Source organism: Streptomyces sp. NPDC059875, from assembly GCF_042731085.1.
GTDB lineage: Bacteria > Actinomycetota > Actinomycetes > Streptomycetales > Streptomycetaceae > Streptomyces.
Map to the genome: position 1 here is coordinate 55,520 of NZ_JBHWJZ010000013.1, position 112,211 is coordinate 167,730.

At 72.0% G+C, this 112,211-nt stretch carries 102 protein-coding genes, 1 tRNA gene and 1 pseudogene (2 of these 104 running past the window's edge); 44 read left to right on the forward strand and 60 right to left on the reverse strand.

Annotation, left to right across the window (positions count from 1 at the left end; genetic code table 11):
- On the forward strand, nt 1-904 hold the end of the coding sequence (locus ACFV9D_RS17870; protein ID WP_385146508.1) for a M64 family metallopeptidase. Its footprint begins 992 nt before the window's first position; 904 of the gene's 1,896 nt are visible here — the last part of the coding sequence; its start codon lies off the left edge, out of view; its stop codon occupies nt 902-904.
- 73 nt (nt 905-977) lie between these two features.
- On the opposite strand, the gene ACFV9D_RS17875 is transcribed toward ACFV9D_RS17870, so the two are convergent.
- The 3 genes from ACFV9D_RS17875 to ACFV9D_RS17885 form a co-directional block, all read right to left on the reverse strand.
- Nucleotides 978-1,784: an SAM-dependent methyltransferase gene (locus ACFV9D_RS17875; protein ID WP_385146510.1), complete on the reverse strand. Its 807-nt coding sequence runs from the start codon at nt 1,782-1,784 to the stop codon at nt 978-980.
- 77 nt (nt 1,785-1,861) lie between these two features.
- Entirely contained in the window at nt 1,862-2,098 is a 237-nt protein-coding gene (locus ACFV9D_RS17880) for a DUF397 domain-containing protein (RefSeq protein WP_137992288.1), read from the reverse strand.
- On the reverse strand, nt 2,099-2,962 hold the full coding sequence (locus ACFV9D_RS17885; RefSeq protein ID WP_385146512.1) for a helix-turn-helix domain-containing protein: 864 nt from the start codon (nt 2,960-2,962) through the stop codon (nt 2,099-2,101).
- A gap of 258 nt (nt 2,963-3,220) precedes the next feature.
- Here ACFV9D_RS17885 and ACFV9D_RS17890 point away from each other — a divergent pair, with 258 nt between their 5' ends.
- The 6 genes from ACFV9D_RS17890 to ACFV9D_RS17915 all read left to right on the forward strand — a co-directional run bounded on the left by ACFV9D_RS17890 (nt 3,221) and on the right by ACFV9D_RS17915 (nt 7,405).
- On the forward strand, nt 3,221-3,682 hold the full coding sequence (locus tag ACFV9D_RS17890; RefSeq protein ID WP_385146514.1) for an ATP-binding protein: 462 nt from the start codon (nt 3,221-3,223) through the stop codon (nt 3,680-3,682).
- A 5-nt stretch (nt 3,683-3,687) separates the two neighbouring features.
- Nucleotides 3,688-4,134 carry a hypothetical protein gene (locus ACFV9D_RS17895; protein ID WP_385146516.1) on the forward strand — a complete coding sequence of 149 codons (447 nt, stop codon included), beginning with the start codon at nt 3,688-3,690 and terminating at the stop codon, nt 4,132-4,134.
- A complete protein-coding gene (locus ACFV9D_RS17900; RefSeq protein ID WP_385146518.1) occupies nt 4,103-4,819 on the forward strand; it encodes a class I SAM-dependent methyltransferase in 717 nt (238 codons plus the stop codon). Before ACFV9D_RS17895 ends, ACFV9D_RS17900 begins: the two co-directional genes overlap by 32 nt.
- A 137-nt stretch (nt 4,820-4,956) precedes the next feature.
- Nucleotides 4,957-5,673, forward strand: coding sequence for a TSUP family transporter (locus ACFV9D_RS17905; protein ID WP_385146520.1), 717 nt, complete (start codon nt 4,957-4,959; stop codon nt 5,671-5,673).
- A gap of 208 nt (nt 5,674-5,881) precedes the next feature.
- Nucleotides 5,882-6,124, forward strand: a complete 243-nt coding sequence (locus tag ACFV9D_RS17910; protein WP_385146522.1) for a hypothetical protein — start codon at nt 5,882-5,884, stop codon at nt 6,122-6,124.
- Nucleotides 6,125-6,184: 60 nt separating this feature from the next.
- Nucleotides 6,185-7,405 carry a hypothetical protein gene (locus ACFV9D_RS17915; RefSeq protein WP_385146524.1) on the forward strand — a complete coding sequence of 407 codons (1,221 nt, stop codon included), beginning with the start codon at nt 6,185-6,187 and terminating at the stop codon, nt 7,403-7,405.
- Between the two features lie 133 nt (nt 7,406-7,538).
- Here ACFV9D_RS17915 and ACFV9D_RS17920 read toward each other — a convergent pair whose 3' ends face one another.
- Nucleotides 7,539-8,771: an MFS transporter gene (locus ACFV9D_RS17920; protein WP_385146526.1), complete on the reverse strand. Its 1,233-nt coding sequence runs from the start codon at nt 8,769-8,771 to the stop codon at nt 7,539-7,541.
- Nucleotides 8,772-8,886: 115 nt separating this feature from the next.
- Nucleotides 8,887-8,971, reverse strand: a tRNA-Leu gene (locus ACFV9D_RS17925).
- 255 nt (nt 8,972-9,226) lie between these two features.
- Between ACFV9D_RS17925 and ACFV9D_RS17930 the strand changes: the two genes are divergently transcribed.
- Nucleotides 9,227-10,495: a DUF2254 domain-containing protein gene (locus ACFV9D_RS17930; RefSeq protein ID WP_385146746.1), complete on the forward strand. Its 1,269-nt coding sequence runs from the start codon at nt 9,227-9,229 to the stop codon at nt 10,493-10,495.
- A 10-nt stretch (nt 10,496-10,505) separates the two neighbouring features.
- Here ACFV9D_RS17930 and ACFV9D_RS17935 read toward each other — a convergent pair whose 3' ends face one another.
- The 3 genes from ACFV9D_RS17935 to sucC form a co-directional block, all read right to left on the reverse strand.
- A complete protein-coding gene (locus ACFV9D_RS17935; RefSeq protein ID WP_385146528.1) occupies nt 10,506-12,107 on the reverse strand; it encodes an aldehyde dehydrogenase family protein in 1,602 nt (533 codons plus the stop codon).
- 116 nt (nt 12,108-12,223) lie between these two features.
- On the reverse strand, nt 12,224-13,126 hold the full coding sequence (sucD, locus tag ACFV9D_RS17940; RefSeq protein WP_385146530.1) for a succinate--CoA ligase subunit alpha: 903 nt from the start codon (nt 13,124-13,126) through the stop codon (nt 12,224-12,226).
- Nucleotides 13,127-13,141: 15 nt separating this feature from the next.
- Nucleotides 13,142-14,308, reverse strand: coding sequence for an ADP-forming succinate--CoA ligase subunit beta (sucC, locus tag ACFV9D_RS17945; protein ID WP_385146532.1), 1,167 nt, complete (start codon nt 14,306-14,308; stop codon nt 13,142-13,144).
- Between the two features lie 145 nt (nt 14,309-14,453).
- On the opposite strand from sucC, the gene ACFV9D_RS17950 reads away from it, so the two are divergent.
- From ACFV9D_RS17950 to ACFV9D_RS17965, 4 genes are all read left to right on the forward strand, one after another.
- A complete protein-coding gene (locus ACFV9D_RS17950; protein WP_385146534.1) occupies nt 14,454-16,148 on the forward strand; it encodes a thiamine pyrophosphate-binding protein in 1,695 nt (564 codons plus the stop codon).
- Between the two features lie 12 nt (nt 16,149-16,160).
- Nucleotides 16,161-17,390 carry a formyl-CoA transferase gene (gene frc, locus ACFV9D_RS17955; protein WP_385146536.1) on the forward strand — a complete coding sequence of 410 codons (1,230 nt, stop codon included), beginning with the start codon at nt 16,161-16,163 and terminating at the stop codon, nt 17,388-17,390.
- 2 nt (nt 17,391-17,392) lie between these two features.
- The gene (locus ACFV9D_RS17960) at nt 17,393-19,585 is read left to right on the forward strand and encodes an acetate--CoA ligase family protein (protein WP_385146538.1); all 2,193 of its coding nucleotides are present in this window, start codon (nt 17,393-17,395) and stop codon (nt 19,583-19,585) included.
- A gap of 112 nt (nt 19,586-19,697) precedes the next feature.
- Nucleotides 19,698-21,083 (forward strand): OFA family MFS transporter, encoded by a 1,386-nt coding sequence (locus tag ACFV9D_RS17965; RefSeq protein ID WP_385146540.1) that lies wholly within the window; start codon nt 19,698-19,700, stop codon nt 21,081-21,083.
- Nucleotides 21,084-21,101: 18 nt separating this feature from the next.
- Here ACFV9D_RS17965 and ACFV9D_RS17970 read toward each other — a convergent pair whose 3' ends face one another.
- The 19 genes from ACFV9D_RS17970 to ACFV9D_RS18060 form a co-directional block, all read right to left on the reverse strand.
- Nucleotides 21,102-22,169 (reverse strand): sugar phosphate isomerase/epimerase family protein, encoded by a 1,068-nt coding sequence (locus ACFV9D_RS17970; protein ID WP_385146542.1) that lies wholly within the window; start codon nt 22,167-22,169, stop codon nt 21,102-21,104.
- A 49-nt stretch (nt 22,170-22,218) separates the two neighbouring features.
- Nucleotides 22,219-23,616, reverse strand: a complete 1,398-nt coding sequence (locus ACFV9D_RS17975) for an alkaline phosphatase family protein (protein WP_385146544.1) — start codon at nt 23,614-23,616, stop codon at nt 22,219-22,221.
- Complete coding sequence (eboE, locus tag ACFV9D_RS17980; RefSeq protein ID WP_385146546.1) at nt 23,613-24,782, reverse strand: metabolite traffic protein EboE; 1,170 nt, start codon at nt 24,780-24,782, stop codon at nt 23,613-23,615. Before eboE ends, ACFV9D_RS17975 begins: the two co-directional genes overlap by 4 nt.
- Nucleotides 24,783-24,795: 13 nt before the next feature.
- Nucleotides 24,796-25,644, reverse strand: coding sequence for a TatD family hydrolase (locus ACFV9D_RS17985; RefSeq protein WP_385146548.1), 849 nt, complete (start codon nt 25,642-25,644; stop codon nt 24,796-24,798).
- Nucleotides 25,644-26,198 (reverse strand): EboA domain-containing protein, encoded by a 555-nt coding sequence (locus tag ACFV9D_RS17990; protein ID WP_385146550.1) that lies wholly within the window; start codon nt 26,196-26,198, stop codon nt 25,644-25,646. The genes ACFV9D_RS17985 and ACFV9D_RS17990 overlap by 1 nt, the downstream gene beginning before the upstream one ends.
- Nucleotides 26,192-27,082, reverse strand: coding sequence for a sugar phosphate isomerase/epimerase family protein (locus tag ACFV9D_RS17995; protein ID WP_385146552.1), 891 nt, complete (start codon nt 27,080-27,082; stop codon nt 26,192-26,194). The genes ACFV9D_RS17990 and ACFV9D_RS17995 overlap by 7 nt, the downstream gene beginning before the upstream one ends.
- Nucleotides 27,079-28,191 carry an SCO3242 family prenyltransferase gene (locus ACFV9D_RS18000; protein ID WP_385146554.1) on the reverse strand — a complete coding sequence of 371 codons (1,113 nt, stop codon included), beginning with the start codon at nt 28,189-28,191 and terminating at the stop codon, nt 27,079-27,081. The genes ACFV9D_RS17995 and ACFV9D_RS18000 overlap by 4 nt, the downstream gene beginning before the upstream one ends.
- A complete protein-coding gene (locus tag ACFV9D_RS18005) occupies nt 28,188-29,300 on the reverse strand; it encodes an inositol-3-phosphate synthase (RefSeq protein WP_385146556.1) in 1,113 nt (370 codons plus the stop codon). Before ACFV9D_RS18005 ends, ACFV9D_RS18000 begins: the two co-directional genes overlap by 4 nt.
- An 82-nt stretch (nt 29,301-29,382) precedes the next feature.
- A complete protein-coding gene (locus tag ACFV9D_RS18010; RefSeq protein WP_385146558.1) occupies nt 29,383-33,081 on the reverse strand; it encodes a ThuA domain-containing protein in 3,699 nt (1,232 codons plus the stop codon).
- Nucleotides 33,082-33,347: 266 nt separating this feature from the next.
- Complete coding sequence (locus tag ACFV9D_RS18015) at nt 33,348-34,352, reverse strand: sugar phosphate isomerase/epimerase family protein (protein WP_385146560.1); 1,005 nt, start codon at nt 34,350-34,352, stop codon at nt 33,348-33,350.
- A gap of 12 nt (nt 34,353-34,364) precedes the next feature.
- Nucleotides 34,365-35,609 carry a Gfo/Idh/MocA family protein gene (locus ACFV9D_RS18020; RefSeq protein WP_385146562.1) on the reverse strand — a complete coding sequence of 415 codons (1,245 nt, stop codon included), beginning with the start codon at nt 35,607-35,609 and terminating at the stop codon, nt 34,365-34,367.
- A 47-nt stretch (nt 35,610-35,656) separates the two neighbouring features.
- Nucleotides 35,657-36,703, reverse strand: a complete 1,047-nt coding sequence (locus ACFV9D_RS18025) for a substrate-binding domain-containing protein (protein ID WP_385146564.1) — start codon at nt 36,701-36,703, stop codon at nt 35,657-35,659.
- Between the two features lie 56 nt (nt 36,704-36,759).
- Nucleotides 36,760-37,767 (reverse strand): ABC transporter permease, encoded by a 1,008-nt coding sequence (locus tag ACFV9D_RS18030; RefSeq protein WP_385146566.1) that lies wholly within the window; start codon nt 37,765-37,767, stop codon nt 36,760-36,762.
- Nucleotides 37,764-39,290 carry a sugar ABC transporter ATP-binding protein gene (locus ACFV9D_RS18035; protein WP_385146568.1) on the reverse strand — a complete coding sequence of 509 codons (1,527 nt, stop codon included), beginning with the start codon at nt 39,288-39,290 and terminating at the stop codon, nt 37,764-37,766. The genes ACFV9D_RS18030 and ACFV9D_RS18035 overlap by 4 nt, the downstream gene beginning before the upstream one ends.
- A gap of 167 nt (nt 39,291-39,457) precedes the next feature.
- On the reverse strand, nt 39,458-40,639 hold the full coding sequence (locus ACFV9D_RS18040) for an ROK family protein (RefSeq protein ID WP_385146570.1): 1,182 nt from the start codon (nt 40,637-40,639) through the stop codon (nt 39,458-39,460).
- Nucleotides 40,640-40,783: 144 nt separating this feature from the next.
- Entirely contained in the window at nt 40,784-41,428 is a 645-nt protein-coding gene (locus ACFV9D_RS18045) for a class F sortase (protein WP_385146748.1), read from the reverse strand.
- A 70-nt stretch (nt 41,429-41,498) separates the two neighbouring features.
- Nucleotides 41,499-42,104 (reverse strand): hypothetical protein, encoded by a 606-nt coding sequence (locus ACFV9D_RS18050; RefSeq protein WP_385146572.1) that lies wholly within the window; start codon nt 42,102-42,104, stop codon nt 41,499-41,501.
- A gap of 235 nt (nt 42,105-42,339) precedes the next feature.
- Entirely contained in the window at nt 42,340-43,017 is a 678-nt protein-coding gene (locus tag ACFV9D_RS18055) for a GntR family transcriptional regulator (protein ID WP_385146574.1), read from the reverse strand.
- A gap of 146 nt (nt 43,018-43,163) precedes the next feature.
- Nucleotides 43,164-44,111 carry a beta-ketoacyl-ACP synthase III gene (locus ACFV9D_RS18060; RefSeq protein WP_385146576.1) on the reverse strand — a complete coding sequence of 316 codons (948 nt, stop codon included), beginning with the start codon at nt 44,109-44,111 and terminating at the stop codon, nt 43,164-43,166.
- Nucleotides 44,112-44,385: 274 nt separating this feature from the next.
- Here ACFV9D_RS18060 and ACFV9D_RS18065 point away from each other — a divergent pair, with 274 nt between their 5' ends.
- From ACFV9D_RS18065 to ACFV9D_RS18095, 7 genes and pseudogenes are all read left to right on the forward strand, one after another.
- The gene (locus ACFV9D_RS18065) at nt 44,386-45,363 is read left to right on the forward strand and encodes a 2-dehydropantoate 2-reductase (protein WP_385146578.1); all 978 of its coding nucleotides are present in this window, start codon (nt 44,386-44,388) and stop codon (nt 45,361-45,363) included.
- Nucleotides 45,360-47,282 (forward strand): molybdopterin oxidoreductase family protein, encoded by a 1,923-nt coding sequence (locus ACFV9D_RS18070; RefSeq protein WP_385146580.1) that lies wholly within the window; start codon nt 45,360-45,362, stop codon nt 47,280-47,282. The genes ACFV9D_RS18065 and ACFV9D_RS18070 overlap by 4 nt, the downstream gene beginning before the upstream one ends.
- Nucleotides 47,282-48,370 carry an NAD(P)H-dependent oxidoreductase subunit E gene (locus ACFV9D_RS18075; protein ID WP_385146582.1) on the forward strand — a complete coding sequence of 363 codons (1,089 nt, stop codon included), beginning with the start codon at nt 47,282-47,284 and terminating at the stop codon, nt 48,368-48,370. The genes ACFV9D_RS18070 and ACFV9D_RS18075 overlap by 1 nt, the downstream gene beginning before the upstream one ends.
- Nucleotides 48,256-49,449: pseudogene (locus ACFV9D_RS18080) on the forward strand (NADH-quinone oxidoreductase subunit F); the annotation flags it as partial. The gene ACFV9D_RS18075 and the pseudogene ACFV9D_RS18080, both read left to right, overlap by 115 nt.
- Complete coding sequence (locus ACFV9D_RS18085) at nt 49,446-50,318, forward strand: 2Fe-2S iron-sulfur cluster-binding protein (RefSeq protein ID WP_385146584.1); 873 nt, start codon at nt 49,446-49,448, stop codon at nt 50,316-50,318. The pseudogene ACFV9D_RS18080 and the gene ACFV9D_RS18085, both read left to right, overlap by 4 nt.
- 4 nt (nt 50,319-50,322) lie before the next feature.
- On the forward strand, nt 50,323-51,171 hold the full coding sequence (gene fdhD / locus ACFV9D_RS18090; protein WP_385146586.1) for a formate dehydrogenase accessory sulfurtransferase FdhD: 849 nt from the start codon (nt 50,323-50,325) through the stop codon (nt 51,169-51,171).
- Nucleotides 51,172-51,277: 106 nt separating this feature from the next.
- A complete protein-coding gene (locus tag ACFV9D_RS18095) occupies nt 51,278-51,439 on the forward strand; it encodes a hypothetical protein (RefSeq protein WP_385146588.1) in 162 nt (53 codons plus the stop codon).
- Here ACFV9D_RS18095 and ACFV9D_RS18100 read toward each other — a convergent pair.
- The 3 genes from ACFV9D_RS18100 to ACFV9D_RS18110 form a co-directional block, all read right to left on the reverse strand.
- A complete protein-coding gene (locus ACFV9D_RS18100) occupies nt 51,436-51,840 on the reverse strand; it encodes a (2Fe-2S) ferredoxin domain-containing protein (RefSeq protein ID WP_385146590.1) in 405 nt (134 codons plus the stop codon). The genes ACFV9D_RS18095 and ACFV9D_RS18100 overlap by 4 nt on opposite strands.
- Nucleotides 51,837-52,358: an isochorismatase family protein gene (locus ACFV9D_RS18105; protein ID WP_385146592.1), complete on the reverse strand. Its 522-nt coding sequence runs from the start codon at nt 52,356-52,358 to the stop codon at nt 51,837-51,839. Before ACFV9D_RS18105 ends, ACFV9D_RS18100 begins: the two co-directional genes overlap by 4 nt.
- Nucleotides 52,359-52,443: 85 nt before the next feature.
- Nucleotides 52,444-53,517 (reverse strand): bile acid:sodium symporter family protein, encoded by a 1,074-nt coding sequence (locus ACFV9D_RS18110; RefSeq protein WP_385146594.1) that lies wholly within the window; start codon nt 53,515-53,517, stop codon nt 52,444-52,446.
- A gap of 100 nt (nt 53,518-53,617) precedes the next feature.
- Between ACFV9D_RS18110 and ACFV9D_RS18115 the strand changes: the two genes are divergently transcribed.
- The 6 genes from ACFV9D_RS18115 (at nt 53,618) to ACFV9D_RS18140 (ending at nt 62,360) form a co-directional block, all read left to right on the forward strand.
- The gene (locus ACFV9D_RS18115; protein WP_385146596.1) at nt 53,618-54,517 is read left to right on the forward strand and encodes a LysR substrate-binding domain-containing protein; all 900 of its coding nucleotides are present in this window, start codon (nt 53,618-53,620) and stop codon (nt 54,515-54,517) included.
- A gap of 265 nt (nt 54,518-54,782) precedes the next feature.
- Complete coding sequence (locus ACFV9D_RS18120) at nt 54,783-56,612, forward strand: AMP-dependent synthetase/ligase (protein WP_385146598.1); 1,830 nt, start codon at nt 54,783-54,785, stop codon at nt 56,610-56,612.
- A 111-nt stretch (nt 56,613-56,723) separates the two neighbouring features.
- Entirely contained in the window at nt 56,724-57,992 is a 1,269-nt protein-coding gene (locus ACFV9D_RS18125; RefSeq protein ID WP_385146600.1) for an ABC transporter substrate-binding protein, read from the forward strand.
- Nucleotides 57,993-58,004: 12 nt separating this feature from the next.
- Nucleotides 58,005-60,710, forward strand: a complete 2,706-nt coding sequence (locus ACFV9D_RS18130; RefSeq protein WP_385146602.1) for an ATP-binding cassette domain-containing protein — start codon at nt 58,005-58,007, stop codon at nt 60,708-60,710.
- The gene (locus ACFV9D_RS18135; RefSeq protein ID WP_385146604.1) at nt 60,707-61,474 is read left to right on the forward strand and encodes an ABC transporter ATP-binding protein; all 768 of its coding nucleotides are present in this window, start codon (nt 60,707-60,709) and stop codon (nt 61,472-61,474) included. Before ACFV9D_RS18130 ends, ACFV9D_RS18135 begins: the two co-directional genes overlap by 4 nt.
- A gap of 91 nt (nt 61,475-61,565) precedes the next feature.
- Nucleotides 61,566-62,360: an aldo/keto reductase gene (locus tag ACFV9D_RS18140; RefSeq protein WP_385146750.1), complete on the forward strand. Its 795-nt coding sequence runs from the start codon at nt 61,566-61,568 to the stop codon at nt 62,358-62,360.
- Between the two features lie 58 nt (nt 62,361-62,418).
- Here ACFV9D_RS18140 and ACFV9D_RS18145 read toward each other — a convergent pair whose 3' ends face one another.
- Complete coding sequence (locus tag ACFV9D_RS18145) at nt 62,419-63,375, reverse strand: NADP-dependent oxidoreductase (protein ID WP_385146606.1); 957 nt, start codon at nt 63,373-63,375, stop codon at nt 62,419-62,421.
- Between the two features lie 102 nt (nt 63,376-63,477).
- Between ACFV9D_RS18145 and ACFV9D_RS18150 the strand changes: the two genes are divergently transcribed.
- Nucleotides 63,478-64,545 carry a GlxA family transcriptional regulator gene (locus ACFV9D_RS18150; protein ID WP_385146608.1) on the forward strand — a complete coding sequence of 356 codons (1,068 nt, stop codon included), beginning with the start codon at nt 63,478-63,480 and terminating at the stop codon, nt 64,543-64,545.
- 29 nt (nt 64,546-64,574) lie between these two features.
- Here ACFV9D_RS18150 and ACFV9D_RS18155 read toward each other — a convergent pair whose 3' ends face one another.
- A complete protein-coding gene (locus ACFV9D_RS18155) occupies nt 64,575-65,441 on the reverse strand; it encodes a class I SAM-dependent methyltransferase (RefSeq protein ID WP_385146610.1) in 867 nt (288 codons plus the stop codon).
- Nucleotides 65,442-65,503: 62 nt separating this feature from the next.
- Nucleotides 65,504-66,436: a cupin domain-containing protein gene (locus ACFV9D_RS18160; RefSeq protein WP_385146612.1), complete on the reverse strand. Its 933-nt coding sequence runs from the start codon at nt 66,434-66,436 to the stop codon at nt 65,504-65,506.
- An 82-nt stretch (nt 66,437-66,518) separates the two neighbouring features.
- On the opposite strand from ACFV9D_RS18160, the gene ACFV9D_RS18165 reads away from it, so the two are divergent.
- Nucleotides 66,519-67,364 carry an NmrA family NAD(P)-binding protein gene (locus tag ACFV9D_RS18165; RefSeq protein WP_385146614.1) on the forward strand — a complete coding sequence of 282 codons (846 nt, stop codon included), beginning with the start codon at nt 66,519-66,521 and terminating at the stop codon, nt 67,362-67,364.
- On the opposite strand, the gene ACFV9D_RS18170 is transcribed toward ACFV9D_RS18165, so the two are convergent.
- Nucleotides 67,321-68,316 carry a helix-turn-helix transcriptional regulator gene (locus ACFV9D_RS18170; protein WP_385146616.1) on the reverse strand — a complete coding sequence of 332 codons (996 nt, stop codon included), beginning with the start codon at nt 68,314-68,316 and terminating at the stop codon, nt 67,321-67,323. The two genes, ACFV9D_RS18165 and ACFV9D_RS18170, sit on opposite strands and share 44 nt — an antisense overlap.
- Nucleotides 68,317-68,355: 39 nt before the next feature.
- Here ACFV9D_RS18170 and ACFV9D_RS18175 point away from each other — a divergent pair, with 39 nt between their 5' ends.
- Nucleotides 68,356-68,835, forward strand: coding sequence for a hypothetical protein (locus ACFV9D_RS18175; protein ID WP_385146618.1), 480 nt, complete (start codon nt 68,356-68,358; stop codon nt 68,833-68,835).
- Nucleotides 68,832-69,299, forward strand: coding sequence for a hypothetical protein (locus ACFV9D_RS18180; protein WP_385146620.1), 468 nt, complete (start codon nt 68,832-68,834; stop codon nt 69,297-69,299). The genes ACFV9D_RS18175 and ACFV9D_RS18180 overlap by 4 nt, the downstream gene beginning before the upstream one ends.
- Here ACFV9D_RS18180 and ACFV9D_RS18185 read toward each other — a convergent pair.
- Together ACFV9D_RS18185 and ACFV9D_RS18190 are read right to left on the reverse strand one after the other, a co-directional pair.
- Nucleotides 69,286-70,032: a class I SAM-dependent methyltransferase gene (locus tag ACFV9D_RS18185; protein ID WP_385146752.1), complete on the reverse strand. Its 747-nt coding sequence runs from the start codon at nt 70,030-70,032 to the stop codon at nt 69,286-69,288. The two genes, ACFV9D_RS18180 and ACFV9D_RS18185, sit on opposite strands and share 14 nt — an antisense overlap.
- A 36-nt stretch (nt 70,033-70,068) precedes the next feature.
- Complete coding sequence (locus ACFV9D_RS18190) at nt 70,069-70,374, reverse strand: 4a-hydroxytetrahydrobiopterin dehydratase (protein ID WP_385146622.1); 306 nt, start codon at nt 70,372-70,374, stop codon at nt 70,069-70,071.
- A gap of 91 nt (nt 70,375-70,465) precedes the next feature.
- Here ACFV9D_RS18190 and ACFV9D_RS18195 point away from each other — a divergent pair, with 91 nt between their 5' ends.
- The gene (locus ACFV9D_RS18195) at nt 70,466-71,275 is read left to right on the forward strand and encodes a helix-turn-helix domain-containing protein (RefSeq protein WP_385146624.1); all 810 of its coding nucleotides are present in this window, start codon (nt 70,466-70,468) and stop codon (nt 71,273-71,275) included.
- On the opposite strand, the gene ACFV9D_RS18200 is transcribed toward ACFV9D_RS18195, so the two are convergent.
- Together ACFV9D_RS18200 and ACFV9D_RS18205 are read right to left on the reverse strand one after the other, a co-directional pair.
- Nucleotides 71,265-71,681 (reverse strand): hypothetical protein, encoded by a 417-nt coding sequence (locus ACFV9D_RS18200; protein WP_385146626.1) that lies wholly within the window; start codon nt 71,679-71,681, stop codon nt 71,265-71,267. The genes ACFV9D_RS18195 and ACFV9D_RS18200 overlap by 11 nt on opposite strands.
- A gap of 420 nt (nt 71,682-72,101) precedes the next feature.
- The gene (locus tag ACFV9D_RS18205) at nt 72,102-72,620 is read right to left on the reverse strand and encodes a hypothetical protein (protein ID WP_385146628.1); all 519 of its coding nucleotides are present in this window, start codon (nt 72,618-72,620) and stop codon (nt 72,102-72,104) included.
- A 530-nt stretch (nt 72,621-73,150) separates the two neighbouring features.
- Here ACFV9D_RS18205 and ACFV9D_RS18210 point away from each other — a divergent pair.
- Nucleotides 73,151-73,690, forward strand: coding sequence for a hypothetical protein (locus ACFV9D_RS18210; RefSeq protein ID WP_385146630.1), 540 nt, complete (start codon nt 73,151-73,153; stop codon nt 73,688-73,690).
- A gap of 85 nt (nt 73,691-73,775) precedes the next feature.
- Here the strand turns inward: ACFV9D_RS18210 and ACFV9D_RS18215 are convergent, their stop codons facing one another.
- A complete protein-coding gene (locus tag ACFV9D_RS18215) occupies nt 73,776-73,994 on the reverse strand; it encodes a hypothetical protein (RefSeq protein ID WP_385146632.1) in 219 nt (72 codons plus the stop codon).
- Nucleotides 73,995-74,050: 56 nt separating this feature from the next.
- Nucleotides 74,051-74,365 carry a hypothetical protein gene (locus ACFV9D_RS18220; protein WP_385146633.1) on the reverse strand — a complete coding sequence of 105 codons (315 nt, stop codon included), beginning with the start codon at nt 74,363-74,365 and terminating at the stop codon, nt 74,051-74,053.
- A gap of 155 nt (nt 74,366-74,520) precedes the next feature.
- Between ACFV9D_RS18220 and ACFV9D_RS18225 the strand changes: the two genes are divergently transcribed.
- The 3 genes from ACFV9D_RS18225 to ACFV9D_RS18235 all read left to right on the forward strand — a co-directional run bounded on the left by ACFV9D_RS18225 (nt 74,521) and on the right by ACFV9D_RS18235 (nt 77,802).
- Nucleotides 74,521-75,021: an ATP-binding cassette domain-containing protein gene (locus ACFV9D_RS18225; RefSeq protein WP_385146634.1), complete on the forward strand. Its 501-nt coding sequence runs from the start codon at nt 74,521-74,523 to the stop codon at nt 75,019-75,021.
- A 64-nt stretch (nt 75,022-75,085) separates the two neighbouring features.
- Complete coding sequence (locus ACFV9D_RS18230) at nt 75,086-75,772, forward strand: hypothetical protein (RefSeq protein ID WP_385146636.1); 687 nt, start codon at nt 75,086-75,088, stop codon at nt 75,770-75,772.
- An 833-nt stretch (nt 75,773-76,605) separates the two neighbouring features.
- Nucleotides 76,606-77,802 (forward strand): low temperature requirement protein A, encoded by a 1,197-nt coding sequence (locus tag ACFV9D_RS18235; RefSeq protein ID WP_385146638.1) that lies wholly within the window; start codon nt 76,606-76,608, stop codon nt 77,800-77,802.
- A 315-nt stretch (nt 77,803-78,117) separates the two neighbouring features.
- On the opposite strand, the gene ACFV9D_RS18240 is transcribed toward ACFV9D_RS18235, so the two are convergent.
- The 5 genes from ACFV9D_RS18240 to ACFV9D_RS18260 form a co-directional block, all read right to left on the reverse strand.
- Nucleotides 78,118-78,270, reverse strand: coding sequence for a hypothetical protein (locus tag ACFV9D_RS18240; RefSeq protein WP_385146640.1), 153 nt, complete (start codon nt 78,268-78,270; stop codon nt 78,118-78,120).
- 51 nt (nt 78,271-78,321) lie between these two features.
- On the reverse strand, nt 78,322-78,885 hold the full coding sequence (locus tag ACFV9D_RS18245; RefSeq protein ID WP_385146642.1) for a hypothetical protein: 564 nt from the start codon (nt 78,883-78,885) through the stop codon (nt 78,322-78,324).
- Between the two features lie 81 nt (nt 78,886-78,966).
- On the reverse strand, nt 78,967-80,388 hold the full coding sequence (locus ACFV9D_RS18250; protein WP_385146644.1) for an amino acid permease: 1,422 nt from the start codon (nt 80,386-80,388) through the stop codon (nt 78,967-78,969).
- Between the two features lie 66 nt (nt 80,389-80,454).
- Nucleotides 80,455-82,611, reverse strand: a complete 2,157-nt coding sequence (locus ACFV9D_RS18255) for a phage holin family protein (protein ID WP_385146645.1) — start codon at nt 82,609-82,611, stop codon at nt 80,455-80,457.
- Between the two features lie 92 nt (nt 82,612-82,703).
- Complete coding sequence (locus ACFV9D_RS18260) at nt 82,704-83,108, reverse strand: recombinase family protein (protein ID WP_385146647.1); 405 nt, start codon at nt 83,106-83,108, stop codon at nt 82,704-82,706.
- A gap of 380 nt (nt 83,109-83,488) precedes the next feature.
- Between ACFV9D_RS18260 and ACFV9D_RS18265 the strand changes: the two genes are divergently transcribed.
- On the forward strand, nt 83,489-84,262 hold the full coding sequence (locus ACFV9D_RS18265; RefSeq protein WP_385146755.1) for an MBL fold metallo-hydrolase: 774 nt from the start codon (nt 83,489-83,491) through the stop codon (nt 84,260-84,262).
- Nucleotides 84,259-84,912 (forward strand): DedA family protein, encoded by a 654-nt coding sequence (locus tag ACFV9D_RS18270; protein ID WP_385146649.1) that lies wholly within the window; start codon nt 84,259-84,261, stop codon nt 84,910-84,912. The genes ACFV9D_RS18265 and ACFV9D_RS18270 overlap by 4 nt, the downstream gene beginning before the upstream one ends.
- Here the strand turns inward: ACFV9D_RS18270 and ACFV9D_RS18275 are convergent.
- The 3 genes from ACFV9D_RS18275 to ACFV9D_RS18285 all read right to left on the reverse strand — a co-directional run bounded on the left by ACFV9D_RS18275 (nt 84,892) and on the right by ACFV9D_RS18285 (nt 89,392).
- Complete coding sequence (locus tag ACFV9D_RS18275; RefSeq protein ID WP_385146651.1) at nt 84,892-85,926, reverse strand: MBL fold metallo-hydrolase; 1,035 nt, start codon at nt 85,924-85,926, stop codon at nt 84,892-84,894. The genes ACFV9D_RS18270 and ACFV9D_RS18275 overlap by 21 nt on opposite strands.
- A gap of 84 nt (nt 85,927-86,010) precedes the next feature.
- The gene (locus ACFV9D_RS18280; protein WP_385146653.1) at nt 86,011-87,243 is read right to left on the reverse strand and encodes an aminotransferase class I/II-fold pyridoxal phosphate-dependent enzyme; all 1,233 of its coding nucleotides are present in this window, start codon (nt 87,241-87,243) and stop codon (nt 86,011-86,013) included.
- A gap of 298 nt (nt 87,244-87,541) precedes the next feature.
- Nucleotides 87,542-89,392, reverse strand: coding sequence for a transketolase (locus ACFV9D_RS18285; protein WP_385146655.1), 1,851 nt, complete (start codon nt 89,390-89,392; stop codon nt 87,542-87,544).
- Nucleotides 89,393-89,637: 245 nt separating this feature from the next.
- Here ACFV9D_RS18285 and ACFV9D_RS18290 point away from each other — a divergent pair, with 245 nt between their 5' ends.
- The 3 genes from ACFV9D_RS18290 (at nt 89,638) to ACFV9D_RS18300 (ending at nt 91,465) form a co-directional block, all read left to right on the forward strand.
- Complete coding sequence (locus tag ACFV9D_RS18290; protein ID WP_385146657.1) at nt 89,638-90,156, forward strand: GNAT family N-acetyltransferase; 519 nt, start codon at nt 89,638-89,640, stop codon at nt 90,154-90,156.
- A gap of 100 nt (nt 90,157-90,256) precedes the next feature.
- On the forward strand, nt 90,257-91,093 hold the full coding sequence (locus ACFV9D_RS18295) for a methyltransferase domain-containing protein (RefSeq protein ID WP_385146660.1): 837 nt from the start codon (nt 90,257-90,259) through the stop codon (nt 91,091-91,093).
- A gap of 21 nt (nt 91,094-91,114) precedes the next feature.
- Complete coding sequence (locus ACFV9D_RS18300; protein ID WP_385146662.1) at nt 91,115-91,465, forward strand: VOC family protein; 351 nt, start codon at nt 91,115-91,117, stop codon at nt 91,463-91,465.
- Between the two features lie 56 nt (nt 91,466-91,521).
- Here the strand turns inward: ACFV9D_RS18300 and ACFV9D_RS18305 are convergent, their stop codons facing one another.
- Entirely contained in the window at nt 91,522-93,486 is a 1,965-nt protein-coding gene (locus tag ACFV9D_RS18305; protein WP_385146664.1) for a DUF5107 domain-containing protein, read from the reverse strand.
- A 213-nt stretch (nt 93,487-93,699) separates the two neighbouring features.
- Between ACFV9D_RS18305 and ACFV9D_RS18310 the strand changes: the two genes are divergently transcribed.
- Nucleotides 93,700-94,032, forward strand: a complete 333-nt coding sequence (locus tag ACFV9D_RS18310) for a DUF6204 family protein (protein ID WP_385146666.1) — start codon at nt 93,700-93,702, stop codon at nt 94,030-94,032.
- Here the strand turns inward: ACFV9D_RS18310 and ACFV9D_RS18315 are convergent.
- The 3 genes from ACFV9D_RS18315 to ACFV9D_RS18325 form a co-directional block, all read right to left on the reverse strand.
- Nucleotides 94,016-94,558 (reverse strand): GNAT family N-acetyltransferase, encoded by a 543-nt coding sequence (locus tag ACFV9D_RS18315; protein ID WP_385146668.1) that lies wholly within the window; start codon nt 94,556-94,558, stop codon nt 94,016-94,018. The two genes, ACFV9D_RS18310 and ACFV9D_RS18315, sit on opposite strands and share 17 nt — an antisense overlap.
- Before the next feature lie 103 nt (nt 94,559-94,661).
- Nucleotides 94,662-95,003 (reverse strand): hypothetical protein, encoded by a 342-nt coding sequence (locus ACFV9D_RS18320; protein WP_385146670.1) that lies wholly within the window; start codon nt 95,001-95,003, stop codon nt 94,662-94,664.
- Nucleotides 95,004-95,242: 239 nt separating this feature from the next.
- On the reverse strand, nt 95,243-96,670 hold the full coding sequence (locus tag ACFV9D_RS18325) for an MFS transporter (protein ID WP_385146672.1): 1,428 nt from the start codon (nt 96,668-96,670) through the stop codon (nt 95,243-95,245).
- Nucleotides 96,671-96,828: 158 nt separating this feature from the next.
- On the opposite strand from ACFV9D_RS18325, the gene ACFV9D_RS18330 reads away from it, so the two are divergent.
- Nucleotides 96,829-97,578 carry a GntR family transcriptional regulator gene (locus ACFV9D_RS18330; protein WP_385146674.1) on the forward strand — a complete coding sequence of 250 codons (750 nt, stop codon included), beginning with the start codon at nt 96,829-96,831 and terminating at the stop codon, nt 97,576-97,578.
- Nucleotides 97,579-97,656: 78 nt separating this feature from the next.
- A complete protein-coding gene (locus ACFV9D_RS18335; protein WP_385146676.1) occupies nt 97,657-98,766 on the forward strand; it encodes an adenosine deaminase in 1,110 nt (369 codons plus the stop codon).
- 57 nt (nt 98,767-98,823) lie between these two features.
- On the opposite strand, the gene ACFV9D_RS18340 is transcribed toward ACFV9D_RS18335, so the two are convergent.
- The 6 genes from ACFV9D_RS18340 to ACFV9D_RS18365 form a co-directional block, all read right to left on the reverse strand.
- Entirely contained in the window at nt 98,824-99,567 is a 744-nt protein-coding gene (locus ACFV9D_RS18340; RefSeq protein ID WP_385146678.1) for a GNAT family N-acetyltransferase, read from the reverse strand.
- A gap of 156 nt (nt 99,568-99,723) precedes the next feature.
- A complete protein-coding gene (locus tag ACFV9D_RS18345; RefSeq protein WP_385146758.1) occupies nt 99,724-101,493 on the reverse strand; it encodes a CocE/NonD family hydrolase in 1,770 nt (589 codons plus the stop codon).
- A 150-nt stretch (nt 101,494-101,643) separates the two neighbouring features.
- Nucleotides 101,644-102,594: an LD-carboxypeptidase gene (locus tag ACFV9D_RS18350; RefSeq protein ID WP_385146680.1), complete on the reverse strand. Its 951-nt coding sequence runs from the start codon at nt 102,592-102,594 to the stop codon at nt 101,644-101,646.
- Nucleotides 102,591-104,606: a S9 family peptidase gene (locus ACFV9D_RS18355; RefSeq protein ID WP_385146682.1), complete on the reverse strand. Its 2,016-nt coding sequence runs from the start codon at nt 104,604-104,606 to the stop codon at nt 102,591-102,593. Before ACFV9D_RS18355 ends, ACFV9D_RS18350 begins: the two co-directional genes overlap by 4 nt.
- 31 nt (nt 104,607-104,637) lie before the next feature.
- Nucleotides 104,638-105,987 (reverse strand): M20/M25/M40 family metallo-hydrolase, encoded by a 1,350-nt coding sequence (locus ACFV9D_RS18360; RefSeq protein WP_385146684.1) that lies wholly within the window; start codon nt 105,985-105,987, stop codon nt 104,638-104,640.
- On the reverse strand, nt 105,980-106,813 hold the full coding sequence (locus ACFV9D_RS18365; protein WP_385146686.1) for a M55 family metallopeptidase: 834 nt from the start codon (nt 106,811-106,813) through the stop codon (nt 105,980-105,982). Before ACFV9D_RS18365 ends, ACFV9D_RS18360 begins: the two co-directional genes overlap by 8 nt.
- A 250-nt stretch (nt 106,814-107,063) precedes the next feature.
- On the opposite strand from ACFV9D_RS18365, the gene ACFV9D_RS18370 reads away from it, so the two are divergent.
- Complete coding sequence (locus ACFV9D_RS18370) at nt 107,064-108,143, forward strand: hypothetical protein (protein ID WP_385146688.1); 1,080 nt, start codon at nt 107,064-107,066, stop codon at nt 108,141-108,143.
- A 19-nt stretch (nt 108,144-108,162) separates the two neighbouring features.
- Here ACFV9D_RS18370 and ACFV9D_RS18375 read toward each other — a convergent pair whose 3' ends face one another.
- Nucleotides 108,163-110,568, reverse strand: a complete 2,406-nt coding sequence (locus ACFV9D_RS18375; RefSeq protein ID WP_385146690.1) for an MFS transporter — start codon at nt 110,566-110,568, stop codon at nt 108,163-108,165.
- Between the two features lie 237 nt (nt 110,569-110,805).
- Complete coding sequence (locus tag ACFV9D_RS18380; RefSeq protein ID WP_385146692.1) at nt 110,806-111,249, reverse strand: SRPBCC family protein; 444 nt, start codon at nt 111,247-111,249, stop codon at nt 110,806-110,808.
- 159 nt (nt 111,250-111,408) lie between these two features.
- Between ACFV9D_RS18380 and ACFV9D_RS18385 the strand changes: the two genes are divergently transcribed.
- Nucleotides 111,409-112,211: the 5' portion of an Rv2578c family radical SAM protein gene (locus ACFV9D_RS18385; RefSeq protein ID WP_385146694.1), read on the forward strand. The gene runs 229 nt beyond the window's last position; the window shows 803 of its 1,032 coding nt (coding positions 1-803); it begins with the start codon at nt 111,409-111,411; its stop codon lies off the right edge, out of view.

Sequence of the window (112,211 nt, forward strand, 5' to 3'; positions counted from 1 at the left end):
GGACACCCTGCACCCGCTGGGCGGTGAACTCGACGTGGTGTGGCGGCTGGACGGCCGGCGGATCGAGACCGGCACCGCTCGGACGATCGACCTGCGGCCCCTGTCCCTCTCCCCCGGGAACCACACCCTGACGGCGACGGTGAGCGACCCGACCCCGTTCGTCCGCGATCCCGCGGTCCGTGGCTCGGCGGCCCTGACCCGTACGGTGAGCTGGACGGTGAACCGCGCGCTGACCACACCCGAGGACGGTGTCGAGGCGGCCTTCACCGGCCACACCCCGACGACATCGCCCGTCGGCGCCCGCTCGGTGGTCCACGCCGACACCACCCACCCGACGCGCGGCACGCTCGCCGTCCGGTGGCGGCTGGACGGCCGGACGGTCGACAACCCGGGCAACGACCGTGATCTGGATCTGCGTTCGCTGCGTCTCACCCCCGGCACGCATACGCTGACGGCTCGGATCCCGGGTTCGGACGCCGAGTTGAGGTGGACCGTGGACGCCCGCCCGGCGACGGGATCGTACGAGCTGTCGGAGCCGCTGCGTACGGTGAGCCGGCCCGGCCTCCCCGTCGAGTACGTCTACGACGGGGAGTTCACGATGAGGCTGACCGCGCGCGACGATCAGCCGGGCTCCGTCGTCAGCCAGTTCCGGGTGGACGGCGACGGCTGGTACACGTACTACGGCTGGCCGACCGACGCCGACGCGCCGTTCCGCTTCTCGCCGGGCGGCACGGTCATCGACGACCTCGTGTACGGAAAGCTGGGCAAGAGCCGGGCGGTCCCGTGGGACGACGCGACACCGGACTACGGCACGCACACGGTCGAGTACCGATCGATCGACTCGGCCGGGAATGTGAGCGCGCCGAAGTCGTTCCTGGTGACGCTGGTGGAGCCGCGCAGCTGACGTGGCGCCGACGTAGGGAGGCCCGCAGCCCCTCGGCTGCGGGCCTCCCTCGTACCAGGATCAGTCAGCACCGTCAGGGCTTGCGGGCGACGCCGGCCCAGCCCGGGATGGGGTCGTCGCCCTGGACCGGGACGACCTCGCCCAGCTCCGGGTGCCACTCGGCGGTGAGCGAGACGCCGGGCTCGACGAACTCGAGACCGTCGAAGAACGCGGCCAGCTCGTCGCGCGAGCGCGGCCGCAGCGTCAGCCCGCGGGCCTTGTACATGCCCACGGCCTTGGCCGCGCCCTCCGGGTCGAAGTCGCCCGTGACGTGCGAGAGGACGAGGTAGCTGCCCGGCGCGAGCTTGTCGACGAGCTTGGCGACCAGGTCGTAGGCCCCGTCCTCGTCCCCGACGAAGTGCAGCAGGGCGAGCATCGACAGGGCGATGGGCTGGCCGAAATCAAGTACCTTCCCTGCTCTTTCGAGGATGATCTCGGGGTCGCGGGCGTCCGCCTGGATGTACTCGGTGGCCCCTTCGGGCGTCGAGCGCAGCAGCGCGGCCGCGTGCGCGAGCACGATCGGGTCGTTGTCGCAGTAGACGATCCGGGAGTCGGGCGCGGCCTGCTGGGCGATCTGGTGCAGGTTGGGCTCGGTGGGGATGCCGGTACCGATGTCCAGGTACTGACGCACGCCGTTGGCGCTGAGCCAGCGGATGGCACGGTGCATGAACGCCCGGTTGACCCGGGCCATGTCCCGGCCGCGGGCGTCGACGGTGAGGAGCTGCTTGGCCATCTCCTCGTCGACCGGGTAGTTGTCCTTGCCGCCCAGGAACCAGTCGTACATCCGCGCGGGGTGCGGCTTGCTGGTGTCGATCCGTACGGCTGCGGGGTCCTGGGTCATCGGGGCTCCTGGTCCGGGAGTGGAACTACTGGCACTGCAGCAAGAGTTACGCGATGGTAGGGGTGTGACGGAAGGGGTCAGGTGAGCAGAAAGTCGGCCTGACCGGATTTCGCTCCCTGGATGAACGCGGCGATCTCCCCGTGGGTGTAGATGAGCGCGGGTCCTTCAGGGTCTGCGGACTGTCGCACGGCGACTCTGCCGTCGGCCAGCTTCATGGCCTCCACGCAGTTGCCCCCGTTCCCGCCGCTCCACGGCTTGTGCCATCCCTCGGCACCGAGGTCCGCGGCGGGCATGCCGTTGTATATGCGATCCATTCACAGCTCCTTGCGGAGATCCCGGAGGATCTCCTTCGTGCGTTGTGCAGTCGCGGCCTGGGCCGCCATGCGGTCCATGACCTCGAGATGGGAGGCCACCTCGGGGCGCGCGTCGAGATAGACGGCGCCGGTCAGGTACTCGCTGTAGACCATGTCCGGGAGTTCGGGCACGGCGAAGCGGAAGAGGACGAACGGTCCGTAGGTGCCGGGGTGGTGGCCGGACGCGAACTCCGCGATCTGCAGGGTGACGTTCGGCAGCTCGGACGCTTCGAGCAGCCGGTCGAGCTGGTCGCGCATCACTTCGGGCCCGTCGCCGACCGGTCGGCGGAGGACCGTCTCGTCCATGATCACCCAGAACTTCGGGGCGTTGTCCCTGGTCAGCAGGGACTGCCGCTCCATCCGCAGGGCTACATGACGTTCGATGTCCTCGGCACTGCTCCCACCGACGGCCCCGCTGCGCAGGATGGCGCGGGCGTATCCCTCGGTCTGCAGCAGACCGGGGACGAACTGCGGTTCGTAGGCCCGGATGAGGCCGGCCGCCCCCTCCAGGCTGACGTACATGGAGAACCAGCCGGGCAGCACGTCATGGAACCGCTGCCACCAGCCGGGGAGGTTGGCCTCCTCGGCGAGGGCGATGAACCCCTCCGCCTCGGAGTCGGTGATGCCGTACGCCTTCAGCAGGAGCTGGACGTACGGGATCTTCAGCGCGACTTCCGCCGTCTCCATGCGCCGGATGGTGGCCGGAGCGACCCGGAGGACCTTGGCGGCCTCCTCCCGCTTCAGACCGGCCCGCTCCCGCAGATCCTGCAGGCGCTTGCCGAGGACGACCTGTCCCACCGTGGGGGCGGACCGCGGCTCGCTCACTCTCAGACCCCTCCCCGACGCGCTGTTTCGGTTGAGTGTGCCATGAAGAGGGCCAGAGAGAACACAGCACTCTGCAATTTTCAGAGTGCCACTTGCCAAGTGTCCGCGTCGGGAGCAAAGTATTCCGGTGAACCAGTACGCGCTGCTGCCGCGCGCCGCCACGGGGGGCGACGTACGGCACTGCTTACCCACTGTTGTGAGGAACCGGTCGTGGCTTCTGGTAACGCGCTCCCCTCAGGTCTTATGGGCCCCCGCGTCATGACCCAGCGCCCACGCACCGACGTTCCCCGCCCGGGTGTCTCCCACCCAGCCCACCCCGAAGTGCGCCGTTTCGCCTTCGAGCTCCCGGCCCGCACCTCTTCCGTGTCGCGCGCCCGCAGACTGGCGGAGGAGCGACTCATCCTCTGGGGCTGCGACCCGGAGATCCGCGACACGGTCACACTGATCGTCTCCGAGCTGGTCACCAACGCGATAGTGCACACCGCGAGCGGCCATGTCGTCTGCGAACTGCGCGAAGGGGAAGAGCAGTTGCGGATAGCGGTACGGGACGAGGGCGGCGCGGGCGACCCCCGGATCCGCGACTGCGGCGAGGAGGAGCGAGGCCGCGGACTGATGCTCGTGGACGGACTGTGCAGCGCGTGGGGAGCGGACCGTACGGGTCACGGAACGGCCCGGGTCGTCTGGGCGGAACTCGCCCACGGCATGGGGCACACGTGCTGAGGTCGATGGCGACCCTCCTGTCGCCGAGGTCGCGCAGGGCCACGGAGACCGGTTCGACCCGCCTGGTCGTCCCGCCGGGCTTCCGCACCACCCTGGGCTGCGACGCGGTCGGCGTCCCGGCGCGCTACGGCTTCCGGATCCTCTCCCGGCTCCCCGCCAAGGGCTGCGTCTACGCGGACACGGACTGGTGGTGGTGGCTGGTCCCGACCGGCTCCGACCTGGAACTGACCTGGCCGCTGCCGGCCTGCTACGCCCCCGGCGCGGAGATCCCGGACCGCCGCCCCCGCCTGATCCACCGCCCCGACGGCACGTCGCCGTACACTCCGCCGATCCCCCTGTACCTGCTGAGCTGCCAGCTGACGGGCACCGCTCCGTCCTGGACCCTCTTCCCCACGCAGAGTGACGGCGTAATGTCGGAGCATGTTCACCCCTCAGGGCCCGACCGTCCGTGAGCTGGCCGTCCAGGCCCTCTCCTCGGTGGAGCACGGCTACGACCTGCTGGCGAAGAAGTTCGACGAGACCCCCTTCCGCACCCCGGACACGATCCTGGCCGCGGTGACGGACACCCTGCGCCCCCTGGGTCCCTTCGACACGGGCCTCGACGTCTGCTGCGGCACCGGCGCGGGTCTCTCCGTCCTGGGCTCGCTGTGCACGGGCCGGGTCACGGGCGTCGACTTCAGCACGGGCATGCTGGCCGAGGCCCGCCGCGCCCACCCCACGGCCACCCTGATCCGCGCGGACGCCCTGGCCCTCCCCTTCGCCCCCTCCTTCGACCTGGCGGTCAGCTTCGGCGCCTTCGGCCACTTCCTCCCGGCGGAGCAGTCCCGCCTCTTCCACCAGCTCCATGCATCCCTCCGCCCGGGCGGCCACCTCGCCTTCCCCCTCCCGGCCCCGCCGCGGGTCGGCTCGCTGCCGTACTGGACCCTGCTGGGCTTCGACGGGGCGATGCGCGTGCGGAACGCGGTGTGGCGACCGCGCTTCGTCATGTACTACCGCACCTTCGGGCTGGCGGACGTACGAGAACGGCTGACGGGGGCGGGCTTCGAGGTCTCGACCCTGCCGATCGAAGCGCTCGGACGACGGAAGGACGGGAGCCCGCGGTGCAGGCTGGTGGTGGCGCGCAAGCGGTTCGTGTGACCGTTCCGCCCCGAACCGCCGACGAGAACGGATCGAACGACCTGCGGAGCCGGCTGGCGGATCCCGGTGCGGCGCTTCATGGTGGAAGAGGCGGTCATCGCTGCTGACTTCGCGGTTCAACCGACCGAGGAGCACTGATGGAGCCGTATCTGCTTCCAGTCCTGTTCTTGGCCGTGGCTGCCGCATTCACACTCTCCGCCTCTGCGGGGTTCGGCGGCAGCCTGATTCTCGTTCCCACGCTGGCTCTTGTGCTCGGCACCAAGTCCGGGGTGGCGCTGGCGGCGCTCCTTCTCGCCGCCAACAACCTGGTCAAGGTCTTCGCCTACCGAAAAACGCTCCCCTACCGGAAGGCCGCCGTCGTCATCGTCCTGGTCGCCGCGGGAGCGTTCCTGGGGGCCAAGCTGCTCGTCTCCGCGCCCGAACGGGCCGTGACCATCGCGGTCATCGTCAGCTTCGCCGCCGCGTTTCTGATCGAATCGCTCGATCTCACCCGCTGGCGGCGGGCGAGTTCGCCGGTGTTGGCGTTCTGCGCGGGAGCGACGTCCGGATTCAGCGGCACGTCCGGCCCCCTCAAGGGTCTTGCGGTCCGCGGACTCGCCCTGGACCGCCTCCACCTCGTCGGCGCGCTCTCTCTTGCCTCACTCGTCGGGGATGCCACGAAAACCGCTGTCTGGACGGATGCCGCGCTGCTGGCAGGAAATGACTATCTCGTCGCCCTGGCATGTCTGCCGCTGATGTTCTTCGCTACGTTTCTGGGCAGGCGTTTCAACAACAGAATCGGCGAGCGCGGATACACCGGCCTTTTCTGGACCGTGATGCTGGGGTACACCGGGCGTCTGCTGACCGGACTTTGAGGTCGAGCCGGTACCGAGTCGACCGGACCTTCAATTGCTCGGCCGGCAATTGAATGAGGAATATATGAAGCAGGAATGAGTTCCATGTCCTGCATGATTCCGCGCATTTGACAGACCGCACCACCGGACGCCTAATGAATATGACAGTTGGCCGGGGGAGCAGTCTGCCGGAATTCCAGTGGTGAGCCCGAGATTGAAGGGACGACACATGTCGAACGAGACCCGCGGCAACCGCCCGGAGTACACGGCGGAGGACGCCGCCCTGGCCGATGCCGGAGCGGCACAGTCGCTCCCCGGCCCGGGAGAACCGAGGCCGTTGGAGGAGTCGGCGGACAAGAAGCCGACGGACAAGCAGCTCGACGCACGCGAGAAGAAGTTCACCGGCCGCCCTCGCAAGCCGATGGGCCCCACTCCGGACAACGTGCCCGAAACCGTCCCCGACGAGCCGTGACCGAGGCCCCCGCGTGAGCGCGGGGCGCACCACCGCAACTCGCCAAGGAGCGCATCAGTCATGGCGAATGTCAGTCTCATCCACAACATCGGCCTCGACGACACGGCTACCGGGACCCGGACCAGCACGATCAACGAGACCACCGCCGCGACGTCCAACAGCAATATCTTCGTCACCGGCAACTGGTTCGCCGCCAGTAGCGTCAACAACGGCAAGAGCTGGACCGAGGTCGATCCGTTCACGGCGCTGCCGCCGGCCGCCAACGGTTTCTGCTGCGACCAGATCGTCGTCTACGAGCCCAGCCGGGACATCTGGATCTGGATCCTCCAGTACGACGCGCTCCCGGGCGGCAACAACGTCTTCAGAATCGCCGTCGCTCCCGGAGCGAACCCGAGCGCGTGGCACTGGTGGGACATCAGCCCCGTGGACCTCAACATCTCTTGGACGGACGTGTGGTTCGACTATCCCGACGCGGCGGTCAGCACGAACCACCTGTACCTCACGTTCAACGTGTTCAACGCGGCCGACTTCTGGCAGCGCGCGGTCGCCTTCAAGCTGCCTCTCGACACGCTGAGCGCGGGAGCCGGCCTGACCTACCAGTGGTGGGACACGACCAGGAACGGTTCCTTGCGGCTCACCCAAGGGGCTACGGACAGCATGTTCTTCGCCAGCCACAACGCGGGGACCACCCTACGGATCCACGGCTGGCCGGACGGCTCCAACACGGTGGGCTCGTTCGACGTCCAGGTGAGCCCGTGGAGTCCGGGGCCGTACAGCGCCCCGGGGCCCGACGGGGAGGAGTGGCTCGGCCGGCTCGACTCGCGGATCACGGGCAGTTGGGTGAGCGGTACCCGTGCGGGGTTCCTGTGGACCGCGGCGCCCAGGTCCGGCCGACCGATGCCCTACGTCAAGGGCGCGGTCGTCGATGTCACCACCCAGACGCTGGTGGAGCAGCCCGACATCTGGAACGCGGACTCTGCCTTCGCCTATCCGGCGGCCTGCCCGAACGCCGCAGGGGTGGTCGGCGTGTCACTGTTCATCGGTGGCGGGCCGAGAAATCCCTCGCACGTGGTCGGCTTCCGCGACGGCGGTGACTGGCGGCTGACCATCACTCGTGCCGGCACCAACGGACCGGCGGAGGCCGATGCGTGGGGCGACTATCTCACCTGCCATCGGCACAACCCGAATTCCGCGGAATGGGTGGCCTCGGGCTACACCCTGCAGAACGGCACCGGCCGAAAGAACGTGGAGCCGCAGTACGTGCACTTCGGCATCGGCTGACCGAAGCCTCCCGCCCGGCCCCCGACCCCCGACCCCCGACCCCCGTCCCTCGCGACGCGATTCCGCCGAGACCCCCGGACCGACCGTCTGGGGGTCCCTGCCGTCGTACAGCGGTCGACTCTTCGTACAGCGCTCAGCTCCGCAGTGCGCGGGCGGCCGCGCCGAACCCGGCCAGCGCGAGGAGCATCCAGGCGGTCAGATAGGCGAAGGCGGCGGCAGCCGAGAACGCGGTCCACAGCACGCCGGCGAGGGTGGAGGCGGCGAGATTGCCGAACGACTGGACGGTGGCGAGGACGCCGAAGGCAGAGCCGCGCAGGTTCTCGGGGGCGAGCGCCGCGACCGCGGAGTGCTGGGCGGTCTCGACCGCGCCGATCCCCAACCCGGCCAGCACGAAGGGGACCGCCAGGAACGCGACGGCGGAGGTGTCGACGGTGAACAGACCATAGGAAAGGGCGAAGCCCGTGACCCCGCCGGCGAGGACGACGACCGGGCCGCGGCGGCCGAGTCGGTCGGAGAGCCGGCCGGCGGGGACGGCGGCGAGCGCGGCGGCGATGTTGTACGCGGTGTAGAGGCCGAGTGCGATCGTGGTCGCGGTATTCGTGTCGTGCTCCGGTTCGAGCAGGTCGGACACGCGCAGGATCAGCAGCGTCGCGGCGACGTTGCCGACCTCGAAGGCCGCCACCGCGGCCATCAGCCTGCCCAGGTCGCCCTGGAGGACGGGCTTGATCCTGATCTTGAGGGGCACCTTGACCCGGCTGGTGGGACGGGGGGTCCGGCGGATCGCGTAGACGATCGCGGCCGCCGCCAGCAGGCCGGGGACGACGGACAGGCCGATGGCCCAGGTGACTCCGAGCCAGGCGACCAGGCCGAGTGCCAGGAGGGGGCCGAAGATCGCCCCCAGATTGTCCATCATCCGCTCGAAGCCGTAGGCGCGTCCGTACGCCCCGGCGGGGACGATGTCGGCGAGGAGGGCATTGCGGGAGGGGACGCGCAGGCCCCGGGCGGTCCAGGCCGCGGCCCGCAGGAGGCCGACCTGCCAGACCGCGGTCGCCCCGGCGGTCGCGGCCCCGAGAACCGCGGTGGCCGTGTAGCCGCCGACCGCGACCTTGCGACGCCGCGACGGATCGTCCGCCAGGACGCCGCCGGCGAACCTGGCCGCACCGCCCAGCGCGTCGGAGACCCCTTCGATCGCGCCCAGGGCAGCCGCCGGCGCGCCGAGGGAGGTCAGCAGGGACGGCAGCAGGGCGGTGGGGATCTCGTGGCCGACATCGGCGAAGAAGCTGGCGGAGCCGATCCCTCTGACGCCAGGGGTGAGCCATCGATCCCCGTCGGGGGCGCCGCCGCCGGGCGGCAGGATCTCGTTCATGCCCGGCAGTCTGCCGGTCCCGCCGGTGGGACACGCAGGAACGCCCGGCCCATCACGCACGAACGAGGACCGCGACCTTGAGTCGCAGCCCTCGCTGTCATGCATCTCTATGAAGTGTCCGAGGGGGGACTTGAACCCCCACGCCCGATAAAGGGCACTAGCACCTCAAGCTAGCGCGTCTGCCATTCCGCCACCCGGACAAGGTGTCTGCCGCTTCGGGGTGTTCCCCGCGGCGACATGGATAACTCTACCAGGGGTTCGAGGTGCCTTTCACCCACGTTTCCCGTGGTCAGTGGGGTGCGGTGGCCTGGATGTCCTTGATCCAGTCCCTGCCGGCCGGCAGGGCGTACAGAGTGTCGTCGGGTGGATACGGGGAGTGGAGACCGTCGCCGCCTAGCCTGCGCTGGGTGAGCTCTCTCTCCGAGTACCGCAGGTCGACGTACCGCAGGCCCCGGATGCTGTCTCCGCTGCGGGAGCATCTGCGGGACACCTTCTGGTTCGCTCCGGTCGTGTCGATGGTGGCCGTGTTCGCGCTGTGGAGCGGTGCCACGACGCTGGACGAGGCGATCGTGGGATGGCTCCAGGACGAGGGTGCGTACGAGGAGATCTCCGACCTGATCGGGATCTCCGACGACGCCAAGACGATCGTGACCACGATCTCCTCCGCGATGATGACCTTCATCGGTGTCGTGTTCTCCATCTCGCTGGTCGCGGTGCAGATGGCGAGCGGGCAGTTCAGTCCGCGGGTGGTGCGGATCTTCATCAGGAGCCGGATCACCAAGGCGACCTTCTCCGTCTTCCTGTCGACCTTCCTGCTGTCGCTGCTCGTGCTGACCTCGTACGAGAGCGAGACCGATCCCCGGTTCGTGACGAACGTGCCGCTGGTGCAGTCGTTGCTGACGCTGCTCATGGTGGGGTTGAGCCTGCTGCTCTTCGTGGCGTACGTGAACACGACGCTGCGGCTGATGCGCGTGGGGCATGTGGTGGAGCGGATCACGACCGAGTCGTTGTCCGTGCTGGCGAGGCTGCCGCAGTACGGGGACGAGGTCGGCGAGCTCGGGGAGCCCACGGCGTTCCTGGTGCACCGGGGGCGCGCGGGGGTGCTGCGGGACGTGAACGTGGCCTGGCTGGTGCGGGTCGCGCAACGGCACGGGGTGGTGCTGCGGCTGCTGCCCCGCATCGGGGACTTCGTGGTGCCGGGAACCCGCACCCTCGCCGTACACGGTGGGCAGGTGCCGCGCCGGATGGCCTCGGCGGTCTCCGTCGGCGTCGAACGGACCTTCCACCAGGATCTCGCCTTCGGGCTCCGGCAGCTCTCCGACATCGCTCTGCGGGCCCTCTCCCCCGCCGTCAACGATCCGACGACGGCCGTTCAGTCCCTGGACCGGATCGTCCAGATCCTGGCGGTGCTCGCGCAGCGGCCGCTGGGGTCCGTCCACCATCGGGACCGCACGGGTGCGGTCCGGCTGGTGCAGGACGGGCCCGGGTGGACCGATCTGGTGGATCTGGGGTTCACCGAGGTCCGGGGCTGCGCGGCGGACAGTCCGCAGGTGTCCCGGCGGATGCTTGCGGGGCTGGACGACCTGCTCTCGCTGGCCCCGGAGGAACGCAGGGAACCGCTCCTCAGGCACCGCGCGCTGCTGATGCAACGGGTGGAGCGCGCGGTGCCGGAAGCGGCCGACCGGGCCTTCGCCCTGGAGCCGGACCGTCAGGGGATCGGGTGAGCGGCCGCTGTCAGGGCATCAGGTGGTAGTCGGGGAAGTTGCCGGGGAGCCGCTCCGCCTCGGGACCCTCGGTGACGGCCTTGACCAGCAGGTCTCCGCCGACGAAGGCTCCGCGCCAGGAGGCGCCGAAGCCGCCGAAGAGCTCTTCGCGGTCGCCTCGGGAGCGGGGCTTTCCGTGGCCGGTCTTGAAGGCGCGGATCTGCGGGGCGAGTCGGTCGTACGTCTCCGGGTCGTCGGTGGAGAGCGTGGCGACGAGCGCTCCGTTGGAGGCGTTCATCGCGGCGAGGAGTTCCGCTTCGGTGTCGACCAGGACGATCGTGTCGACCGGGCCGAAGGGTTCGGCGTGGTGGAGGGGTGAGGACGGGGGCGGGTTCAGGAGCGTGACCGGCGGGAGGTACGCGGAGGTGTCCTGACCCGGCAGGAAGCGGCCGTCCTCGAGGGAGCCCTGGTGGAGCGGGATCGCGCCGCGGTCGACGGCCTCGGCGACCTGGTCGCCGAGCTCCTTGGCCTTGGCGGCGTTGATGAGCGGGCCGAAGTCGAGGTCGGGGAGATCGTCCTCCGGGTGCTCGACGGCGAGCGGGTGGCCGAAGCGGATGCCGCGGACGGGTGGCAGGTAGGCCGCGAGGAAGTCGGCGAACAGGGTGCGCTGGACGACGAAGCGGGGGTAGGCGGTGCAGCGCTGCTTTCCGTGGTCGAAGAGTTTGGGGATGACGGAGGTGAGGGCGGGCCAGTCGGAGTGGTTCCAGATGCCCCAGGTGTTGAGGCCCTCCTGCTCCAGGATGTGGCGCTTCCCCAGGTCGGCGACCGCGGTGGCGATCCGGGCGCCGGTGTCGCGGCCGCCGACGAAGGAGACGCAACCGATCTCGGGGGCGCGCACGAGGGCCTCGGAGAGTTCGCCCCCGCTGCCGCTGACGAGGGTGATCGGGATGCCCTCGCGGGCGGCGAGCGCGGAGGCGAGGGTGAGGCAGGCGAGGCCTCCGTCGGTCGGGGTCTTGGCGATGACGGCGTTGCCGGCCAGCGCCTGGACGAGCATGGCGTGGACGAGGACGGACATCGGGTAGTTCCAGCTGGCGATGTTGGAGACGGGGCCGGGCAGCGGGGAGCGGCCGGCCAGCATGGGGTCGATGCCGTCGACGTACCAGCGCACCCCGTCGATCGCGCGGTCGACGTCGGCCTGGGCGAGCCGCCACGGCTTGCCGATCTCCCAGACGAGGAGGAGGGCGAGCAGCTCGCGGTGTGCGGTGAGCGCGTCGAGGGTGGCGGCGACGCGGGCCCTGCGCTCGGGCAGCGGGATGTGCCGCCAGGCGCGGTGCTGGTCGAGCGAGGCGCGTACGGCCTGATGGGCGATGGTGGCGTCGAGGCGCGGCGGGCCGGCGATGGGGCTGCCGTCCACGGGGCTGATGGCGGGGAGCGGGCGGCCGTCCGCCTGCCAGGTGCCGGCCCAGAGGTTGCGGACGCTGTCGTCGCGGAACGCCTCGGGGGCGGTGGTCAGACAGCGCTGCCAGGCGTCGGACCAGGCGGTGCCGGGCTTGAGGGTGAGGGTGGGGGGTGTCGTGGGATCCGGGGTGGAGGGTGTTGTGGAGTCCGGGGTGGGCGCTGGCGTGGGTGCCATGAAGGGTTCTCCGCTCTCGGTGCACAGTCGGGGCGGGAGGGCGATGGCTGGGGGCGCGGGGGGTGGGCGGTGCGATAGCTGGGGGGCGTGATGGCGGGCGGTGCGCGGGGGCCGCGTCAATTCTGGAGGGGGCCCTCGGTGGCCGCCAGCCGGGCGAGGACGAGTCCGGCGGTTTCGGTGGGCGTGGAGCCGACCCGTACCCCTGCCGCTTCCAGCGCCTTCCGCTTCCCCTCGGCCGTACCGGACGATCCGGAGACGATGGCGCCCGCATGGCCCATCGTCCTGCCTTCGGGGGCGGTGAAGCCGGCGATGTAGGCGATGACGGGTTTGGTGATGTGCGCGGCGATGTGCGCGGCCGCGCGCTCCTCGGCGTCGCCCCCGATCTCGCCGATCATCACGATCAGATCGGTGTCGGGGTCGGCCTCGAACGCGGTGAGGCAGTCGATGTGGGTCGTGCCGACGACCGGGTCGCCGCCGATGCCCACGGCCGACGAGAAGCCGTACTCCCGCAGCTCGTACATGAGTTGGTAGGTGAGCGTGCCGGACTTGGAGACGAGTCCGATCCGGCCGGGCTTGGCGGCGATGTCGGCGGGGATGATGCCCGCGTTGGACTGGCCGGGGCTGATGAGGCCGGGGCAGTTGGGGCCGATGATCCTGGTGCCGTGGGCGCGGGCGTGCGCCTGGAACGCCACGGTGTCGTGGACGGGGATGCCTTCGGTGATGACGACGGCGAGGCCGATCCCCGCGTCGACGGCTTCGATGACGGCCGCCTTCGCGAACGGCGGCGGGACGAAGACGACCGTGACGTCCGCGCCGGTGGCGTCCATCCCTTCGTGGACGGAGCCGAAGACGGGGATCGCGCGTCCGTCGAGATCGACGGTGCTGCCGGCCTTGCGCGGATTGACTCCGCCGACGATGTCCGTGCCGGCGGCGAGCATGCGGCGGGTGTGCTTCATGCCCTCGGCTCCCGTCATGCCCTGGACGAGGACCTTGCTCTCCTTGGTCAGAAAGACGGCCATGGTGTTCACATCCCTTCAGCGGGTGGTTGAGCGGGCGCTTCGGCGGGTGGCGAGCTGGGCTGCGCGGGCGGCGGCGCCGTCCATGGTGGTGACCTGTTCGACCAGGGGGTGGGCGCGGGCGTCGAGGACGGCCCGGCCGCGTGCCGCGTTGTTGCCGTCGAGGCGTACGACGAGCGGCTTGGTGAGGTGGACGGATTCGAGGGCCTGGACGATGCCTTCGGCGACGGCGTCGCAGGCGGTGATCCCGCCGAAGACGTTGACGAGTACGGCGCTGACGTCGGGGTCGGAGAGGATCACGTCGAGGCCGTCGGCCATGACCTGGGCGGAGGCGCCGCCGCCGATGTCGAGGAAGTTGGCGGGGCGGGCGCCTTGGCCGGCGACGACGTCGAGGGTGGACATGACGAGTCCGGCGCCGTTGCCGATGATGCCGACCTCACCGTCGAGCTTGACGTAGTTGAGGCCCCTGGCCCTGGCCTCGACTTCGAGCGTGTGGCCCTCGGCCGGAGCTGCGGGCGCGTCGGTCGCTTCGCCCCAACGGGCCTGGCGAAAAGCGGCGTTGTCGTCGACGGTGACCTTGCCGTCGAGGGCGAGGATCGCGCCCCCGACGGTACGGACGAGAGGATTGACCTCGACGAGGAGGGCGTCCTCGCGGACGAGGACCTGCCAGAGGCGGCGCAGCACGTCCGCTGCGTCCGGGGGGAGGCCGGCCGTGGCGGCGATCTCGGCGGCCTTGGCCTCGGTGACGCCTTCGGCGGGGTCGACGGGGATCCGGGCGACGGCTTCGGGGCGGGTGGCGGCGACCTCCTCGATGTCCATGCCGCCTTCGGCCGAGGCGATGGCGAGGAAGGTCCCGGCCGCGCGATCGAGGACGTAGCTCACGTAGAACTCGTCCTGGAAGTCGACGGGTTGGGCCAGCATCACCCGGTGCACGGTGTGGCCCTTGATGTCCATGCCCAGAATCTGACGGGCCGTGATCTCGGCGGCCGCGGGGTCGGCGGCGAGCTTGACGCCGCCCGCCTTGCCCCGGCCCCCGGTCTTCACCTGCGCCTTGACCACGACGCGCCCGCCGAGGCGTTCGGCGGCGTGGCGGGCTTCGCGGGGGTGGTCGACCACGGCCGCGTCGGGGACCGCGATGCCGTAGGTCTTGAAGAGTTCTCGTGCCTGGTGCTCGTACAGGTCCATCTCGGCTCCCTGTCTCGAAAGTGCCGCACACCCCCTGGACACCATCCGGGCGATGCGGGATAACAAGCTTCATACAGTATTCGTCGACTGTATGCAATCGACCGCGACAGCACCTCAACCCCCTACGAAGGGACAGGACTTCGCCATGCCCGACGACAGCCAGCAGCCTCAGCAAGAACGCATCTCCGGTGGACATCTGGTCGCCAAGGCCCTCAAGGCGGAAGGCGTCGACCGCATCTACACGCTCTGCGGCGGCCACATCATCGACATCTACGACGGCTGTGTCGACGAGGGCATCGAAGTCGTCGACGTACGCCATGAACAGGTGGCCGCGCACGCCGCCGACGGCTACGCCCGGATCACCGGCAAGCCCGGCTGCGCGGTGGTCACCGCGGGGCCCGGGACCACCGACGCGGTCACCGGCGTCGCCAACGCCTTCCGCGCCGAATCGCCCATGCTCCTGATCGGTGGTCAGGGAGCCCACACCCAGCACAAGATGGGCTCGCTGCAGGACCTGCCGCACGTCGACATGATGACGCCCATCACCAAGTTCGCCGCGACCGTGCCGGACACGGCGCGGGCGGCGGACATGGTCTCCATGGCGTTCCGTGAGTGCTACCACGGCGCGCCGGGGCCCTCCTTCCTGGAGATCCCGCGCGACGTCCTGGACGCCAGCGTCCCGGTGGAGAAGGCGCGGGTGCCCGAGGCCGGGCAGTACCGGGCGTCCACCCGCAGCGCCGGCGACCCCGCGGCGGTCGAGCGGCTCGCCGATCTGCTGGTGCACGCCGAGAAGCCGGCGATCCTGCTGGGAAGCCAGGTCTGGACGACGCGGGCCACGGACGCGGCCGTCGAGCTCGTACGGACGCTCAACATCCCCGCGTACATGAACGGGGCGGGGCGGGGCACGCTGCCGCCCGGCGATCCGCACCACTTCCAGCTCTCCCGGCGTTACGCCTTCTCCAACGCGGATGTCATCGTCATCGTCGGCACCCCCTTCGACTTCCGGATGGGCTACGGCAAGCGGCTCTCCCCGGACGCCACCGTCGTCCAGATCGACCTGGACTACCGGACCGTCGGCAAGAACCGGGACATCGACCTCGGGATCGTCGGCGACGCGGGGCTGATCCTGAAGTCGGCGACGGAGGCGGCGAGCGGCCGGCTCAACGGCGGCGCCATCAAGCGCAAGGCGTGGCTCGAGGAGCTGCGCACCGCCGAGCAGACCGCGCTGGACAAGCGGTTGCCGCAGCTGCGCTCGGACTCCTCGCCGATCCACCCGTACCGTCTGGTCAGCGAGATCCACGACTTCCTGACCGAGGACTCCATCTACATCGGAGACGGCGGGGACATCGTCACCTTCTCCGGTCAGGTCGTGCAGCCCAAGTCACCCGGGCACTGGATGGACCCGGGGCCGCTCGGCACGCTCGGTGTCGGCATCCCCTTCGTCCTCGCCGCCAAGCAGGCGCGGCCGGACAAGGAGGTGGTGGCGCTCTTCGGTGACGGCGCGTTCTCCCTCACCGGCTGGGACTTCGAGACCCTCGTCCGCTACGACCTCCCCTTCGTCGGCATCGTCGGCAACAACTCCTCGATGAACCAGATCCGTTACGGCCAGGCCCAGAAGTACGGCCTGGAACGCGAGCGGGTCGGCAACACCCTCGGTGACGTCCATTACGACAAGTTCGCGCAGATGCTGGGCGGTTACGGCGAGGAGGTGCGGGACCCCGCCGACATCGGCCCGGCGCTGCGCCGCGCCCGCGAGTCCGGGCTGCCCTCCCTGATCAACGTCTGGGTCGACCCCGACGCGTACGCACCCGGAACCATGAACCAGACCATGTACAAGTGAGGGGTCTTCATCATGACCAAGGCTCTCGAAGGCATCCGCGTCCTCGACATGACGCATGTGCAGTCCGGTCCGTCCGCCACCCAGCTGCTCGCCTGGCTCGGCGCGGACGTGGTGAAGCTGGAGGCTCCGTCCGGTGACATCACCCGCAAGCAGCTGCGGGACATCCCGGACGTCGACTCGCTCTACTTCACGATGCTCAACTGCAACAAACGGAGCATCACCCTCAACACCAAGACCGAACGCGGCAAGGAGCTCCTCACCGAGCTGATCCGCCGCAGCGACGTCATGGTCGAGAACTTCGGCCCGGGGGCCGTGGACCGGATGGGCTTCACCTGGGAGCGCATCCAGGAGATCAATCCACGAATCGTCTATGCCTCCATCAAGGGGTTCGGGGACGGCCCGTACACCGACTTCAAGGCGTACGAGGTCGTCGCTCAGGCCATGGGCGGCTCGATGGCCACCACGGGGTTCGAGGACGGGCCGCCGCTGGCGACGGGCGCCCAGATCGGTGACTCCGGCACCGGCGTCCACGCCGTGGCCGGGATCCTCGCGGCGCTCTTCCAGCGCGAGAACACCGGGCGGGGGCAGCGGGTGAACGTCGCGATGCAGCACGCGGTGCTGAATCTGTGCCGGGTGAAGCTGCGGGACCAGCAGAGGTTGTCCCACGGACCGCTCTCCGAGTATCCCAACGAAGATTTCGGCGAGGAAGTCCCCCGTTCGGGTAATGCTTCCGGCGGAGGCCAGCCGGGGTGGGCGGTGCGGTGCGCCCCCGGTGGTCCGAACGACTACGTGTACGTCATCGTCCAGCCCGTCGGCTGGGCCCCGATCGCGGAGCTGATCGGCCGGCCCGAGCTCGCCGGGGACCCGGAATGGGCGACGCCGGAGGCCCGGCTGCCCCAACTCTCCAAGATGTTCCAGCTGATCGAGGAATGGTCCTCGACCCTGCCCAAGTGGGAGGTGCTGGAGCTGCTGAACGCCCGCGGCATTCCGTGCGGTCCGATCCTGTCCACGAAGGAGATCATCGAGGACGCCTCGCTGGTCGCCAACGAGATGGTGGTCGAGGTCGCCCACCCCGAACGCGGCAGCTTCACCACGGTCGGCTCCCCGCTCAAGCTCTCCGACTCCCCGGTGGACGTGGTCACATCACCGCTGCTCGGCGAGCACAACGAAGAGGTGTACATCGGCGAGCTCGGGCTCGGAGACGAGGAGCTGCGGCTGCTGAAGACAAGCGGGGTGATCTAGTCATGGCGCAGAGCACAGCACGGAGCACAGCGCACAGCTTCGATCAGCGGGCGGTACGGGAGGTGCTCGACACCGTACGGGCCGAGGGACGGACCGCGCTCACCGCGCCCGAGGGGAAGGTGATCGCCGACGCGTACGGGATCGCCGTGCCCGGCGAGGCACTCGCCCGCGACGTCGACGAGGCGGTGGCCCAGGCAGACCGGCTCGGCGGCAAGGTGGTCCTGAAGATCGTCTCCCCCGACATCCTGCACAAGACCGACGCGGGTGGCGTGGTCGTCGGCGTGGAGGGCCCGTCGCAGGTCCGTGAGGCGTTCTGCCGGATCGTCGAGAACGCCCGAGCCTACACTCCGGACGCCCGCATCGACGGGGTCCAGGTGCAGCAGCTGCTCCCGCCCGGCCAGGAGGTCATCGTCGGGGCCGTCACCGATCCGGCCTTCGGGAAGGTCGTCGCCTTCGGGCTCGGCGGAGTGCTGGTGGAGGTACTGAAGGACGTCACCTTCCGGCTCGCGCCGGTCTCCGCCGACGAGGCGGCGTCGATGCTCGACTCGATCCGAGCGGCGGAGATCCTGCGCGGAGTGCGCGGGGCGCCGGCCGTGGACCGGTGGGCGCTCGCCGAGCAGATCCGGCGCGTGTCCCGACTGGTCACCGACTTCCCGGAGATCGCCGAGGTCGACCTGAACCCGGTGATCGCCACGCCCGAGGGCGCGACGGCGGCCGACATCCGCGTCATCCTCGCCACCGAAGTACCCACACCACGCCGGACGTTCGGCCGTGAGGAGATCCTGCGGTCGATGCGGCGGCTGATGCAGCCGAGTGCGGTGGCCGTGATCGGGGCCTCCAACGAGCAGGGGAAGATCGGCAATTCGGTGATGCGCAACCTCATCGACGGCGGCTTCCCGGGCGAGATCCATCCGGTGAACCCCCGGGCCGATGACATTCTGGGCCGCAAGGCGTACAAGAGTGTCACGGACGTTCCCGGTGAGGTGGATGTGGCGGTCTTCGCGATCCCCGCTCCGTTCGTGGCGTCGGCGCTGGAGGAGGTGGGTCGCAAGGGCATCCCCAACGCGGTGCTCATTCCGTCCGGCTTCGCCGAAACAGGTGAGCACGCGCTCCAGGACGAGATCGTCGCCGTGGCCGAGCGGTACGGAATTCGGCTCCTGGGTCCGAACATCTACGGGTACTACTCGACCTGGCAGGACCTGTGCGCCACCTTCTGCACCCCGTACGACGTCAAGGGTGGCGTGGCACTGACCTCGCAGTCGGGCGGGATCGGGATGGCGATCCTCGGCTTCGCCCGCACCACGCGGACGGGAGTGTCGGCCATCGTCGGGCTCGGCAACAAGTCGGACATCGACGAGGACGATCTGCTGACCTGGTTCGGCGAGGATCCCCGTACCGAGTGCATCGCCATGCACCTGGAGGACCTCAAGGACGGGCGGGCCTTCGTCGAGGCGGCCAGGCTGACGGTGCCGAAGAAGCCGGTGGTCGTCCTCAAGGCGGGGCGGACCAGCGCCGGGGCGAAGGCGGCGGGCTCGCACACGGGCGCGCTCGCGGGTGACGACGCGGTGTACGACGACATCCTGCGGCAGGCGGGGGTGATCCGGGCCCCGGGGCTGAGCGACATGCTGGAGTACGCGCGGGCCCTGCCCGTCCTGCCGGCTCCGCGGGGGGACAACGTGGTCGTCATCACCGGCGCCGGCGGGTCGGGGGTGCTGCTGTCGGACGCGATCGTCGACAACGGACTGCGGCTGATGGAGATCCCGGACGACCTGGACGCCGCCTTCAAGGCGTTCATCCCGCCCTTCGGGGCGTCCGGCAACCCCATCGACATCACGGGCGGCGAGCCGCCGTCGACGTACGAGGCCACGATCAGGCTCGGCCTGGAGGATCCACGGATCCACGCGCTCGTCCTCGGCTACTGGCACACCATCGTCACTCCCCCGATGGTCTTCGCCGAGCTCACCGCGCGCGTGGTGGCGGAGTTCCGGGAGCGGGGCATCGAGAAGCCGGTGGTGGCCTCGCTCGCGGGCGACGTCGAGGTCGAGGAGGCCTGCCAGTACCTCTTCGAGCGGGGCGTCGTGGCCTATCCGTACACGACCGAGCTGCCCGTGGCGGTGCTCGGTGCGAAGTACCGGTGGGCCCGGGCGGCGGGGCTGCTGGACGAGGGCGGGGTTGGGGGGCGGTCGATGAGCTGAGCGACAGCTCGACCCACGGGGCTCGCGGTGACCGCTCGCCGCGAGCCCCGGTGCGAAGGGAACGGACAGGGGGCGCTGGCCAGACTTCTTCCACGCAAGGGGTTCGATCTCCATGACGACAACCGACATCACCACCTCCCTCCCCTACAGGGAGGTGACGGACGCCAACGGCCGCACATACCGGCTGGGCGAGTCCGACATCGACCTGATGGGCCGCACACGCAAGTGGATGGTCATCCTGCCCTGGGTGGGCATGATGGGCATCAGCTCGGCGGAGTACGCGTTCGCCTCCGCCGAGGAGACCCTGCACACCGCGCACAGCTGGAGCAGCGCGCACATCTTCTGGATGCTCGGGGTCTGGGTGTTCTTCCAGGCCGCGGTGGCCTTCCCGGCCGGCAAGCTGCGTGAGAGCGGGAAGCTGCCGGCCCGCTGGGCGATGATGCTGGGCGCCGTCGGCACCCTGCTCGGCTACGTCTCCCTCGCGTACGCGCCCCATGTGGTCGTCGCGTACATCGGCTTCGGCATGTTCAGTGGCATGGGCGCGGGCATGGTCTACGCGACCTGCGTCAACATGGTCGGCAAGTGGTATCCGGAGCGGAAGGGCGGGAAGACGGGGTTCGTCAACGGCGGATTCGCGTACGGGTCGGTGCCGTTCGTCTTCATCTTCACCGGATACATGGATCTGACGAACTTCCGCTGGGTGCTGGTGGCCGTCGGGCTCTTCCTGGCGGCGATGGTGGCCGTGGCGGGGTACTTCTTCCAGGACCCGCCGAAGAACTGGTGGCCGGCGCAGGTGGATCCGCTGCGGAAGCCGGACGACCCGCGGGCACGCAGGGCGCTGGACAAGAACCCGCCGGCGGTGAAGCAGTACACGCCGATCGAGGCCTGGCGGACCGGGCGGGTCGCGCTGATGTGGTTCTGTCTGCTGTGCACCTCGGGCGTCAACATCTTCGGGATCGCCTTCCAGGTGCCGTTCGGCGACGAGGCGGGCTTCGCGGGCGGGATCGTGGCGACCGCGATGTCGCTGAAGGCGATCGTGAACGGCACCGGGCGCGGCGTGATCGGCTGGCTCTCCGACCGCTACGGCCGCAAGCAGTGCCTCATCTTCGTCTGCATCGTCCTCGGTCTCGCCCAGTACGGCATCCTGTGGTCCGGCACGATCCACAACCTGCCGCTGTTCCTGGTGTTCTCGAGCATCTCCGGCTTCGGTGGCGGTGCGATCTTCCCGATGTTCGCGGCGATGACGGCCGACTACTTCGGGGAGAACAACAACGCCTCCAACTACGGCCTGGTCTACAGCTCCAAGCTGGTGTCGGGGCTGCTCGGCTCGGGCATGGGCGCGGTCGTGGTCGCGGCCTGGGACTACTCGGGCGCGTTCCTGCTCGCCGGGTCGATCTCGCTGTTCGCCGGCTTCGTGGCGATCTTCCTGCATCCGCCGGGACGGCCGCGGGCCCGCCGGGTGGCGGCGAACCCGCGGCCGATCAGCCGGGACGCGTGAGCGGGGTGGCCGCCCTGGTCAGCAGTCCTTCTCGCGCAGGGAGTGGAGGTGCGCGCTGGACTTGCGGGCGAAGGCGAACGACTCGACCGGGTTGTCGTGTTCGGCCTGCCAGTGGTGGGAGCGGTACCCGTGCTGGGTGCGGTTCACCGCCGAGATGAAGCGCCGGTAGTCGATGTCTCCGTCCCCGACGTCCGCCATACGGTAGCCGTCGCGGACGGAGTCGTCGTGTTCGCCGTCCTTGACGTGGAAGAGCGGATAGCGGTGGGGCTGGTCGAGGACGTAGTCGAGCGGGTCGAAGGGGGCGGGGGTGCCGTCGACGCGGCGGGAGAAGCGGAACTGGGCGACGTGCGCCCAGTAGATGTCCATTTCGAGGTGGACCAGCTCGGGGTCGGTCTCGGCGAGCAGGACGTCGTAGAGGCGGACGTCCGGGCGGTCGGTGGCGAAGGAGAACTCCTCGGCGTGGTTGTGCTGGTAGAACTTCATGCCGCGCTTCTTCGCCTCGGCGCCGTAGTGGTTGAACTCCTCGGCGCAGCGCTTCCAGCCGTCGACGGTGGCGCCGTAGCGCCAGGGGCCGGAGGCGGTGCCGATGTGCGGGAGGCCGAGGGCCTGGGCGTCGTCGAGGACGCGGTCGAGGTTCTGGGCGAAGGTGTACGCGGCGGGGTCGGAGGAGGAGTAGCCGACGTGGCTGCCGATGCCGCGCAGGCCGTGGTCGCGGGTGAGCTTCTTCAGTTCGGCGAGGGTGATGGGGCCGGCCGAGCCCTGGCTGTAGCCGGCGAACTCGACCTCGTCGTAGCCGTATTTCTTCAGCTCGGCGAAGACGGCGGCGAAGCCGAGCGTGGCCACCTTGTCGCGCAGGGAGTAGAGCTGGATGCCGAGGCGGCCGGGAGGCAGGACGGGACGGCCGTGGCCTCGGTCGGCGGCCACGGCCTCGGCTCCGGCTTCCGCGGCGGCCGCGGTGGGGGCTGTCGCGCCGAGGAGAGCTGCGGCGGTGGCGCCGGCGGCGACGCCGAGCATGTTCCGTCTGCTGAGCTTGTGGGTGAGTTCGGGGTCGGCGGGGGTGCTGTGGATACGGCGGGTGCGGCTCATCTGTGGATAACTCCTCGTTGTCGGTCGGGTCTGCTTCACTGGAGTCCGGTCAGTGGAGACCGGCCAGTCGGAGCAAGAGGGACTTCACATCGGTGGCCGCGACACGGCCGCTTACAGCGCGGGGGGTGGAGCACAGAATGAGCGGACTTTCGTCATCGCTCGTGGGGAGGCGGCCATGGCTGCCGCGAATAGGTGAGGGGTCGAGGGGGACCACCGCCAGCCGGTAGCGCATACCGAGCTTCTTGCGGGCGATCGCCTTCGCCGCCTTGATCCGTACGTATGGATCGTGCGGGTCCATGAACAGCTCGACGGGGTCGTAGCCGGGTTTGCGGTGGATCTCGACGAGCTGGGCGAAGTCGGGCGCCTTGGCGTCGTCGAGCCAGTAGTAGTACGTGAACCAGGCGTCGGGATCGGCGAGGGCGACGAGTTCCCCGGAGCGGGGGTGGTCGAGGCCGTGCTCCTTCTTGCCCTCGTCGTCGAGGAGTCGCTCGATGCCGGGGAGTCCGGCGAGGGTCTCGCGGACGGCGTCCAGGTCTTCGGGGCGTCGGACGTAGACATGGGCGAGTTGGTGGTCGGCGACCGCGAAGGCGCGGGAGGTCATCGGGTCCAGGTACTCCATGCCGTCCTGGGTGTGGACCTCCAGCAGACCTGCGCGGCGCAGGGCGCGGTTGATGTCGACGGGACGGTTCACACGGGTGATGCCGTACTCGGAGAGGGCGACGATCGTCCGGCCTTCGGCCAGGGCGTCGTCGAGAAGGGGGGCGAGAGCGGTGTCGAGTTCGGCCGCCGCGTGGAAGGCGCGCGGGTCGTCCGGGCCGTACCGCTGGAGGTCGTAGTCGAGGTGCGGAACGTAGCAGAGGGCCAGGTCGGGGTGGCGGGTGCGCAGGATGTGGCGGGTGGCGTCGATGATCCACCGGCTGGAGACCAGGTCCGCTCCCGGGCCCCAGAAGTGGAAGAGGGGGAAGGTGCCGAGTTTTTCGGTGAGTTCGTCGTGGAGGGCCGGGGGCCGGGTGTAGCAGTCGGGTTCCTTGCGGCCGTCGGCGTAGTAGACGGGGCGGGGGGTGACGGTGATGTCGGTGTCCGCGCCCATGGCGTACCACCAGCAGATGTTGGCCACGGTGTAGCCGGGGTGGGCGCGCCGGGCGGCGTCCCAGAGTTTGTCGCCGGAGACGAGGCCGTTGTGCTGGCGCCACAGGAGGACGTCGCCGAGTTCTCTGAAGTACCAGCCGTTGGCGACGATGCCGTGTTCGGACGGGAGGGTGCCGGTGAGGAAGGTGGACTGGGCGGTACAGGTGACGGCCGGCAGGACGGTGGAGAGAGCGGCTTGTGAGCCGGTTCGGCCGAGGGCCCGGAGGCGGGGCATGTGCTCCAGGAGGCGGGGGGTGAGACCGACGACGTCGAGGACCAGAAGGGGGGTGGGTCGGGTGTCGCTCCGGGGGCTGGTCATGGGAGCTCCTTGAGGCCGAGGTCGGTCAACAGGTCACGGGCCAGGGCGAGTTCGGCTGCGATGCCGTCCGCGAGGCGGGCGCGGGTGCGGGGGCGCCGGTCGGCCGGGAGTGCCTGCCAGGTGTAGGTCTCGACCTCCAGGTGGTGGGTGCGCGGTCGGGGGCCGCCGACGAGCAGGGCGAGCGCCGTCCGGAGTACGGGAAGGGTGGAGGTGAGCGGGGGCGCCGGTGGGGCGTGCAGGGGGACGTGGAAGTGGGCGCGCCAGGGGGCGCCGTCGGGGAGCGAGCGGCCCGCGAGGGCTTCGGGCAGGTCGTCGGTGCCGCGTAGTCCCGCGGCGGTCCGGGTGCGGGTCTGGTGGAGGAAGCGGGGTTCGGCGAACTCGGCCAGCGCGGCGCGGACCTCGGGGAGGTGGGGGTGCTCGGCGTGCAGGGCGGCCGAGAGCTGGGTCTTGACGACGGGGACGTCGGCGGCGCCGAGGGCGTTCAGCGCGGTGTGCGGATCTTCGAAGGAGGTGGCGAGATGGCAGGTGTCGACGCAGACGCCGATGCGGGGGCTTGAGAGGGCGGTGAGCGGGGCGATCGCGTCCGCTGTGGTCTCGATGGTGCAGCCGGGTTCCGGCTCGAGTCCGATCCGGACGGACTTCCCGGTGAGTTCCTCAAGGGCGTCGAGGCGTTCGGCGAGGGTGGTCAGGGCGGTGTGGGCAGTGTCCGCGGCGCGGGAGTCGAAGGGGGTGCGCCAGGCGATCGGCAGCGTGGAGATGGTGCCGTCGTTGATGTCGTCGGGGAGGAGGGCGGCGAGGAGGCGGGCCAGGTCGGTGGTGTGGGCGAGACGTTCGGAGCGGGTCCAGTCCGGCTGGTAGACGCGGTACTTGACCTCTTCGGCGCCGAAGCCCTCGTAGGGGAAGCCGTTGAGGGTGACGACCTCGAGGCCGCGGCGGTCGATCTCGGCGCGCAGGGCGCGCAGGGAGGCCGGGTCGGTGAGCAGGGAGCGGGCGGCGTCCCGGGCGAGCCAGAGGCCGATGCCGAGCCGGTCGCGGCCGAGGCGCCGGCGGACGGGTTCGCAGTGGTCGCGGAGTTGGGCGAGGACCCCTTCGAGGGTCTCGGCGGGGTGGACGTTGGTGCAGTAGGCGAGGTGGACGGTGGAGCCGTCGGGGTGGCGGAAGCGCATCGGCGGGCCCGCCTCATTCCCCGCCGCGCAGGATGGAGTTGCCCTGATGGGAGGTGTCGGGTGAAGGGGGGTCGAGCCGGAGGCGGCCGCTGAGGCCGTAGAAGGCGACGGGGTTGCGCCACAGCACCTGGTCGACGTCGTCGGCGGAGAATCCGGCGGCGAGCATGGCGTCGCCGACCTTGCGGGTCTTGAGCGGATCGCTCTTGCCCCAGTCGGCGGCCGAGTTCACGAGGACGCGCTCCATGCCGTGGTCCTTGAGGACGGCGACCATGCGGTCCTCGTCCATCTTGGTGTCGGGGTAGATGGAGAAGCCGAGCCAGGCGCCGCTGTCGGCGGCTTCCTTGACGGTGGTCTCGTTGAGGTGGTCGAGCAGGACGCGGTCCGGGGTGAGTGCGGATTCGCGGACGACGTCGAGGGTGCGGCGCAGGCCGGCGAGCTTGTCGCGGTGCGGGGTGTGGACGAGGGCGGGCAGGCCGTGGTCGGCGGCGAGCTGGAGCTGGGCGGCGAGGGCGGTGTCCTCGGCCGGGGTCATGGAGTCGTAGCCGATCTCGCCGACGGCGACGACGTTGTCCTTGACGAGGTAGCGGGGCAGGGCGTCGAGAACGGGGGTGCAGCGGGGGTCGTTGGCCTCTTTGGGGTTGAGGGCGAGGGTGCAGTGGTGGGCGATGCCGTACTGGGCGGCGCGGAAGGGTTCCCAGCCGAGGAGGGAGTCGAAGTAGTCGAGGAAGGAGGCGGGTGAGGTGCGGGGCTGGCCGAGCCAGAAGGAGGGTTCGACCAGGGCGCGGACGCCGGCGTCGTACATCGCCCGGTAGTCGTCGGTGGTGCGCGAGGACATGTGGATGTGGGGGTCGAAGATGCGCATCAGGACTCCTCGGTGGGGGCGGTGAGGGAGAGGACGCGGTGGAGGTCGGCTGGTACGGGGCGGCCGGCGGCGGTGCGTTCGGCGGCGTAGTCGGTGAGCATCCGGGCGAGTTCGGCGTCGCCGCGGGCCCGGTGGGGCAGGTCGGCGACGACGTCGACGGGGACGCCGGTGAAGAGGCACTTGAGGACGGCGTGGCGCCAGGTGTGCGGGGCGAGATGGGAGGCGGCGTAGGGGCCGAGGGCGGCGGTGAGAAGGGTGGTGTCGTTGGTGCGCAGGGCGTCCTCGACCAGGGGCAGGGCCTCCGGGCCCGTGACGAGTGAGGGGAGGGAGAGGAGGACGGCGCGGCGTTCGGCGGTGGAGCCCTGGTGGTAGAGGCGGGTGAGGACGGCCGTGTCGGCGCGGGCCGCCTTGAGGAGGAGGACGCGGGCGGAGTCGGCGTGCTCGGGGCCGCAGTGCCGGCCGGCGGAGGCGAAGCGCAGCTCCCAGAGGGCGGTGTGCGCTGCGGCGGCGGTGAGGGCCTCGTCGAGCCAGGCGCGGGCGGAGTCGGTCAGCATGCCGGGGCCTCCCGTGGGGTGGGCTGGTGGCGCAGGAACGCGAGGGAGGAGCGGGCGAGTTCGGGGCCGGCGTGGGAGTGGCGGGGCAGTTCGACGACGGTCAGGCCCGGGTACCCGGCGGCGGTGAGTTCGGCGAGGGCCGTGAGGACGGGCGGGAAGTCGATCTCCCCGTCGCCGAACGGGAGGTGCTCGTGGACGCCGCGTCGCATGTCCTCGATCTGGACGTGGTGAATCCACGGGGCGGCGGCACGGACGCAGCCGGCCGGGGACATGGACTCGAGGCACTGGCAGTGGCCGATGTCGAGGGTGAGGCCGAGAAGGCGGGGGTCCGGATCACCGAGGAGGCCGCGCAGGGTGTGGAAGTCGTCGAGGGTGGCGAGGAGGTGACCGGGTTCGGGTTCGACGGCCAGTGGGACGCGGGCGGCGTCGGCTGCTTCGAGGACGGGGGTGAGGGATTCGGCGAGGCGCTTCCATGCGGTCCGCTCGGGGGTGGCCGTGGGGGTGATGCCGCTGAAGCAGTGGACGGCGTGGGCACCGAGGTCGGCGGCGACGCGGACGGCGCGGAGGAGGAGGCGGGTGCGGGCGGCGCGGGCGTCGGGGTCCGGGTCGAGGAGGGAGGGGCCGTGCTTCCGGCGCGGGTCGAGGACGTAGCGGGCGCCGGTCTCGACGGTGACCCCGAGGCCGAGTGATCCGAGGCGCCGGGCCAGCTGGGCGGTGCGGGCCGGGAGGTCGGGGGCGAGGGGGTCGAGGTGCATGTGGTCGAGGGTCAGTCCGACGCCGTCGTAGCCGAGGTCGGCGAGGAGGGCGAGGGCATCGTCGAGGCGGAGGTCCGTGAGGCCGTTGGTGCCGTAGCCGAGGCGGACGGCGGGGGGTCGGCTGGTCATGTGGGGCTGACCTTCCGGGCGAGGGCGCGGGCGAGCGGGGCGAGGCAGAGGACGGCGAGGGCGGTGCCGGGCGCGCCGGCGCGGGCGGCGAGGGTGGCCTGGAGGGGGATCACGGCACGGATGCCGGCGCCGACGGAGCGCTGGGTGAGGGGAGGTGACGGGTTGAGGGCCGCGTGGAGGAGGGGGGTGGCGGGGGTACGGGCGTAGGCGGCGGCGAGCACGGCGGTGACGAGGGGGCCGGCTGTGGCGGTGAGCGTGCGTGCCTCCGCGGGGCGGGGCCGGCTGTCCGGGGCGGCGAGCGTTCGCGCCCCGGCACGGCGGGGCGAGCTGCCCGTGGTGGAGCCCACCGGATGGTCAGGTGTCGAGTCCGCCGGAGCGTCGGCCGCTGCGGCGGCCACGGCCAGGGTCGTGGCGAGGGCCAGCAGGGGGGTGCGCGTCGAGCCGCCCTGGGTCTCGTGGCGGGAGACCGCGGTGACCGCATAGATGTGGGCGCCCAGCAGGGCGGCTGAACGGAGGGCCGTGGTGGGCATGCGGCGTCGCGGGCTCGCCGTCAGCCGGGCGGCGGGGGTCGGCTGGTCGGTCGGGGCTGTGACGCCATTCGGGGCGCCCGTGCGGCCGGCGGCGCGGGACCGGGTTCCGGGTGGGCTTGCGGAGGTTGCGGAGGTCGCGACAGCGCCGAGGAGGAGGTCCAGGGCTCGGGCGCCCGCCATGGCCGCCGGGCCGGCCGGGGTGTGTTTGAGGTGGAGGTCGTAGGCCCAGACGGTCGTGGCGAGTGCCGTGGCGACCGTGAGCGCCGGGCGGCCCGCGCGGGCGGCTAGGCCGAGGCCGGCGGCCGTCAGGGCGACCGAGGCGGTGAGGGCTGCGCGGGGGGTGATGCGGCCGGAGGGGATCGGGCGGTGGGGGCGGTCGACGGCGTCCTCGGCGCGGTCGGCCCAGTCGTTGAGCGCCATGCCCGCTTCGTACAGGCAGAGGGAGGAGCCGATGGCGAGGAGAGTGGACCGGTTCGGTCGCAGGCCGGTGGCCGCCGCGCCCGCGAGGGCGTCGCCGGGCACGGTGAACAGTGCGGAGACGCGCAGCAGTTCCGCCCAGGAGGCGGCGCGGCCCTTCACCGGCGATCCCCCAGCCGCCCCGCGAAGGCGAGCAGGCGCGCGTACTGTTCCGCCAGCGCCGCGGGGGCCTCGCCCTCGGGGTCCTTGAAGTAGAAGGCGAGGTCCTCCAGGGCGCCGGAGAGGCCCCTCTCGTGGGCGCGGGCCGTCAGGCGGGCCAGGTCGAGCACCAACGGGGCGGCGAGGGCGGAGTCGCAGCCCTGCCAGGTGGTCTGGAGGGTCATGCGGGAGCCGAGGAAGCCGTCGAAGGCGATGTGGTCCCAGGCCGTCTTCCACTCCCCCAGGGCGGGGACGTCGTCGATGTGGACCTCGCCTTCCGGGGCCCGGCCGAGGACGTCCGCGAGCACGCGTTCCTTGCCCGCGTTCTTCGCCGCCGCCGCGGCGGGGTCCGCGAGGGCGGCGCCGTCGCCGCCGCCCAGGAGGTTGGTGCCGGACCAGGCCCGTACGGTCAGGGCGCGCTGGAGGAACATCGGGGCGAGGACGGAGCGCAGGAGTGTCTGGCCGGTCTTGCCGTCGCGGCCCGCGTGGGGAAGTCCGCTCGCAGCGACGGTGTCGGTGAGGGCGGGGTGAAGCAGCCCGGTGGAGGGGGTGAAGTTGACGTAGGGGCAGCCTGCGCGCAGTGCGGCGGCCGCGTAGAGGGAGCTGGGCGGGAGCTCGGCGCCCCCCGACGCCGGCTCCGTCGAGGCCACATTCACGACGATTACTCGGTTCAATGCCAGCCGCTGCCGGAAGTCTGTCATATCGGCGGCGAAGGAGGTGATGAGTTCCTGCTCGTCGCGGGTGTCGCCCGGCAGCGGTCCGCCGGGGCGGATCTCCGTGTCCGCGGCGTGCAGTTCGGCCGCGACGGCAGCGGCGAGGCCGTGCGGGAGGACGCCCGCGACGGTGAGTTCCTCGGCGCGCTTGGGGAGCGGACACGCCGCCGTGTCGTGTCCGCCGAAGACGAGGGTGGACAGGGGTGGGAGTCCGGCGGCGGAGAAGGGACCGGTCTCGGTCACCATGCCGGTCGGTGGGTGCAGACCCGCCGTGGTCGCGGCGCAGCCGGCCACCGCCGTGGTGGCCACGGAGCCTCTCGCTCCGATGAACCAGACTCCCGTGCGTGTTCCTGTGGTCACGACCCTGCCTCCCTGGACGGTGGTGGAGACGGCGGGCGGGGGGTACGGCGCCTCCCCGCCCGCCGCCGGCTGTGCGGGAGCTCTACGGGGCGAGCTCCCTGAGCTGGATGTTGCGGAAGGACACCTGGTCGTCGGCCCCGTGGTTCTGGATGCCGATGTGGCCGTCCTTAAGGCTGCGGACCGGGTCGGTGTTGGTGAAGTCGTTGATCTTCACGCCGTTGAGGAACACCTGGAGCCGTTCGCCCTGGACGCGGATCTCGTAGCTGTTCCACTGGCCCGGCGGCCGCAGCACGGCGTCGCGTGCCGTGAGGTCGGCCGACTTGAAGCCGTAGACGGCTCCGGTGGTCCGGTCGGGGGCGTCGGTGGCGTCGATCTGGATCTCGTAGCCCTTGTTCACGGCGGACCAGGGGTCGTCGGAGGCGGGGAAGCCCACGAAGATCCCGGAGTTGTCGTCTCCTGCCGTCTTCCAGTCGAGCTTGAGGGAGTAGGAGGAGAACTCCTTGGCCTGGTACCAGAGCATCCCCATGCCGCCGACGGAGCGCAGCTCGCCGTCGACGACGTCGAAGCTGCCGGGTCCCGCCTGCTTCCAGCCCTCACGGGTCTCGCCGTTGAAGAGCTCGCGGTAGCCGGTCTGCGGCCGGCAGTCGGCCGTGACCTGGCCGGTGGCGTAGCGCAGTCCACCGAGGAGGTGCTGGCGGAACGCGGGCTCGGTGTAGGACTCCTTGGTGTGGCCGCCGCCGGTGTAGAAGGAGCGTCCGCCGCCGTAGGACTTGCACCAGGCGATGGGGTGGTCGCCCTTCATGGTGCCGCCCTCGTAGGTGGTCTCGTCGAGGGTGGCGAGGATCCGGGCCTGACCGCGGGGGTTGGTGCGGTAGTTGTACCACTCGTCGGTGCGCTGCCAGGGGCCGTCGAGGTGTGCGGTGGCCGGGTGGTCGTGGTCCTCGACGCGGACGGTGGCAGGCTGAATGTGTGGGTGCGAGGCGAAGTGGGCGCCGACGAGTCCGCCGTAGAACTCCCAGTCGTACTCGGTGTCGGCGGCGGCGTGGACGCCCATGTAACCGCCGCCGGTGGAGACGTAGTTCTCGAAGGCGGTCTGCTGTTCGGCGTTGAGAACGTCGCCGGTGGTCGAGAGGAAGACGACGGCGTCGTAGCGGGCGAGGTTGTTGGTGGTGAACTGGCGGGGTTCCTCGGTGGCGTCGACGGTGATGTTGCTGCCGGCGCCGAGTTCCTTCAGTGCGGTGACGCCGGAGGCGATGGAGTCGTGCCGGAATCCGGCGGTGCGGGAGAAGACGAGGACGCGCTTGGCGGTCCGGTCGACGGGAGAGTTCGAGAGCGTGAAGTCGTCGACGTCGTAGAGCGCGCCGGCGCCGCCCTTGAAGACGAGGAAGAGTTCGGTGGTCCTGCGGGGCACGTTCCGCAGGGGTACGTCGATGTCCTGGAAGGTCTCCCAGCCGCCGGTGACGGGTACGGGTGCGGAACCGTGGAGGGGGCCGGTGGGCGATCCGGTGCGGACTTCGAGGAAGCCGCCGGCGCCGCCGGAGGAGACGCGGGCGGTGAGCTTGGTGGATCCGCTCAGGTTGTAGGGCTTGAGGGAGATCCAGTCGCCGTCGTTGATGTCGCCGACGGTCCGTCCGCCGTTCGCCGGGGCCTTGTCGTACACCCGGATGCCGTTCTGGGCGTCGAAGTGCTCGGCCTGGCGGTGGCGCGGCTGGAGCTTGGCCTGGTCGTGGGTGGTGAGGGCGGCCTGGCCGCCGGCTCCGCCGTCGGTGTACTCGGCGTCGAAGACGGCGAAGATGTTGGCGTCGTCGTCGTGGCCGCCGTCGGCGGAGGTCTTGATGGTGCCGGTGCAGCCGCTGGCGGAGGTCACGGGATGGCCGTGGCTGTCATGGCCGAGGACGTAGGTGACCTTGACCTTGGCGCAGTCGATCGTGCCGTCCTCGGGGTCGGTGACGGTCACCTTGAAGGGGATCTCGTCGCCGAAGGAGAAGAGGGCTCCCTCCGCCGGCAGTTCGAGGGTGACCTTGGGCGCGGTGTTGCCGACGACGACGTGGACGGAGGCGGAGCCGGTACGGCCGCTGGGGTCCTTCGCGGTCACGGTCGCCGTGTACGTGCCGTTCTTGCGGTAGGTGTAGGTCGGGTTGGCGGCGGTCGACGTGCCGCCGTCACCGAAGTCCCAGCTGTACGTGAGGGGGTCGCCGTCCGCGTCGGTGGTGCCTGCGGAGGAGAAGCCGACCTTCAGGGGTGCGACGCCGGAGGTCTTGGTGGAGCTCGCCTCGGCCACCGGGGAGCGGCCGCCGGTGGCGTTCTCTATGCGGTAGAGGCCGGAGTTGTGGTCGCCGCCGAACCAGGCGGTGCCGTAGTCGAGGACGTACAGCGCGCCGTCCGGACCGAAGGCCATGTCCATGACCTGGGTACCGGTCCAGGGCACGGGGTTGATGGACTGGACGGCTCCGTCGGCGCCCTGCTCGATGCGCTTGATCCAGCGGCGACCGAACTCGCCGGCGAAGAAGTCCCCGTCGTACGACTCCGGGAACTTCACCGGGGAGGTGGAGGCGGCGTCGTAGCGGTAGACGGGTCCGCCCATCGGGGATTCGGATCCGGTGCCGAACTCGGGTACCGAGCCGCCGTTGTAGGGGATCCAGGCGGGCTCGGCGGGCGGGAGGTCGACGAGTCCGGTGTTGTACGGCGAGTCGTTCTTGGGCGCCCCGCAGTCGAAGGTCGCGCTGGAGACCTTGGTGGCGAAGTCGTAGTCGACGTACGGGTCGTTGTTGCCCGTGCAGAAGGGCCAGCCGAAGTTGCCGGGCCTCGTGATGCGGGCGAACTCGACCTGGCCGGCCGGTCCGCGCGTGGGTTCGGCGGCGCCGGCGTCGGGGCCGTAGTCGCCGACGTACAGCACGCCGGTCGCCTTGTCGACACTGAAGCGGAAGGGGTTGCGGAAGCCCATCGCGTAGATCTCGGGGCGGGTCTTGTCGGTGCCGGGCGCGAAGAGGTTGCCGTCGGGGACGGTGTACGAGCCGTCGTCGGCGACCTTGATGCGGAGGATCTTGCCGCGGAGGTCGTTGGTGTTGCCGGAGGTGCGGCGGGCGTCGAACGCCGGGTTGCGGCCGGGGCGTTCGTCGATGGGCGTGAAGCCGTCGGAGGCGAAGGGGTTGGAGTCGTCGCCGGTCGAGAGGTAGAGGTTGCCCTGGGCGTCGAAGTCGATGTCGCCGCCGACGTGGCAGCAGATGCCGCGGGTGGCGGGGATGTCGATGACCTTCTTCTCGCTGGCGTTGTCGAGGGTGCCGTCGGCCTTCAGCGTGAAGCGGGAGAGTCGGTTGACGCCGTCGTACGTGGCGAAGTCCGCGGCGGTTCCGTCGTTGGGGGCGTCGCCGGCGGGGGTGTCGAGCGGCGGGGCGTAGTAGAGGTAGATGGCCTTGTTCTGGGCGAAGTCGGGGTCGAGCCCGATGCCCTGGAGGCCCTCCTCGTCGTGGGAGTAGACGGGGATCGTGCCGATGACCTTCGTGTTGCCGGCGGCGTCGGTGCGGCGCAGCTCACCGCCCCGGGAGGTGTGCAGGACGCTGCGGTCGGGGAGTACGGCGAGCGACATCGGTTCGCCGACCTCTTCGCCGCCCTTGGCGAGGGTGACCTGCTGGAACTCCTCGGCGGCCTCTGCCGCGGCGCCGGCGGCGTCCGCGTCGGCTGCGAAGCCTTGCGGGGCACCGAGGGCGAAGGAGGTGACGGCGAGCAGACCGCCGGTGAGAAGGGCGAGTGACTTCCTGAGTGGGAGTCGTTTTCTGTGCACGGATGTCCTCCGGAGTAGGGCCGGGTGTGCGGGTTGTCCGGGGACCGGCGTGCGCCGTCACGCTGGTCGAAATCCAACGGTTACGTCATGTACACATCAGGCACACAGGGACCGTAGCGGGGTTCGTCCACGGCGGAAAGCCCTTGTGCGTCGGTGCTGTCGAACTTTTCACCGCGAGAGGACAAAGCCGCTCGCGGGCAGGACGGACCGACCCGGTGGCGTGTGCCGCCACCGGGCGCCGGTCAGCGTTCATGAACGTCCGAGGGCTACCGATCGCCCCCGAAGGCGGCGTCGAAGGATGCCGCCGGCGGGTCGAAGTCGAAGCGCTTGAGATGGGAAAGCGCTTCCGGAGCGCCGGTCAGCCGGTCCATCCCGGCGTCCTCCCACTCCACCGAGACGGGCCCGCCGTAGCCGATCGAGCGGAGCATCCGGAAGACGTCCTCCCAGGGCACATCACCGTGCCCGGCCGAGACGAAGTCCCAGCCGCGCCGCGGGTCGCCCCAGGGAAGGTGCGACCCGAGTCGCCCGTTGCGGCCGTCGAGGCGCTTGCGGGCCTCCTTGCAGTCCACGTGGTAGATCCGGTCGCGGAAGTCCCACAGGAAGCCGACCGGGTCCAGGTCCTGCCAGACGAAGTGGCTGGGATCGAAGTTGAGCCCGAACGCAGGCCGGTGGTCCACTGCTTCCAGTGCGCGCCGGGTGGTCCAGTAGTCGTACGCGATCTCGCTCGGATGGACCTCGTGGGCGAAGCGCACGCCCTCGGCGTCGAAGACGTCCAGGATCGGGTTCCAGCGCTCCGCGAAGTCCTCGAAGCCACGCTCGATCATGCGCTCCGGGACCGGCGGGAACATCGCCACCAGATGCCAGATCGACGAGCCGGTGAAACCGATGACGGTGTCGACACCGAGGGCGGCGGCGGCCCGGGCCGTGTCGGCCAGCTCCCCCGCCGCCCGCCGCCGTACGCCCTCCGGCTCGCCGTCGCCCCAGATCCGCGCCGGCACGATGGCCTGATGGCGTTCGTCGATCGGATGGTCGCAGACGGCCTGGCCCACCAGATGGTTGGAGATGGCCCAGCACTTCAGGCCGTACTTCTCCAGGAGGGCGCGGCGGCCGTCGACGTACGACGGATCCGCCAGCGCCTTGTCCACCTCGAAGTGGTCGCCCCAACAGGCGAGTTCGAGGCCGTCGTAGCCGAAGTCACGGGCGAGGCGGCAGACCTCCTCCAGGGGGAGGTCGGCCCACTGGCCGGTGAAGAGGGTGAAGGGACGGGACACGGTCACGGCCTCCTAGAGCGGAACGGGCGCTGCGAGCGAGACGGGCGGTGCGAGCGGAACGGGGGTGTAGACGGCGTTCTTCTGCGCGCTCTCCTCCACCGCGGCCAGCACCCGCTGGACCTGGAGCCCGTCGGCGAAGGACGGCGCGGGGCCGGTCCCGGACGCGATCGCGAGGACCAGGTCGCGGGCCTGATGGACGAAGGTGTGCTCGTAGCCGAGCGCGTGACCGGGCGGCCACCAGCCCTCCAGATACGGGTGGTCCGGCTCGGTCACGAGGATGCGGCGGAACCCGGCGGAGGCGGCCGGCTCGGTGTGGTCGTGGAAGGAGAGTTCGTTGAGCCGCTCCAGGTCGAAGGCGAGCGAACCCTTCTCTCCGTTGATCTCCAGACGCAGGGCGTTCTTGCGGCCCGCGGCCATCCGGGTCGCCTCGAAGGAAGCGAGCGCCCCGGAGGCCAGCCGCCCGGTGAACAGCGCCGCGTCGTCCACCGTCACCGCCCCGTACGCCCCGTCCCCGGCGGTCCCGGAGAGTCCGGCCGACACCCCGGCGAGCAACGGCCGCTCCCGTACGAAGGTCTCGGTCAGCGCCGAGACGCCGACCAGGAGCTCCCCCGCCAGGTACTGGGCGAGGTCGACGGCGTGCGCGCCGAGGTCGCCGAGGGCTCCCGATCCCGCGTGCTCGCGCTCCAGGCGCCAGGTGAGCGGGAACCCGGGGTCGACGAGCCAGTCCTGGAGATAGGTGACCCGTACGTGCCGGAGCGCACCGAGCCTGCCCTCCGCGACGATCCGGCGGGCGTACGCGATCGCCGGTACCCGCCGGTAGTTGAAGCCGACCATGGCGACCTGGCCACGGGCGGCCGCCGCCTCGGCGGCGGCGACCATGACCTCCGCCTCGGCGACCGAGTTGGCGAGCGGCTTCTCGCACAGGACGTGCTTGCCCGCCTCCAGGGCGGCGACGGCGATCTCCGCATGGCTGTCGCCCGGGGTGCAGACGTCCACCAACTGGACGTCCTCGCGGGCGACGAGGGCTCGCCAGTCGGTCTCCGCCGCCGCCCAGCCGTGCTGCGCGGCGGCGGCCCGGACGGCGGTCGCGTCGCGGCCGGCGACGGCGGCGAGGACCGGCCGCATCGGCAGGTCGAAGGCGCGTCCTGCGGTGCGCCACCCCTGGGAGTGGGCGGCGCCCATGAACGCGTACCCGACCATGCCGATGCCGAGTGTCGGCGGCGTGGCCTCGCCGGCCTCGCTGTCCCTCTGTTCCATACGGATTCCTCCTCGTCGGTTGCGCGGTGGGGGCGGCCGGAGGCCGGTCAGCTGAAGCCGGTGGGCAGGTACTCGTCGACGTTGTCCTTGGTCACGACGGCCGAGTAGAGGGTGATGGAGGCCGGGATCTCCAGCTCGGCCATGCCTCCCACGCCCTTCTTCTGGCCCAGCGCGCGGGCCAGGTCGATGGCGGAGGCCGCCATGGTCGGCGGGTAGAGGACCGTGGCCTTGAGGACGCTGTCGTCGGCCTTGATGGCGTCCATGGCGGACTTGGCGCCGGCGCCGCCGACCATCAGGAAGTCCTTGCGGCCGGCCTGGGCGATGGCGCGCAGCGCGCCGACGCCCTGGTCGTCGTCGTGGTTCCACAGGGCGTCGAACTTCGGCTGGGCCTGGAGGAGTTGGGCCATCTTGGCCTGGCCGGACTCGACCGTGAAGTCGGCGGCCTGGCGGGCCACCTTGCGGATGTTCGGGTAGTTCTTCAGGGCGTCGTCGAAGCCCTGGGTGCGCTGCTTGGTCAGTTCGAGGCTGTCCATGCCGGCGAGCTCGATGACCGTGGCGTTCGGCTTGTCCTTGAGCTTCTCGCCGATGTAGCGGCCGGCGTTGAGGCCCATGCCGTAGTTGTCGCCGCCGATCCAGCAGCGGTAGGCCTGCGGGGAGGCGAAGATGCGGTCCAGGTTGATGACGGGGATGCCGGCCTTCATGGCCTGGAGGCCGACCTGGGTCAGGGCCTTGCCGTCGGCGGGCAGGATGACCAGGACGTCGACCTTCTTGTTGATGAGGGTCTGGATCTGACCGATCTGGGTGGCGGTGTCGTTGGAGCCCTCGGTGATCTCCAGGGTGACCTCGGAGTACTTCTTCGCCCGGTCCTTGGCGTTCTGGTTGATGGCGTTGAGCCAGCCGTGGTCGGCCTGGGGGCCCGCGAAGCCGATGGTGACGGGGGTGCCGGGCTTGTCGTCGGCGGCCGGGACGTTGCTCGCGGCCGGGGCTGTGTTCCCGGCGTTCCTGGGCTCGTTGCTGGTGCAGGCGGTGAGCAGCGCACCGGCGGAGACCGCTGCGGTGCCGAACAGCAGTCCTCTGCGGCTGGTTTCTGGCATGGCGATGGATCCCTTCGGGGGTGAGGGAGGTACGGGGGCGTTACGGGGGTAGGGGGTCAGGCCTCGCCGTGGCGCGCGGTGCGGTGCTGGACCAGGACGGCGGCGACGATGATCGCGCCCTTGGCGATCTGCTGGACGTCGCTCTGCAGGTTGTTGAGCGCGAAGATGTTGGTGATCGTGGTGAAGACCAGGACTCCGAGGACGGAACCGACGATGGTGCCGCGGCCGCCGGTGAGGAGCGTGCCGCCGATGATCGCGGCGGCGATGGCGTCCAGTTCGTACAGGTTGCCGTTGGTGTTCTGGCCCGAGCCGGACAGGATGATCAGCAGGAAGGCCGCGATGCCGCAGCACAGTCCGGAGAGCAGATAGAGGTAGAGGCGCTGGCGGCGTACGTCGATCCCGGCGAGACGGGCGGCTTCCGCGTTGCCGCCGACGGCGACCGTGCGACGGCCGAAGGTGGTCCGGTTGAGGACCAGCCAGCCCACGACCGTGACGGCGGCGAAGACGAGGACCAGCGGCGGGATGCCCAGGATGTAGGCGTCGGGAATGCCGAGGTCGAGGACGGCGTCGACGGTGACGATCTGGGTCCTGCCGTCGGTGATCTGGAGGGCGAGTCCGCGGGCCGAGGCGAGCATCGCGAGCGTCGCGATGAACGGCACCATGCCGCCGTACGCGATGAGCAGCCCGTTCACCAGGCCGCAGCCCACGCCCACGACGACGGCCGTGAAGAGGATGCCGGCGAAGCCGTACTCCTGGGTGGCGAGCGTGGTCGCCCATACCGAGGCGAGGGCGACGATCGCGCCGACGGAGAGGTCGATGCCGCCGCTGGTGATGACGAAGGTCATGCCGACGGTGACGACCCCGATCACAGAGGCCTGGGTGAGGACGAGTTGGAGGTTGGAGGGGCTAAGGAACTCGTCGGGCTTGGTGAAGCCGCCGACCGCGATCAGGACGGCGAGCACCCCGAGCAGGGAGAGGTTGCGCACGTCGGCCTTCAGACCGAGCGAGCGCCAACCGCCCTCCTGCGCAGGCGCCTCGGTGTTCTTCGCCGTGGACAGCGTCATGACGTGGGACTCCCTTCCATCACGAGGTCGAGTACGCGGTGTTCGTCGAGCTCGCGGGCGGGTGCCGTATGGACGACACGGCCCTCCTTGAGCACCAGGACGCGGTCGGCGAGGCCCAGGACTTCGGGTACCTCGCTCGACACGAGGAGGACGGCGAGGCCGTCGTCGGCGAGTCGGCGGATGACGGCGTAGAGCTCGGCACGGGCGCCGACGTCGACGCCCCGGGTCGGCTCGTCGAGCAGCAGGACACGGCAGCCGCGCAGCAACCACCGTGCGAGGACGGCCTTTTGCTGGTTTCCGCCGGAGAGGGTACGGATGCGGGCGTCGGGGTTGTCGGGTCTGAGGGAGAGCTCCCGGGTGGCCGCCCGGGCGGCTTCTCGTTCGGCGTCACGGTCGATCCAGCCGGCGCGCGAGAAGCGGGCGAGCGTGGAGACCGACACATTGCGGGTGACGGACTCCAGCATCAGCAGGCCCTGGGCCTTGCGTTCCTCGGGGGCGAGTCCGAGGCCGGCGCGCACGGCGTCGCGGACGCTGCCGGGACGAAGGGCTCGGCCGTCGACGACGACACGTCCGGCGGTGGCCTTCCGGGCGCCGTAGATCGTCTCCAGGATCTCGGAGCGGCCCGAGCCGACGAGTCCCGCGAGGCCGACGATCTCGCCGGGTCGCAGCTCGAGGTCGACCGCCTCGAACTCGCCTTCCCTGGCGAGCCCTTGAACCTGAAGCACGGGTGCGGCGGCCGGGAGTTCGGCGGGGCGCGGCGGGAAGACGTACTCGACGTTGCGGCCGGTCATCAGGGCGACGATGTCCCGGGTGGGCGTCGAGGCGGCCGGCAGGCCACCGGCCACGGCCCGGCCGTCCTTGAGGACGGTGACCCGGTCGCCGATGCGGCGGATCTCCTCCAGCCGGTGGGAGATGTAGACGACCGCGACGCCTTCGGCGGTGAGGTCGGCGACGATACGGAACAGGTTGTCGACCTCGTCCGGGTCGAGGGCGGCCGAGGGCTCGTCCATGACGATGAGGCGGACGTCGTGGGAGAGGGCGCGGGCCATCGAGACGATCTGCTGCTGAGCGGCGGAGAGTTCGCCGACGAGGCGGGCGGGGTCGATCTCGGGGTGGCCGAGCCGTTTGAGCAGTGCGGCCGTGGACGTCCTGGCGGCGCGGCCGCGGACGACGAATCCGGCGGTGGTGGGCTCGTGGCCGAGGTGGACGTTCTCGGCGACGGAGAGCCCTTCGACGAGGTCGAGTTCCTGGTAGATGGTGGCGATGCCGAGGCGCATGGCGGCGATCGGGGAGCGGAGCTGGACGGGGTCGCCGCGCCAGGTGATCCGGCCGCCGTCGGGCTGGTGGGCGCCGGCGAGGACCTTGATGAGGGTGGATTTGCCGGCGCCGTTCTGGCCGAGGAGGCAGTGGACCTCGCCGGGGGCGACCTCGAGGTCGACGCCGTCGAGGGCGCGGACACCGGGGAAGGACTTGGTGATGGCGGACATGGTGAGCAGGGGTGTTTGCGGCTGTTCTGGGGCCATGACGAAGATCCCCTCGGCGGGTGCGGGTTGCGCCGGAGCGGGTGGAGTTGACGTGGTGCCGACGTGTGCGGGCCGGTGGGTGGTCTGTGCCCACCCGTTCCGTTTGGGGGTCCCCTCGGACGGAGTCCGGGGGAGGAACGAATGCCCACAGACCACCGGGCAGTGGATTACGCCGGGGAGAAGAGGTGGTCGCTGATGAGACGGGCCGCGCCGATGACGCCGGCGGTCGGGCCCAACTCGCCCAGCACGATGGGGAGGTTGCCGGTGGCCAGCGGCAGGGACTGCCGGTAGACCTGGGTGCGGACACTGGCGAGGAGGTTGTGACCGAGGCCGGTGACCCCGCCGCCGATCACCACCAGACCGGGATTGAAGAAGCTGACGAGTCCGGCGATGACCTGCCCGACCCGGTTGCCGCCCTCGCGGATCAATGCGAGTGCGGTGGCATCGCCCGCCGCGGCCGCTGCCGCGACATCGATCGCCGTGAGCCGGCCGGCCGCCGCGAGGCGTCCGGCAAGCTCGTCCGACCGGCCCCCGCGCGCCGCGTCCTCGGCGTCGCGGGCCAGCGCGGCCCCGCTGAAGTGGGCTTCCAGGCAGCCCTTGTTGCCGCACGCGCAGGCGCGGCCGTCCGGTTCCACCTGGATGTGGCCGATGTCGCCGGCGCTGCCCGTCGTACCTCGGTAGACGTCACCACCCACGACGATGCCGCAGCCGATGCCCGTACCGATCTTGACGCAGAGGAAGTCGCCGACCGAGCGGGCCACGCCCGCGTGCTGCTCGCCCATGGCCATCAGGTTCACGTCGTTGTCGACCATGACCGGGCAGCCGAGTTCCTGGCTGAGCGCCTCCCGTACGGGGAAGCCGTCCCAGCCGGGCATGATCGGCGGTGCGACCGGGATGCCCTCGGGGAAGCGGACCGGTCCGGGGACGCCGATGCCGGCTCCGTCGAAGCCTTCGGCGAGCCCGGAGGCGCGCAGTTTGGCCGCCATGGACAGGGCCTGTTCGAAGACGGCGACGGGACCTTCGCGGACGTCCATCGGATGGTTGAGATGCCCGAGCACCTCCAACTCGGCGTTGGTGACGGCGACATCGATGGAGGTGGCGCCGATGTCGATGCCGAGGAAGCGGAGTTCGGGAGCGAGCCTGATGTTGTGCGAACGGCGACCGCCGCGGGAGGCGGCGAGGCCGTCCGCGACGACGAGACCGGTCTCGAGGAGCCGGTCGACCTCGACGGCGAGCTTGGAGCGGGAGAGGTCGATCTGATCACCCAGCTGGGCACGGGAGTTGGGCCCCCCGTCGCGCAGCAAGCGGAGCAGACGCGCCTGGTGCGCGTTGGCAGGTCGTGCCGTCATGCGTCTCACGCGCCCCTCCCCTGGTGAAGTGCTGCGGGCTCTCCGGCGAGCTTTCGAGGGGAACGTAGCAGTGGTGTCCAGGAGTGGGAAGAAGTTGCGCAGCAATCCGCGTCGACTTTTTCCCGAGTGAGGACAAAGCCGGGGTCAGCGCACCTCGATCAGGCGGGCGGAGACGACGACGTTGCCGTCGTACCCCTGCTTCGAGAAGTCGCCGCCACAGGTGAGGACGCGCAGCTCGGGGTGGCCGGTGCTCCGATAGATCCGCTCGGCCGGGAAGCCTTCCTTCGGGACGACTTCGATGCCGTACACGGCGAAGACCGCCGTCCTGCCGTCCTTGCGGGCGATCTCGATGCGGTGGCCCTTGTTCAGCGCCCCGAGGTCGTAGAAGACGGCCCGCCCGTTCGGGGTGTCGACATGGCCGACGATCACGGCCGTGCCGTTCTCACCGGGGGCGACGGCGCCGGTGAACCAGCCCGCGAGGTTCGTCTCGTGCGCGGGCGGCGTGTCGATCCAGCCCTCGGCGTCGAGGCCGACGGACGTGACCGGCGCGTCGATACGGACGGCGGGGACGCGGACGCGGGAGGGACGGGAGGCGGGCAGCGGGTCGGGGACCTTCGCCGGGGCGAGTGCGGCGGCGTGGTCAGGGGCCGCGGCGGGGACCGGCTGAGGGGGGCCTCCGGCGCGCCACTCCTCCGTACCGCCGCGCACCAGGTGGATCCCCACGAGCAGGACGACGATGACGACGCCCCACGCGCCGCGCCTGGACGACCCGCTCGACCCCTGCACGATTCGCACTCCCGATGTACGCGATGGCGCTCCTCCGCCCCGGACCTCGTCACCCCAGGGCGGAGGAGCCGTATCAGGCGCGGCCGTCGGCGCCCCGACGGCGCATCAGCAGAACGCCGCCGCCGAGCGCGCCCGCGATCAGCGCGGTGCCGGTGACCACCTCGGTGGTACCGAGCTGCCCGGCGCCGCCGCCGAAGCCGGCCCTGACGCCCTTGTGCGCGCCGGTGTCGCCACCGCCCGTGGAGTGGCCGCCGATGTCGCCACCGCCCGTGGAGTGGCCGCCTGTGGCATGGCCGCCCGTCGAGTGGCCGCTGGATCCGCCGGCGATGGTGAGCGGGGTGGTGCCCGTCTCGCCCTTGCAGTCGAAGGTGACCTGGTACTCCGCGCCGACCTTGGCGTCGGCGTCGACGGTGGCCGCGCCCGCGTGGCCCTCGTCGAGGGTGACGGTGTCGAAGACACCGGAGGAGACGGTGACGGTCGGGACCTCGCAGCCGTCGGACTTGAGCGTGACCGTGCCGCCGGGGGCGACCGTCGAGGGCGAGACGGAGAAGCCGAACGAGGTGATGTTGCTTCCGGTGCCGTCGCCCCCGGCGATGCCGTCGGCCAGGGCCGTCGGCGCGGCCAGGGAGACGGCGGCGGTGGCGAGCAGGGCTGCGGAAGCAGCACGTATCACGCGCATGGCGATCCTCCAGATCACGCGAGGGGCGGGTGCGGACGGTTTCCACGCCATGGTGCGAAATGTCCCTCGACGCGATCGAAGCTAGGGCGGGCCGGACCCCCTCGCCACCGGGCTCCGCCGAATGGGGAACGGGGCGCCGCGAGTTGCCCCGGCAGGCCCACGGCGGAGGGCGACACACCGTGGGCGAGGTGACGGAGCGTGAGTCCGGGGCGGGCGCGGACCCTCGCTCTCCCCCTCAGCCCTGGCTGTGGTCGCGGTAGGTCGCGCGGGTGTGTTCCGTGTGGGCGCGCATGATCGTGGTCGCTCGTGCCTCGTCGCGTGCCGCGATCGCGTCGATCAGCTCCCGGTGTTCCTTCCAGGACTGCTTGCCGCGCTGTCGGGCGACCGGCGTGTAGTACCAGCGGACCCGGCGGTCGACCTGGCCGGCCAGCTCGGCCAGGACGAGGTTTCCGGCCAGTTCCATGACCTTGGCGTGGAAGGCCGCGTTGGTCGCCACCGCGAGATCGACGTCGTCGTCCGCGACCGCCTGCTCGCCCCGGACGCACAGCTCCTCCAGGGCGGCGATCCCGGCCGAGCCGGAGTTCGCGGCGGCGAGCCGGGCGGCCTCCGCCTCCAGGAGCGTACGGACGGAGAGGAGCTGATCGGCCTCCTCGTCGGTGGGCTCGTGGACGAAGGCGCCCTGCGCGGGACGCAGGTCCACCCAGCCCTCGGTGTTCAGCCGCTGGAGCGCCTCGCGCACCGGCTGCCGGGAGACTCCGAGGTGGCCGGCGAGCTCGCTCTCGACGAGGTGCTGGCCGGGGCGCAGGGCGCGGGTGGTGATCAGTTCGAGCAGCGCTTCGTAGACCCGGTCGCGCAGCGGCCCGGGCCGCTCCAGCCTGGGAACGGCTCCTTGCGGCAGTCCTGCGGACAACATCGCGGCCCCCTCGATTCGCCGTGGACGATCAACGCGGATTGGCTATCGTCTACAGTCTACCGACGCACATGTCCAGGCATGCGCCCCGTCGTGATCTCGGCCGAATCCGCATCACGAGTCCCGATGCACCTCATCGGCAGGGCGAGCTACGGGACCCGGACGACCTGCCCCGCGTACGAGAGGTTGCCGCCGAAGCCGAAGAGCAGGGTCGGCGCCCCGGACGGAAGTTCGCCGCGCTCGACCAGCTTCGCCAGCGCCAGCGGGATCGAGGCGGCCGAGGTGTTCCCGGACTCGACGACATCGCGGGCGACGATCGCGTTGACCGCGCCGATCTTCGCGGCGAGCGGCTCGATGATCCGCAGGTTGGCCTGGTGCAGGACGACGCCGGCCAGGTCCTCCGGCGCGAGCCCCGATCGCTCGCACACCTGGCGGGCCAGGGCGGGCAGCTGCTGGGTGGCCCAGCGGTAGACCGACTGGCCCTCCTGGGCGAAGCGCGGCGGGGTGCCCTCGATGCGGACCGCGTGGCCCATCTCCGGGACCGAGCCCCACAGCACCGGCCCGATGCCGGGCTCCGCACCCTCCTCCACCGCCTCGACGACCGCCGCGCCCGCGCCGTCGCCGACGAGGACGCAGGTCGTGCGGTCGGTCCAGTCCGTGACCTCGGTCATCTTGTCGGCGCCGATGACCAGGGCGCGCCGGGCGGCTCCCGCGCGGATCGCGTGGTCGGCGGTGGCGAGCGCGTGGGTGAAGCCGGCGCAGACCACGTTGAGGTCCATGGTGGCGGGCGAGGCCATGCCGAGCCGGGCGGCGACGCGGGCCGCGGTGTTGGGCGAGCGGTCGATCGCCGTGGAGGTCGCGACGAGGACCAGGTCGATGTCGGCGGGGCCGAGACCGGCGGCGGCGAGGGCCTTGCCGGCGGCGTGCGCGGCGAGTTCGTCGACGGGCTCGTCCGGGCCGGCCATGTGGCGCGTCCTGATCCCGACCCGGCTGCTGATCCACTCGTCGCTGGTGTCGACGAGCTCGGCCAGGTCGGCGTTGGTCAGCACCTTGGCGGGCTGGTAGTGCCCGAGCGCGGCGATACGAGTGCCCGTCATGCCCGGGACCCCCTTGGGTTGATGTGACGCGTGGTACGGGTGCGCCGTAACAAGCGGAAGCAGGACCTCCCAGTCTTGCCAGCGACTGATGGGTAACCGGGCACGTAAACCACCAAGATTCGCCCGTACCTCTTGGGAGACCGTGACAACCGCGGAGAAACGGGCGGCCTCCCGACCCCTTGTCGACCCCTTCTCCATACTGTAGACAATATTTCGTCGACACCACTCGCTCCATCCTCCCTCGCGGTTCCCTCGACCGAACGGAGACCCGCACGTGAAGGTCGCAGTCCTCGGCGCCGGTGCGATCGGCGCCTACGTCGGAGCCGCGCTCGACCGCGCCGGCGCCGATGTCCATCTGATCGCCCGTGGACCGCATCTCGCGGCCATGAGGCAGCACGGTGTACGGGTCGAGAGCCCGCGCGGCGATTTCACCGCCCGGGTGCACGCCACCGACGACCCGGCCGACGTCGGCCCCGTCGACTACGTCTTCCTGGGCCTCAAGGCCAACGCGTACGCGGCGTGCGGGCCGCTCATCGCGCCGCTCCTGCACGACACCACCGCGGTCGTCGCCGCCCAGAACGGCATCCCCTGGTGGTACTTCCACCGCCATGGCGGCCCGCACGACGGCCGGCGCGTCGAGAGCGTCGACCCGGCCGGCGCCGTCTCCGCCGTGCTCGCCCCCGAGCGGGCGATCGGCTGCGTCGTCTACGCCGCGACCGAGCTCGGCGGCCCGGGGGTCGTGCGCCATCTGGAGGGCACCCGGTTCTCCATCGGCGAGCCCGACCGCTCGGCGTCCAAGCGCTGCGAGGCGTTCGCCGAGGCGATGCGCGCCGGGGGCCTGAAGTGCCCGGTCGAGGCGGAGCTGCGGCACGACATCTGGATCAAGCTGCTCGGCAACATCTCCTTCAACCCCATCAGCGCGCTCGCCCGGGCGACGATGCGCCAGATGTGCCTGCACGGCGGTACACGGCAGGTGATCGAGCTGATGATGCACGAGACCCTGGCGGTCGCCACGGCCCTCGGCTGCCGCCCCGACATCTCCGTCGAGCGCCGGCTCGCCGGGGCGGAACGGGTCGGCGACCACCGCACCTCCACCCTCCAGGACCTGGAGCGCGGCAAACCGCTGGAGCTGGACGTGCTCCTGGCGGCCGTGGTGGAGCTCGCGGACATCACCGCCGTACCGGTGCCGACGCTCCGTACCGTCCACGCCCTGTCGGATCTGCTCGCGACCCAGTCCAGGAGCACCGCATGACGAACACGAGGAAGCGGGACCGCGGCCCGAAGACGTACACCCGGCTCACCCACCCGCTCGTACGGGACGAGAAGGGCGGACCGCTGCGGCCGGCGAGCTGGGACGAGGCCCTGAACCGGGCGGCGGCCGGGTTCCGGGCGTCCCGGGGAGCGTTCGGGATGTTCTCCTGCGCCCGCGCGACCAACGAGATGAACTACGTGGCACAGAAGTTCGCGCGTGTGGTGATGGGCACCAACGACGTCGACTCCTGCAACAGGACGTGTCACGCACCGAGCGTCGCCGGCCTCTCGGCGGTCTTCGGCTCGGGCGGCGGCACCTCCTCGTACGAGGAGATCGAGCACACCGACGTGATCGTGATGTGGGGCTCCAACGCCCGCTTCGCGCACCCGATCTTCTTCCAGCACGTCCTGAAGGGGATACGGAACGGGGCGCGGATGTACGCGGTCGATCCGCGCCGCACCTCGACCGCCGAGTGGGCCGAGAGCTGGCTCGGGCTCGACGTCGGCACCGACATCCCGCTCGCGCACGCGATCGGCCGCGAGATCATCCACGCGGGCCTGTACAACCGGACGTTCGTGGAGCGCGCGACGAGCGGCTTCGAGGAGTACCGGGAGCTGGTCGAGCCGTGGACTCTGACGGCCGCGTCGAAGGTGACGGGCGTACCGGCGGCCGCGATACGGGAGTTGGCGCACGCCTTCGCCCGCGCCGAGCGGGCCCAGCTGTGCTGGACGCTCGGCATCACCGAGCACCACAACGGCACCGACAACGTCCGCGCGCTGATCAACCTGGCGCTGCTGACGGGACATGTGGGGCGGTACGGCTCCGGGGTGCAGCCGCTGCGCGGGCAGAACAACGTGCAGGGCGGCGGGGACATGGGCGCGATCCCGAACCGGCTGCCGGGCTTCCAGGACATCCTCGACGCCGGCGTGCGGGAGAAGTTCGAGTCCTTCTGGGGTACGGAGATCCAGCCGCGGTACGGGCGGACGCTGACCGAGATGTTCGAGGCGATGGAGAGCGGCGAGCTGCGGGCCGTGTACTGCATCGGCGAGAACCCGGCGCAGTCGGAGGCGGACAGCGGGCAGGCGATGGAGCGGCTCGCGAAGCTGGACTGCCTGGTGGTGCAGGACATCTTCCTCACCAGGACGGCCGAGTTCGCGGACGTGGTCCTGCCGGCGACGGCGGCCTGGTGCGAGACGGACGGCACGACGACCAACAGCGAGCGACGGGTGCAGCGGGTACGGAAGGCGGTACGGCCGCCGGGTGAGGCCCGCGAGGACATCGACATCATCTGCGAGCTCGCGCGGCGACTCGGCCACGAGGAGTGGAAGTACCCGGACGCGGAGGCCGTCTGGAACGAGCTGCGGGCGCTGTCCCCGGACCACTGGGGCATGACGTACGACCGCCTGGAGGAGCACCAGGGCATCCAGTGGCCGTGCCCGGACCTGGAGCGCCTCGAACCGTCCTTCCTGCACGGTCGATTGTGGGCGACGGATCCGGAACTGCTGGGCAGGCGCGCCCCGTTCGGGATCGTCCGGCACGACCCACCGGTCGACCTCACGGACGAGGAGTATCCGATCCGGCTGACGACCGGGCGGCGGCTCGACTCGTACAACACCGGTGTGCAGAGCGGGAGTTTCGCCTCACCGCTGCGGCGCGGGGAGTACGTGGAGCTGTGCCCGGAGGACGCGGAGCGGTACGGGGTCGCGGTGGGCCAGCAGGTCCGGGTGACGTCGCGGCGGGGGTCCGTGGTGGCGCCGGTGTGGGTGGACCCCGCCCTGCGGCCGGGGCTCGCCTTCATGACGATGCACTTTCCGGACGAGGTCGACACCAACCAGCTGACGATCGAGGCGAACTGCCCGATCGCGGGCACGGCGGAGTTCAAGGCGTCGGCCATACGGATCGAGAGGGTGGGCCTCTGATGGATCTGCGCTTCGGGGACGGCAAGCCGACGGACGAGGAGCGGGCGGCGGTCGACGCGGTCCTGGGTCCGCCGGAGTCGGCATGGGAGGGCGCGGACGACCGCTCGGCGGCGGATCTCCGGTGGGCGCGGGGCGGGCGCGAGGCCCGCGAGCGCCGGGACCTGCTGCTGCCCGGGCTGCACGCGCTCAACGACCGGGTGGGGTGGATCAGCGAAGGGGGCCTGGACTATCTGTGCCGCCGGCTGACGGTGCCGCCTGCGGAGGCGTACGGGGTGGCGACGTTCTACTCGATGTTCGCGGTGCGCCCCCGCCCGGCGCAGGTCCTCCACGTCTGCACGGACCTGACGTGCGCGGCGCGCGGCGCGGGGGCGCTGACGTCGGGCCTCGAGGCCGAGGGCGTCGCCTTTGAGCCGAGCCCCTGCCTGGGCCTGTGCGAACGGGCCCCGGCGGCGCTGCTGGTGCGGGCGGGGGTGGAGCGCGACCGGGGGCAGGCCCCCGGACCGCCTCCGCAGCGCGGCAGCTCCGGACCGGGGGCGGGGCCGGGGCGTTCGCTGCTCGGTGCGCTCAGCGGCCAGGAGCCGACGGTCCCCGCCGCCCAGAACTCCGTCGCCCCGGGAGGCACGACCCGGGGCCCCCCCCCGCACACATCCCCGGCCCCGGGGGGGCCACGCCCGGGGGCCACGGGCCCACCGCGCCGCCGGCGGCGGACGCGCGCACGCGGCTCGCCGTCGTCGTCGCCCCCGCGACGGCCGACGGCCTGGCCCGCGCGGCCCGGCACCCCGAGGGCGCCCCGCCCGAGGCGCCCGCCGTCATGGCCGTGCCGCAGGCCGGGCACACCGGGCGGCCGGAACACGCTGCGCGGCCGGGGCGGCCCGGTGGTCGGGTTGTGCCCGCCCTCCCCCGGACTCCGTCCGGGGGGACCCCCATCGCCCAGCGGGACGATGGCCCACAACCGGACGACAGGCACGCCCGCCTCCCGCTCCTCGGGCGCGTCGGGGTCGTCGACCCCGGCAGTGTCGACGACTACCGGGCGCACGGCGGGTACGTCGCGCTGCGGCGGGCGTTCGCGCTCGGGCCCGCCGGGGTGATCCGGGAGGTCACGGAGTCCGGGCTCGTCGGGCGCGGCGGGGCCGCGTTCCCGACGGGACGGAAGTGGCAGGCGACGGCGTCGCAGCCCGACGGCCCCCACTACGTCGTGTGCAACGCCGACGAGTCCGAGCCGGGCACCTTCAAGGACCGGGTGGTCATGGAGGGCGACCCGTACGCGCTCGTCGAGGCGATGACCGTCGCCGGGTACGCCGTCGGCGCCCGGCGCGGCTATCTCTACATCCGCGGCGAGTACCCCCGCGCGTACGAGCGCCTCACCCACGCCATCGACGAGACCCGCGCCCGTGGGCTCCTCGGCGACGACATCCTCGGAAGCGGCTTCGCCTTCGACATCGAGATCCGGCGCGGCGCCGGCGCGTACATCTGCGGCGAGGAGACCGCCCTCTTCAACTCCATCGAGGGCCACCGCGGCGAGCCCCGCTCCAAGCCGCCGTTCCCCGTCGAGAAGGGCCTCTTCGGGAAGCCCACCGCCGCCAACAACGTCGAGACCCTCGTGAACGTCCTGCCGATCCTCACCCAGGGCGCCGAGGCATTCCGCGCCACCGAGACCAAGCTGTTCTGCGTGTCGGGCAACGTCGACCGGCCCGGCGTCTACGAGCTGCCGTTCGGAGCCACCCTCGGCGAGCTCCTCGACCTCGCCGGTCGACCGGACACGCTGCGCGCGGTCCTGCTCGGCGGCGCGGCCGGCGGGTTCGTCCGCCCCGACGAGCTGGACATCCCGCTCACCTTCGAGGGCACCCGGGCCGCCGGCACCACCCTCGGCTCCGGTGTCGTCCTCGTCCTCGACGAGTCCGTGGACCTGCCCCGGATCCTGCTGCGGATCGCCGAGTTCTTCCGCGACGAGTCCTGCGGCCAGTGCGTGCCCTGCCGGGTCGGCACGGTCCGGCAGGAGGAGGCGCTGCACCGCATCAAGGACCGTAGGGGCGAGGCGGCCGCCGGTGACATCGCCCTGCTGCGCGAGGTCGGGCAGGCCCTGCGCGACGCCTCGATCTGCGGTCTCGGCCAGACCGCGTGGAACGCCGTCGAGTCCGCCATCGACCGTCTGGGGGTCTACAAGTGACCACGGTTCCACTCGCCCCGCCCCGCCGCCTCCTCGAGTTCACCCTCGACGACGCCCCCGTGCGCGTCCCCGAGGGCGCCACGATCCTCGACGCCTGCCGCGCCGCCGGGAAGGACGTGCCGACGCTCTGCCACGGCGACACGCTCACCCCGAAGAACGCCTGCCGGGTGTGCGTGGTCGAGGTCGAGGGCGCACGGACCCTCGCCCCGGCCTGCTCGCGCCGCGCCGAGCCCGGGATGGTCGTCCGTACCGACACGGAGCGCACCCGGCACAGCCGGAGGATCGTCCTGGAGCTGCTCGCCTCCTCCGTCGACCTGTCGACCACCCCGGGCGCCGCCGAGTGGATCAAGGCGTACGGGGCGGAGCCGGACCGCTTCGGTCCGGAGGCCCGCCGCCTCTCCGAGGAGCCGCGGATCGACAACGACCTCTACGTCCGCGACTACGACAAGTGCATCCTCTGCTACAAGTGCGTCGACGCGTGCGGCGACCAGTGGCAGAACTCCTTCGCGATCTCCGTCACGGGCCGCGGTTTCGACGCGCGGATCGCCGTCGAGCACGACGGGCCGCTCACCGAGTCCGCCTGCGTGTACTGCGGGAACTGCATCGAGGTCTGCCCGACGGGCGCGCTGAGCTTCAAGCGCGAGTTCGACATGCGGGCGGACGGCAGCTGGGACGAGGAGGCGCAGACGGAGACGACGACGGTCTGCGCGTACTGCGGAGTGGGCTGCAACCTGACCCTGCACGTGCAGGACAATGAGATCGTCAAGGTCACCTCCCCGCACGACAACCCGGTGACCCACGGCAACCTCTGCATCAAGGGCCGCTTCGGCTTCCAGCACGTACAGAACCACGTACAGAATCGGGTGTAGCCACATGGGACGGGTCACCGAGCGACGGCGGGTCCTGCGGATCCGCGGCGAGGCCGTGAACGAGCGCCCGGACACGCTGGTGGCCGAGGAGCCCCTGGAGATCCGGCTGAACGGCCGGCCGCTCGCGATCACGATGCGCACGCCCGGCGACGACTTCGCGCTCGCCGCCGGGTTCCTGGTCAGCGAGGGGGTGCTCGGCGCCGCCTCGGACGTACGGAACATCGTGTACTGCGCGGGCGCCAAGGACGACGGCACGAACACGTACAACGTGGTGGACGTGCAGCTGGCGCCCGGTGTCCCCGTCCCGGACATCACCCTGGAGCGGAACGTGTACACGACGTCGTCGTGCGGGCTGTGCGGCAAGGCCAGCCTGGACGCCGTACGGACCACTGCGCGCTTCCCGATCGCCGACACTCCCCCGGTCCGGCTGACGCCCGAGCTGCTGTCCCGCCTCCCCGACCGGCTGAGGGCCGCGCAGCGGGTCTTCGACCGGACCGGGGGGCTGCACGCGGCGGCGCTCTTCTCGGAGGACGGCGAGCTGCTCGACGTACGGGAGGACGTGGGCCGCCACAACGCGGTGGACAAGCTGGTGGGCCGGGCCCTGAGCGACGGGCGGCTGCCGCTGGAGCGGGCGGTCCTGCTGGTCTCGGGCCGGGCGTCGTTCGAGCTGGCCCAGAAGGCGGTGATGGCGGGCATTCCGGTGCTCGCGGCGGTCTCCGCGCCGTCCTCGCTCGCCGTGGACCTGGCCGTCGAGACGGGCCTGACGCTGGTGGGTTTCCTGCGCGGGCCGGACATGAACGTGTACGCGGGCGAGCACCGGATCGCCCTCGGGGCCGCGGCCTCGCGAGGCTGACCGGGCGCCGCCCGCCGCACGGGTCGGGCCGCCGGCCGGCGGGGAGCGCCCCCTGCGCCGGCCGGTCCCGGGCCCGCCCCACGGCTCCGGGCAGCTGGAGGCGGCGGTGGCACTCCAGGAGGAGCTCACCGCGGCCGACGACCCGGCGCGGCCGTTGGACCGGGGCCGGGTCCGGGAGTGGCTGGCCGTGATCCGGGACGGCTCCGCCGCCGGGAGCGGCGCGCTCGCGCTGGCCGTCTCCCTCGGCCGGCTGCTGGGGCTGTCCTAACGCGCGCGGCGGCCCGTCGTCTCGGCCGGTGGGTCGATCATCTGCAGGGCGAGGGTGGCCGGGGGTTCGGCGATGCCCGGGCCGCCCGCGGCCGTCCAGGCGAGGATGTCGTCGAGGCAGTCGTCGTCCACGGTGAAGCCGATCCAAGCGGCCCGGCCGCCGCGGCGGCGGCCCTCGGTCGAGGGCTGGACCACGACGACGTTGGCCTGGGCGCACGGGCCGAGGCAGTCGCTGGTACGGACCGACAGCCGGCCACCCGAGTCCGCCGCGGCCCGACGGAGCCGGGCGAGCTGGCCGGCGTGGTCGATGCCGGGGTTCTTGCGGGCGTCGCCGCAGCAGCAGCCCCGGCAGACGACGAGGGAGCAGGGGCGGGCTCCGTAACGTATCGGTACGGGCGTCACTCGGGTCCGTCCAGGGTGATCGCGGAGACGGGGGCGACCGTGCCGAGGCGCGGGAAGTCGAGCGTCACCGAGGCGTGGTGCTCGTCGGCGGTGAGGGCCGTCATGGCGTCCTCGGCGAAGACGGGCTCGTAGCCGAGGTCGCAGGCGGCGCGGGCGGTGGACTCGACACCGAGGTTGGTGGAGATGCCGCCGAACACCACGGTGGTGACGGAGTGCTTGGCGAGCAGTTCGTGGAGCCCGGTGTCGTGGAAGCCGCCGATGGTCCGCTTGACGACGATGTGGTCGCCCGCGTGGACGAGGGAGGGGACGAGTTCGCTGCCGGGCGGCTGGGTGTCGACGTTCGGTCGCTCGACCCTGATGTGGACGACGGGCGCGCCGACGGCCCGGAAGGTCCGGGCGAGCCGGGTGGCCGCGGCGACGACGTCGGTTCCGGGGCGGGGTGCGAGGGGCAGGGCGACGATGCGTTCCATCAGGTCGACGAGAACGAGCGCGGTGCGGCCGGGATCGAGTGCGGGCATGGGAGCACGGTAGCGGCCGCGGTGATCTTCGTGGCGGGGGTGGGATGTGATCCCGCCAACGGCCGGTGCGGCGGGATCCGGCGGTTCAGCTCCTGGCCGGTGCGGCCTCGGCGTCCTGGTGGTCCGGCGTGGGTTCGGCCTCGCGTGCGGCGGCCGGCTCGGCGTCCGAGGTGGCCGGGGCAGGCTCGGGGTCCCGGGCGCGGCGCTTGGCGAGCACCGCGCAGACCATCAGCTGCATCTGGTGGAAGAGCATCAGCGGCAGCACGGCGAGCGAGGCCTGCGCCCCGAACAGCACGCTCGCCATGGGCAGGCCCGCCGCCAGGCTCTTCTTCGATCCCGCGAACTGGATGGCGATCCGGTCCGCCCGGTCGAAGCCGAGCCGTTTCGCCCCGTACCAGGTCAGCACGAGCATCACCGCGAGCAGGACGGCCTCGACGGCGAGCAGGAGACCGAGTCGCGCCGGGGTGACCTGGTGCCAGACGCCGGTGACCATGCCGTGGCTGAAGGCCGTGTACACGACGAGCAGGATCGAGCCCCGGTCGACGTAGCCGAGCACCTTCTTGTTCCGTACGAGGAAGCCCCCGACCCAGCGGCGCAGCAGCTGGCCCGCCGCGAACGGCACGAGGAGCTGGAGCACGATCTTCAGCAGCGAGTCGGCGGAGAAGCCGCCCGCACCGCCGCCGATCAGGACGGCCGCGAGCAGCGGGGTGAGCACGATCCCGGCGAGGGAGGAGAATGAGCCCGCGCAGATCGCGGCCGGTACGTTGCCGCGCGCGATCGAGGTGAAGGCGATCGAGGACTGGATGGTGGAGGGCACCAGGCAGAGGAAGAGGAGCCCGCTGTAGAGCGGCGGCGTGAGAACGGCCGGTACCAGTCCCTTCGCCGCGAGCCCGAGGAGCGGGAAGACGAGGAAGGTACAGGCAAGGACCGTGAGGTGGAGCCGCCAGTGCCTGAGTCCGTCGAGCGCCTCGCGGGTGGAGAGCCGGGCGCCGTAGAGGAAGAACAGCAGGGCGATGGCCGCCGTCGAGGCCCCGTCGGCGACCGTGGCGGCGGCGCCGGAGGCGGGCAGCAGAGCCGCGAGGCCGACCGTGCCGAGGATCGCCAGGATGTACGGGTCGATCGGCAGCCAGGACGGCAGGGGGGTCGTACGGCGACTCATGTGCTCCACTGCTCTGGGTGCTCGGGGCGGAATCGTGCCCTCCCCATCCTGCTCGCTTCTCCCGTGATCGGGAATCCCGTACAGCGTTCTGACTGTCATCATGTTTTGCGATAGCAGGGGTAGTCTCGGTGACGTGTACGAGCCCTCCCAGCTCCGGACCTTCCTCGCGGTCGCCCAGACGCTGAGCTTCACGCAGGCCGCGCGCCGGCTCGGGCTGCGCCAGTCGACCGTGAGCCAGCACGTACGGCGCCTGGAGGAGGCCACCGGGCGTCCGCTGTTCACCCGGGACACCCACAGCGTGGAGCTGACGGAGGACGGCGAGGCCATGCTCGGCTTCGCCCGGACGATCCTGCAGGCCCACGAGCGGGCCGCCGCCTTCTTCACCGGGACCCGGCTGCGCGGGCGGCTGCGCTTCGGCGCCTCGGAGGACTTCGTCGTGACCCGGCTGCCCGAGATCCTGGAGTCGTTCCGGCGCGAGCACCCCGAGGTGGATCTGGAGCTCACGGTCGAGCTGTCGGGGACGCTGAACGCCCGGCTGGAGGCGGGGCGCCTGGATCTCGTCCTCGCCAAGCGAGGCGCCGAGGAGAGCGGGGGCGAGCTGGTCTGGCAGGACTCGCTGATCTGGATCGGCTCCCCTCAGCTGCGCCTCGACCCGGAGCGGCCGGTGCCGCTGATCGTCTTCCCGCCGCCCGGAATCACCCGCGCCCGCGCGCTCGAAGCCCTCGAGGCGCAGGGGCGCGCGTGGCGGATCGCCTGTACGAGCAGCAGCCTGAGCGCCAACATCGCGGCGGCCCGCGCCGGGCTCGGCGTCATGGCCCACACGCGTGGCCTGGTTCCGCCCGGTCTGACCCGACTGCCGGCCCGGGCCGACCTGCCCGACCTGGGCGAGGTCGACTTCGTGCTGCGCAAGGGCCGGCGGCGCGGGCCGTCCCAGGAGGCCGCCGACGCGCTGGCCTCGGCGATCCTGGCGGGCGGCGACCGCTTGCACCGGCCGCGCTGACGCCGCACGCCCGCGGGCGAACCGGGGGCGTCCGCCGGGATCGTGAGCGGGCGGTACAGATTCCGTGGAGATTCGGACCCGCACTGCTTACTCGCCAGTCAGTAACGGGCCCCGACCGGCCCCCACTTACCCCCTCACCCTCCCCTGACCTGTGAGAACACCCAATGTCCCGGCTTGGTGAAGGCCCTCACGCCCGCCAGTCAGGTGGGGTACCGTCACCCGCGCCGTACGGAGCGCGACAACGAGCGGGCGAGGAGCAGGTCATTTGCGCGAGTTCACCGTGCCGCCCGTCGAGGCGGCGCCTCAGGTCGGCGGTCTGGCGGACGCCGTGTTCGACCGCGCAGAGCGGACGCCGGACCATGTCGCGCTCGGCCGCAAGGACGCCGCCGGGCAGTGGCGGGACGTGACGTCGGCGCAGTTCCGGGACGAGGTGCTCGCGCTCGCGAAGGGGCTGATCGCGCACGGCGTACGGTTCGGCGACCGGGTCGCCATCATGGCCAGGACCCGCTACGAATGGACCCTGTTCGACTTCGCGCTGTGGACGCTGGGCGCGCAGTCGGTACCGATCTACCCGACGTCCTCCGCCGACCAGGTCTACTGGATGCTGCACGACGCCGAGGTCACCGCGTGCGTCGTGGAGCACGAGGACCACGCCATGACGATCGGTTCGGTGGTCGACCGGCTGCCGCGGCTCCAGCGGCTGTGGCAGCTGGACTCGGGTGCCGGCGCGGTCGCCGAGCTGGTCGCGGCGGGTGCGGAGATCGACGAGGACGTGGTGCAGCGGCACCGGCGGGCCGTGACGCCCGAGTCCGTGGCGACGATCATCTACACCTCGGGCACCACGGGCCGCCCCAAGGGCTGCATCATCACCCACTCCAACTTCATGTTCGAGACGGACATGCTGACCGGCCGCTGGGAGCCGGTCTTCCACTCCAAGCCGGGCGACGAGGCCTCGACCCTGCTCTTCCTCCCGCTCGCCCATGTCTTCGGGCGGATGGTGGAGGTGGCGGCGATCCAGAGCGGGGTGAAACTGGGCCATCAGCCGGCCCTGCAGGCGTCCGCGCTGCTGCCGGACCTCGCCGCCTTCCGGCCGACGTTCATCCTGGCCGTGCCCTACGTCTTCGAGAAGGTCTTCCACGCGGCCCGCCGCAAGGCGGAGAGCGAGGGGAAGGCGGGCCCCTTCGACAAGGCGGTCGAGGTCGCGGTCAGGTACGCGGAGGCGATGGAGCACAAGGCCTTCGGGGTCGGGCCCGGCCCGTCCGCGGGGCTGCGGATGCAGCACCAGTTCTTCGAGAAGGTGGTGTACGGGAAGGTCCGCGACGCGATGGGCGGGCGGGTCCGGCACGCGATGTCGGGCGGCTCGGGCATGGACCGGCAGCTCGGGCTCTTCTTCGAGGGCGCGGGGGTGACGGTGTTCGAGGGGTACGGCCTCACGGAGTCCTCGGCGGCCGCGACCGCGAATCCGCCGGAGCGCACCAGGTACGGGACGGTCGGGCAGCCCGTCCCGGGCACGACCGTGCACATCGCGGAGGACGGGGAGGTGTGGCTGCACGGCGGCCAGATCTTCTCCGGGTACCTCAACAACCCCCAGGCCACGGCGGCCGTCCTCAACGAGGGGTGGCTGGCCACGGGGGATCTGGGGATGCTGGACGAGGACGGCTATCTGACGATCACCGGGCGGAAGAAGGAGATCCTGGTGACCTCGGGCGGCAAGAGCGTGTCGCCGGCCGGTCTCGAGGAGCGGGTACGGGCGCATCCGCTGATCGCACAGTGCATCGTGGTGGGCAACGACCGGCCGTACATCGCCGCCTTGGTGACGATGGATCAGGAGGCGGTGGAGCACTGGCTGGCGATGCAGGGGCGACCGCCGCTGCCGCCTGCCGATCTGGTGCGGGACCCGAGCCTGGAGACCGAGATCCGGCGGGCCGTGGTGGCGGCCAACACCCTGGTGTCGCAGGCGGAGTCCATCCGGACCTTCCGGATACTGGCGCATCCGTTCAGTGAGGAGCACGGGCTGCTCACGCCCTCGCTCAAGCTGAAGCGGAAGGCGATCGAGAAGGCGTACGCGGCGGAGGTCGAGGCGCTGTACGGCTGATCGAGGCGGGTCAAGGGTTTCTGACGCATCATCAATTGACGTTGTATCAGTTATTGACGGTTCATCAGCACGGTCACAGAATGCGGTCACCCGACGGAGGGACGACCGACCGTGTTGCGACCGATCCGCACCCTCGCCGCCGCAGCAGCGGCCCTGCTCCTCGCCACAGCCTGCAACTCAGCCTCCACCGGAGGCACTTCGGACAAGCCCGGCTCCCCCGGCGCCTCCGTACGCGGAGTCACCGCCGACGCGATCAAGGTCGGCGGCATCGTCTCCATGACCACCGCGAGCGGCTACTCCAAGAAGGACACCGATCTCGGCGCCAAGGCACGCTACGACCGGGCCAACGCGGAGGGCGGTGTCAACGGGCGCAGGATCGACTATCTGGGCGCCGAGGACGACGGCCAGGACCCGGCCAGGAACCTGGCGGCGGCCCGCAAGCTCGTCCAGCAGGACAAGGTCTTCGCCGTCTCCCCCATGAGCTCGGTCACCTTCGCCGGCGCCGACTTCCTCAACGGCCAGAAGGTGCCCACCATCGGCTGGGGCACGCTCCCGTCCTTCTGCGGTCCGAAGTACATCTACGGCTTCAACGGCTGCCTCGTCCCGACCCCGGGCGGCACCCTCAACCAGACCTGGCCCGAAGGGCTCGCCACCGTCCTCGGCGGCGCGCGCGGCAAGTCGGTCGCGCTGATCGCCGGCGACAACGACGCCGGCAAGTTCGGCATCCGTACCTTCACCCAGGGCTTCAAGGCGGCCGGCTTCCACGTCGCGTACGCCAAGGCCGCGGTGCCCGCGACCTCGATGCCCAGCGACTGGTCGGCGTACACCAAGGAGATCCTCCGCTCGGGCCCGGGCGGAGGCGCGCCCGACGCCGTCGTCTCCGTGATGCAGACCCCGTACAACATCGGCCTGTTCACCGCGCTCAAGCGGTCCGGCTTCAAGGGCGTCATCTCCGACCCGACCGACTACGACCCCGGGCTGCTCGCGAAGGACGCGACGCGGCAGGCGCTCGACGGGGTCCATGTACTGCTGCAGTTCCAGCCGTTCGAGGCGGACAGCCCCGCGATGCGGCAGTTCAAGGCGGACATCAGGAAGGCGGCGGGCGGGAAGGACGTACCGCTCAACATGCACATGCTGACCGGATACATGTCGGCCGACCTGTTCCTCGCCATCGCCACGAAGGCGGGCAAGGACCTGACCGTCGACTCCTTCCAGCAGGCCGCGGCCGGCTTCTCCGACACCGGAACGCTCGTGGGCGACCGCGCCGAGCCCAAGGGACAGCAGGAGAGCTTCGGCTGCGGAGCGCTCGTCCGGCTGAAGAACGGACGTTACGAGGTGGCGGTGCCGTTCAAGTGCTATCCGCCGATTCCCTTCGGATAAGGGCGCCTCGCCGTGGGTGACCTGCTGGGCTTCGTGCTGAGCGGTCTGGTCTCGGGCGCGCTGTACGCGCTGCTCGCGACCGGGCTCGTGCTGTCGTACTCCGCCTCCGGACTCTTCAACTTCGCGCACGGCGCCACCGCCTACCTCTGCGCCCTGTCCTTCTACGAACTCCACTCCGGCTTCGGCTGGCCCGCCGTACCGACGGCGCTGCTGCTCGTGTGCGTCGTCGCGCCCGCGCTCGGCTGGGGCCTGGACCGATTGATGTTCCGCAAGCTGGCCCGGCTCGGCGAGACGGCGCAGATCGTGGCCACAATCGGCCTGCTGGTCGCGCTGCCGGCGGCCGGGCTGTGGGTGGTCGACCTCCTGGAGCGGGCCGGGGCCCCGGTCCAGCCCGCCGAGAACCAGTTCGGGCTCCCGGGCGTCGGCCCGAGCCCGGCGGTGTCCTGGCAGCCCCTCGACGGCGTCGGCATCGACTCCGACCAGCTGATCACCTGGGTCGCGACGGCGCTCGTGGCGGCCGGGCTGTGGGTGCTGATGCGGCACACCCGGCTCGGGCTCCAGCTGCGGGCTGCCGTCGACAACCGCTCGCTGACGGAGCTGCGGGGCATCAGCGCGGACCGGCTGTCCTCGATCGCGTGGATGCTGTCGTCGGGCCTCGCCGGCCTCGCCGGGGTCCTCGCGACCCCGCTCCTCGGCCTCTCCGCCCACGACTACACGCTGTTCCTGTTCGTCTCCGCGACCGCGGCGGTCCTCGGGCGCTTCGTGTCCGTGCCGCTCGCGTTCGCGGGCGGGCTCGGACTCGGGGTGCTGCAGAACCTGGTGGCGGGGTACGCGTCGTTCGCGGAGGACATCACCGGCTTCCGTACGGCGGTGCCGTTCCTGATCCTCTTCGCCGGCCTCGTCGTCCTGGCGCAGCGCCGGCGCGCGGCCGGCACGGCCGCCGCGGATCCGCCGCCCGTCGACTATCTCGCCGGGAAGGGCTGGGGTCGCAGATGGGGCGCGTGGGTCCTCGCGGGCGCGCTCCTCGCCACGGCCTTCTACACGGTCACCACGCCGTTCTGGTCCGGGATCCTCGCACAGGGTCTCGCGATCGGCCTCGTCTTCATGTCGTTCACGGTGGTCACGGGCCTCGGTGCGATGGTGTCGCTCGCCCAGGCGACGTTCGTGACGGGTGCGGCGCTGGTGGCGGGGCTGCTGATGAGCCACGGCTGGCCCTTCGTGGCCGCGGCGGCGGTCGGCACGGCCGCGGCGGCGCTGCTCGGCGCGGTGGTGGCGCTGCCCGCGCTGCGGCTCGGCGGCCGCTCGCTGGCGCTGGCCACCCTGGCCCTCGCGTTCCTGGCGGACCAGGTGCTCTTCCAGGTGGGGTGGTTGCGCAACGGGGACACGGGCTGGGAGATCCCGCGCCCCGTCCTCGGCCCGGTGGACCTGGGCGACGACCGGGCGATGGGGGTCGGGCTGGTGCTGCTGTGCGGGGCGGTCGTGTGGCTGCTGACCTGGTTGCGCGGCTCCCGGTGGGGCCGGGCCGTCCTGGCGGTCCGCTCGGCGCCGGAGGCCGCCTCTGCGTCGGGGGTGTCGGTGGTCCGGACGAAGCTCCTGGTCTTCACGGTGTCGGCGGGCCTCGCCGGCTTCGGGGGCGTGCTGTACGCCTCGTACAACACACGGATCACGGCGACGGACTTCACGGCGATGACGGGCCTGGTGTGGCTGGCGGTGGTGGTCGCGGCGGGGGTGCGGCGCCCGCAGTTCGCGGTGGTGGCCGGGCTGGTCTTCGCGGTGGTCCCGCATCTGATGGCGACCTACGTGACGGAGTCCGCGCACCTGCCCGTGATCCTGTTCGGTCTGGCCGGCCTGGCGCTCGCGAACGACCCGGACGGGTACTGCGCGGCGTGGCCCTCACGGCGGGCGGCGCGGGGGCGGGTGCGTGGGGCTGTTCCCCCGCACCCGCCGCGCGCGGCGGAGCCGCCCGTCGCCGACGTCACCGGCCCAGCCCCGCGTCCGCGCAGCGGGCCCGGTGAGGACCCGTGCGCGCTCGAGTTGAGCGGCGTGCACGCCGGGTACGGTGGCGCGCCGGTGCTGCGCGGGGTCGACCTCGCCGTGCGCGCCGGGGAGACGTTGGTGCTGCTCGGGCCCAACGGGGCCGGGAAGTCCACCCTGTGCCGGGTGGCCGCGGGGCTCCTGCGGCCGGCCGAGGGGCTCGTACGCGTACGCGGGGAGGACGCCGGACGCGACGCGGCCGTCGCACGGGCCCGGCGCGGGGTGCGGCTCGCCCCCGAGGGGCGGGGGATCTTCGCCGGGCTCTCCATCGAGGAGAACCTTGCCCTGCAGCTGCCCGCGCCCGAGGACCGCGACGCCGTGTACGCGCGCTTCCCCCTGCTCGCCGCCCGCCGCTCCGTCGCCGCCGGCTCGCTGTCCGGCGGCGAGCAGCAGATCCTCGCGCTCGCCCCGCTCCTGCAGCGCCCGCCCGCCGTCCTCGTCGCCGACGAACCCTCCCTCGGGCTCGCGCCCCGCGTCGTGGACGAGGTCTTCGGCCTCCTCACCGAGCTGCGCGCGAGCGGCACGGCGCTGCTCCTGGTCGAGGAGAAGGCGGCCGAGGTGCTCGGTATCGCCGACACCGTCGCGTACCTCTCACAGGGCGAGATCGCCTGGTCCGGGCCGCGGTCCGAGGTGGACACGGACCGGCTCGCCGAGGCCTATCTGGGAACGGGAGTCCGCCGATGACAAGTGGGGTGCTCCACGCGTCCGGGATCGACGTCCGCTTCGGCGGCGTCCACGCCCTGCGCGACGTGACGATCGCCGTACGCCCCGGAGAGGTCTGCGGCCTCATCGGGCCGAACGGCGCCGGCAAGACCACGCTCTTCGACGTCCTGTCCGGGATCCGGCGGCCGGACGGCGGGAACATCGCGTTCGCGGGAGCGGACATCACCCGCCGCTCCCCCGTGTGGCGGGCCCGGCACGGCATCCGCCGGACCTTCCAGCGCCAGCAGCTCTTCGGGCAGCTGACGGTGACCGACAACCTGGTGGTGGCCCAGGACTGGCGGGGCGGGCTGCGGCCGCGTGCGCGCGTGCACCGGGAGCGGGCCGCCGCCGTGCTCCGCGAGTGCGGGCTGGACGCGCTCGCGAACTCGTACGCCGGCGCGCTGCCCGTCGGACAGGCCCGCATGGTCGAGCTCGCCCGGGCCCTCGCCGACCCGCCCCGCGTGCTCCTCCTCGACGAGCCCGCCTCCGGCACGACCGCCGAGGAGCGCCGCCAACTCGCCGCCGTCGTCCGCCACATGGCCGACGAGGAGAACTGCGCGGTCCTGCTCGTCGAGCACAACGTGGCCTTCGTGATGGAGCTGTGCTCGCGCGTCGTGGTCCTGGACCTCGGCCGGGTGCTTGCCGAGGGGACGGCCGCCGAGGTCAGGGCCGACCCGGCCGTGCGGGAGGCCTATCTCGGCACATCTCCGGGCGCCGCGGAATGCGAGGGGGTCCGAGATCGTTGACCCAGGGAGTACCACCCGACGACGTTAGGATCGACCGCACGTGAGCACGGACAACAAGGTCCCTTCCCTCACCCTGAACAACGGCGTGGAGATGCCGCAGCTCGGCTTCGGCGTCTGGCAGGTGCCGGACGACGAGGCGACACGGGCGGTGACCACGGCGCTGGAGGCGGGCTACCGCTCCATCGACACCGCCGCGATCTACCAGAACGAGGCCGGCACCGGCAGGGCGATCGCCGCGTCCGGCATCGCCCGCGAGGAGCTGTTCGTCACCACCAAGCTGTGGAACATCGAGCAGGGCCACGACTCGACCCTGCGGGCCTTCGACGCCTCCCTCGACAAGCTGGGCCTGGACTACGTCGACCTGTACCTGATCCACTGGCCGGTGCCGGCGAAGGACGCCTACGTCGACACGTACCGGGCGTTCGAGAAGATCCACGCCGACGGCCGGGCGAAGGCGATCGGTGTCTCCAACTTCCTCCCGGAGCACCTGGAGCGGCTGATCGGCGAGACCTCGATCGTCCCCGCCGTCAACCAGATCGAGCTCCACCCGCACCTCCAGCAGCAGGCCGCGCGCGCGGCCCACGCCGCGCACGGCATCGCGACCGAGGCCTGGTCGCCGCTGGGTCAGGGCAAGGGCCTCCTGGAGGTCCCGGCGATCGTCGCCGTCGCGCAGAAGCACGGCCGCACCCCGGCCCAGGTGGTGCTGCGCTGGCACCTGCAGACCGGGAACGTGGTCATCCCGAAGTCGGTGACCCCGTCCCGTATCCGGGAGAACATCGACGTGTTCGGCTTCGCGCTGGACGACGAGGACATGGCGGCCATCGCCGTCCTCGACGAGAACCGGCGCCTCGGCCCGAATCCGGCCGAGTTCAACGTCGGCGCCTGAGCGGGCGTGACCGAGGGGTGGGTGCCGGTGTCCCGGCGCCCACCCCTTTCCCATGACGTCAGACCTTCAGGACGAGCTTGCCGCGCGTCCGGCCCGACTCGCCGAGCTCGTGCGCCTTGGCCACCTCGGCCAGCGGCAGGACGGTGTCGACCTCCGGCCGCAGCCGCCCCGTCTCCACCAGCTCGGCGAGGCCGAGCAGCCCCGCGTAGTCCGGCTCGACGAGGGTGAACCCGGTGCGGATGCCGCGCTCCGACGACGCGGGTACGGCGTCGGGCCCGGGGAGCGTCACCAGCGAGCCGCCGTCGCGGAGCACGGGCAGGGAGCGCGTGCCGTAGTCGCCGCCGTAGCAGTCGAGGACGATGTCCACGTCCCGTACGGCCTCGGCGAAGTCGGTCGTCGTGTAGTCGATCGGCTCGTCCACTCCGATGCCGCGCAGGAAGTCGTGCTTGGCGGCGCTCGCCGTGCCGATGACGTACGCGCCGCGCGCCTTGGCGATCTGGACGGCGAGGTGGCCGACGCCGCCTGCCGCCGCGTGGACCAGGACGCGCTGCCCGGCGCGCAGGCCGGCGGTCTCGACGAGCGCCTGCCAGGCGGTCAGCCCGGCGAGGGGCAGCGCGGCGGCCTCCACGTGGCTGAGTCCGGCGGGCTTGCGGGCGAAGTGCCGGGCGGGGGCCGCGACGTACTCGGCGTAGCCGCCGCCCTGCTGCGGGAACTGCGGCATGCCGAAGACCTCGTCGCCGGGCGCGTAGAGGGTGACGCCGAGCCCGACGGCCTCGACGACGCCGGAGACGTCCCAGCCGAGGATCGTGGGCTCGCCCCACATGCCGAAGGAGCCGGTGGCGCGGGACTTCCAGTCGGCGGGGTTGATGCCGGCCGCGTGGACCCGGACGAGGATCTCGGTCGGACCCGGCTCCGGGCGGGCGACCCGGGTCTCGGTGAGGACCTCGGGGCCGCCCCACTCGGTGGTGGTGATCGCGCGCATGGTGGCGGGGGCGGCGGTGGCGGTGTCGTTCATGAAGGGCGCTCCTGGTGCGGTGATTCCTGGTCGCCACCAGCCTCGGCGCCGCCGCCCTCGCTCGATACTGGCCAGATAGCCATGATGTGACAGAATCTGGCCATGGACTCGTGTGTGTCACCCCCGCAGGAATCACGGTCACCGGAGTCGCGGTCACCGGAGTCGGCGCAGGCACCGCCGCTCCACCGGGTCGCCGTGCTCGCCCTGGACGGCGTGATCCCCTTCGAGCTGGGCATCCCCTCCCGGATCCTCGGCGGCGCGCAGGCCGAGGACGGCTCGCCCCTCTACGACGTGCGCGTGTGCACCCTCGACGGCGCCCCGGTCCGCACCTCCGACGGCTTCTCGATCGTCGCCGAGCACGGGCCCGAGGAGCTGGCGGTGGCCGACACCGTCGTCGTACCGCCCACGCACGAGCTGCGGGCCCTCGCCGAGGAAGGCCGCCTGGCCGTCGAGATGAAGGCGGCGCTGGGGCGGATCAGGCCCGGCGCACGGGTGGTGTCGATCTGCACGGGCGCGTACGCCCTGGCGGCGGCGGGACTCCTCGACGGCCGCCCGGCCACCACGCACTGGTGGGAGGCCGACCACTTCCGGTCCGTCTTCCCCGACGTCCGGCTCGACGAAGGCGTGCTGTTCGTGGACGACGGGGACGTCCTGACGTCGGCGGGGGCGGCGGCCGGCGTGGATCTCTGCCTGCACCTGGTGCGGCGGGACCACGGCAGCGCCACCGCCAACGCGGTCGCGCGGCGCTGTGTGGTCCCGCCGTGGCGGGACGGCGGACAGGCGCAGTACATCGAGCGCCCGGTACCCGAGCCGACCACGTCCACCACCGCCCCCACCCGCGCGTGGGCGCTGGAGCGGCTCGACCGGCCGCTGACGCTGACCGAGCTGGCGGGGCACGCGCGGATGAGCGTACGGACGTTCACGCGCCGCTTCCGGGACGAGGCCGGGACGACGCCGGGACAGTGGCTGACCGCCCAACGGGTGGAGCTGGCCAAGCAGTTGCTGGAGACCAGCGATCTGACGGTGGACCACATCGCGGACCGGACCGGGTTCGGCAGCGGGAACTCGCTGCGCCAGCACATGCGCGCCCTGGTCGGGATCTCCCCGGCCGCCTACCGGCGCTCCTTCCATCTCACCGCCAGGGAGAAGGAGTTCGCCCAGGCGACCTGACCGCGCCGCCCCGAACCCCGCCGCGGAGCTCAGCCCTTGCGGGCGGTGTGAACGGTGGAGGCGGAGAGCTGGAAGAGGTCGGTGCGCCGGTGCAGGGAGAGCGGGTCGGCCGGGTCGAGCAGTCGGGCGAAGCTCGCCCGGTCCTCCGCGTCCATCCGCTCGTCGAGCGGGTGCTGCAGCCGCGTGAAGTGGGCGACGATCTGTTCGCGGACGACGGTCGGCACGGGGGCCGGAACGTCGGTGAGGAACGACCGGGTGCCGCTCGGGTTGAGCCCCGCGTCGGCGAGCATCGCCCGCCAGTCGTCCGGCTCGTCCTTGCTGTCCGGGAGTTCGGCCCGCATCTCGGCGAACCAGTCGGCGTGGGCGGCCTCGATCCTGGCCTCCAGGCCGGGGCGGCCGAAGCCGATGTTGGCGGGCAGATGGCGGGCGTAGAGCCCGCCCTCGACGAGGGCGATCAGACCGCCGGGCCGCAGCAGGCCAGCGAAGGAGGCGAGGGCGGCCCGCTGGTCGCCGATGTGGTGGGTGGAATTGCCGGCCCAGATCAGGTCGCTCTCACCCAACGAATCGAAATCCGCCGGGAGTTCGGCGTGCAGGGTGGTGACGCGGTCGGCCAGGCCCTTGGCCTCGGCGCGGCCGCGGGCCCGCTCGAGGAGCTCCGGGGCCCCGTCCACGGCGACCACCTCGGCGAGCGGGAAGGCCTCGGCGAGCAGGGTGGAGATCACCCCGGGGCCGCTGCCGACGTCGAGGACCCGGCGGACGCCGACGGGCGGGACGAGCTCGCCGAGCCAAGCGGCGGCTCGGGTGTAGAGGGGGCTGTGGACTTCGGCCTGGCGCTCCAGGAGCGGCGCCATCGCGGCCCAGTCGAGGTGGGTGCTGTGCTGGTGGTCGTGAGTCATGGTGCCAGCCTGCGGTCGGCCCGCCGGAAACGCGAGAATTCTTGCCGTTCCGGCAACAGGGTTCACTCCCGCCGCCGGTGCTCCTGCGGGCTGATCCCCCGACCCCGCTTGAACGCGGCGCTGAGCGCGAACGCGCTGCTGTAGCCCACCTGCCGGGCCACGGACTCGATCGTCGCGTCCGTCTCCCGCAGCAGATCGGCGGCGAGCGCGAGACGCCAGCCGGTGAGGTACGCCATCGGCGGCTCGCCGACGAGCTCGGTGAACCGGCGCGCGAGTCCGGCCCGCGACGCGCCGGCCTTGGCGGCCAGCGAGGCCACGGTCCAGGGGTGGGCCGGGTCGTTCTGGAGGAGGCGCAGGGCCCGGCCGACGACGGGGTCCGCCATGGCGCGGTACCAGGCCGGGGCCTGCGCTCCCGGCCGGGAGAACCAGGCCCGGACGGCGGCGATCAGGAGCAGGTCGAGGACCCGGTCGAGGACGACGCTCTGCCCGGGTTCGTCGCGGGAGATCTCCTCGTCGAGGAAGGGCATGAGGGGGCAGTTCCACACCTCGGCGGGCAGATGCAGCAGCGGCGGCAGCGCGTCGAGCAGACGCCGGCTGACCTCGCCGTCCATCTGGTAGGTGCCGACGAGCACGGTGGTGGAGCCGTCGACGGCGTTGCCCCAGGTCCGTACGCCGAGGTGCATGGTCTCGGAGAGCGGATCGCCGCTCAGGGTGGTGCAGACGCCGCCGGGGCCGATGACCGCCCGGGGCGGGGCGTCGGGGGTGTCGGCGACGGTGTACGGCTCCGGGCCGCGGGCGATGGCGATGTCACCGGGCCGCAGCAGGACGGGACGGTCCCGGTCGGGGACGATCCAGGCCTCGCCCTCGGTGACGCACATCAGGCAGAGCGGCGCTCGGTCCTCGATCCGGACCGACCACGGCGGCTCCATGATCATCCGGAGCAGGAAGGCCCCTTTGGCCCGCGGTCCGTCGAGGAGTCCGGCGAGAGCGTCCATGGTCCGCAAGCGTAGACGCAGGCGTATGGGAGTGAGTCTGTGGAGCATGGGAAGACGGCCCGCCGGCCGCGAACCTTGAGACATGACGACGAACACGAACGACACACAGACGATCCTGGTGACGAGCGCGACCGGCAAGACGGGCCGGCGGGTTGCGGAGCTGCTCGCGGCCCGCGGCGCGACCGTAAGGGCGGGCTCGCGCTCCGGTAGGACCCGCTTCGACTGGGAGGACGTGCACACGTGGGCCCCGGCGCTGCGGGGCGCGGACGCCGCGTACGTGAACTACTACCCGGACCTCGCCGCACCCGGCGCGGTCGAGGCGATGCGGACCTTCGGCGAACTGGCCGCGGCCGAAGGGGTGCGGCGGCTGACGCTGCTCTCCGGGCGCGGCGAGCCGGAGGCGGTCCGCGCGGAGGAGGCACTGCGGGAGGCGCTGCGCACCTCGGGAGCCGAACTGACCGTCGTACGAGCCTCGTTCTTCGCGCAGAACTTCACCGAGGGCGCGATGGCGGAGGGCGTCGCGGCGGGCACGATCGCGTTCCCGGCGGGCGACACCGCCGAGCCGTTCATCCACGCCGACGACCTCGCGGAGGTGATCGTGGAGACCCTGACCGGGGACGGGCACGCGGGGCTGGTCCACGAGCTGACCGGTCCGCGGCTGCTGACCTTCGTGGAGGTGGCGGCGGAGGTCTCCCGGGCGTCCGGCCGTGAGGTCGCGTACGTACCGATGAGCGAGGGCGAATACGCCTCCCTGCTCCAGCAGTTCGGGCTGCCCGAGCCGGATGCGCAGTGGCTCTCGGCGCTCTTCTCGATGCTGCTCGACGGTCACAACGCGTCGGTGACGGACGGCGTGAAGCGCGTCCTGGGCCGTGAGCCGCGCGACTTCACGGCCTTCGCGACGGAGGCGTGGCAGGCGGCGGGGGCGTAGTTCCGTAGCGGACCGCCAGCCGGAAGACGGTGTCGGCGACGCGGTCGCGGAGCTCCACCGGCTCCAGGACCTCCACGTCCGCACCCAGGGCAAGGAAGGTGTCGTGGGCGTGGGCGAGGGACTCGATGGGGAGGGCGGCACGGGTCCAGCCGTCCGGCTCGGGAGAGCCGGTCGCGGCGAGGGCCCGGGCGGCCACTCCCGTGAGGCGCTTCGCGCCGTCCGGGGAGAGCCGGACGAGCGCGTCGCCGCCGTGGAGCCGGGCGCGGAAGCCGGCCTGGTGGTCCGTCCAGTAGGTCGTCAGGGAGAAGGCCGGGGGAATCTCGAACTCCTCATCCGTGAGGTCGAGTTCGAGGATCTGGTCGACCCGGAAGGTGCGCGGCCCGGGCCCGGCGACCAGGTACCAGCGGCCGGCCTTGAGGACCAGTCCGTACGGTTCGAGGCGCCGGTCGACGTCGGTGGGCTCCTTCCAGCGGCGGTAGCGGACGGCCAGGACCCGGCCGGCCCGGACGGCTTCGGCGACCTGGGGCAGAAAGGGCGCGTCGGTGTCCTCCGCGTACCACCCGGGCGCGTCGATGTGGAACCGGGCCCGCAGCCGGTCGACATGCTCGCGCAGCGGCGCCGGCAGGGAGGCGCGCAGCTTGAGCTGGGCGTCGACGAAGTGCGCGCCGAGCCCGAGCTCGGCCGCGGCCCCGGGGATCCCGGAGAGGAACAGCGCCTCGGCCTCTCCCGTGTACAGGTCGGTCAGCCGTGAGAAGCGGTGGCCGGCGAGCAGCTGGTAGCCGCCGGAGTGACCGGCGTCGCCGTAGAGCGGCACACCGGCCGCGTGCAGCGACTCGACGTCGCGGTAGACCGTCCGTACGGACACCTCCAGCTCGTCGGCGAGCTGGGCGGCGGTCATCCGGCCCCGTGTCTGGAGCAGGAGAAGGATCGAGATGAGCCTGCTGGACTTCACTGACACAAGGTGTCAGTGAAGCGCTCCTACAGTCCAGCCATGGCTTTCGCAGAGAAGTTGCTCTTCGTGCCGCCGCCCCTGGAGGTCGGCGGCCGCCGCGTCAAGCGCTACCACGTCACCCACGACCCGGCGGGCATCGAACCGGAGGTGGAGAAGGCGGCGTACGCGATCCTGCCGGAGATCCTCCCCGAGCCGGACGGCACCCCGCCGGCGACCTTCGTCGTACTGCACCGGGGCGGGGACAGCGGCGCGTATCTGAACGCGTACAGCTGGGTCTGGGACAACGTGATCCACTTCGCCGGCGCGGCAGCCGGTCAGCCGGTCGTCGGCTGCCCGGACACGGACCCCACCCACTTCGTGAAGACCGAGCTCCGCTGGATCGGCTGTGTCTGGGAGCTGCCACCGATCCAGCACGAACGGGACGCCTGGGTACGGCACATGCTCGCGCCGGACTCCGCCGACCTCGACGCCTATGTCCTCGACTCCCTTCCCGCCGGCGCCACAGGAGACCGCGCATGACCCGCACGAACACCGCCGATGGCTTCGACTTCCTCGACGGGCGCTGGGGCGTCCGCAATCGCAGGCTCGCCGACTTCCTCGATCCCGACAGCGGCTGGGAGGAGTTCGACGGGCACACCACGGGCCGGCTCTTCTGGGCCGGCCGGGCGCACGTCGACGAGATCGTGTTCCCGTCGAAGGGGTTCAGCGGGCTGACGCTGCGGCTGTACGAGCCGGAGACGGGCGAGTGGACCCTGAACTGGTCCAACAGCCGTACGGGCCGGCTCGATCCGCCGGTCAGGGGGCGGTGGGCCGAGGACGGCACGGGAGAGTTCCACGGCGAGGACACCTACGCGGGCAAGGACGTACGGGTGCGCTTCCGCTGGTCGGGCATCTCGGCCTCCACGGCCCGCTGGGAGCAGGCGTTCGCGCTCGACGGCGGGGAGTGGGTGACGAACTGGGTGATGGAGTTCAGCCGCGCCTGACGGGCGGCCGCCGGTAGGACACCAGCCGGTAGTCGGGGTCGCCACGGGGGCGGTCCTGGTCCGGCAGGCCGGCGAGTTCGGCGACGAGCGCGGCCGTCGTCTCCGGGGAGCCGTCGAACCACGAGGCGTAGTAGCCGCTGCGGAGGTTCTCGGCCGTGCGGCGCGGGGTGGTGCCCTGGCCGTGGCCGGTGAAGCGGGTGGCGCCGGCGGCTTCGAGGCCGTGCGCGGCGGCGGTCGCCGTGATCCGGTCGGCGCGGTCGGACGCCCGCGCGTGGGAGCGGTACGGGGCGAGGGCGCGGTCGATGTCGCTGCCGACGTCGTGGGCGGCGTCCTTGTCGACCGTAGCGATCAGGACGCCGCCGGGCCGCAGCACGCGGGCCGCCTCGGCGACGATCGCGTCCGAGAACGGCACCAGGTGCAGCAGCCAGACGGCGCTGATCGCGTCGACGGAGGCGTCCGGGAAGGGCAGTCGCCGGGCGTCGGCGAGGACGACTCCGCCCGGGACGCGCCGGCCGGCCTTGCGGGCCATGCCGTGCGCGGCGTCGGCGCCGTACACGCGCAGGCCCGGGCGGCCGAGCCGCTCGGTGACGAGGCCCGTGCCGCAGGCCAGGTCGAGCAGGGTGCGGGCGCCGGGCGGCACGAGGCGCAGGACGGCCTCCGCCGCGGCACGCGCGCGTGGCACACCACCGCGGGTCTCGTCGTAACGGTCCGCCTCGGCGTCGTAGTCCAGCAGGGTCTCGGTCACGCGCGAGAGCCTAGTTCGCGTCGGTCAGCTCGCACCGTGCCCGGGGGCGATGGTCTCGACGCGGGTGGCCAGTTCGAAGTCCTTCTCCGTGACCGCGGGTCCCGCGGAGTGGGTGTTCACGGACACGGCGACCGTGTTGTAGCCGAGCGTCAGATCGGAGTGGTGGTCCAGTTCCTGCTGGATCTGCGCCACGTGCACGACCATCGCGGTGGCCGCGAAGTGGTCGCCGAGACGGTAGGTGCGGGTGATCCTGTCGTCCGTCAGGGACCAGCCGGGAAGCTCCCGCAGCCGGTCCTCGATCTCCTTCTGCGACAGCGGCTCTGTGGGCATGTCCGTACTCCCTCCGGTCGGGGTTGCTGACGGTGACGATACGGTCCCGGGGACTCGATACCCGGGCCGACACCTGGGATACCGTCAGGCCATGACAACAGTCGCGACCGACACGGGAGTAGGACCGCTGCTGCGCGGCTGGCGCGAGCAGCGGCGGCTGAGCCAGTTGGAGCTGGCGCTGCGGGCCGATTCCTCGGCCCGGCACATCTCGTTCATCGAGACGGGCCGGTCCCGGCCGAGCGAGGAGATGATCCTGCGCCTCGCCGAGCACCTGGACGTGCCCGTACGGGAGCGGAACGCGCTGCTGCTCGCGGCGGGGTACGCACCGAAGTACCGGGAGTCGACGCTCGACGATCCGCAGCTCGACACGTTGCGGGCGGGCATCGAGCAGCTGCTGCGAGGCTACGACCCGTATCCGGCGCTCGTGGTCGACGGCTCGTACACGGTGGTGGCTGCGAACGAGAGCATCGGGATGCTGCTCTCCGGGCTGCCGGAGCATCTGCTCACCCCGCCGCTGAACGCGATGCGGATCACCCTGCACCCGGAGGGGCTCGCGCCGCGGATCCGGAACCTGCGGGAGTGGCGGGGCCATCTGCTGGCCCAGATGGAGCGGCAGATCGCCCTCTCCCGCTCGGAGGCGCTGCGGAACGTGTACGACGAGGTGGTGGCGTACCCGCTGCCGGAAGGCACCTCGGACCCCGACGACCGGGAGGACCCGGAGCCGTACCCGTACTTCGCGCTGCCGCTGCGGATCGAGCACGACGGGCGGGTGTTGTCGTTCGTCTCCTCGATCTCGACGTTCAACACCCCGATGGATGTGACGGTCGCCGAGCTGGCCATCGAGACGCTGCTCCCGGCCGACCCGGCGACGGTCGCGTATCTGCAGTCGCTCAGGGGGTAGCCGCCCGCAGGGCCGACCACTGGAGTCCGGCGAACCCGGCGACGGTGGCGGCCTGCATCGGGGTCCACACCAGCCCGGCGGTGGTGGGCTCCAGCCAGGCGACGAGTGCGACGATGCTCAGGACGGCCCAGAGGATGTTGGCGTGGACGACGAGCTTGACGCCGAGTACGGACGGCCGGGGGCGGCTCGCGAGCGAGGCGACCCCTGCGGCGAACAGGGTGAGAAGGACGCCGAGTTCGAGCAGCAGCCCGGAGTCGACCCCGAGCAGTTCGCCGAGCGGCCCGGAGGCGGCCAGGTAGGCGAGACCGTTGCCGCCGGTGACGACGGCGTCCAGGGCGAGGAACCGGCGCACCATGGACTGCGGCTGGGTGGTGCGGGAGAGACCGGCGAGCAGGGCCTGGGACATGACGGATCACCCTCCATGGGGACGTGATTGCAGGTGGTGGCCCGAAGCTCGGCCGGAGTACGCCGACCGAGTTCCGGTGAACACCACGATGCCGCCGCGCCCGGCGGGGGTCGATTACGTGCGAGGTAATGCGGGGGTCCTCGCGGGGCCTCGATCAAGGCGTCCATTCGCCCCTGCACGGGGGAGCCACGACGTCCGCCGAAGTTCGCCTAGGTTCGCTGGATGTCGCCGTTGGTGGCTCCCCGCGTGGCTCCCCACGCCGGCGAACCAGTCCTCTCGGACTGCCACCCGTCGTGGACGCAGGGATCCGTCTGCTGGGCCGCCGTGAACTCGTTACACCTGGCTCCGCACGCCGACGGCCCGGCTCCCGCTCCACGCGGGGTGCCGGGCCGTCGGCGTGTGTGCTTCTGATCGTTGGTCTCAGGGGCTGTCGACATATCCCGGGTCGACCAGGGCGCTGATGTTCTCGATGGCGCCGTCCGGTGCGAGCGTCACGTCGACGATGACGGGTTGGACGGGGTGCGGCGGGAGGATGGGGTCCGGCGGGTAGATCTTGAAGAAGGTGGGGTTGAAGGTCAGTGGGGTGATCGGGGCGGGCGGCCAGGCGACTTCGTCGGTGTCGCTGCCGACGAAGCGGTAGGCGTCGCCGCTGACCTCGCCGGTGCCGGTGGTGCGCAGCAGGGTGCTGGTCACGCGGGCGGTGCCGCCGCCGTCCGGCTCGGTCTCGGTGACGACCCGGACCCGGATGCTGCCGGTGATGTCGATCGGCTCCGAGAAAAAGGCTCCGAACGTGCCGCTGAGGGGCAGCACGACGGTCTGCCGGTGGATGAGCTGTGCGGGCCGGGCCGCAGCGGTGGTCGTGGCCGTGGTGGTAACCAGGCCCAGCACGGCCAGAACGAGGCTGACCTTCGTGGCGGCGCGCGTGAGATGACCGCGCATGGGTGCTCCCATCGGTGATGCGGGACCGCGTCGCTACGCCCTCCCGCGGACGGAATCCCAGCCTGTCCGGCCGACCGGACATGTGTCGCGTCGGACCGGACCGGTCGAGTGACAGCGCGCGATGGTCCCGCCTGCCGCCCAGCGGGCGCGGCCGCGCCGCCCCTTCCCGACTCCCCGAACGGCCGAGTCCTGCGAGACCTCGGCACCCTCTGAGCCACCCGTGCCGTGCCACCCACCCCTGCCGGCCGTCACTCCCAGGCGGGTGACTATCCCGGCGAGGCTGTCAAGTCGAGGATGCCGAGCTCGGAGTCAGGCCTGCGTGCTGCGCCGCCGCCTCCTGCGGCCAACGACGGCTGCCCGTCCTGCCGGTGCTGGTCGACACGGTCGACCGCAGGCGACGCGCCGCGGCGGAACTACTGGCGGACTGAAGGTCGGCCTTGCCGGCGCCGAGGATGAGCTCGCCCAGATCGACAGACGGTCGCAGAAGGCCGCCATCAGCCTCGGCATGCCTACGACCAGGAGGGTGGACCTTGAGTAGCGACGCATATCGAGAAGAACCAGGCCGCGATGTGAGCACGTGGACACTCGACCAGTTGCAGACGTTCGTCCATGACGCCCACGGCCGACAACGTGAAACAGTACGCGTCGCCGCGCAGGGACATGCCCACAACTCCAGCCACCCCCGGGAAGCCCGTCGCCAGTGGGCGAAGCTGTCACTGCTCGCGAACCGGCGCATGCTCGACAACGCCGAGGGGCCCTCTGCGCGGGTGGCTCAGCAGGACTTCATGCTCCGGATGTGGGTGATCGACCGGCTGGGCCCTGACGACACCGACCCCGACTGGAGTCCAGAGGCTCTGGCGTCCGACACGCTTGACGCACTGACCTTCACGCTCGCACCGCCCGCTGGTCTCGCCGAGGGCTGGCGCGACCTTCCCATCGAGCAGATCCGCGAGCTGCGGTGGCACAAGAACCTGACGGCCCATCTGGACAACCTGGTCGGTTACCTGGAACCTGGCCCGGTCCGTGAGCGAATCGTCGCCTGGACCGCGACCCGACAGGCCCTGCCTTGACCTCAACTGACTTGTTTCAAAGCGGAGTTCAGAGAAGCCGAGTGCAACCAGTCCATAGGAACGGTCGCCAAACGGTGACCGAAGATCAAAACGGAACCGACAGGCCGGCGTCGCGAAGCCGGGCCAGAGCGAAGGACATGCACTGCTGGACAGTCCTCCCGTCAGCTCGCATCCCCTTCGCCAACGGGCCCCCGCCAGCGGCGAACGTCCACGCCGGCGCGTTGTCAGCCAGCCATTCGGCGTCCATCCTGATCACGGCGTTCACACCGTGCTCGCCCAGCCACTCCAGGATCAGGAGAGTCACGTCCTCGACTCCGCGTTCCTCATCGATCTTCGGCCAACGGCCTCGGTTCCCAGTCATCACCCCGACTCCATCGAGACCCTGAAGGCGATCGAGGGGCCGCAACTGGCAAGTTCAGAGAAGCTTGCGTTCCTTGCTCCATGCTTCGGCCCGACCCGGCGCAACGGCCCCGGCCCGCCGCCCCATCCCGATGTCGACATGGGAATGTTCGCGTCATCGCGGCCTCCACCGCGGCCGAGCGCGCAGCGTACGAGGATCCCGACTTCGAGAACGCCCGCCAGGCCGCCGCTGACGGCTCCGACAAGACCCGCGACCTGATTCTCAACGCTCAGCTCCTCACCTTCGCTGCCGCCCAGATCGTCGCCGTCCTCCACCCCGCCGTCCTCGGCAGCCTGCTCCTGTTCGCTGCGGCACCGCGTGCCTGGGCGCCCTCCGAGCCGCGCGGATCGAGCACGAACCGTTTCCTGCCGTCGCCGGACCCTGAACGGCCCGCCGGGGCACCGTCCGCATCCCGGATGCCGGGTCCGAGGTGATCAGCGTCGACGCAGCCGCCTTCACCTACCCCGGCAGTCCCCGGCCCGCGCTCGATGGCATCAGCCTCGATCTCAAGCGCGGCGAAGTCATCGCCCTCGTCGGCGAGAACGGCTCTGGCAAGACCACCGTGGCCAATCTCCTCACCGGCCTGTACCTGCCCACCACGGAAGCGTCCTCTGGGACGGCATCAACCTCGCCGATGCCGACCACCGTGTACCCACATCGGGCTGGTTCCGCAGGACTACACCCGCTGGCCTCCCGACGCCCGCGCCAACGTCCACCTCGGCCAGCCCCGCCCCGAAGTCGACCCCGCCATCCACGCCGCAGCCGAAGCATCCGGCGCCGACACCGTCATCGCCCAGCTCCCCAACGGCCTCGATACCTCCCTCGCCCGCTCCTGGAGGGGCGGACACGACCTCTCCGGCGGTCAATGGCAGCGCCTTGCCATCGCCCGCGCCTAACCGACGTTTGGTACCGAGTAGGTTTCTGCCGCTGATGTCTGAGTTGCTGGGCTGGCGGTGCACGGGCGAAGCATGCACCGCACCAGACGGGGCGGCGACGTGTCGGATGCGGTCTACGGTCTACTTGGGGCTCTGGGTGGTGCGGCTGTCGCCGGAGCGGTTGCCTACTGGGGACCACTACAACTGCAAAAACGGGCACGCCGAGAAGCGGAGCGGGAGCGCGAGCTGGCCCAGACCGAGGCTGCGGAGACCCAACGACTGGAGCTGCTGCGGGCGCAGGTCGCCCGGGTTGTGCTTGTGCGCAGGTCTGTCGCAGCGTGGGACGACCTCCTGAGGCGAACACTTCGCGCGGTAGGTAGCAGGCGCCAGGCCGACCCAGAGGAGTTCCGCCAGGCCGCAGACCATGCCCGAGCTGAGGCGAGCACGGCCTTGTACGAAGCCCTCAACGACGGCCTCTACATCCCCATAACGAACGGCAGCGTCAATGCGGACGACCCCGAACCGGATGCTGCGGCTCGCGCTCGCGAATCAAGATGGGTCCTCGATGTGTTCGACATCGCAACCGACAGCCTGAGTCGTGTGCTGACTCAGGCTTCAGGGGAAGAGGGAGAATTCCACGAGACGGATTCGACGGTCTACGCCGCTCACAAGTGTCGAATCGAGCTCTCTCAGCGCCTCATGGAGCATGTCGAGCGCATGACTGACATCACGACGATTGAGATCCGAGGAAGCCGGGAAGCAAGATCCGACGAAGTTCCTCAGGAACGCAGTCCGCGTGACGTGTAACACCGCCCTAACGCCTCACGATTTGATGGCGCGCACTCAACCTTGGAGGCACGGACACCCTGATCGTCTGCAGGCGCTTATTGTCAGGCGGCAGAGTATTGAGCACGTGGCCGATTCGAGTCCGGCGGGCGGTTTCGCGTCGGGGTGGTGGGGCGGGTGCGCCAGGGTGTCCTGCCCCGAGGCTACGCTCGAACGCATGAGTGCCTCTACCGAAGGGCTGGCTCTGGGGGCCGTCAGCGCGATCGTCGAGAAGAGGATTCTCACCAGCACCACCAGGATCTACCGGCCTGGCGAGCCGGTGTTCCATCCGGACACGGGGCAGTACGAGCCCGGTCCGCCCGTCAGACGTGGACCGGTTGAGCGCATGACTGACGTCATCGCTGAGCCAAGGCGATGCGTGCGAGGTGATGCGGGGCCTCGCGGTGCCTCGATCGAGAGCCCGGTCGCCCCTGCACCGGGGAGCCACGACGTCCGTCGGAGTTCACCTATGTCCGCGCGCGTTCTCAGCCCGGCTGCCTGATTGCCGGTGACGTCGTGGTCACGTGGACCACGGTTCATCCGGCCGGCTCATGGGAGTGCGGGTCGAACACCTCGTGAACCGACGCGTGGTCCAGCGGGCATGCGATCACTGACCCCGGCTGGCCCGAACCGCGTCGCCGGCCGTGGCAGCGGGCTCCGCGCCTTGCGCGACGAGGTCGTCCGCCTTTCGTTCTCGTCGCTCGGCCGCCACGACCCGGTCCCCGGATGTGCGGTCGACGGGAGCCAGGCCGCGCCGGCGTGGGTATTGTTCGCGCCGTGGCGGCGGGGGCCGCTCGATGACGCGGGGAGCGCACATGGCAGGGCGCAAGGAGCGGGCGCGGATGGTCGCGGCCGGTGAAGAACACCGGGTGACACCCGCGGAGCTCTTCTTCGACCTGGTGTTCGTGTACGCGATCACGCAGGTCACCGCGTTGATGGCGGCCGACCCGACACCGATGCGGGTGGTCGGTGCGATGATCGTGCTGGCGCTGCTGTGGTGGTGCTGGTGCTGCTTCGCATGGCTCGGCAATGTCGTACGGGCCGACTCCGGCGCGCTGTTCGCGGTGCTCGTCACCGTGATGGCGGTCGTCTTCATCGTGTCGCTCGTGGTTCCCGAGGTGTTCGCGGACGCGCCCGGCGGGCTCTCGGCCCCTCTTCTCTTCGTGCTCTGCTACGGGGCCGTGCGCACGCTCCATCTGGTGTCGTACTGGCTCTCCGACCCCGACGACGCCGCCCTGCGGGCCACCCTGCGCCGCACGGCGCTGCTGTCCGTGGCTCCGCCGATGGTGCTTCTGCTCATCGGGTCCGCGTACACCGGAAAGGTCCAACTCCTGCTGTGGCTGGGCGCGGTGGTCATCGACTACGGCGGGATCTACGTCACGGGAGCCTCCGGCTGGCGGGTCAACTCCCCCGGGCACTTCTCCGAGCGGCACGGGCTGATCGTCATCATCGCGCTCGGCGAGTCGATCGTGGCGATGGGCGTGGGGGTGTCCGGCTTCCCGATCACGGTCGCGGTGCTGGGCGCGGCGGCCGCCGGGCTGCTGCTGTCGGCCGCGCTGTGGGCGCTGTACTTCCGGCGGCTCGCGGAGGGGGCGGAGCACCGGCTGGCCGGTCTGGAGGGCGACGAGCGGACCCGGTTCGCCCGGGACGTGTACACCTTCCTGCACCTTCCGCTCGTCGCGGGCGTGGTGCTGTGCGCCCTCGGCATGAAGAAGGTCCTGCAACAGGTCGCCGACACCGGCCACTACGACCTCGCGGAGCCGCTGCACGGGGTCGTGGCCTGGTCGTTGACCGGTGGCGTCGGGGTCTTCCTGCTCGGCGGCGCCGCGATCGTGCTGCGCACCTCGGGCCGCCGGCCGACGGTCCTCGCCGTGGGCGGGGTCTGCGCGTCGGCGTCCGGCGCGCTCGTCGGTCTGGTCCCCGCCCTGGTGTCCCTCGTGGTCCTCGCCGCCGGACTGACGACGCTCGTCGTCCTGCACGGCCGGGGCGCCGCCCGGCTCGGAGGATCGTGACGGTCCTGGCCGCCCGCCCGGGCGGATCCAGCAAGGCCGGTCGTCCCTGGGCACGTACCCGCCGGAGCATCGGCACACTGGCCCCGTGGTTGCCACGGGCCCCACTCTCATAGGCTCCGTCCGCCGCGCCCTCGTCCTCCTCGAGATCGTCGCCGAGTACGGCGAGGTGACCGCCAAGCGGCTTTCGCGCCGAGTGTCCTCAGCCGGTCGGCGGGGCCGGCGGACCGAGCGGGGGCGTTGTGCCGGTCGGTCGAGGTCATCGGGTCGGCCTCGGCCACGGTGCACCGTTCCGCAACTCGGCCCGCCGGCGGCCTCCTAGCGGGCGGGGCGGTCCTCCGGGGCGGGTCCGGGGGCGGGTTCGGGCTCGCGGACCGGTGCGCGTTCCGGCTCGCCGGGCGCGCCGCGTTCGGTGCGGGCCGCTTCGGCGCGCAGCAGGGCGCGGAGGACGGCGAAGGGGTCGACGGGCATGACGAAGCTCCTTGCGGTGGGGGGTGAGTGGCTGCGAGAGGTACGGGCCTCTCAGCAGCGCATCACCACGCACTGCCGGGCGTCGTGGGGCAGGGCCTTCGCGGGGGCGGGGGCGCCGGCGGCGCCGTCGGACGGTTCCGGGCCGCGCCGTCGGCCCGCGCCGCGGCGGGCGGCCCTCCCGTGCGAGCGGCTCCGGGCTGCCGGCGCGGCGGCCTCGGTCTCGCCGCTCTCGTGCGTCTCCCCACCCGGGTCGGCCGCACCGGACGCGGCGGGCCGCGCCTCGCTGCCTCCGGGACCGCCGACGCCGGCGCAGGCGCCGAACACGGCCGCCAGCACCAGCAGCACCGGAACCACGACGCGCCACAGCGCGGACGTCGGGCGACCGCACGGTCCGGCGATGCCTCGGCCGACCGCGAGGACGGGCGTCGCGGGAGCGACGCCCGCTCGGTCCGGGCGCGGACCGCGTGGCACTGCCGACTGCGGTCTCGGCTCCCTTCCCGTGCCGCCATGAACCTCGGCCCGCGCCGGGTCGGGGCAGGCCGCGAGCGACGTCCCGGGCCCGGAGGCGCCCGGCACCACCCCGCCCGCCGGGACGGCGGGTTCGGTGCGGGGCACGGAGGCGGGGCTCATGGAGATGCGTACTGCCCCGGGGCGCGCCCGACGTGCCGGGGTGGGCGGCGGATCCGCCCGGGCGGCCTACGCGGAGGCGCCCGAATTCACACGCTCGGACGCGCCCTCGGTCGCCGGCGGCGGCACCGGCGCGGCGGCCTCGCTCCCCCGCCGTGCCTTGCGCGCGGACATCCACGCGTACACGAGCACGCCCGCGAAGAGGAACAGCACGCCCTGGTACACCGCCGCGTATCCGGAGCCCGCGACGAGCCACATGGAGAAGCCGAAGGCGGCCGCGGCCAGGATTCCGTCGCGGATCAGGCGGGCGCGGTCGACGCGCTCGGACCGGCCGGAGAGCAGGAAGTAGATCTGGGCTGCGGTGGACAGCAGGTACGGGACGGTGGCGGTGAAGGTGGTGACGAGGACGAGGATCTCGAAGACTCCCTCGGTGCCGACCGTGTAGTTGTAGACGGTCAGGAGCGAGGCGAGGACGACGGTCACGAGGACGCCGACGGTCGGGACGCCGCGCCGCTTGTGGGTGAAGACCTTCGGGAAGAGTCCGTCGCGCGCGGCCGCGTAGGGGGTCTGGGCGCTCAGCAGCGTCCAGCCGTTGAGGGCGCCGACCATGGAGACCAGGGCCATGCAGGCGATGGCGGTGCCGCCCCACGAGCCGCCGAACATGGCGTTCACGGCGTCGGAGAACGGCGCGGAGGACTCGACGAGCCGGTCGTGGGCGACCGTGCCGAAGACGGCGAGCGTGCCGAGGAGGTAGATCGCGGCGGCGCCCAGGGTGCCGAGGACGGTGGCCCGGCCGACGTTGCGCCGCGGGTCGCGGACCTCGCCGGCGCTGACGGCCGCCGACTCGACGCCGAGGTAGCTGAAGAGCAGGATCGCGGCGGAGGCGGAGACCGCGCCGAGCGCGCCGTCGTCGCCGGCCTGGAAGGGTCCGAGGTTGGCGCTGTCGAAGAAGAACAGTCCGCCGACGGCGACCAGGAGGAGCGGGACGAACTTGAGGACGGTCGCGACGAGCTGCACGGCCCCCACGTACCGGGTCCCGGCGAGGTTCGCGAGCGCGGGCAGCCACTGGAGCGTGAGCGCGGCGGCGATGGTGGCGGCCTTCGACTCGTGGACGGGGATCAGCACGTCCAGGTAGCCGACGGCGGCGACGGCGAGGGCCGCGTTGGAGACCCAGGCGGTGATCCAGTACGACCAGGCCGCCAGGAATCCGGCGAAGTCGCCGAAGGCCGCGCGGGCGTAGACGTACGGGCCGCCGGTCTGCGGGTGGCGGTGGGCGAGCCGGCCGAAGACGAGGGCGAGGGCGATCGCGCCGAGGGTCAGGACACCGAAGGCGACCAGGCTGATCGTGCCGAAGGGGGCGACGGAGGCGGGCAGCAGGAAGATTCCGCCGCCGATGATGTTGCCCATGACCAGGGCGGTCGCGATCGGGAGTCCGAACCGCCGCGCGTGCTTGGTCTCTTCTGCGGACTGTTCGGGTATGGCCGTGCTCATGAGGGGTGGTGCGCCTTCCGTCGTGCAAACCCGAACATGGTCCGGCAGGCGAGACGCACCGCCAAATCAGCTGTTTTTGTCCGGCACGGCCGGGCCATCAACCGGAAGAAGTGCTTCCGAATCGGCTGTCGACGGCGAAATCTCCAGCGGCACCTGCGGGCCCGCGCACTCCCGCAGCCACCTCCGCAGCACGCGGTGCAGCTGCTCGGCCCCGACCAGATCGGCCGGAGGCGCCGAGAGGTCCACGGGCCACAGCAGGAAGGGCTGTGCCTGCTCGCCGCCCAGTCCGCCGTGCGAACCGATCTGCTCCTCGAAGGCGTGGACGGTGCCCGTCTCCGGGTCGTACATCGAGTTGACCATGATGTCGGCGACGTGCGGGAAGCCGTCCGTGCGCCGCACCGCGTCCGCCGCGCCCCGCCCGAAGACGGCGAGCGGCCCGTCGTCGGCGAGCTCGGCGACCGGTACCTCCGCCCCGTCCGGCCCGAGCACGACCGAGCCGTGCTCGGCGCTCGCGACCAGCAGGAAGCCGATGCCCGGGTGGTTGGCGAGGGTGCGCAGGAGCGCGGGGTGGCGGCGCTCGATCTCCTCGCGGGTCATCCGGTGCGGCACACCGGGGAAGGAGATCAGCCCCAGGTTGCCGGAGGCGAGCACGACCGGCCCGGCCTTGTCGGGCAGCACCGCTCCCCCGTCCTCCTCGTCCACCGGCCGGTGCAGCGCGCTGCGCAGCGCGTCGCGGGCGGCGTCCCGGGCCTCCGATCCGCTGCGGGTACGCCGCACCCGGCGCGGCACGGGCAGCCCGCACCCGGCGCGTACGAGATCGCGCAGGGTGAGCCCGTACGCGCTCTCGAAGGTCTCGCCGGGGCTCTGGCCGTGGTCGGAGAGGACCACGATCCGGTACGGGCGGGGCGCGTGTTCGGCGACCTTCGCGATCAGCGCGAGCGAGCGGTCGAGCCGGGCGAGGACCCGGTCGGTGTCGTGGCCGTGCGGGCCCGAGTGGTGGGCCACCTCGTCGTAGGCGACGAGGTCGGCGTAGACGGCGGTCCGCCCGGCCAGCATGTCCCCGATCACCGCGGCCACGACGACGTCCCGTTCCACGACGGTGGCGAAGGCCCGGATGAAGGGGTAGGTGCCGCCGCGCGAGACCCTCGGAGTCTGCTTGCGCACGCGTGCCCGGGTCGACTGGACCATCTCGCGGGCGGCCTCGGCGACGAACGAGCCCGCCGTACGGACGGCGTTGGCGGGGTCGGAGAAGTACGCGAAGTACCCGGAGCGCGAGCGGTTGCGCCGGCCGCGGCGGGCGGCCATCGACAGGACGAGGGCGAGCTGGTCGGCGCCGCCGCTGAAGAGGTTGCCGCGGGACGCGCCGTCGACGGTCAACAGACCGCCGTCCCCGGTGCGTTCGATGGCGCGTCGCTGGAGCTCGACGGCGCCGGCGGGGCGATTGGAGACCATCAGCCGGCCGGTGTCCTTCTCGTACCAGCGGAAGGCGGGCACGTCCTCGTTGGAACCGTGCAGGATGCCGAGCTGGCTGGCGCCGGTCTGGCTGGACCAGTCGGTGCGCCAGGAGGTGAGCCGGTGGGTGGTGTCGAGCCAGTCGGCGACGGTCGGCATCAGCCCGTCGGCGACGGCGTCGCGGAGCACTTGGTGGCCGACGCCGTCGAGTTGCAGGAAGAGCGTGCCGGGGGCGGACTCGGCGCCTCCCCCTACGCCTGGCGGCGTGGGGGGACCCCCAGTCACCGCCCGGGGGCGTGTGCGGTCGGCGAGCCGGTAGAGGCGGCGGCGGTAGGCGTCGTCGTCGCGTACGGCGAGCGCGGTGGAGGTGGCCGAGGCGACGGCCGACATCACGGCGGCGACCACGACGGCCGTCTCCGGGTCGGCGGCGCCGCGGCCGTCGGGGATGAGCCAGAGCGCGATCAGCAGCAGGGAGCCGTTGAGGAAGAACACCAACAGGCCGAGGACCAGGGCCGGTACGAGGAGCAGCGCACGGACGATCACGGGCCACACCAACGCGCTGAGCAGACCGAACGCGCCGGCGCCCCAGACGGCGGTGAGCGCGGTACGGGTGATGCTGTCGCCGTCGGCGGACTGGAGTTGGAAGTCGGGCAGCAGTCCGGCCAGGGCGAGCATGGTCAAGGTCGACACCGCCCAGACCACGATCACCCGCACCAGGGCGCTCCCCGCGGTCCGCCAGCGGCCGGCGGTACGCCATCGCCCGTCACCCACGCCCGGTTCACCTTTCACCCGTTACCTGCCTCAAGCGTGGCACATCACCCACGTGGCGCAGGGCGGGGCGCCCGCCGGGGGCTCCCGCGGGTTCAGCAGCCGTCGTAGCCGGCGGTGGGCATGGAGAGGCGGCGGTGTACGTCGGCCTTGCCCGCGGCGTCGTAGGCCGGCTCGTCGAGACCGGCGGTCTCCAGCCGTACGCCCCGCCGCTCGCACTCCGCGAAGAACGCGGACGCGTCGGTCAACGCCCGTGCGAGCACACGCTCGTTGGGGGCGACGAAGAGGTCGACGTGCCCGGCGTCCACGTCGGACCAGAGCGCGTCGTGGTCGGGCCGGATCCCGTAGCAGAGCAGCTGCCTCGTCACGACATAGCCCTTGTCGAGGGCCCAGCGGGCGCACATCTCGTGCTGGCTGCGCGTGTCGACCAGGAAGGGGTCGCTGTCGAGTTCCTCGAGCGGGGTGAGGCTGGCGATCGCCGCCACCCGAACGTCGTCCATGGACCGACCCTACTCCGAACCGAAGTCCGCGAGGAGGGCGCATCCGGGGCTCGCACGGCCCGCACGGGCTTGGCTCGCGCGGGGCTCACGGGCCGGGCCCGCGCGGGGCTCACGGACGGGGCTCGCGCGGGCCTCACGGCGGCGAGGAGTAGCCGCAGGTGTGGCAGATCCTCCAGCCGTCCTGGGTGACGGTCAGCACGCCCCCGCAGCGCGGACACTGCGCCGAATGGCAGGTCGTCCCCATCGTGCTCACCACGGCTCCCATCACCTTGCTCCACGATGGCTACCCCCGTGGCCCGCCCCGGACGCCCCGCGCCGCCCGCTTCGGACATCTACCCTCGTTACCAGCGCATCGACTCGGGCGGAAGGGCGGCGTACCGGTGGAGGTCACCTGGTGGGGTCATGCCACCTGCACGGTCGAGGACTCGGGGGTCCGGTTCCTCACCGATCCGCTCTTCGCGCGCCGGCTGGCACATCTGCGGCGGCGGCGCGGCGCGCTTCCGCCGCCCGAGGCCGCGGTCGCCGAGGTGGTGCTCGTCTCCCATCTGCACGCCGACCATCTGCATCTGCCGTCGCTGGCCCGGCTCGCCCCCGGGACGCGGCTGATCGTGCCGCGCGGCGCGCCGGCGGCCGTGGCGGGGCTGCGGAGACTCGACGGCCGGGGGCTGCGACTGACGGAGCTCGGGCCGGGCGACGCGGTGACGGTGGAGGGCGTGACCGTACGGGCCGTGCCGGCGCTGCACGACGGGCGGCGCCTCCCGGTGGGGCCGCACCGCTCCCCCGCGCTCGGGTACGTCGTCGACGGCGAGGCGCGGACGTACTTCGCGGGCGACACCGGTCTCTTCGACGGGATGGCCGAGGCCGTCGGCCCGGTGGACGTCGCGCTGCTGCCGGTGGGCGGCTGGGGGCCATATCTGGGACACGGGCATCTGGACGCGGGGCGGGCGGCGCAGGCGCTCGCGGCGCTCTCCCCCGCGGCGGCGGTGCCGGTGCACTACGGCACGTACTGGCCGATCGGGATGGACGCGATCCGGCCCCACGAGTTCCACGCGCCGGGCGACGAGTTCGTCCGGCACGCGGCGCGGCTCGCGCCGAAGGTGGCGGTGCATCTGCTGGGCCACGGCGAGCGGGTGCGGCCCGAGGTCGCCCGGTGATCGACGGTCTCTTCGGGGCGGTGCGGGAGCTGCCGCCCGAGTCGACGCAGCAGGCCGTCGGCTATCCCTCGCTGTTCCTGCTGGTGGCGCTGGGCGCGCTGGTGCCGGTGGTGCCGACGGGGGCGATCGTCAGTTCGGCGGCGGTGGTCGCCTTCCACCAGTCCTCTCCCCTGGCGCTGCTCTTCGTGTTCCTGGTGGCGGCCTCCGCCGCGCTCCTGGGGGACGTGGCGCTGTACTGGCTGGGGCAGCGCGGGGTGCGGTCGCGGAACGGCTCGCGGTGGCTGGCGGTGCTGCGCGGCCGGGCCGCCCCCGACCGGCTCGCGCAGGCGCAGGCGAAGCTGGAGACGCACCAGGTGTCGGTGCTCGTGCTGTCGCGGCTGGTGCCGGCGGGGCGGATTCCGGTGATGCTGGCGTGTCTGCTGGCGGAGGTGCCGCTGCGCCGGTTCGTCCGCGGGGACCTGCCGGCCTGTCTGGCGTGGGCGGCGACGTACCAGCTGATCGGGATTCTGGGCGGCTCGCTCTTCCCCGAGCCCTGGCAGGGCGTGGTGGCGGCGGTGGCGCTGACGGTGCTGATCAGCGCAGCTCCGGCGCTGTGGCGGCGGGTACGGGGCGCCAAGCGCGGCAGCAGGTCAGGGAGCGAGCACGCGTGAGGCCCCGACGGGGAGGTCCCAGAGGTCCTGGCGGCGCAGTCCGGCCCGCTCCCAGGCGGCCCTGACCCGGGTGAGGGGTTCGAGGACCGGTTCGGAGGAGAGCACGAAGGTCGCCCAGTGCATCGGCGCCATGCGCAGCGCACCGAGGTCCTGGAAGGCGCGGACGGCCTCCTCGGGGTCGGTGTGGACGTCGCTGAGCCACCAGCGCGGGTCGTAGGCGCCGATCGGGAGCAGGGCGAGGTCGATGCCGGGGTGGCGGCGCCCGATCTCGGCGAACCAGTGGCCGTAGCCCGTGTCGCCGGCGAAGTAGACCCGTCGGTCGAAGGGGTCGGTGATCACCCAGCCGCCCCACAGCGAGCGGCAGGTGTCGAGCAGGGTGCGCTTGGACCAGTGGTGGGAGGGGACGAACTCGAAGCGCACGCCGTCGAGTTCTGCCGCCTCCCACCAGTCGAGTTCGGTGACGCGGTGGAACCTGCGGCGGGTGAACCAGCGGCCGAGGCCGGCGGGGACGAAGACGGGGGTGTCCCGGGGCAGCCGCTTGAGGGTGGGGGCGTCGAGGTGGTCGAAGTGGTTGTGGCTGATGACGACCGCGTCCACCGGCGGCAGGTCCTCCCAGCGCACCCCGACGGGCGTGATCCGGGCCGGGGTACCGAGGATCCGGCGGGACCACACGGGGTCGGTGAGGACGGTCAGACCGCCGGCGTGGACGATCCAGCTGGCGTGGCCGGCCCAGGTGACGGCGAGCGTGTCGGGCCCCGCGGCGGGCAGCGGGCCGGGCGCGAACGGCAGCAGCGGGATGTCGCGCAGGCCGTCGGAGCCGGGGCGCACGGCGCCCTCGCGGGCGAGTCGGGCCATGGCGCGGACGCCGGGGAGCGGCGCGGTGAGACGGTCGGCGAAGGAGCGCGGCCAGTCGTCCCGGATCCGGCCGAGGGGTTGGAGGGCGGGTGCGGGGGCGGTCCGGCCGTCGGGTGCGCTCTGCGGGGCCTGCGTCGGCCGTGCCGTCTGTTCCGTCATCTGCGTGCTCCGTTCTGCGCAGTCCGTCGGGGACGTCTTACAGGCGTGCGTACGGGCGCCCGGGAGTCCGAAGTACCGGCAAGGTCATCGGAGTTCCTCAAGAGCGGCTCCGAAGGCACTCAACGCACGGGCCACGTGCGGCAATTCCACCGGGTCCGCCGAAGTGAGGGCTTCCATCCGCTCCTCCTCGGTCGCTCCCAGGAACGCGCCGGTGTCGAACCGCACGCGCAGGGCGCCGAGTTCGTCGCCGAAGCGGTGCCCGCCGGGGACCGGGGTGCCCAGCCGCTCGCTGAGGTGGTTCTCCAGCTCCATGGAGTCGGTGACGCCCCGCGCGGAGAGCCCGGCCCGGAGCGGACCGAGGTCGGCGTAGAGGTGGCGGCCGGCCTGCGGGGGCCGGGCGAGGGCGCCGGCGGTGAGGACGGCCCGGTGCGCGGCGGCGGCCACGCGCGCGTGGAGGGCGGCGGAGAGGGCGGCGCGTACGGTGACGTCCTCCGGTTCGTCGAGGGCGTGTGCGGCGGCGGGGGCGACCGGTCCCGCGACGAAGCCGCCGAGCGCGGTGAGGATGTCCAGGGTGCGGGCCCGGGGGTCGGTGTAGCGGTCCGCGCGCGAGGGGTCGGTGGGCGGGAAGCGGGCCACGGCGCAGGGCCAGGCGGCCGGGGCGAGGGCGCCGGCCAGGTCGCAGAGGACGGTGACGTCGTCGGGGCACATCTCGGCGGGGCTGAGGAGCACGGTGTCGTGGCGTCGGTGCAGGGTGTCGCGCCAGGTCTCGTCGCTGATGATGTGCAGCCCCTCGGCGACGGCGGCCTCGCACGCCTCGCGGACCAGTTCGGGCGGGGCGACGGTGGCGGTGGGGTCGTCGGCGACGGAGAGCAGCAGCAGGCGGGGGTGGCCGCCCTCGGCCCGGACCCGCCGGACGGTTTCGAGCAGGGCGTACGGGTCGGGGACGCCGCCGCACTCGGCGGGGGTGGGCACGTGGTAGGCGGGGCGGCCGAGGAGGCGGGCCTGCGGGGTCCACCAGGCGGGGCAGGGCCGGGGCATCAGGACGTCGCCGCCGTGGGCGGCGATCAGGGCGAGCAGCAGGGGCCGGGCGCCCGGGGCCGCGACGACGTCCTCGGCGTGGGTGCGCAGGCCGCGCCGCCACCAGTAGCCCGCGGCGGCCTCACGGAGCACGGGCCCGCCGCCGGGCGACTCGACGGCGGTACGGTCCGCGGCGGCGGTGAGGAGCGCGGCCAGTCCGGGCAGCACGGGCATGCCGGGTTCCGGGGCCGGAGGTCCGTAACGCACCGGCCCGCGGCCTTCCGGAGCCGTCTGCCGCATCTCCCGCACCTCCTGAGCACCGGGTGGCGCCCCGCACGACGCCCATAGTGCCCTTTATACGAAGGTTCGGGGTGGTTCGCTGCTTCGGGGACGGCCGGGACGGGGCCGGTGAGGCGGGTGGGCAGCGAGGGGCCCATGCGGTGCCGGGCCGGCTCGACCAGGGCCGTCCGGGTGACGGAGGGGACGCCCGGCCCGCCGAGCGCCCGCGCCGGTCGTGTCCGCGTCGGTTGTGTCCGCGCCGGTCGTGCCCGCGGCGATCGTGCCCGCGTCGGTTGTGTCCGCGTCGGTCGTGTCCGGTTCAGCGGACCAGGACGCGTTCCAGCATCAGCTCGACCGCCGAGACGATCGCATCCGCGTCGATGCCCGCCTCGTGGAGCTGTTCCTCCGGGGTCGCGGAGAGGGGCATCGAGCGTACGGCGAGTCGTGCGAGGCGGGGCATCCCGCCGTGTCCGTTGGCGTAGGCCTCGGCGACGGCGTCGCCGAGCCCGCCCTCGGGGTGATGGTCCTCCACGGTCAGGACGCAGCCGGTCGTCCCGGCCGCCTGGTCGAGCGTCTCGGTGTCCACGGGCTTGACCGAGTAGAGGTCGATCACCCGGACCGGCATGCCCTCCTCGGCGAGCCGGTCGGCGGCCTTCAGGGCCTCGTGCACGGTCACCCCGGCGGCGACGACGGTCGCCCGGTCGTCCTCCCCGTGGCTGCGGAGCACCTTGCTCCCCCCGACCGGGAAGTCCTCCTCGGGTCCGTACACGACGGGGGTGGCGCCGCGCGTGGTGCGCAGATAGCGGACGCCTTCGAGGTCGGCCATGGTCGCCACGAGCTTCGCCGTCTGGTTGGCGTCGCAGGGATAGAGGACGGTGCTGCCGTGCACCGCCCGCAGCATCGCCAGATCCTCCAGGCCCATCTGGCTCGGCCCGTCCTGGCCGATGGAGACCCCGGCGTGCGATCCGACGAGGTTGATGCCGGCCCGGCTGACGGCCGCCATCCGGACGAAGTCGTAGGCGCGGGTGAGGAACGCGGCGAAGGTCGAGGCGTACGGGACGTAGCCGCGCGCCTGGAGCCCGACGGCGGCCCCCACCAGCTGCTGCTCGGCGATCCAGCACTCGAAGTAGCGCTCGGGGTGGGCCTTCGCGAAGAACTCGGTACGGGTCGAGTCGCCGACCTCGCCGTCCAGCGCGACGACGTCGCCGCGCACGTCTCCGAGTGCGGCGAGGGCGTGTCCGTAGGCGTCCCGGGTGGCGACCTTCTCGCCCTTGCCGTACTTCGGGAGCCGTGGCGTGCCGTCGCCGGCGAGCCGCGGCACCAGCGCTGCGGGCGGATCGGTGACCTGGACCCGCAGGTCGCTCCTGCCGCCCAGCTCGGCGATGGCGGCCTCGGCGTCCTTGAGCGGTTTGCCGTGCATCCCCTCGCGGTTCTCGACGGCGGCCACACCCCGGCCCTTGCGGGTGGCGGCGAGGACGGCGGTGGGCCGGCGGACGGTCGCGCGGGCCTCGCGCAGCGCCGCGTCGACGGCCTGGACGTCATGGCCGTCGATCCGTACGGTGTGCCAGCCGAAGGCCTCCAGGCGGGCGGCGTAGGCGCCCAGGTCGTGCTGGTGGCGGGTGGGGCCGCGCTGGCCGAGGCGGTTGACGTCGACGATCAGGGTGAGGTTGTCCAGTCGGCAGTACGCGGCGTGCTCGACGGCCTCCCAGACGGACCCCTCGGCCATCTCGCTGTCCCCGCTGACCACCCACACCTGGTACGGGACCCGGTCGAGGAACTTGCCTGCCAGCGCCATGCCGACCCCGATGGGCAGGCCCTGCCCCAGGGAGCCGGTGGCGACGTCCACCCAGGGCAGCCGGGGTGTGGGGTGGCCTTCGAGGAGGCTCCCCTTGCCGCGGAAGGTGAGCAGCTCGCTCTCGCCGACGACGCCCGCCGCCCGGTACATGGCGTAGAGCAGGGGCGAGGCGTGCCCCTTGGAGAGGACGAGCCGGTCGTTGCCCGGATGGTCGGGGCGGTCGAAGTCGTAACGCAGGTGCCGGGCGAGCAGCACGGCGCCGATCTCGGCGGCCGACATCGAGGAGGTCGGATGGCCGGAGCCGGCCGCGTCGGCGGCGCGTACGGCATCGACGCGGAGCTGCCGGGCGAGCGAGGTCATCGTTTCGTTCCGCATCGAGAGCCTTCCTCCACGTGCCTGCGGCGCCGTCGGGAGCTGCGGGATCCACACCGCCCGGGTACCCAGGCCGCTCGCCCGTATGCCCGCCAATGTCCCGCCGGTGCCGCCCGTCCCGCCCGTATGCCCGCCGGTATCCGGGCCGTGTGCCCGCCCGTACCACCTGCGTGCCCGCCGATGCCCTGGCCGTACTTCGGCCGATATCCGCTCGCCCCTGGTGCGGGGAACCCCCGAGAATGCGGCGCATGCCGATCCGTGGAGCACGCCCCCAGGACGCGGCGGCGATCGCCGCCGTCCATGTCCGGTCCTGGCAGGCCGCCTATCGCGACCTGCTCCCCCGCCCGTACCTCGACGGCCTGGACGTCGAGGAGCGCACGGCCGTCTGGGCGGTGCGGCTGGGCGCGCCGGAGCCGCCCACCGTGCTCGTCGCGACGGAGGCCGACGGGCGGGTGGTGGGGTTCTGCTGTGTCCGGGCCTGGCCGGAGGACGATCTGGATCCCGGCACGACCGGGGAGGTCGCCGCGCTCTACGCACTGCCCGAGGTGTGGGGCACGGGGGTGGGCCGGGGGCTGCTCGCCGCGTCCGAGGAGGCGCTGGTGGCGGGCGGGTTCCGCGAGGCGGCGCTGTGGGTGCTTGCGGACAACGCCCGTGGGCGGCGCTTCTACGAGGCGGCCGACTGGCGGCATGACGGCACGGTCGTCCAGGACGTGACGGCGGGCCGGACGCTCGACGAACTCCGGTACCGGCGGCGCCTGTTCCACTGACCGACACCTACCAGGTGTGTCCATATCGCGAGATCGAGGTCTCACTATACGGCCGGTGCGCGTACCGTGGTCGTACCCACCCACACGAGGGAGTCCGGTCATGACCCATGCCTCCGAGCAGTCCAGGCCGCAGGAGACCGCCGTCTACACCCACGGCCACCACGAGTCGGTACTGCGCTCGCACAGTTGGCGCACCGCCGCGAACTCCGCGGCGTATCTGGTCCCCGAGCTGCGGCCCGGCCTGGACGTCCTGGACGTGGGCTGCGGCCCCGGCACCATCACCGCCGATCTGGCCGCGCTGGTCACGCCCGGCCGGGTGACCGCGGTCGACGCCGCCGAGGACGTCCTGGCCAAGGCGCGGGCCGTGGTCGCCGAACGGGGCCTGGAGAACGTGGAGTTCGCGGTCGCGGACGTCCACGCCCTGGACTTCCCGGACGACTCCTTCGACGTCGTCCACGCCCACCAGGTGCTGCAGCACGTGGGCGATCCGGTGCAGGCGCTGCGCGAGATGCGGCGGGTCTGCCGACCGGGCGGCGTGGTCGCCGCCCGGGACAGCGACTACGGAGCCTTCGCCTGGTACCCGGAGCCGCCCGCCCTGGCGGCGTGGCAGGAGCTGTACGCCCGGGTCGCCCGGGCCAACGGCGGCGAACCGGACGCCGGGCGGCGGCTGTTCGCCTGGGCGCGACGGGCGGGGTTCACGGACGTCACGGCGACGGCCGGCACCTGGTGCTTCGCGACACCGGAGGAGCGGGCGTGGTGGAGCGGGCTGTGGGCGGACCGGACGACGGAGTCCGTGTACGCGAAGCTGGCCGTGGACGGCGGCCACACGACGCCCGACACGCTGACCGCGATCGCCGAGGCGTGGCGGGAGTGGGGCCGGCAGGAGGACGCCTGGTTCATGGTCCCGCACGGCGAGATCCTGTGCCGCGTCTCCTGACCCTCAACTAGGCTCGTCCCCATGGAGATTCTGGGGACCACGTTACGTGTCTGCGTCGACGACCTCGATTCGGCAGTGGACTTCTACGAGCGGCTCACCGGCGCTTCCGCCCTGCGCTTCGAGCGGGGCGGGGTCTCGGTCGCGGCCATCGGCTGCTTCCTGCTGATGAGCGGGCCCGAGTCGGAGCTGGAGGTCCTGCGCAAGGTCGCCGCGACCATCTCCGTCGAGGATGTGGACGCGGCGTTCACCCGGCTGACGGAGGCGGGCGCCAAGATCGTTGCCGGCCCGGTCCCGACCCCGGTGGGCCGCAATCTGATCGCGGTCCACCCGGACGGCTCGGTCTTCGAGTACGTCGACCGCCGCGCGGCCTGAGCCGTCGGCGGCCCCGCCCGCTGGGCCCTGTCCGACCATGATCCGCCGGACAGGCCCTAGGGGCGCATCCGGAACTCGTAGAAGTCCGGGAGCGGTTCGTCGGTCAGGGCCGACCACACCTCGCCCAGGACCTCGGCGCCCTCCCGCAGGTCCGCCACCTCGAAGCCCGCGTCGAAGACGGCGCGGGCCTCGCTCTTCCGCGCCTCGGCGAGGAGAAGGCGGGCCTCGAGGAACCGGAATGCCCCGCGGCCGCGGACCGGCCCGGGCAGTCGCTCCCACAGGGCGCGGGCCCGCGCCACGCGGCCGGCGGCCAGGAGCGCGGTGACGGCCTCATGGCCCAGGGCGGCGGTCACCACGGCGTCGCCGTCCGCGGGCAGCGCGTCGAAGGCCTCCGCGAACCGCTCGGCCGCCCGCTCCGGGTGGCCGCCCTCCTCGTCGGCGACGGCCAGGCAGTACAGCAACGGCCAGCGCACACGGGCCTGTCGGAGTCCGCGCTCCCAGCTCCGTACCGCCTGCGCCAGATCACCCGCGTGCCACTGCGCGATTCCGAGGTGGTACTCGGTGAACGGCTCCGCGGGCGCGGTCTCCAGCATGTCGCGCCAGTGGTCCGCGACCAGCGCCGGCCCCGGTGCGGCACCCTCGTGCGGCTGCGGCAGCACGCCGGTGCGGAGCAGCTCCAGCCACGGCTTCTGTTCCTCCCCCAGGGTCGACAAGGGGAACGGAGTCCCGGGCAACTCGTGGCCCCCGGCCAGGACTTCCAGCGCGCCCCAGCCCGATCCCGTGGCGAGGAAGGTCAGTGGTGCGGCGTCGGCCGGGCCGACGCGCCACGCCTCGTACGCGGCCTCGACGGCGGCGCGCGGCAAAGCCTCCTCCAGGACCCCTTCCACGTCCGCGCGGGCCGCCGCCCAGTCCGCTCCGTGCACCGCCGTCGGCTCGGCGGTCAGCGGTCCGTACACCTCCAGCCAGCTGAACTCCGCGCCGCCCTCCAGCGTCAGGTGCTCCAGCTGGGTACGGGCGAGTCCGGCCTGGATCTCGGCGTAGCCGGGGGCGCCGGGTTCGGTGAGCCACTCCTGCCAGCGCCGGCCGCCCCGGGCCGAGCCCCAGAGGAAGAGCTTGCGCCCCCGCAGCAGGTCCGTGGACGTCTGGACGAGGCCCGCGCCGGTCGTGTCGAGGGCGGCGATCCAGCGCCGCCGCGCCTCGGGGACCTCGTAGAAGTAGTCGGCGGGAAGGGTGCTGCGCAGCGGGTACGTGCGGTCCTCTGCCGTGCCGGTGCCGTCCTCCGCGACCGGGACGGGGACGCGGCGCAGGCCGCGCTCGTAGCCGTGGTACCAGGCCTCGTCGGCGGGGGCGAGGACCCGACGGTCCTCGGGGACGGCGGTGTTGGACCACCAGTAGACGGGGACGGCCCGCTCGTGCGGGTTGCGGATCCGTATGCCCACGTGGAGGAAGTCAGAGTCCTCGGGCAGCCACAGGTCGACCTGGAAGGGCAGGTCGCGCAGGCGCTCCCACTCCCACAGGCGGAGCATCTCCCCGCCGCCGGGGGCCGGGACGATGGCGGCGTGGAGCGGGGAGCAGGAGAGCGTGGTGTGGCCGGTGGCGCCGATGTTCCATTCGATGCCCCCGGCGAACCAGGCGCCGTTGAGGGCGAAGGCGGCGGGCTGGAACACCGGGTTGCGGTGGAGCAGTTCGCGTCCGGTGGGCTTGTGGTGCAGGGAGTGGACCCGGCCGCCGAGTCCGGGCAGCACGGTCGCCCGCACCCGGTCGTTCTCGAGGACGATCGCGTCGAGGGCGGTGGGCGTGCGCTCACGTCCGTAGCCGTCACGGACCGGGACCGGGAGGAGGGAGCGCAGCGGGGCGTGGCCGAGCTGCCGCGCCATGTCGCGCGGCATGTCCTCCTTGGCCGGTTCGTCGACCGCGTGCGCCGCGTCGAGCTTCCGCAGCGCGGGCAGCGGGTTGTCCGGGCCCAACGGGGCCGCGGGCAGGGTCAGTACGGCACGTCGTACGGTCGTCATGTCGACCATGGAACACGGCGGGCCCGCTCCTGACCAGGGGCTCTCCACGTCAGGCTTCGGTAAAGGCTGCCACGACGAGGGCCGTGGGGTCCCGCTGGCCGCGGCCGGTGGCGAGGGCCGGCTCCTCGCCGCCCGCGGCGCCGATATTCCGCATGCGCCGCGTCCTCGCCGCCGTAGTCTGGATCTTCGACGCCCGAGGTGAACGACGTGAGGACCAGGGGAATGAGCACCGAGCACACCTACCGAGTGATCGTGCGCGGCACGTTCGACGGCCTGTCGGAGGAGAGCCGGGCCCGGCTGCTCGCCGAGGTCGACGCGCACGGGATGACGGCGATGCGGTTCACCCCCGAGGGCTCGCTCGCGTACGACAGGACGCTGAAGCACTTCTCGTACCGGCTGGTCGTGGTCTCGGACGCGGCGGACGGCGAGGAGCTGGCGGCGGCGATCGCCGAGGACCGGGTGGAGACGGCGCTCAAGGAGCTCGGGCACGGCTTCGGCGAACTCAGGTCGTCCGTCACGGACATGGACACCATGAAGATCAACTACAAGCGGTGATCGCCCATCGCTCGTGATCGCGCCAGGCACCGTCGATGAAGAGCATGGCGGGCGAGAACCCTTCCAGCCGGAATCCGGCCCGGCGGACGAGTGCCCGGGAAGCGGCGTTGCCCGGCTGGATGTTGGCTTCGAGGCGGTGCAGGCCGAGCGGGCCGAAGGCGTAGGGGAGCAGGAGGCCCAGCGCCTCGGTGAGCATCCCGCGCCCGGCCGCGTGCGCGAAGGCCCCGTAACCCAGGGCGCCGCTGAGGAAGGCCCCGCGGACGATGTTGTTGATATTGACGAACCCCGCGATCCGCCCGTGCTCCGCGCGCTCGCAGACCAGGAACCCGGCCTTGGCGGGGTCCTCGATCAGCGTGCGGGCATAGGTGGCGTACGCCTCGGGGCGGTCGGGCGGGAAGAGCCAGGGCCGGTGCAGCTCCCGGCTCTCGCGCGCCCGGGCGGTGAACTCCTCCGCGTCGTCGAAGGAGTAGGGCCGCAGGCCGACGCGGGGCCCGGCGGTGAGGTACTGACCAAGATCGTCGGACATGGCCCCAGGCTAACCGTGGGCGGCCCCGCCCCTTCGGCGAGCGACCGGCCTCCGGCAGGTGAGCGGCGGGCACCGGCGGGTGAGCGAACGGGTCAGCGGCGGGTCAGCGGCGGGCCGAGCGGACCTTCCGCGGGCAGGTCTCGCCCTTCTTCACCACACCGATCACGACGGTCGTGCGGCCGTCGAGCGCCACGCCCTCGTCCGGGTGCTGGGTGCACACCGTCCAGTTCGGCGGCCACAGCACCAGACGGTCGCGCCCGCCGACGTCATGGACGTCGACGCGGGTGCGGTGGTCGAGTGTCGTGAAGACCCGCCAGAGTCCCTTGCCGAGGAACCCGGGCATCGGCGGGGCGTCCTCCGCGGCCACCGCCTCCTCCCCCGCGGTGACGGCCACCGCCGCGAGCGCGAGGACGGCACCCGTGCCCAGGACCGCCGCTCGCCTCATCCCCGCCTCCGAGCCGCCGCGGTGAGGCTCGCGACGGCCGCGATGGCGATCCGGCCGGGCGTGAAAGGTCCGGTGGGCGGGGGCCCGCCCGTGCTCGATGTCTCCTTGGGACTCATGCCCGGACCTCTCCTCCTCGTACGCGGCCGCCCCCGTGGGACCAGGATGGAGGGATCCGGTCCGCACGGGGGCGGTGGGAGGGGCCGTACGGGTGAGGGTGCGGCCTCGCCCGGCGGGCCCGGTCAGTGGTGGGCGAGGACCAGCTGAGGCTCGTCGGCCGGCGCCTCGGCCGGGTCCGGGCGCTGGATGAGCAGAGCGGTCACGACGCCGATACCGAGCAGCGCGAGCGCGGTGTACATGGCGTGCTGGTAGCCCGCCTCGGTGGGGCCGCCCGCGTCGCTGCCCGCCGTGATCATCGCGGAGGCCAGGGCGATGCCGAGCGAGGCCCCGATGCCGAAGCAGGCGCCGTTGAGGCCGGAGAGCGAGCCGGGCTTGTCCTTCGGGGCGGTGGTGACGGCGAGCCCGTTGAGGCCGGTCAGCATGAATCCGCCGTACGTGACGCCGAGCGCCGCGAGCGAGGCGACCAGGATCCACTCGTTGTGCAGGAAGAAGGTGGCGAAGAGGAAGATCGCGAAGTTGGCGACCGCGCCGGTGACGACGATCGTGCGCCAGCCGATCTTCGGGCCGAGGCGCCCGGTCAGCGGGGCGGAGATCACGCCGATGAGCTGGATCGGGGTGAGGAAGAGGACGGCGGCGGTGACGGCGGAGAGGCCGAGGCCGACCCGGGCGTCCTGCGAGAAGAGCGGGATCGTGAGCGCGATGGCGCCGAAGGCACCGCCCAGAGTGCAGATCGTGGTGAGCAGCAGCGGCCAGGCGCGGCGCGAGGCGAGCACCTCGATGTCGATGACCGGGTTGGCCGCGCTCTTCTGCGAGACGACGAAGAAGACGAGCGAAGCGGCACCGCCGAGCAGGAAGCCGAGGGTGAGGACGGAGGTCCAGCCCCAGGCGGCGCCCTGGGCGAGGCCGACGAGGATGCCGGTGAGGCCGAGCGCGAGGGCCGCGATGCCGCGGGAGTCGAAGCGGCCGTCGGTCGCGGTGGCCGGGACGTCGGGGACGTACTTCCGCACGCCGATCAGGCCCGCGACGGCGATCAGGGTGGAGCAGACGAAGATGCCGCGGAAGCCGATGGTGTCGGCGATCTGGCCGCCGGCGATGGCGTCGACACCGGCGAGGCCGCCGTTCACGGCGGTGATGATGCCCGCGGCCTTGCCGAAGCCGGCCGGCGTCAGCAGCTGGTTGAGGGTGAGGAAGGCGAGGGTGAACATCGCGGCCGAGATGCCCTGGAGGATGCGGCCGGCGATGAAGATCTCGATGTTCGGCGCGAAGACGCAGAGCAGGTTGCCGGCGATCAACACGAAGGCGCAGACGATCATCATCGGCTTGCGGCCGCGCTGGTCGCTGAGGCGGGCGAGGGTGACCTGGCCGATGGCCGCCATCAGGAAGAAGAGGGTCTGCGAGAGGCCGGCGGCGGCCGTGGTGGTGCCGAGGCGCTCGATGACATCCGGCAGCGCGGGGCTGAGCATCGTGGCGTTGATCTGGTATCCGAGGACGGCGAGCACCATCGCCAGCAGCATGGGCCCACGGCCCTTGAGGTCGGATGTGGCTGACATGTGGGGCCCCTTTGCCGTGGATGTCATAACGATGAACAGAGCTTGTCTGACAAGCAGCGCCCAGACAGAGTGAGTTCTACGCGCGTCACACGTCAAGACCCTTTGACCTGTGATTCCGAATACCGTTCACTTGCCGACAAGTGAGCCGAGGAGGGGTAGTGGCAGTCAGCGGACAGCAGCGGAGACCGGTCGTGGTGCTCTACGAGCGGATCGCGGACGCCATCCACGACGGCACCTATCCCCCCGGCTCGACCCTCCCCTCCGAGCCGAAGCTCGCCGGCGAGCTGGGCGTGAGCCGCCCCGCCCTGCGCGAGGCGCTGCTGCTCCTCCAGGAGGACGGTCTGCTGTCCGTACGGCGCGGGGTCGGCCGGACCGTCAACGACCACCCGCCCCGCCGCGGCTTCGAGCACATCCAGCCCTTGGAGGAGCTGATCGGCGCGGGCGCGCCGCTGCGCGTCCGGGCGCTGCTGCGGGCGGTCGAGGAACCCACCGACTTCACCACCCAGCACCTGCTCGCGCCGGCCCGGGCGGAGCTGCGGTTCTGGGAGTCACTGCTGGTCGGCGAGGGTGCGGCGGCGGCGCTCAGCCAGGAGTGGGCGGCGGCCGACGACGTACTGGAGCGGGCGCACCCGGCCTTCGCCGAGGCGCTGCGCACGGAGCCCGCGCCCGAGCGGACCTCGATGCTGGCGGTGCTCGCCGGGGCCTCGCGCGGAGTGCCGCTGGGGGCCCACAGCAGTGTGACCGCGACGCTGCTCGGCCAGCGCCGCGGCGATCAGCTCGGCCGCCCGGCCGACACCCCGGCGGTGCTGGTCACCCAGGTCGTACGGGTCGAGGACACTCCGGTCCTCGCGGCGAAGCACATGCTGCCGACAGGGGCCCCGGCACTCCCGGTCCTCCAGTTGAACTGAGCGGGCGGCCCCGGCGCAGCCGGTCGCGCGGCCGGCGTCACAGCGTCGGACCGCCGTCGTGGCGTACACTTCCGCGCCATGCACTTGTCTGACAACCCTGCCGCCCCGCTCAGCGCCCCGGTCTCCATACCCGTCGCCGAGTGGATCCGCCGCGCGCCCAAGGCCGTCCTCCACGACCACCTGGACGGCGGCCTGCGCCCCGCCACCATCGTCGAACTGGCCCGGGAGTGCGGCTACACCGCGCTGCCGACCGAGGACCCGGCCGCGCTCGCGGTCTGGTTCCGGGACGCCGCCGACTCCGGTTCGCTGGAGCGGTACCTGGAGACCTTCGCCCACACCTGCGCGGTGATGCAGACCCGCGAGGCGCTGCACCGCATCGCGGCCGAGTGCGCCGAGGACCTGGCCGCGGACGGGGTCGTCTACGCCGAGATCCGCTACGCCCCCGAGCAGCACCTGGAGGCCGGGCTGAGCCTCGACGAGGTCGTCGAGGCCGTGAACGACGGCTTCCGCGAGGGCGAGCGCCGCACCGGCGGCCGGATCACGGTCCGCGCCCTCCTCACCGGGATGCGCCACACCGACCGTTCCCTGGAGATCGCGCAGCTCACGGTCGCCCACCGCGAGCAGGGCGTGGCCGGCTTCGACATCGCCGGCGGCGAGATCGGCAACCCGCCGGCCCGCCACCTGCCCGCCTTCCAGCACCTCAAGCGGCACAACTGCCACTTCACGATCCACGCCGGCGAGGCCGTCGGCGCGGAGTCGATCCACGAGGCGGTCCAGGTCTGCGGCGCCGAGCGGATCGGCCACGGCGTGCGGATCACGGACGACATCGCCGAGGACGGCACGCTCGGCCACCTCGCCGCGTACGTCCGCGACAACCGGATCGCCCTGGAGGTCTGCCCGACCTCGAACCTCCAGACGGGCGCGGCGAAGGACTACGCCTCGCACCCGATCGACGAGCTGCGCCGCCTCGGCTTCCGCATCACGCTCAACACGGACAACCGGCTGGTCTCCGGCACCACCATGAGCGAGGAGTTCCAGCACATGGTCGATGCGTTCGGCTACGGCCCGGAGGTCTTCGAGGAGTTCACGGTCGCCGCGCTCGACGCCGCGTTCCTGCCGCTCCCGGACCGGCAGCGGCTGATCGACGAGGTCGTGCGCCCGGGGTACGCGGCGCTCGCGGCCCGCTAGTCGCACGGCGAAGAGCCCCCGCCCGGGCGGGGGCTCTTCGCTATGCCGCGGGTGGCGCTACGCCGGTACGAGCGGGCCGCGCGGCGCCGTCGCGTCGAGCCGGGGCGCCGCATCGAGCCCGGGCGCCCCGTCGAACCGAGCCGCGCGCAGCCGGGCCGCCGCGTCGAGCCTGGCCTCGATGACGGCCCGCACGGCCGGCCACTCCTCGTCGAGGATCGAGTAGAAAGCGGTGCTGCGCACGGCTCCGTCGAGCCCTCGCGAATGCGCCCGCCGGACGCCCTCGCAGGTCGCGCCGAGGCGTTCGATGGCGGCCCGGGAACGCACGTTCCGGGCGTCGGCCCGCATCGAGATGCGCCGCACCCCCCACACCTCGAAGGCGTACCGGAGCATCAGCAGCTTGGCCTCGGTGTTGATCCCGGTGCCCTGGGCCCGGGGCGAGAGCCAGGTATTGCCGATCTCCGCGGCGTCCGGCACCGCGGTGACCGGGTCGCCGTAGGGCATCCCTGGCACCGCGGGCCAGACCAGTGGCCCCTGCCAGTAGTCGAGCTCCAGAAACCTCGTCGAGCCCACCACCTGCCCGTCGACGGTACTGACGACGGCGAAGGGAAGCGCTCGGCCCGCGGCCTGTTCGGCCAGGGCACGTTCGATGTAGATCTCTGCCGCGTCCAGGCTGTGGGGGACGGGCGTGAACGCGTACGTCGTACGGTCCTCGGTGCCGGCCGCGGCGATCGCGGCGGCGTGCTGTGGTGCGAGGGGTTCCAGCCGTACGGTGCGGCCGGACAGCACAACGGGAAGTGGCACGGGGCCTTCGGTCCTTCTGCGAGTGGGAGCTGCCACTGCCCCGCGCCGACGTCACGGCGCAAGGGCGGTGGCACAGTCTCCGTCCCGCTGCCCACGGAGTGGGAAAAGAACAGGTAAAGAACGACCGAAGGTCGCGTGAATCCACCCTTCTGGCTGCTACCCCACCTGGCCCTTGACAACGGGCAGCTCCAGGGTTCCGGTGTCCTCGGGCGCGGCCGTGATCGTCACCGGCTTGATCCCCCGGTTCCCGGAGTACGCGTCGTCACTGGCGGCGATCACGAACTCCAGTCGGTGACCCGTCTCGTAGCGGTGCACGATGCCCGGCAGCTCCACCGTGAACGACCGGGTCGCGTCCGGTACCCGCACCGGCGCCACGAGCCGGTTGACCAGGGTCTTCTTGCCGTCCGGAGCGATGTCGTAGACCTTGGCGAAGAGCACGAGCTTGTCGGCGGCGTCGCCGGAGTCCTGGACGCGCTCGGTCTTCGGGGAGACGACCCGGAGCGTGGCCTTCGGGGCGCCGACGACGTCGACGGGGGCGGTGAGCGGGGCGCTGGCCCAGCCGAGGTAGGTGCCCTTGATGTCGTACGGCTGGGGATCGGGCAGACCGATCATGCCGGCGAGCGAGGACTCCGAGTGGCTCGTGGGGACCAGCCAGTTGCTGTACTCCCGCGAGCCCCGGGCGACCTCGGCGCGGTTGTCGACGAGCTTGCCGTCCCCGGAGAGGTAGAGCTTCCGGCTGAGGCCGGGGACGGTGGCAGCCGTGCCGTAACCGCTCTGCCAGGAGCGGTAGTAGGCGAACTCCGCCCCCGTGTCGGCGCTCCGGTCGCGCCGCAGGTACCGGTCGAACCAGGCGAGGACGCGCTGACCGACGTAACTGGTCTCCAGATTGCCCTGCCCGAGGTCGAGTTCACCGGGCGCCTGTCCCCCGCTGTGCCCCCAGGACTGCCAGATCATCTTGGTCTCGACGCCGCGCGCCTGGAGTCGCTCGTAGGTGTCCTGGGCCTCGTTGAGGTTGAAGAGGCTGTCGGACTGGCCCTGGACGATCAGCGTCGGGGCCTTGACCTTGTCGAGGTACGAGACCGGGGAGACGCTCCGGGCGAAGTCGAGCATCTTCTTGGTGTCGGCCTCGAGGTAGCGGCCGGAGTTGAGCAGCCGGACGGTGCCGCAGGCGTCGGTGACGACGTGCAGACAGCGGAGGCTGTTGATACGGGAGGGGTCGAGCGAGGGGACGAGGAGCGGCTGCCCCTCCCCCATCAGGTAGAAGCCGTTGGCCCACTGCCATTTGAAGACACCGGGGGTGGCGCGGTCGGCGCCGTTGGGGGCGAGGGAGTACGCGAGGTCGTTCCAGGTGATGAGCGGGACGAGCGCGTCGAGCCGGGGGTCGACGGAGGCGGTGGCGAGCTGGATCGCGCCACCGTAGGAGCCGCCGATCATGCCGACGCGTGGGTCGCCCGCGCCGTCCTTGGTGACGAAGTCGGCGCGGGTGCCGTCGTCGGCGGCGCGGCTGCCGCCGAGGAAGTCGAGGAGCCGGGTGGCGGCCTGCCCGTCGATGCGGGGGTCGTCGAGGGATATCAGGCAGCCGGACTTGCCGAAGCCGAGCCCGGAGTAGACGAGTCCGACGTATCCACGGGCGGCGAAGGCCTTTCCGATGGCGTCGATGGACCCGTCCGCCTTGCTCCCGCCGAAGCCGTTGGTGGCGACCACGGCGGGCGCCGGATGCGCCGCGTCCACCCCGGCCGGCCGATAGAGATCGGCGTCGATCGCGCAGGTACGCCCGCCCGCCTCGACGGTGAAGGTCAGCGGGGTGACGGTGTACGAACCGGTCTCGGCACCACTCGCGGGTCCGGCGAACGCGAGGGGCGCCGCCAGCGCCGTACTCGCGGCCAGGGCAAGGAGCTTGCGGGACAGCGGTAGCGCACGGGACACGGACACGGGGACCTCCACGCTGAGGATTACCGACTGGTAAGTACCGAGCCGGGCCCATGGTGTGACACGTGTCAGAGGCGCGTCAACGCGCGCGACAGAGGTTGTTGACGAAGATTCAGTGAAGGTGCGGCACGGCGGAGATGCTCCGCCTCAGACCAGCGCGGGCGCGTCCAGTGTCAGCGTCCCCGACTCCGCGTCCAGGACTCCCGGCACTCCCAGGGGGAAGGTCAGCGCCGTCTCGCTGTGGCCGAAGCCCAACTCCTCGACGACCGGGACGCCGAGGCCGCCCAGGCGGTCGGCGAGGACGGCCCGGACGTCCTCGTAGGGGCCGCACTCGGCCCATGAGCCGAGGCCGATGCCCGCGACGCCGTCGAGCCAGCCGGAGCGGAGCAGTTGGGTGAGGATCCGGTCCAGGCGGTACGGCTCCTCCCCCACGTCCTCCAGGAGCAGCAGGCCGCCGCGGGCGGAGGGGCGGGCGTGCGGGGTGGCGAGGTCGGCGGCGAGGAGGCTCACGCAGCCGCCGAGGGTGACGCCGTGGGCGCGGCCGGGGACCAGGGGGCGGGCGGTGTCCAGGCCGAGGGTCCGCACGGACTCGGGTTCCAAGAGGGTGGCCCGCAGGGACTCCTGGGTGCGGGGGTCCTTGAGGAACGTGGCCGCCGCGACCATCGGTCCGTGGAGCGTGGCGAGGCCCGCGCGGACGGCGAACGCCTCGTGCAGGGCGGTGACATCGCTGTAGCCGACGAAGACCTTGGGCCCTGCGGCCCGCATCGCCGACCAGTCGAGCAGATCCACCATCCGCTGGACGCCGTAGCCGCCCCGGGCGCAGATCACCGCGGAGACCCCGGGGTCGCACCAGGCCTCCTGAAGGTCCCGAGCCCGGTCCTCGTCCGCACCGGCGAGATACGCCAACTTCCCGTGCACGTCCAGGACATGGGGCGCAACCACCGGTTCGAGCTCCCAGCCGCGCAGGAGGTCGAGCCCGGCCGCGAGCCGCTCCTCCGGGATCGGTCCGCTGGGCGCGACGACGGCGACCCGGGAGCCGGGGCGCAGTCGCGGAGGGCGGGTGAGGGGAGTCACGGTCGCCGCTTCGGCTCCGGTCACTTCTTCAGCTCCAGAAGGGGGACGTCGGACCGGGCGATGCCGAAGGTCTGTGCGTACAGGGAGAGTTCGGACTCCAGGGCGCGGATCATCGTCTCGGCACGCCGGAAGCCGTGGCTCTCGCCCTCGAAGGCGATGTACGCGTGCGGGATCCCCCGTCCCGCCATGCGCCCCAGGAACCGCTCGGCCTGCGCGGGCGGGCAGATCACGTCGTCGAGCCCTTGGAGCAGGAGGAAGGGCGCGGAGATCCGCTCGACGTGATCGAGCGGCGAGCGTTCCCGGTAGCGGGCCGGCACGTCGGCGAGCGGGCCGATGAGCGACTCCAGGTACCGGGATTCAAAGTCGTGGGTCTCGTCGGTGGCCCAGCCCAGCAGGTCGAGGATGGGGTAGATGATGGTGCCGCAGGCGTAGACCTCGGAGGTGACGAGGGAGGCGGCGGTGGTCCAGCCGCCCGCGCTGCCGCCCCGGATCGCGAGCCGCGCCGGGTCGGCGGTGCCCTCGGCGGCGAGGGCCTCGGCGACGGCCGCGCAGTCCTCCACGTCGACCACGCCCCACTGCTCGCGCAGCCGCTCGCGGTACGCACGGCCGTAGCCGGTGGACCCGCCGTAGTTGACCTCGGCGACGCCGATGCCCCGGGAGGTGAAGTAGGCGATCTCCAGGTCCAGGACGAGCGGGGCGTGCCCGGTCGGCCCGCCGTGCGCCCACACCACGTAGGGCGGCAGCTCTTCGCCGGGGGCGATCCGGTCGGGGTTGTGCGGCGGGTAGACGTGGGCGTGGATCTCGCGGTCGTCGGGTCCGGTGAAGGTACGGATCTGGGGCTCGGGGTAGTACGCGGGGTCGACCGGGTCGTCGTGGGCAGAGCCGATGACCCGGACCCGGCCGGTACGGGTGTCCAGCTCCACGACCTCGTAGGCGCTGCGCGGGCTGGCGGCCACGCCGACGACCCGGGTGCCGTGCACGGCGAGGGTGGCGGCCCACTCGGTCCAGGGTCCTGCCGCGTCGACGAGTTCGCCGCTCTCGGGGTCGAGTATGCCGAGCGTGGTGGCGCCCTTGCCGTGGATGACGGCGACGAGTCCGTTCTCCAGGGGCTGGAACCAGCCGAGGCCGATCTTCCAGAGCGGTCCGCCGAACTCCTCGGGGCGGGGGCACAGGGCGACCGGCTCACCGCCGCCGCTCTCACCACCGTCTCCGTCGCCCGCCCGGTAGAGGTTCCACCAGCCGGTGCGGTCGCTCACGTACAGCAGCCGGCCGTCCGCGGTCCAGCCGACCTGCGCCACCGACTCCTCCGGCCCGCCGGCGACGGGCCGCGCGCCCCGGAACGTGCCCTCGGCCGTGACGTCGGCGAGAAGGACCTCCGTGCCGTCCCAGGGCATCCGGGGATGGTCCCAGCCGATCCAGGCCGCCTGCCGTCCGTCGGGGGAGAGCCGGGGGCCGGTGACGAACCGGTGGCGTCCGTCGGAGAGTTCGCGTACGGCGGCCCGGTCCTCGGCGGCCGATCCGTCGAGGGGTACGGCGGCGAGGACGCGGCGTACGTCGGTGGGCGCGGGGCCGGTGAACTCCTCCAGGACGCACCAGACTTCGCCGCGCTCGGGGTGGATCACGGGGTCGGCCCAGCGCAGTCCGCCGCCGACGGTGGAGACGGGGGTGAGCGGTCGGGGTTCTGCTCCGGAGCCGGCGGTGTCCGTGTCGGGTTCGTACGCGTACAGCCGCTGGTCGGGGAAGTGGCTGAACACCACGAGCGGCCCGTCGTCCGCGCGCGCCTGGCCGGCCCAGGGCTGTCCCCCGTACTCGACGACCCTGCTGCGGACGTTCCACGGGGCGGGGAGCACCGACTCCTCGGTGCCGTCGGCTCGTCGGCGGACGAGCGCCCGCCGGCCGCCCTCGGTGGGCCGCGGCGCGGTCCACCACACCTCGTCGCCGACGACGCCGACGTACTCGGGGCGGCCGTCGTGGCGGGCGGCGAGCGCGGCGTCGATGGGTGAAGGCCAGGTGCCGTAGGCGCCCGTGGGTACCATCTCGTCTTCCTTTACACGGACTTACGCGGACTTACGCGGACTTCAGGTAATGGTCGAGGACGCGGACGCCGAAGTGCAGGGCGTCGACGGGGACGCGCTCGTCGACGCCGTGGAACAGCGCTCCGTAGTCCAGGTCCGGGGGCAGCTTCAGCGGGGAGAAGCCGTACCCGGTGATGCCGAGCCGGGAGAACTGCTTGGCGTCGGTGCCGCCGGACATGGAGAACGGGACGACATGGCCGTCCGGGGCGAAGTGCTCGACGGCGGCGCGCAGTCGGGCGAAGGTGGGCGAGTCGACGGGGGCCTCCAGCGGGACCTCGCGGTGGTGGAACTCCCAGTCCACGTCCGGCCCGGTGAGCCGGTCCATCGTCTCGGTGAACTCCTCCTCGCCGCCCGGCAGCATCCGGCCGTCGACGTAGGCGACGGCGTGCCCGGGGATGACGTTGACCTTGTAACCGGCGTCCAGCATCGTCGGGTTGGCGCTGTTGCGCACGGTCGGCTCGACCAGCGCGGCGGCGGGTCCGAGCTTCTCCAGGAGCAGGTCGACGTCCAAGTCGTCGGCGTTGACGTCGATCTCGATGCCGTAGAGGGCGGCGAGTTCGGTGAGCGCGGCCCGTACGGTCGGGGCGAGGCGGACGGGCCAGGGGTGGGCGCCGATGCGGGCGACGGCCTCGGCGAGGCGGGTCACGGCGTTGGCGGTGTTGACCTTGGAGCCGTGCCCGGCCTTCCCGTGGGCGGTGAGCTTGACCCAGGCGGTGCCGCGCTCGCCGGCGGCGATCGGGTAGAGCGTCATGCCGGGGGTCGGGTGGAAGCTGAACGCCCCGGATTCGCTGATGCCTTCGGTGCAGCCCTCGAAGAGTCCGGGGTGCTGGTCGGCGAGGAAGCCGGAACCGTCCTCGGCGCTGGCCTCCTCGTCGGCGGTGTAGGCGAGGACGATGTCGCGGCGCGGCCGGATGCCCTGGCGGGCCCAGGAGCGGACGACGGCGAGGACCATCGCGTCCATGTTCTTCATGTCGACGGCGCCGCGTCCCCAGACGACCCCGTCGCGGACCTCGCCGGAGAAGGGGTGGACGGCCCAGTCGGCGGGCTCGGCGGGGACGACGTCGAGGTGGCCGTGGACGAGCAGGGCGTCGGCGGAGGGGTCGGTGCCCTGGATGCGCGCCACCACGTTGGTGCGGCCGGCGGTCCGCTCCAGCAGGGTGGGTTCGAGTCCGGCGGCGGCGAGGCGTTCGGCGACGTACTCGGCGGCGGGTCGCTCGCGGCAGTCCCCGCCGCCCCTGTTCGTGGTGTCGATGCGGATGAGCTCGGAGGTGAAGGTCACCACCTCGTCGAGCGCCGTCTCGTCGAGCGCCGTGGCGTCTGGTCCTTGGCCCGGCTCAGCCATACTGCTCCTCCACCGCTGCGGAGACGATCGTGGTGACCGCCTTGAACGTGCGAATGCCCTCGTACATCGTCCCGCTGGTGTACGCGACCCGGCGCTCGCCACTCCGCGCCACGCCGGGTGCCACCGTGGCGGCGGCCGCCAGATGCTCGGCGTCGAACTCCAGCTCCACCGTGAACGGTCCGCCCCGCACCGGCTCGTGCCGGACGGCGAGGGCGGCCGCGGCCTTCGCCGCGGCCCGGATCTCGCTCGACGTACGCTTCGGGGTCCGGCACACCGCCGCGTACCGGGAGACGTGGTCCTTGACGGCGACCTTGAGCGCCTCGGGTGCGTATCCGAGGGCGTCCTCGCAGGTCAGGTCGTCGCCGGTGACGAGGACGACGGGAACTCCGTACTCCGCCACGACATGGGCGTTGAGCAGCCCCTCGCTCGCCCGCTCGCCGTTCAGCCACACACCGGTGATGGAGTTGGCGAGGTAGGTGTGCGCGAGGACGCCTTCGGCGCCCGCGCCGGTGTGGTAGCCGACGAAGGCGATGCCGTCGACGTCTCCGTGCTGCACCCCCTCCACCATGGAGAGCGACTTGTGGCGCCCGGTGAGCATCTCGGCGCGCTCGTCGAGCTGTTCGAGGAGCAGGTTCCGCATGGTCCAGTGCGCTTCGTTGATCAGCACCTCGTCGGCGCCGCCGTCGAAGAATCCGAGGACCGCCGCGTTGACGTCCGAGGTGAACATCGACCGGCACCGTTCCCACTGGGGCGTCCCGGGCAGCACGTCGGCGGGCCACGTGACGCCGGTGGCGCCTTCCATGTCGGCGCTGATCAGGATCTTCACGAAACCCCTGTCCCCTCACGTGCGGTGACGACCATGCTCCTGCGGCGTCACGTTACGCCCCACCGAACGGCCAGGCCAGAACCCTGGGGAGGTTTAGTGGTCTAGACCTCTGCGAGGGTCCCCCGCGGACTCACGCGAAGCAGGTGGTGGACCGATCGATCCAATATCGAATTCGGGCGATATGCCTTCAACAGGTGCGTATAGGCTGGCCGGTGCAGATTCTCGCCCCCTACCGTCAGGAGACCTCTCGGTGACCACCGCGTTCGCCCCGTCCGAAACCGCCGCCGTCCCCGCCGCGCCGGCCGCCCCCGAAGCCGAGGCGACGGATTTCGTCGTCCAGGACGTGCCGGACGCGATCGTCCGGGACGCCCGGGAATTCGGGGTCTACGCACGCACCGGCGGGTGGGCGTTCGCGCTGAAGGTGGCGCGGAGCGTGCGGCCGGGCGGGCAGGCGGCGGAGGGCTCGGACAAGGTCTCGGCGAAGGCGTTCGCCGAGCTGGCCGAGTGCTCCCCCGAGCGCGTCATGCGGTACTACAAGGCATGGGACATGGCCGCGGACGACGGGCTGGTCCCTCAGTTCGAGGCACTGGTGCCCGGTGCGGACATCGAGCTGCCGGAGGCCGACGTCTGGCTGTCGTACTACTCCTCCCGCTCCAGCGCCTCGTCGGTGCGCGGCCACGCGATCACCGCGGCGGCGGAGGCCGAGGGCATCCGGCCGACGAAGGCGCTGGAGGTCGCGGAGAACCCCACCGCCCTGCGCGCCGCGATCCTCGCCGACCCGGGCACGGCCGAGGCGGCCCGCGGCGCGCTGCTCGACCGGATGAAGGAGGACCCGGCGCTGCAGACCGGGATGGCGCGGGCCATCGCCCGCACCGACGAGCTGAAGAAGGCCGTGGCGGGCGAGGCCAAGGCGGCCGACCGGATCGGCTACGTCCGGCAGATCGTCGAGAAGGGCCAGATCCGCACGCCGGCCGGGCAGACCGTGGAGGCGCCCGCCGCGCTGCGCGCCGAGGCGGAGCGGCACCTCTCCCTCATCGACGAGCTCGACGACTCCGAAGAGGCGGGCGAGTGGGCCGGCGAGGCCTACGACACGGTCAAGGGGCTCGTGGCCCAGGCCGTCGAGGCGGACCCGGCGCTGCGCGTCCAGGAGCGCCGTACGAAGTTCTACAACAGCCTGCAGAAGGCCACGAAGGTCTTCGAGGAGCTGACCCTCGACGAGGTCCTGGAGGAGGACGTCCTCGAGGACGACATGCTCACGCGCCTCGAAGCCCTTCAGGAGGCGATCGGCACCTGCATCAGCGCGCTGCGCAAGGCGACCGCCTCCTCCTGAGCCCACGGACGGCCGGGGGTCAGTCCTCGTGGCCGAGCTGGAGGTCGCGTTCGGTGCGTCCGCCGCCCGCGACCTGGAGGACGGTGGCGACCGGCGGATAGCCCGCCGCGATCACCGTGTACTCCCCCGAGGACAGGTCCACGAAGCGGAACGTGCCGTCGGGTCCCGTCGTCAGGGTGTCGACCACGTTGCCGGCCGCGTCGAGGAGCGTCACGCGCGCGTCCTCGACCGGCTGTCCGCCGCCCGCGCGCACCGTCCCGCGCAGCAGCGCGCCGCCCGCCAGCTCGATGTCCTGGCGCGTCTCGCGGGAGGCCTGCACGCTCACCGGCAGGGCGGCGGGCCGGAAGGCGGGGGCGCTGGCGGCCAGCGTGTACTCGCCCGCCACCAGCTCCGTGATGACGTAGCCGCCCTCGCGCCCGCTGCGGGTCGAGGCGACGACCTCGCCGCGTACGTCGGTGAGGGTGACCGCCGCGTCCCTTACGGGCGTTCCGTCGGCGGTCACGACCGTGCCGGCGAGGCGGCCCGCGCCGCCGAGGACCACGTCGAGCTCGACGGGCCGTTCGCCGACGGTGACGGAGACGGCCTGCGGCTGGTGGCCGCCGGCCGCGGCGATCAGGACGTACGAGCCGGGGCCCGGGACGCTGAGCGCGTACCGCCCGTCCTCGCCGCTGCCGCCGCGGCCGATCTGCTGTCCCTGGACGTCGATGAGGGTGAGAGCGGCGCGCGGGACGCGGCTGCCGTCGTGGTGCTGGACGGTTCCGCAGACCGGGAGCCCGGCGCTGTACGCGGCGGGGGTGGGGGCGGCCGACGCGCGGGCCCGGGGGACGGCGGTGGGGGCCTCGGTGGTGGGGGTGTGGTGGGACACCAGCGGTTTCTCCTTGAGGAAGAAGGCGAGGACGAGGCCGAGCACGAGGACCGGCACCAGGTAGAGGAAGATCCGCGGCATCGCGTCCGCGTAGGCCTGGATGTAGGCGTCCCGCAGGGCGGGCGGCAGGGCGTGCACCGTCTGCGGGGTGATCGATTCGGCAGCGGGCAGCGCGGAGCCCGCCGTACGGGGCAGGGAGTCGGCGAGGGCGTCGTCGAGCCGGGCGGCGAAGAGCGTGCCGAAGACGGCGGCGCCGACGCTGCCGCCGATCTGGCGGAAGTAGTTGTGGGCGCTGGTGGCGGTGCCGAGGTCGGTGGGGCGTACGGAGTTCTGCACGGCGAGGATGAGCACCGGCATGACCAGTCCGATGCCGATGCCGAGCACGGCCTGCCAGACGCTGTGGTGCAGCCGCGGGGTGTCCGTCTCCATCCGGGAGAGCAGCCACATGCCGACGACGGAGACGGCGCCGCCGAGGACCGGGTAGATCTTGTAGTGGCCGGTGCGGGTGATGAGCTGCCCCGAGACGATCGAGGCGAGGACGATCCCGCCCATCAGCGGCAGCATGAGGAGGCCGGATTCGGTGGCGGTGGCGCCCTCGACCATCTGCAGGAAGGTCGGCAGATAGCTGGCGGCGCCGAAGAGCGCGATGCCGACCACCGCGCCGACGAGGCTGGTGACCGTGAACACCGAGTCCCTGAACAGCCGCAGCGGGATGAGCGGTTCGGGCGCGACGTGCTCGACGGCGAGAAAGAGCAGGGTCGTTCCGGCGGCTCCGCAGGCCAGGCCGATGATGACCTCGGAGTCCCAGTCGTACTCGGTTCCGCCCCAACTGGTCAGCAGGACCAGGCAGGTGGAGGCGGCGGCGAGCAGGATCGAGCCGAGGACGTCGAGCCGGGCCCGGGTCCGCGGCTTGGGGAGCTTGAGCACCACGGCGACGACGGCCAGGGTGACGAGCCCGAAGGGGACGTTGAAGTAGAAGCACCAGCGCCAGGAGACGTGGTCGGTGAAGAAGCCGCCGAGCAGCGGGCCCGCGACGGAGGCGAGGCCGAAGGCGGCGCCGATCAGGCCCATGTAGCGGCCGCGTTCCCTGGCCGGGACGATGTCCGCGATGATCGCCTGGACGCCGATCATCAGGCCGCCCGCGCCGACGCCCTGGACGGCCCGGAAGGCGATGAGCTCGTCCATGGACCGTGACCAGCCGGCCAGCGCCGAGCCGATGACGAAGACCACGATGGCGAAGAGGAAGACGCCCTTGCGGCCGAAGAGGTCGCCGAGTTTGCCGTAGATCGGCAGACCGATGGTGGCGGTGAGGAGATAGGCGGTGATCGCCCAGGACATCCGGTCCAGGCCCTGGAGTTCGCCGACGATCTTCGGCAGGGCGGTGGCGACGATCATCTGCTCCAGCGCGGCGAGCAGCAGCGCGAGCATGAGGCCGAAGAAGACGAGGCGGACGCGGCGGGGGTCGAGGGCCGGTTCCGGTTCGGGCGGCGGTTCGTGCCCCGAGGGAGGGTCGCCCGCGGCGAGCGGCAGGTCGTCCTTCACCAGCGTGATCGCACCCACGTGCTGCTCCCCTCGTCACGACGTCAGCGCCGCGTCATTCTTCGCATTGGGCGCGAAGCGGGAGCAAGTCGGGCGGTACGGGAGGTCGGGCGCGTCCCGGGTGGTGAACGGCCCCGTACGGCAGCGCACTTGGGGCGCCCATCAGCGCGTTTACGGGAGGGGTCGCGACCCCCGGGCGCGCGGGGCGCTCTTGCGGGGGTCGCGGGAAAACCACTCGAACCGGTGAGCGCGTGGGCGTTACTTCTCCACCTCGGCGGCCAGGTTGGCCAGGAGGGCGTCGTAGATGCGGCCGAGACCCTTGGGCGCGAAGGTCTTCTCGAAGAAGCCGCCGATGCCTCCGGCGCCGTTCCAGACGGTGGAGACGACGGCCTTGGACTTCCCCTCGCCGGCGGGGGTGACGGTCCAGGTGGTGACCATGGAGGAGTTGCGGTCCTTCTCGACGAGCTGCCCGTCGGTGGGCTCGGTGACCTCCAGGAGGCAGTCGCGGATGCGCTTGCTGGTGGCCTGGAGCTTCCAGTGGACGAGGGTCCCCTCGCCGTCGCCGCCCTCGCGCACCTCGTACTCGCTGTAGTGCTCCGGCAGCAGCTTCGCGCGCGTGCCGCTGTAGTCGGCCAGAGCGTCGAACACCGCCTCCGCGTCCGCCGCGATGATCCGCTCCGTCGTGGCCTCGACCTGCGCCATTGCACTTCCTCCAACACGTGGTTCTTCAGGGGTGTGGGACCAGCCAACCACCTGGGCACGGGCCTCCCAAATCCGGGTTGCAACGATCAAGGGAACATGTGTTCTATTCTCTGCGTACGGCAGAGCCCCCGACAGGGCACCGCGACCGAGGAGGCGTCCATGCGCTGGGACAATCTGGGCGAGAACCCCGCCATCGCCACGGAGACCGCCCTGTTCGGTACGGACGCGGTCACCACCCGCACGTTCGACACGCCCGAGTTCCGCGGGATCACCTTCCACGAGGTGCGGGCCCGCTCGATCGTGAACCGGGTGCCGGGCGCCTCACGGATGCCGTTCGAATGGACGGTCAACCCGTACCGCGGCTGCACGCACGCGTGCGTCTACTGCTTCGCCCGCAAGACCCACAGCTATCTGGACCTGGACACCGGCCTCGGCTTCGACTCCCAGATCGTGGTGAAGATCAACGCACCGGAGCTGCTGCGCCGCCAGCTCGCCTCCCGCCGTTGGCTGGGCGCGCACATCGCGATGGGCACCAATGTCGACTGCTACCAGCGGGCCGAAGGGCGTTACCGCCTGATGCCGGGGATCATCGAGGCCCTGCGCGACCACGCCAACCCCTTCTCCATCCTGACCAAGGGCACGCTGATCCTGCGCGACCTCGACCTGCTGGTCCAGGCGGCGGAGGTGACCGAGGTCGGCATCTCCGTCTCCGTCGGCTTCACCGACCAGGAGCTCTGGCGCACGGTCGAGCCCGGCACGCCCTCCCCACAACGGCGCCTGGACGTCGTACGGACGCTCGGCGAGCACGGCATCGGCTGCGGGGTGCTGATGGCCCCGGTCATCCCCTTCCTCGGCGACCGGCCCGAGCAGCTGCGCGACACGGTGCGCGCCATCGCCGAGGCCGGCGCCACCTCGGTGACCCCGCTCGTCCTGCATCTGCGGCCAGGCGCCCGCGAGTGGTT

Excerpts from the sequence above, each read along its gene's own strand:
- ACFV9D_RS17990 (WP_385146550.1), bottom strand. The coding sequence starts at position 26,198 with ATGCTGACCGACTCCGCCCGCGCCTGGCTCGACGAGGCCCTCACCGCC.
- ACFV9D_RS18285 (WP_385146655.1), bottom strand. The coding sequence starts at position 89,392 with ATGCGGAACGAAACGATGACCTCGCTCGCCCGGCAGCTCCGCGTCGAT.
- ACFV9D_RS17995 (WP_385146552.1), bottom strand. The coding sequence starts at position 27,082 with ATGACCAGCCGACCCCCCGCCGTCCGCCTCGGCTACGGCACCAACGGC.
- ACFV9D_RS18070 (WP_385146580.1), top strand. The coding sequence starts at position 45,360 with ATGACGAACACGAGGAAGCGGGACCGCGGCCCGAAGACGTACACCCGG.
- ACFV9D_RS18250 (WP_385146644.1), bottom strand. The coding sequence starts at position 80,388 with ATGAGCACGGCCATACCCGAACAGTCCGCAGAAGAGACCAAGCACGCG.
- ACFV9D_RS17930 (WP_385146746.1), top strand. The coding sequence starts at position 9,227 with ATGCTGTCTCCGCTGCGGGAGCATCTGCGGGACACCTTCTGGTTCGCT.
- ACFV9D_RS18105 (WP_385146592.1), bottom strand. The coding sequence starts at position 52,358 with ATGCCCGCACTCGATCCCGGCCGCACCGCGCTCGTTCTCGTCGACCTG.
- ACFV9D_RS17910 (WP_385146522.1), top strand. The coding sequence starts at position 5,882 with ATGTCGAACGAGACCCGCGGCAACCGCCCGGAGTACACGGCGGAGGAC.
- ACFV9D_RS18145 (WP_385146606.1), bottom strand. The coding sequence starts at position 63,375 with ATGAACGACACCGCCACCGCCGCCCCCGCCACCATGCGCGCGATCACC.
- ACFV9D_RS17950 (WP_385146534.1), top strand. The coding sequence starts at position 14,454 with ATGCCCGACGACAGCCAGCAGCCTCAGCAAGAACGCATCTCCGGTGGA.
- ACFV9D_RS18115 (WP_385146596.1), top strand. The coding sequence starts at position 53,618 with ATGTTTTGCGATAGCAGGGGTAGTCTCGGTGACGTGTACGAGCCCTCC.
- ACFV9D_RS18335 (WP_385146676.1), top strand. The coding sequence starts at position 97,657 with ATGCACTTGTCTGACAACCCTGCCGCCCCGCTCAGCGCCCCGGTCTCC.
- ACFV9D_RS17935 (WP_385146528.1), bottom strand. The coding sequence starts at position 12,107 with ATGGCACCCACGCCAGCGCCCACCCCGGACTCCACAACACCCTCCACC.
- ACFV9D_RS18025 (WP_385146564.1), bottom strand. The coding sequence starts at position 36,703 with ATGCCAGAAACCAGCCGCAGAGGACTGCTGTTCGGCACCGCAGCGGTC.
- ACFV9D_RS18140 (WP_385146750.1), top strand. The coding sequence starts at position 61,566 with ATGCCGCAGCTCGGCTTCGGCGTCTGGCAGGTGCCGGACGACGAGGCG.
- ACFV9D_RS17920 (WP_385146526.1), bottom strand. The coding sequence starts at position 8,771 with ATGAACGAGATCCTGCCGCCCGGCGGCGGCGCCCCCGACGGGGATCGA.
- ACFV9D_RS18020 (WP_385146562.1), bottom strand. The coding sequence starts at position 35,609 with ATGGAACAGAGGGACAGCGAGGCCGGCGAGGCCACGCCGCCGACACTC.
- ACFV9D_RS17960 (WP_385146538.1), top strand. The coding sequence starts at position 17,393 with ATGGCGCAGAGCACAGCACGGAGCACAGCGCACAGCTTCGATCAGCGG.
- ACFV9D_RS17875 (WP_385146510.1), bottom strand. The coding sequence starts at position 1,784 with ATGACCCAGGACCCCGCAGCCGTACGGATCGACACCAGCAAGCCGCAC.
- sucC (WP_385146532.1), bottom strand. The coding sequence starts at position 14,308 with ATGGACCTGTACGAGCACCAGGCACGAGAACTCTTCAAGACCTACGGC.
- sucD (WP_385146530.1), bottom strand. The coding sequence starts at position 13,126 with ATGGCCGTCTTTCTGACCAAGGAGAGCAAGGTCCTCGTCCAGGGCATG.
- ACFV9D_RS18030 (WP_385146566.1), bottom strand. The coding sequence starts at position 37,767 with ATGACGCTGTCCACGGCGAAGAACACCGAGGCGCCTGCGCAGGAGGGC.
- ACFV9D_RS18155 (WP_385146610.1), bottom strand. The coding sequence starts at position 65,441 with ATGACTCACGACCACCAGCACAGCACCCACCTCGACTGGGCCGCGATG.
- ACFV9D_RS18295 (WP_385146660.1), top strand. The coding sequence starts at position 90,257 with ATGACCCATGCCTCCGAGCAGTCCAGGCCGCAGGAGACCGCCGTCTAC.
- ACFV9D_RS18200 (WP_385146626.1), bottom strand. The coding sequence starts at position 71,681 with ATGTCCCAGGCCCTGCTCGCCGGTCTCTCCCGCACCACCCAGCCGCAG.
- ACFV9D_RS18075 (WP_385146582.1), top strand. The coding sequence starts at position 47,282 with ATGGATCTGCGCTTCGGGGACGGCAAGCCGACGGACGAGGAGCGGGCG.
- ACFV9D_RS18290 (WP_385146657.1), top strand. The coding sequence starts at position 89,638 with ATGCCGATCCGTGGAGCACGCCCCCAGGACGCGGCGGCGATCGCCGCC.
- ACFV9D_RS17915 (WP_385146524.1), top strand. The coding sequence starts at position 6,185 with ATGGCGAATGTCAGTCTCATCCACAACATCGGCCTCGACGACACGGCT.
- ACFV9D_RS18280 (WP_385146653.1), bottom strand. The coding sequence starts at position 87,243 with ATGCGGCAGACGGCTCCGGAAGGCCGCGGGCCGGTGCGTTACGGACCT.
- ACFV9D_RS18050 (WP_385146572.1), bottom strand. The coding sequence starts at position 42,104 with ATGCGCGTGATACGTGCTGCTTCCGCAGCCCTGCTCGCCACCGCCGCC.
- ACFV9D_RS17905 (WP_385146520.1), top strand. The coding sequence starts at position 4,957 with ATGGAGCCGTATCTGCTTCCAGTCCTGTTCTTGGCCGTGGCTGCCGCA.
- ACFV9D_RS18320 (WP_385146670.1), bottom strand. The coding sequence starts at position 95,003 with ATGAGGCGAGCGGCGGTCCTGGGCACGGGTGCCGTCCTCGCGCTCGCG.
- ACFV9D_RS18195 (WP_385146624.1), top strand. The coding sequence starts at position 70,466 with ATGACAACAGTCGCGACCGACACGGGAGTAGGACCGCTGCTGCGCGGC.
- ACFV9D_RS18175 (WP_385146618.1), top strand. The coding sequence starts at position 68,356 with ATGGCTTTCGCAGAGAAGTTGCTCTTCGTGCCGCCGCCCCTGGAGGTC.
- ACFV9D_RS17895 (WP_385146516.1), top strand. The coding sequence starts at position 3,688 with ATGGCGACCCTCCTGTCGCCGAGGTCGCGCAGGGCCACGGAGACCGGT.
- ACFV9D_RS18060 (WP_385146576.1), bottom strand. The coding sequence starts at position 44,111 with ATGACGGGCACTCGTATCGCCGCGCTCGGGCACTACCAGCCCGCCAAG.
- ACFV9D_RS18305 (WP_385146664.1), bottom strand. The coding sequence starts at position 93,486 with ATGGTCGACATGACGACCGTACGACGTGCCGTACTGACCCTGCCCGCG.
- ACFV9D_RS18275 (WP_385146651.1), bottom strand. The coding sequence starts at position 85,926 with ATGACGGAACAGACGGCACGGCCGACGCAGGCCCCGCAGAGCGCACCC.
- ACFV9D_RS18040 (WP_385146570.1), bottom strand. The coding sequence starts at position 40,639 with ATGACGGCACGACCTGCCAACGCGCACCAGGCGCGTCTGCTCCGCTTG.
- ACFV9D_RS17970 (WP_385146542.1), bottom strand. The coding sequence starts at position 22,169 with ATGAGCCGCACCCGCCGTATCCACAGCACCCCCGCCGACCCCGAACTC.
- ACFV9D_RS18150 (WP_385146608.1), top strand. The coding sequence starts at position 63,478 with ATGGACTCGTGTGTGTCACCCCCGCAGGAATCACGGTCACCGGAGTCG.
- ACFV9D_RS18235 (WP_385146638.1), top strand. The coding sequence starts at position 76,606 with ATGGCAGGGCGCAAGGAGCGGGCGCGGATGGTCGCGGCCGGTGAAGAA.
- ACFV9D_RS18300 (WP_385146662.1), top strand. The coding sequence starts at position 91,115 with ATGGAGATTCTGGGGACCACGTTACGTGTCTGCGTCGACGACCTCGAT.
- frc (WP_385146536.1), top strand. The coding sequence starts at position 16,161 with ATGACCAAGGCTCTCGAAGGCATCCGCGTCCTCGACATGACGCATGTG.
- ACFV9D_RS18205 (WP_385146628.1), bottom strand. The coding sequence starts at position 72,620 with ATGCGCGGTCATCTCACGCGCGCCGCCACGAAGGTCAGCCTCGTTCTG.
- ACFV9D_RS17985 (WP_385146548.1), bottom strand. The coding sequence starts at position 25,644 with ATGCGCATCTTCGACCCCCACATCCACATGTCCTCGCGCACCACCGAC.
- ACFV9D_RS17890 (WP_385146514.1), top strand. The coding sequence starts at position 3,221 with ATGACCCAGCGCCCACGCACCGACGTTCCCCGCCCGGGTGTCTCCCAC.
- ACFV9D_RS18315 (WP_385146668.1), bottom strand. The coding sequence starts at position 94,558 with ATGTCCGACGATCTTGGTCAGTACCTCACCGCCGGGCCCCGCGTCGGC.
- ACFV9D_RS18325 (WP_385146672.1), bottom strand. The coding sequence starts at position 96,670 with ATGTCAGCCACATCCGACCTCAAGGGCCGTGGGCCCATGCTGCTGGCG.
- ACFV9D_RS18160 (WP_385146612.1), bottom strand. The coding sequence starts at position 66,436 with ATGGACGCTCTCGCCGGACTCCTCGACGGACCGCGGGCCAAAGGGGCC.
- ACFV9D_RS18310 (WP_385146666.1), top strand. The coding sequence starts at position 93,700 with ATGAGCACCGAGCACACCTACCGAGTGATCGTGCGCGGCACGTTCGAC.
- ACFV9D_RS18135 (WP_385146604.1), top strand. The coding sequence starts at position 60,707 with ATGACAAGTGGGGTGCTCCACGCGTCCGGGATCGACGTCCGCTTCGGC.
- ACFV9D_RS17975 (WP_385146544.1), bottom strand. The coding sequence starts at position 23,616 with ATGACCAGCCCCCGGAGCGACACCCGACCCACCCCCCTTCTGGTCCTC.
- ACFV9D_RS17900 (WP_385146518.1), top strand. The coding sequence starts at position 4,103 with ATGTTCACCCCTCAGGGCCCGACCGTCCGTGAGCTGGCCGTCCAGGCC.
- ACFV9D_RS18190 (WP_385146622.1), bottom strand. The coding sequence starts at position 70,374 with ATGCCCACAGAGCCGCTGTCGCAGAAGGAGATCGAGGACCGGCTGCGG.
- ACFV9D_RS18180 (WP_385146620.1), top strand. The coding sequence starts at position 68,832 with ATGACCCGCACGAACACCGCCGATGGCTTCGACTTCCTCGACGGGCGC.
- eboE (WP_385146546.1), bottom strand. The coding sequence starts at position 24,782 with ATGCGCTTCCGCCACCCCGACGGCTCCACCGTCCACCTCGCCTACTGC.
- ACFV9D_RS18360 (WP_385146684.1), bottom strand. The coding sequence starts at position 105,987 with ATGGCTGAGCCGGGCCAAGGACCAGACGCCACGGCGCTCGACGAGACG.
- ACFV9D_RS18035 (WP_385146568.1), bottom strand. The coding sequence starts at position 39,290 with ATGGCCCCAGAACAGCCGCAAACACCCCTGCTCACCATGTCCGCCATC.
- ACFV9D_RS18260 (WP_385146647.1), bottom strand. The coding sequence starts at position 83,108 with ATGGACGACGTTCGGGTGGCGGCGATCGCCAGCCTCACCCCGCTCGAG.
- ACFV9D_RS17880 (WP_137992288.1), bottom strand. The coding sequence starts at position 2,098 with ATGGATCGCATATACAACGGCATGCCCGCCGCGGACCTCGGTGCCGAG.
- ACFV9D_RS18110 (WP_385146594.1), bottom strand. The coding sequence starts at position 53,517 with ATGAGTCGCCGTACGACCCCCCTGCCGTCCTGGCTGCCGATCGACCCG.
- ACFV9D_RS18240 (WP_385146640.1), bottom strand. The coding sequence starts at position 78,270 with ATGCCCGTCGACCCCTTCGCCGTCCTCCGCGCCCTGCTGCGCGCCGAA.
- ACFV9D_RS18355 (WP_385146682.1), bottom strand. The coding sequence starts at position 104,606 with ATGGTACCCACGGGCGCCTACGGCACCTGGCCTTCACCCATCGACGCC.
- ACFV9D_RS18380 (WP_385146692.1), bottom strand. The coding sequence starts at position 111,249 with ATGGCGCAGGTCGAGGCCACGACGGAGCGGATCATCGCGGCGGACGCG.
- ACFV9D_RS18055 (WP_385146574.1), bottom strand. The coding sequence starts at position 43,017 with ATGTTGTCCGCAGGACTGCCGCAAGGAGCCGTTCCCAGGCTGGAGCGG.
- fdhD (WP_385146586.1), top strand. The coding sequence starts at position 50,323 with ATGGGACGGGTCACCGAGCGACGGCGGGTCCTGCGGATCCGCGGCGAG.
- ACFV9D_RS17965 (WP_385146540.1), top strand. The coding sequence starts at position 19,698 with ATGACGACAACCGACATCACCACCTCCCTCCCCTACAGGGAGGTGACG.
- ACFV9D_RS18165 (WP_385146614.1), top strand. The coding sequence starts at position 66,519 with ATGACGACGAACACGAACGACACACAGACGATCCTGGTGACGAGCGCG.